81 protein-coding genes, 1 tRNA gene and 7 pseudogenes are annotated in these 95,310 nt (G+C 64.9%); 51 read left to right on the forward strand and 38 right to left on the reverse strand.

The window, feature by feature from the left end; translation table 11 throughout:
- The 3 genes and pseudogenes from G6038_RS10010 to G6038_RS10020 form a co-directional block, all read right to left on the reverse strand.
- Positions 1 to 196: pseudogene (locus G6038_RS10010) on the reverse strand (PLP-dependent transferase); the annotation flags it as partial.
- Positions 197 to 470: 274 nt separating this feature from the next.
- Positions 471 to 626, reverse strand: a pseudogene (locus G6038_RS10015) (OsmC family peroxiredoxin); the annotation flags it as partial.
- A gap of 23 nt (positions 627 to 649) precedes the next feature.
- A complete protein-coding gene (locus tag G6038_RS10020; RefSeq protein ID WP_165037526.1) occupies positions 650 to 1,762 on the reverse strand; it encodes a glutamate--cysteine ligase in 1,113 nt (370 codons plus the stop codon).
- 173 nt (positions 1,763 to 1,935) lie between these two features.
- Between G6038_RS10020 and G6038_RS10025 the strand changes: the two genes are divergently transcribed.
- On the forward strand, positions 1,936 to 2,865 hold the full coding sequence (locus G6038_RS10025; RefSeq protein ID WP_165037527.1) for a DUF5996 family protein: 930 nt from the start codon (positions 1,936 to 1,938) through the stop codon (positions 2,863 to 2,865).
- A gap of 90 nt (positions 2,866 to 2,955) precedes the next feature.
- Here G6038_RS10025 and G6038_RS10030 read toward each other — a convergent pair whose 3' ends face one another.
- Positions 2,956 to 3,897 carry a diiron oxygenase gene (locus G6038_RS10030; protein ID WP_165037528.1) on the reverse strand — a complete coding sequence of 314 codons (942 nt, stop codon included), beginning with the start codon at positions 3,895 to 3,897 and terminating at the stop codon, positions 2,956 to 2,958.
- 577 nt (positions 3,898 to 4,474) lie between these two features.
- Between G6038_RS10030 and G6038_RS10035 the strand changes: the two genes are divergently transcribed.
- The gene (locus tag G6038_RS10035) at positions 4,475 to 4,651 is read left to right on the forward strand and encodes a hypothetical protein (RefSeq protein ID WP_240918400.1); all 177 of its coding nucleotides are present in this window, start codon (positions 4,475 to 4,477) and stop codon (positions 4,649 to 4,651) included.
- Positions 4,652 to 5,120: 469 nt separating this feature from the next.
- On the opposite strand, the pseudogene G6038_RS10040 reads toward G6038_RS10035, so the two are convergent.
- Positions 5,121 to 5,589, reverse strand: a pseudogene (locus G6038_RS10040) (transposase family protein); the annotation flags it as partial.
- A 198-nt stretch (positions 5,590 to 5,787) separates the two neighbouring features.
- Between G6038_RS10040 and G6038_RS10045 the strand changes: the two are divergent.
- Complete coding sequence (locus G6038_RS10045) at positions 5,788 to 6,627, forward strand: SDR family oxidoreductase (RefSeq protein ID WP_165037529.1); 840 nt, start codon at positions 5,788 to 5,790, stop codon at positions 6,625 to 6,627.
- A 148-nt stretch (positions 6,628 to 6,775) separates the two neighbouring features.
- On the opposite strand, the gene G6038_RS10050 is transcribed toward G6038_RS10045, so the two are convergent.
- On the reverse strand, positions 6,776 to 6,940 hold the full coding sequence (locus G6038_RS10050) for a hypothetical protein (protein WP_165037530.1): 165 nt from the start codon (positions 6,938 to 6,940) through the stop codon (positions 6,776 to 6,778).
- 330 nt (positions 6,941 to 7,270) lie between these two features.
- On the opposite strand from G6038_RS10050, the gene G6038_RS10055 reads away from it, so the two are divergent.
- The 4 genes from G6038_RS10055 to G6038_RS10070 all read left to right on the forward strand — a co-directional run bounded on the left by G6038_RS10055 (position 7,271) and on the right by G6038_RS10070 (position 12,035).
- The gene (locus G6038_RS10055) at positions 7,271 to 8,851 is read left to right on the forward strand and encodes a sugar ABC transporter ATP-binding protein (RefSeq protein ID WP_165037531.1); all 1,581 of its coding nucleotides are present in this window, start codon (positions 7,271 to 7,273) and stop codon (positions 8,849 to 8,851) included.
- Between the two features lie 85 nt (positions 8,852 to 8,936).
- On the forward strand, positions 8,937 to 9,968 hold the full coding sequence (locus tag G6038_RS10060; protein WP_165037532.1) for an ABC transporter permease: 1,032 nt from the start codon (positions 8,937 to 8,939) through the stop codon (positions 9,966 to 9,968).
- Between the two features lie 9 nt (positions 9,969 to 9,977).
- On the forward strand, positions 9,978 to 10,760 hold the full coding sequence (locus G6038_RS10065) for an SDR family oxidoreductase (protein WP_165037533.1): 783 nt from the start codon (positions 9,978 to 9,980) through the stop codon (positions 10,758 to 10,760).
- Positions 10,761 to 11,078: 318 nt separating this feature from the next.
- Entirely contained in the window at positions 11,079 to 12,035 is a 957-nt protein-coding gene (locus tag G6038_RS10070; RefSeq protein ID WP_165037534.1) for a substrate-binding domain-containing protein, read from the forward strand.
- 96 nt (positions 12,036 to 12,131) lie between these two features.
- Here the strand turns inward: G6038_RS10070 and G6038_RS10075 are convergent, their stop codons facing one another.
- Complete coding sequence (locus G6038_RS10075; protein WP_165037535.1) at positions 12,132 to 12,893, reverse strand: SDR family NAD(P)-dependent oxidoreductase; 762 nt, start codon at positions 12,891 to 12,893, stop codon at positions 12,132 to 12,134.
- A 140-nt stretch (positions 12,894 to 13,033) separates the two neighbouring features.
- Between G6038_RS10075 and G6038_RS10080 the strand changes: the two genes are divergently transcribed.
- The gene (locus G6038_RS10080) at positions 13,034 to 13,852 is read left to right on the forward strand and encodes an SDR family NAD(P)-dependent oxidoreductase (RefSeq protein ID WP_346772793.1); all 819 of its coding nucleotides are present in this window, start codon (positions 13,034 to 13,036) and stop codon (positions 13,850 to 13,852) included.
- Positions 13,853 to 13,884: 32 nt separating this feature from the next.
- Here G6038_RS10080 and G6038_RS10085 read toward each other — a convergent pair whose 3' ends face one another.
- The 5 genes from G6038_RS10085 to G6038_RS10105 are packed head-to-tail and all read right to left on the reverse strand — an operon-like array spanning position 13,885 to position 19,741.
- A complete protein-coding gene (locus tag G6038_RS10085) occupies positions 13,885 to 15,045 on the reverse strand; it encodes an iron-containing alcohol dehydrogenase family protein (protein ID WP_276613833.1) in 1,161 nt (386 codons plus the stop codon).
- Entirely contained in the window at positions 15,042 to 16,178 is a 1,137-nt protein-coding gene (locus G6038_RS32055) for a Gfo/Idh/MocA family oxidoreductase (protein WP_165037538.1), read from the reverse strand. The genes G6038_RS10085 and G6038_RS32055 overlap by 4 nt, the downstream gene beginning before the upstream one ends.
- 28 nt (positions 16,179 to 16,206) lie before the next feature.
- Positions 16,207 to 17,337: a Gfo/Idh/MocA family oxidoreductase gene (locus G6038_RS10095; protein ID WP_165037539.1), complete on the reverse strand. Its 1,131-nt coding sequence runs from the start codon at positions 17,335 to 17,337 to the stop codon at positions 16,207 to 16,209.
- Positions 17,334 to 18,494 carry an acyl-CoA dehydrogenase family protein gene (locus tag G6038_RS10100; protein ID WP_165037540.1) on the reverse strand — a complete coding sequence of 387 codons (1,161 nt, stop codon included), beginning with the start codon at positions 18,492 to 18,494 and terminating at the stop codon, positions 17,334 to 17,336. The genes G6038_RS10095 and G6038_RS10100 overlap by 4 nt, the downstream gene beginning before the upstream one ends.
- A 5-nt stretch (positions 18,495 to 18,499) precedes the next feature.
- Positions 18,500 to 19,741 (reverse strand): acyl-CoA dehydrogenase family protein, encoded by a 1,242-nt coding sequence (locus G6038_RS10105; RefSeq protein ID WP_165037541.1) that lies wholly within the window; start codon positions 19,739 to 19,741, stop codon positions 18,500 to 18,502.
- A 252-nt stretch (positions 19,742 to 19,993) separates the two neighbouring features.
- On the opposite strand from G6038_RS10105, the gene G6038_RS10110 reads away from it, so the two are divergent.
- Genes G6038_RS10110 through G6038_RS10130 form a run of 5 tightly spaced genes read left to right on the forward strand, consistent with a single transcriptional unit; the run spans position 19,994 to position 25,616 of the window.
- Positions 19,994 to 22,297, forward strand: a complete 2,304-nt coding sequence (locus tag G6038_RS10110; RefSeq protein ID WP_346772790.1) for a CoA transferase — start codon at positions 19,994 to 19,996, stop codon at positions 22,295 to 22,297.
- Positions 22,298 to 22,312: 15 nt separating this feature from the next.
- Positions 22,313 to 23,200, forward strand: a complete 888-nt coding sequence (locus G6038_RS10115) for a MaoC/PaaZ C-terminal domain-containing protein (RefSeq protein ID WP_165037542.1) — start codon at positions 22,313 to 22,315, stop codon at positions 23,198 to 23,200.
- A gap of 54 nt (positions 23,201 to 23,254) precedes the next feature.
- Positions 23,255 to 24,016 (forward strand): 3-oxoacyl-ACP reductase FabG, encoded by a 762-nt coding sequence (gene fabG / locus G6038_RS10120; RefSeq protein ID WP_165037543.1) that lies wholly within the window; start codon positions 23,255 to 23,257, stop codon positions 24,014 to 24,016.
- A gap of 11 nt (positions 24,017 to 24,027) precedes the next feature.
- Positions 24,028 to 25,188: a thiolase domain-containing protein gene (locus tag G6038_RS10125; RefSeq protein ID WP_206003396.1), complete on the forward strand. Its 1,161-nt coding sequence runs from the start codon at positions 24,028 to 24,030 to the stop codon at positions 25,186 to 25,188.
- On the forward strand, positions 25,185 to 25,616 hold the full coding sequence (locus G6038_RS10130; RefSeq protein WP_165037544.1) for a Zn-ribbon domain-containing OB-fold protein: 432 nt from the start codon (positions 25,185 to 25,187) through the stop codon (positions 25,614 to 25,616). The genes G6038_RS10125 and G6038_RS10130 overlap by 4 nt, the downstream gene beginning before the upstream one ends.
- 338 nt (positions 25,617 to 25,954) lie before the next feature.
- Here G6038_RS10130 and G6038_RS10135 read toward each other — a convergent pair whose 3' ends face one another.
- Positions 25,955 to 26,644 (reverse strand): GntR family transcriptional regulator, encoded by a 690-nt coding sequence (locus tag G6038_RS10135; protein ID WP_072636819.1) that lies wholly within the window; start codon positions 26,642 to 26,644, stop codon positions 25,955 to 25,957.
- Between the two features lie 952 nt (positions 26,645 to 27,596).
- On the opposite strand from G6038_RS10135, the gene G6038_RS10145 reads away from it, so the two are divergent.
- The 11 genes from G6038_RS10145 (at position 27,597) to G6038_RS10195 (ending at position 38,312) form a co-directional block, all read left to right on the forward strand.
- Positions 27,597 to 27,920: a 2Fe-2S iron-sulfur cluster-binding protein gene (locus G6038_RS10145; RefSeq protein WP_206024531.1), complete on the forward strand. Its 324-nt coding sequence runs from the start codon at positions 27,597 to 27,599 to the stop codon at positions 27,918 to 27,920.
- Between the two features lie 43 nt (positions 27,921 to 27,963).
- Positions 27,964 to 28,194 (forward strand): hypothetical protein, encoded by a 231-nt coding sequence (locus tag G6038_RS10150; protein WP_072636789.1) that lies wholly within the window; start codon positions 27,964 to 27,966, stop codon positions 28,192 to 28,194.
- 256 nt (positions 28,195 to 28,450) lie between these two features.
- On the forward strand, positions 28,451 to 29,908 hold the full coding sequence (locus tag G6038_RS10155) for an aromatic ring-hydroxylating dioxygenase subunit alpha (RefSeq protein WP_100054889.1): 1,458 nt from the start codon (positions 28,451 to 28,453) through the stop codon (positions 29,906 to 29,908).
- Between the two features lie 109 nt (positions 29,909 to 30,017).
- Positions 30,018 to 30,524, forward strand: coding sequence for a VOC family protein (locus G6038_RS10160; protein WP_165037547.1), 507 nt, complete (start codon positions 30,018 to 30,020; stop codon positions 30,522 to 30,524).
- A gap of 14 nt (positions 30,525 to 30,538) precedes the next feature.
- Positions 30,539 to 31,303, forward strand: coding sequence for an enoyl-CoA hydratase-related protein (locus G6038_RS10165; protein WP_165037548.1), 765 nt, complete (start codon positions 30,539 to 30,541; stop codon positions 31,301 to 31,303).
- 674 nt (positions 31,304 to 31,977) lie between these two features.
- Positions 31,978 to 33,345 carry an acyclic terpene utilization AtuA family protein gene (locus tag G6038_RS10170; protein ID WP_346772791.1) on the forward strand — a complete coding sequence of 456 codons (1,368 nt, stop codon included), beginning with the start codon at positions 31,978 to 31,980 and terminating at the stop codon, positions 33,343 to 33,345.
- A 12-nt stretch (positions 33,346 to 33,357) separates the two neighbouring features.
- Positions 33,358 to 33,705, forward strand: coding sequence for a hypothetical protein (locus tag G6038_RS10175; RefSeq protein WP_072636785.1), 348 nt, complete (start codon positions 33,358 to 33,360; stop codon positions 33,703 to 33,705).
- Between the two features lie 97 nt (positions 33,706 to 33,802).
- Entirely contained in the window at positions 33,803 to 34,999 is a 1,197-nt protein-coding gene (locus tag G6038_RS10180) for an acyl-CoA dehydrogenase family protein (RefSeq protein WP_072636784.1), read from the forward strand.
- 54 nt (positions 35,000 to 35,053) lie between these two features.
- On the forward strand, positions 35,054 to 36,628 hold the full coding sequence (locus G6038_RS10185; RefSeq protein WP_165037549.1) for an AMP-binding protein: 1,575 nt from the start codon (positions 35,054 to 35,056) through the stop codon (positions 36,626 to 36,628).
- Complete coding sequence (locus G6038_RS10190) at positions 36,621 to 37,439, forward strand: ThuA domain-containing protein (RefSeq protein WP_165037550.1); 819 nt, start codon at positions 36,621 to 36,623, stop codon at positions 37,437 to 37,439. Before G6038_RS10185 ends, G6038_RS10190 begins: the two co-directional genes overlap by 8 nt.
- A gap of 69 nt (positions 37,440 to 37,508) precedes the next feature.
- Positions 37,509 to 38,312 carry an enoyl-CoA hydratase/isomerase family protein gene (locus tag G6038_RS10195; RefSeq protein WP_165037551.1) on the forward strand — a complete coding sequence of 268 codons (804 nt, stop codon included), beginning with the start codon at positions 37,509 to 37,511 and terminating at the stop codon, positions 38,310 to 38,312.
- An 84-nt stretch (positions 38,313 to 38,396) separates the two neighbouring features.
- On the opposite strand, the gene G6038_RS10200 is transcribed toward G6038_RS10195, so the two are convergent.
- Positions 38,397 to 39,158: an SDR family oxidoreductase gene (locus G6038_RS10200; protein WP_165037552.1), complete on the reverse strand. Its 762-nt coding sequence runs from the start codon at positions 39,156 to 39,158 to the stop codon at positions 38,397 to 38,399.
- 168 nt (positions 39,159 to 39,326) lie between these two features.
- On the opposite strand from G6038_RS10200, the gene G6038_RS10205 reads away from it, so the two are divergent.
- From G6038_RS10205 to G6038_RS10230, 6 genes are all read left to right on the forward strand, one after another.
- Positions 39,327 to 40,760: an FAD-dependent oxidoreductase gene (locus G6038_RS10205; RefSeq protein ID WP_165037553.1), complete on the forward strand. Its 1,434-nt coding sequence runs from the start codon at positions 39,327 to 39,329 to the stop codon at positions 40,758 to 40,760.
- A 14-nt stretch (positions 40,761 to 40,774) separates the two neighbouring features.
- On the forward strand, positions 40,775 to 41,776 hold the full coding sequence (locus tag G6038_RS10210; RefSeq protein ID WP_165037554.1) for an LLM class flavin-dependent oxidoreductase: 1,002 nt from the start codon (positions 40,775 to 40,777) through the stop codon (positions 41,774 to 41,776).
- Between the two features lie 12 nt (positions 41,777 to 41,788).
- Positions 41,789 to 43,003: an FAD-dependent oxidoreductase gene (locus G6038_RS10215; protein ID WP_165037555.1), complete on the forward strand. Its 1,215-nt coding sequence runs from the start codon at positions 41,789 to 41,791 to the stop codon at positions 43,001 to 43,003.
- Between the two features lie 84 nt (positions 43,004 to 43,087).
- Complete coding sequence (locus G6038_RS10220; RefSeq protein WP_165037556.1) at positions 43,088 to 44,239, forward strand: acyl-CoA dehydrogenase family protein; 1,152 nt, start codon at positions 43,088 to 43,090, stop codon at positions 44,237 to 44,239.
- Positions 44,239 to 45,318, forward strand: coding sequence for an acyl-CoA dehydrogenase family protein (locus tag G6038_RS10225; protein WP_240918403.1), 1,080 nt, complete (start codon positions 44,239 to 44,241; stop codon positions 45,316 to 45,318). The genes G6038_RS10220 and G6038_RS10225 overlap by 1 nt, the downstream gene beginning before the upstream one ends.
- 38 nt (positions 45,319 to 45,356) lie before the next feature.
- Positions 45,357 to 46,073 (forward strand): enoyl-CoA hydratase-related protein, encoded by a 717-nt coding sequence (locus G6038_RS10230; RefSeq protein ID WP_100054911.1) that lies wholly within the window; start codon positions 45,357 to 45,359, stop codon positions 46,071 to 46,073.
- Between the two features lie 106 nt (positions 46,074 to 46,179).
- Here G6038_RS10230 and G6038_RS10235 read toward each other — a convergent pair whose 3' ends face one another.
- The 5 genes from G6038_RS10235 to trxB all read right to left on the reverse strand — a co-directional run bounded on the left by G6038_RS10235 (position 46,180) and on the right by trxB (position 50,283).
- Entirely contained in the window at positions 46,180 to 46,755 is a 576-nt protein-coding gene (locus tag G6038_RS10235; protein WP_165037557.1) for a nuclear transport factor 2 family protein, read from the reverse strand.
- A gap of 3 nt (positions 46,756 to 46,758) precedes the next feature.
- Entirely contained in the window at positions 46,759 to 47,718 is a 960-nt protein-coding gene (locus G6038_RS10240; RefSeq protein WP_165037591.1) for a transketolase C-terminal domain-containing protein, read from the reverse strand.
- A gap of 16 nt (positions 47,719 to 47,734) precedes the next feature.
- A complete protein-coding gene (locus G6038_RS10245; RefSeq protein WP_240918405.1) occupies positions 47,735 to 48,736 on the reverse strand; it encodes a thiamine pyrophosphate-dependent dehydrogenase E1 component subunit alpha in 1,002 nt (333 codons plus the stop codon).
- Between the two features lie 209 nt (positions 48,737 to 48,945).
- Positions 48,946 to 49,275 carry a thioredoxin gene (gene trxA, locus G6038_RS10250; protein ID WP_165037559.1) on the reverse strand — a complete coding sequence of 110 codons (330 nt, stop codon included), beginning with the start codon at positions 49,273 to 49,275 and terminating at the stop codon, positions 48,946 to 48,948.
- A gap of 60 nt (positions 49,276 to 49,335) precedes the next feature.
- Positions 49,336 to 50,283, reverse strand: coding sequence for a thioredoxin-disulfide reductase (gene trxB, locus G6038_RS10255; RefSeq protein WP_165037560.1), 948 nt, complete (start codon positions 50,281 to 50,283; stop codon positions 49,336 to 49,338).
- A gap of 124 nt (positions 50,284 to 50,407) precedes the next feature.
- On the opposite strand from trxB, the gene G6038_RS10260 reads away from it, so the two are divergent.
- The 3 genes from G6038_RS10260 to G6038_RS10270 all read left to right on the forward strand — a co-directional run bounded on the left by G6038_RS10260 (position 50,408) and on the right by G6038_RS10270 (position 55,677).
- Positions 50,408 to 51,232 (forward strand): amidohydrolase family protein, encoded by an 825-nt coding sequence (locus G6038_RS10260; protein ID WP_165037561.1) that lies wholly within the window; start codon positions 50,408 to 50,410, stop codon positions 51,230 to 51,232.
- 66 nt (positions 51,233 to 51,298) lie between these two features.
- Complete coding sequence (locus tag G6038_RS10265; protein WP_165037562.1) at positions 51,299 to 53,410, forward strand: hydantoinase/oxoprolinase family protein; 2,112 nt, start codon at positions 51,299 to 51,301, stop codon at positions 53,408 to 53,410.
- Positions 53,407 to 55,677, forward strand: a complete 2,271-nt coding sequence (locus tag G6038_RS10270) for a hydantoinase B/oxoprolinase family protein (RefSeq protein WP_165037563.1) — start codon at positions 53,407 to 53,409, stop codon at positions 55,675 to 55,677. The genes G6038_RS10265 and G6038_RS10270 overlap by 4 nt, the downstream gene beginning before the upstream one ends.
- Positions 55,678 to 55,900: 223 nt before the next feature.
- On the opposite strand, the gene G6038_RS10275 is transcribed toward G6038_RS10270, so the two are convergent.
- The 5 genes from G6038_RS10275 to G6038_RS10295 form a co-directional block, all read right to left on the reverse strand.
- Positions 55,901 to 57,085: a ferritin-like domain-containing protein gene (locus G6038_RS10275; RefSeq protein WP_165037564.1), complete on the reverse strand. Its 1,185-nt coding sequence runs from the start codon at positions 57,083 to 57,085 to the stop codon at positions 55,901 to 55,903.
- On the reverse strand, positions 57,082 to 57,939 hold the full coding sequence (locus G6038_RS10280; protein ID WP_165037565.1) for a PhnD/SsuA/transferrin family substrate-binding protein: 858 nt from the start codon (positions 57,937 to 57,939) through the stop codon (positions 57,082 to 57,084). Before G6038_RS10280 ends, G6038_RS10275 begins: the two co-directional genes overlap by 4 nt.
- Positions 57,939 to 59,099, reverse strand: coding sequence for an acyl-CoA dehydrogenase family protein (locus G6038_RS10285; protein WP_165037566.1), 1,161 nt, complete (start codon positions 59,097 to 59,099; stop codon positions 57,939 to 57,941). The genes G6038_RS10280 and G6038_RS10285 overlap by 1 nt, the downstream gene beginning before the upstream one ends.
- An 84-nt stretch (positions 59,100 to 59,183) precedes the next feature.
- Positions 59,184 to 59,384 (reverse strand): ferredoxin, encoded by a 201-nt coding sequence (locus tag G6038_RS10290; protein WP_165037567.1) that lies wholly within the window; start codon positions 59,382 to 59,384, stop codon positions 59,184 to 59,186.
- Positions 59,385 to 59,471: 87 nt separating this feature from the next.
- Entirely contained in the window at positions 59,472 to 60,275 is an 804-nt protein-coding gene (locus G6038_RS10295) for a TIM barrel protein (RefSeq protein ID WP_165037568.1), read from the reverse strand.
- A gap of 136 nt (positions 60,276 to 60,411) precedes the next feature.
- Between G6038_RS10295 and G6038_RS10300 the strand changes: the two genes are divergently transcribed.
- The 5 genes from G6038_RS10300 to G6038_RS10320 all read left to right on the forward strand — a co-directional run bounded on the left by G6038_RS10300 (position 60,412) and on the right by G6038_RS10320 (position 64,813).
- On the forward strand, positions 60,412 to 61,203 hold the full coding sequence (locus G6038_RS10300) for an enoyl-CoA hydratase/isomerase family protein (protein WP_072636763.1): 792 nt from the start codon (positions 60,412 to 60,414) through the stop codon (positions 61,201 to 61,203).
- A gap of 91 nt (positions 61,204 to 61,294) precedes the next feature.
- Complete coding sequence (locus G6038_RS10305; RefSeq protein ID WP_165037569.1) at positions 61,295 to 62,500, forward strand: cytochrome P450; 1,206 nt, start codon at positions 61,295 to 61,297, stop codon at positions 62,498 to 62,500.
- Between the two features lie 194 nt (positions 62,501 to 62,694).
- Positions 62,695 to 63,036, forward strand: coding sequence for a hypothetical protein (locus tag G6038_RS10310; protein WP_165037570.1), 342 nt, complete (start codon positions 62,695 to 62,697; stop codon positions 63,034 to 63,036).
- Positions 63,037 to 63,129: 93 nt separating this feature from the next.
- A complete protein-coding gene (locus G6038_RS10315; RefSeq protein WP_165037571.1) occupies positions 63,130 to 64,458 on the forward strand; it encodes a hypothetical protein in 1,329 nt (442 codons plus the stop codon).
- A 106-nt stretch (positions 64,459 to 64,564) separates the two neighbouring features.
- Complete coding sequence (locus tag G6038_RS10320) at positions 64,565 to 64,813, forward strand: hypothetical protein (RefSeq protein WP_165037572.1); 249 nt, start codon at positions 64,565 to 64,567, stop codon at positions 64,811 to 64,813.
- 424 nt (positions 64,814 to 65,237) lie between these two features.
- On the opposite strand, the gene G6038_RS10325 is transcribed toward G6038_RS10320, so the two are convergent.
- Both G6038_RS10325 and G6038_RS10330 read right to left on the reverse strand, forming a co-directional pair.
- Positions 65,238 to 67,211, reverse strand: a complete 1,974-nt coding sequence (locus G6038_RS10325) for an FAD-dependent oxidoreductase (protein ID WP_165037573.1) — start codon at positions 67,209 to 67,211, stop codon at positions 65,238 to 65,240.
- 73 nt (positions 67,212 to 67,284) lie between these two features.
- Positions 67,285 to 67,872 carry a nuclear transport factor 2 family protein gene (locus G6038_RS10330; protein ID WP_072636757.1) on the reverse strand — a complete coding sequence of 196 codons (588 nt, stop codon included), beginning with the start codon at positions 67,870 to 67,872 and terminating at the stop codon, positions 67,285 to 67,287.
- Between the two features lie 235 nt (positions 67,873 to 68,107).
- Here G6038_RS10330 and G6038_RS10335 point away from each other — a divergent pair, with 235 nt between their 5' ends.
- Together G6038_RS10335 and G6038_RS10340 are read left to right on the forward strand one after the other, a co-directional pair.
- Entirely contained in the window at positions 68,108 to 68,995 is an 888-nt protein-coding gene (locus G6038_RS10335; RefSeq protein WP_165037574.1) for an LLM class F420-dependent oxidoreductase, read from the forward strand.
- Positions 68,986 to 70,902, forward strand: a complete 1,917-nt coding sequence (locus G6038_RS10340) for a propionyl-CoA synthetase (protein ID WP_165037592.1) — start codon at positions 68,986 to 68,988, stop codon at positions 70,900 to 70,902. The genes G6038_RS10335 and G6038_RS10340 overlap by 10 nt, the downstream gene beginning before the upstream one ends.
- An 18-nt stretch (positions 70,903 to 70,920) precedes the next feature.
- Here G6038_RS10340 and selB read toward each other — a convergent pair whose 3' ends face one another.
- From selB to G6038_RS10355, 3 genes are all read right to left on the reverse strand, one after another.
- A complete protein-coding gene (gene selB / locus G6038_RS10345; RefSeq protein WP_165037575.1) occupies positions 70,921 to 72,705 on the reverse strand; it encodes a selenocysteine-specific translation elongation factor in 1,785 nt (594 codons plus the stop codon).
- Between the two features lie 2 nt (positions 72,706 to 72,707).
- The gene (selA, locus tag G6038_RS10350) at positions 72,708 to 74,000 is read right to left on the reverse strand and encodes an L-seryl-tRNA(Sec) selenium transferase (RefSeq protein WP_072636753.1); all 1,293 of its coding nucleotides are present in this window, start codon (positions 73,998 to 74,000) and stop codon (positions 72,708 to 72,710) included.
- Between the two features lie 28 nt (positions 74,001 to 74,028).
- Positions 74,029 to 74,124, reverse strand: a tRNA-Sec gene (locus G6038_RS10355).
- An 81-nt stretch (positions 74,125 to 74,205) separates the two neighbouring features.
- Here G6038_RS10355 and selD point away from each other — a divergent pair.
- Together selD and G6038_RS10365 are read left to right on the forward strand one after the other, a co-directional pair.
- Positions 74,206 to 75,195, forward strand: a complete 990-nt coding sequence (selD, locus tag G6038_RS10360) for a selenide, water dikinase SelD (RefSeq protein ID WP_072636812.1) — start codon at positions 74,206 to 74,208, stop codon at positions 75,193 to 75,195.
- Positions 75,196 to 75,215: 20 nt separating this feature from the next.
- Positions 75,216 to 76,391: an epoxide hydrolase gene (locus G6038_RS10365; RefSeq protein WP_165037576.1), complete on the forward strand. Its 1,176-nt coding sequence runs from the start codon at positions 75,216 to 75,218 to the stop codon at positions 76,389 to 76,391.
- Between the two features lie 103 nt (positions 76,392 to 76,494).
- Here G6038_RS10365 and fdxA read toward each other — a convergent pair whose 3' ends face one another.
- The 5 genes from fdxA to G6038_RS10390 form a co-directional block, all read right to left on the reverse strand.
- The gene (fdxA, locus tag G6038_RS10370) at positions 76,495 to 76,848 is read right to left on the reverse strand and encodes a ferredoxin (RefSeq protein WP_165037577.1); all 354 of its coding nucleotides are present in this window, start codon (positions 76,846 to 76,848) and stop codon (positions 76,495 to 76,497) included.
- A gap of 63 nt (positions 76,849 to 76,911) precedes the next feature.
- Complete coding sequence (locus G6038_RS10375) at positions 76,912 to 78,009, reverse strand: 2-oxoacid:ferredoxin oxidoreductase subunit beta (RefSeq protein ID WP_165037578.1); 1,098 nt, start codon at positions 78,007 to 78,009, stop codon at positions 76,912 to 76,914.
- The gene (locus G6038_RS10380) at positions 78,006 to 79,871 is read right to left on the reverse strand and encodes a 2-oxoacid:acceptor oxidoreductase subunit alpha (protein ID WP_346772792.1); all 1,866 of its coding nucleotides are present in this window, start codon (positions 79,869 to 79,871) and stop codon (positions 78,006 to 78,008) included. The genes G6038_RS10375 and G6038_RS10380 overlap by 4 nt, the downstream gene beginning before the upstream one ends.
- Positions 79,872 to 80,045: 174 nt before the next feature.
- A complete protein-coding gene (locus G6038_RS32060) occupies positions 80,046 to 81,467 on the reverse strand; it encodes a cytochrome P450 (protein ID WP_165037580.1) in 1,422 nt (473 codons plus the stop codon).
- Entirely contained in the window at positions 81,415 to 81,612 is a 198-nt protein-coding gene (locus tag G6038_RS10390; RefSeq protein ID WP_100054856.1) for a ferredoxin, read from the reverse strand. The genes G6038_RS32060 and G6038_RS10390 overlap by 53 nt, the downstream gene beginning before the upstream one ends.
- Before the next feature lie 472 nt (positions 81,613 to 82,084).
- On the opposite strand from G6038_RS10390, the gene G6038_RS10395 reads away from it, so the two are divergent.
- Entirely contained in the window at positions 82,085 to 83,194 is a 1,110-nt protein-coding gene (locus tag G6038_RS10395; RefSeq protein WP_100054855.1) for an NDMA-dependent alcohol dehydrogenase, read from the forward strand.
- A gap of 269 nt (positions 83,195 to 83,463) precedes the next feature.
- On the opposite strand, the gene G6038_RS10400 is transcribed toward G6038_RS10395, so the two are convergent.
- On the reverse strand, positions 83,464 to 84,930 hold the full coding sequence (locus G6038_RS10400) for an aldehyde dehydrogenase family protein (RefSeq protein WP_165037581.1): 1,467 nt from the start codon (positions 84,928 to 84,930) through the stop codon (positions 83,464 to 83,466).
- A 179-nt stretch (positions 84,931 to 85,109) separates the two neighbouring features.
- Here G6038_RS10400 and G6038_RS10405 point away from each other — a divergent pair, with 179 nt between their 5' ends.
- Positions 85,110 to 85,802: an alpha/beta hydrolase gene (locus G6038_RS10405; protein WP_165037582.1), complete on the forward strand. Its 693-nt coding sequence runs from the start codon at positions 85,110 to 85,112 to the stop codon at positions 85,800 to 85,802.
- A 301-nt stretch (positions 85,803 to 86,103) separates the two neighbouring features.
- Entirely contained in the window at positions 86,104 to 87,321 is a 1,218-nt protein-coding gene (locus G6038_RS10410) for an acetyl-CoA C-acetyltransferase (protein WP_165037583.1), read from the forward strand.
- A 288-nt stretch (positions 87,322 to 87,609) separates the two neighbouring features.
- Here G6038_RS10410 and G6038_RS10415 read toward each other — a convergent pair.
- Positions 87,610 to 87,855: pseudogene (locus G6038_RS10415) on the reverse strand (transposase); the annotation flags it as partial.
- 458 nt (positions 87,856 to 88,313) lie between these two features.
- Here G6038_RS10415 and G6038_RS10420 point away from each other — a divergent pair.
- The 4 genes and pseudogenes from G6038_RS10420 (at position 88,314) to G6038_RS10435 (ending at position 91,363) form a co-directional block, all read left to right on the forward strand.
- A complete protein-coding gene (locus tag G6038_RS10420; RefSeq protein ID WP_165037584.1) occupies positions 88,314 to 88,937 on the forward strand; it encodes an alpha/beta hydrolase in 624 nt (207 codons plus the stop codon).
- Positions 88,938 to 89,042: 105 nt separating this feature from the next.
- A complete protein-coding gene (locus tag G6038_RS10425; protein WP_165037585.1) occupies positions 89,043 to 90,311 on the forward strand; it encodes a helix-turn-helix domain-containing protein in 1,269 nt (422 codons plus the stop codon).
- 22 nt (positions 90,312 to 90,333) lie between these two features.
- Positions 90,334 to 90,665, forward strand: a pseudogene (locus tag G6038_RS31265) (transposase family protein); the annotation flags it as partial.
- Positions 90,666 to 90,904: 239 nt separating this feature from the next.
- Positions 90,905 to 91,363: a hypothetical protein gene (locus G6038_RS10435; protein ID WP_206024533.1), complete on the forward strand. Its 459-nt coding sequence runs from the start codon at positions 90,905 to 90,907 to the stop codon at positions 91,361 to 91,363.
- On the opposite strand, the pseudogene G6038_RS10440 reads toward G6038_RS10435, so the two are convergent.
- Positions 91,336 to 91,700 (reverse strand): annotated as a pseudogene (locus G6038_RS10440) (IS1380 family transposase); the annotation flags it as partial. The gene G6038_RS10435 and the pseudogene G6038_RS10440 overlap by 28 nt on opposite strands.
- Positions 91,701 to 92,359: 659 nt before the next feature.
- Between G6038_RS10440 and G6038_RS10445 the strand changes: the two are divergent.
- Positions 92,360 to 93,100, forward strand: a complete 741-nt coding sequence (locus G6038_RS10445) for an FCD domain-containing protein (RefSeq protein ID WP_165037593.1) — start codon at positions 92,360 to 92,362, stop codon at positions 93,098 to 93,100.
- Between the two features lie 695 nt (positions 93,101 to 93,795).
- Here G6038_RS10445 and G6038_RS10455 read toward each other — a convergent pair.
- Positions 93,796 to 94,830: an adenylate/guanylate cyclase domain-containing protein gene (locus G6038_RS10455; protein WP_165037587.1), complete on the reverse strand. Its 1,035-nt coding sequence runs from the start codon at positions 94,828 to 94,830 to the stop codon at positions 93,796 to 93,798.
- 145 nt (positions 94,831 to 94,975) lie between these two features.
- Here G6038_RS10455 and G6038_RS10460 point away from each other — a divergent pair.
- Positions 94,976 to 95,310: pseudogene (locus G6038_RS10460) on the forward strand (translation initiation factor); the annotation flags it as partial.

Raw genomic sequence — 95,310 nt, forward strand, 5'->3', positions numbered from 1 at the left:
GGGTGTAGATGTTGCCGGGTTCGCTCAGGCCGAACAGGGCGGCGGCGTGGTCGGTGCTGTCGAAGGTGTAGCTGGTGGTCTGGTAGATCGGCAGGGCGCGGGCGCGGGTGTCGCCGCCGGCGGGCTGGCCCGCGTGGATCTGCTTGGTCTCGAAGCTCCAGCCGGCTGCGGGATCGGTTGCGGGGGTTTCGCTCATGGGGTTGCTGCTCCGTTGTTCGTTCGACAATCGTCTCGAGGTGACGTGACGGTTCCGCGCGGGAGTTGCACGGGGGACGCCACGTCGGATGCACAATCGGGATGCCCGTACGGGCGAGGACCGGGTGCGGCCGGTCAGGCGGCCGGACACCCGCACATACACATGCGCACGGCCCGGCAGCGGGCGGAAGGCCCCGGCATTGCCTGCATTCGTGTCCGGCTCACGCGCCCGACACTATCTGCTGTGCGGGGCGCCGACCAGCGCTCCCCGGAATTCACGCGATCTCCACCCCGGTCCGCACCGGGATGGGATTGCGCGTCGGGTCGAGGACGGGGCAGTGGGCGTCCACCGCTTCCTGCAGTTCGAGGTAGCGTTCGCGGGGCTCCGGTCCCGACGGTGTGACGGCGACCCGCACCTCCCCGAATCCGGGGACAGGCGCGTGTGTTCCGCGGCTCAGTGAGTGCACCCGGCGGGCGTCAGTTCGGCCAGCCGGGCGATCACGTCCCGGGCGGTGCCGCCGGCGGAGAGCACCCGCCGCTGCCGGACGGCCCCGTTGCCGCACGCCAGCACGGTGTGCAGGCCCTCGCGGGCGTGCTGGTAGCTGCCGAGATCCTCGAGGGCCGGCCGGACGTGCTCGATCATCGCCCGGAGCAGGTGGGCGGTCGGGCGACGGGCGGTCGACGGAAGGTCGATGCCGTCACCGGGCAGGCCGTCGTGCGCGGCGCGCCAGTACGCCGCCCGCAGCACTTCCGAGGAGAACCGCTCGGCGATGCGGCCCGCCTCGAGGTCACGCAGCGCGGTGAGCACCAGAGCGCGGACGAGGACGGCCACGAGGACCGTCTCGGCGACGGTGGAGGGGACGTCGCACACCCGCACCTCGACGGTGGGGAAATTGGTCGACGGGCGGACGTCCCAATAGACCATCGCCTTGTCGAGGATGCTGCCGCACTCCAGCATCGCCGCGACGGTGCGGTCGTACTCCTCGAGGGACGAGAAGTACGGGGGCGGACCGGCGCTCGGCCAGCGCGACCACAGGATCGAGCGCCAGCTGGCGTACCCGGTGTCGACCCCGCGGTGGATCGGGGAGTTGGCCGACAGCGCCAGCAGGGTCGGCAGCCAGGGCCGGAGGTGATTGCTCACCTGCACGGCGGTGGCGCGATCCGGCACGGCCACGTGCACATGACAGCCGCAGATGCCCTGTTCCCGGGCCAGCATGCCGAAGACGCGTTCCATGCGCAGGTAGCGCGGCTTCTCCGTGACCGGAAGCTCGCGCGACCCGACGACCGGGACACCGACCGCCACCAGCCGGGAGCCGCAACGGCGGGCGGCCTCGGCGACGAGGGACCGCCGGGTGGACAGGTCGGTGTACAGCTCGAGGGCGTCGTGGCACACGTCCGACGCCGTTTCGACCTGGCACCGGTCCAGCTCGTACTGCAGTTCCACGCCGAGGTCGCGGGCCTGCGCGACGACCTCGGAGTTGTTGACGGCGGGTTCTCCGGTTTCCGCGTCGACGAGGAGGAACTCCTCCTCGACCCCCACCGTGGGGAGGTCGGACGATGTGGCCATGGTGCCCCCGGCGGGAGTCGCGGTTCGTACCTGAATTCTGCGCCGCCGCTGACGGTGCTGCAGCACTTGTCCGGATACGCGTTCCTGGAGCGGGTGCGCCGGCGACGGGATTCCGTCGACGAGGCCCGGCGGGCGGTCCGGCCGAGTAGGGTCGATTCCCGAACCGAGGAGGCGTGGTGAACGAATCGACATCGGTTCCCGGTGAGGCGTGGCCGCGATTGCGCACGTCCGACTGGGCCGCAACTCGGGACACCCTGCACATGTGGTTGCAGATCGTCGGCAAGATCCGGCTGGTCCACGCGCCGATGCTCAACCACTGGTGGCAGGCGACGCTGTATGTCACTCCACGCGGGCTGGGCACCTCATCGATCCCCTACCGGCGCGCCACCTTCGACATCGAGTTCGACTTCTGCGAGCACCGCCTGCACATCCGCTCGAGCGACGGTGGCAGCCGCTGCGTCCCGCTCACCGCACAATCGGTGGCGGACTTCTATTCCCGCACTCTGAGTGCCCTGGACGAGCTGGGCATCGCCACCCGGATCCAGGGCACCCCCAACGAGGTGGATCCGGCGATCCCGTTCGCGCAGGACCACGAGCACAACACGTACGACCCCGATGCGGCCCACCTCTTCTGGCGGCAACTGCTCCAGGCCGATCGCGTTCTGCACGAGTTCCGAGGGGACTTCCTCGGCAAGGTCAGTCCGGTGCACTTCTTCTGGGGCGCGATGGATCTCGCCTGCACGCGCTTCTCCGGGCGCACCGCGCCACCCCACCCCGGAGGCATTCCCAACTGCGCCGACTGGGTGATGACCGAGGCCTATTCGCACGAGCTCAGCAGCTGCGGATTCTGGCCCGGGGGCGCGGACGAAGGCGCCTTCTATTCCTACGCCTATCCGGCACCGGAGGGTTTCGCCGAGCATCCGGTGCGCCCGGACGCCGCGTACTACTCCGCCGAGCTGGGGGAGTTCCTGTTGCCGTACGAGGCGGTGCGGACCGCGGCCGACCCCGACGCGGAACTGCTGCGGTTCCTGCGCAGCACCTACGAGGCGGCCGCCGATCTCGGCCACTGGGAGCGAGCCGATCTCGAGCGGCCGACGCGGTGAGGGTGCGTGCCGGCAGGTGCCGTGCCGGCGACCCCGACCGGCCGGGTCGCGCGAGACCCCACGACCTCGCGCGACCCCGGGGGTAACGGCTCAGAGCAGGTGGACCTTCTTGTAGAGAATCTTCGACGGTCCACCGATCAGGCCGACGCTGTCGAGGAACGTCATGAGCTTGGCGCCGGACTTGCGCACGCGGTCGTGGTAGTGGGTGTTGTTCGCGGCCTCGGCGAGTGCGCGGTCGCGGTCGAGTCCCGCGTTGCTGTACACGTCGGGATGGATCATGCTCTTGACCACGAAGTACACGGTCACCGCGGTGTTGATCCGCTCGAACTGCAGGCGGGCGCGGCTCGCCCCGGCCAGCCGGCGCGCGACCTCCTCGCGGGCGAACCGGATGTGCCGGGCCTCCTCGAGGACGTGGATCTTGCTGACCGTGCGGGTGACCGGCTGGACGCGTTCGTCGCGCATGAAATCGCGCTGCATCATGTCCAGGATCTCCTCCGCGGCCATGACACTCGCGTAGGCGTTGGCACCCCGGAAGAACCCGCCCCACACCCGGCCGAGGCGGTGGATGTAGCGGGCCGGGCCGTAGTCCGGCATGCCGAGGCGTTCCCCGGCACGGCCGAACATGACGGAGTGGCGGCACTCGTCGGCGACCTCGGTGAGGGCGAACTGGACGTGGCGGGAGTGCTTGTCACGGTTGTAGACGTCGCGCAGCAGCATCTGCATGAGCAGGATCTCGAACCACAAGCCCACGCTCGAGACGCTCGCGGCCTCGTGCTTGGTCAGTTCGATGCGCTGTTCCTCGGTCATCTCGTCCCACAGCGCGGTGCCGTACAGCGTGCTCCACTCGGGGGTCATGCCGTACTTGTCGGTGGGGACGGGGGCCTCCCAGTCGACCTCCACCGTCGGGTCGTAGGACTTGCGGGCCGACGAGGCGAGCAGGCGCTGCGCCGTCTCCTCGCGCTCGGACAGCGGGACGCCGGGGACGAAGCCCTTGCTCTCGGCTTCCGACGGGCGGGTGAGCGATGCGGTCATGTCTCCACCTTTTTAGTGTGACGACTGGTAACTGTTAATCCGAGGTTACCTCGACGGCCGCCGTCGCACAACGGGTCATGACCGCCCGGGCACCCGCCATGCGCACAGCCCCGCTCCGACCAGCACCACCGCCCCGAGCGCCCAGCTCGCCTGCTGCATCCCGTGCGGCAGCGCACAGCGAGCGACTGTCTCGAGCTCAGGTCCGCGCGGCCCGGCGGCTTCGGTGACGACCACCGCGGCAGCGAGTGAATCCGAGATCGCACTGCTCGCCGGTTCTGGGATAACCCCCGCGACCGGCGCGATCCGGTCGGAAAGGACCGCTGCAGGCACGCTGCCGGCGAGGGCGACGTCGACCGCGGACGCGACACCCTGCTTGGTGTCGAGACGACGATTGCGTGCGTCGAGGAGGCTGTGCAGAGGCCCAGGCCGAATCCCATGGCGGGCAGTGCGACCGTCACTTCCCAGTAGGAGCCGCGGGCCGAGCACGGCCTGCCGTGACCAAGAGCGCTGGGACGTCGGCCTCCCACGACGTCGTGGTCGCCTCTCCGGCACGCCGTGCTCCATCTCGGCTATCCGGATGGCTCGTGCACGCGGGCATCGAGTTCATCTCCGGCCCGCTGGCAGAGGACCGCGCCGGTCGAGCGAACCGCTGCGCAGCGAGGTCGAGGGCCTGCCCAGCGCCGCTCGCGGCGACTACCGGGTCCTGCCCCGCATCGACGACATCGACCACCGCGTGCACTTCTACCGAACCTGAGCCCCCTCGAAGCCGGTGAGCACGCGCAAGATCGACTCGGGCCCTCGTATCCTTCAGCACGCATCCAGTCGATGAACTGGCAGATCAGCGTGGCGAGGGGGGTGCCTCCCGCTTGCGGGAGGACGGGCTCCCTCGCGCAGAGGACCGAAGCTGCCTTGAGAATCTCGTTGTCTTCCTCGGGATCTCGAACCTGGCGTTCGAGTTCTTGGATCCGCTGCTGCTCGGCCGTCGCCACACCGGGGGCTTTGTCGGCATCGATCAATGCCTGGCGCGTCCACATTCGCAATGACTCGACACCGATCCCGAGCTTCGGGGCGATGGCTTTGCACGCCGCGAACGGCGACGGGTACTCACCCGAGACGGTCCAAGGCCATCCTCACCGCTCGCGCACGCTGCTCGGCAGAGTAACGCTTGGACATGATGTGCATCCTTTTCCAAGAAGAGACGCGGCATCAAACCCGGGACGGTTCACCTTGTCGTGGACGGTGTGCCAGCCGCACCGGTACTCGGCGGCGACGGCGGCGGCCACCGAGCGGTCGTCGTCGAGGATGGCCGCGGCCGTCATCGTCTTCGCTCGGGGGTGACCCGGGCGTGGGGCGGGATGCCGGGCACCGACTCGGTGAAGACCTTCCGATCACAGACGCTATCGGCGCACAACCACTCCCGCATGCTCCATTCGAGCCGGGGACGATCGGGGCCGACCTGCACATCGCGGGGACGGGTGGTGACCCAGTCCTTCGACCGCGTCGACCTCTGCCCGCACTGCGGGCACACCCCGACCCATCGGGGGTCGGTGCCGAGCCGGACGATCCGACTGCCGTCGTCGACGCGCCGCACCGATTCGACGACGACGCCCTCGAGAGCGGGCAGCAATGAACTACCGTGGAGCATGGCCGCGTTCCTTGCCGGTCTGGTCGCCTGAAGAACATCCAGTTCACAAGGGCGCGAGCACTTTTCGATCATGACATGGCGCGGGGTCGGACAACATCACGCCCCGATCAGCTGCGAAGGGTCGCATTCCGACTCCAACTACCGCGCAATTGCATGCGTATCTGAATGCTTATACACATGACATATGACATGCAATTAGCTACTCTCTGAGTTCGATTTTCGTTCGGAGGCGAAGGGTGAGGTAGATGACACATATGCTGGAGGGCAAAGTTGCCGTTGTGACCGGCGGGGCGAGCGGAATCGGCCTCGCTACAGCGGAACGCTTCGTCTCCGAAGGCGCGAAGGTGGTTCTCGGGGACGTACAGGAAGAGCGTGGTCGGGAAGCGGCGGCCCGTCTCGGTGACGCCGCCCTGTATGTGCGTACAGATGTGACCGAGGAGTCGTCGATCGAGGCGCTCGTGGCCGCGGCTGTGGATCGCTTCGGACGGCTCGATATCATGCACAACAATGCGGCGGCGCAGGGCGACGTCGCGGCGATTGTGGACCTGGACGGGGAAGCTTTCGAGTCGGTTCTGAGGCTGGTGACCCGCTCGGTATTGCTCGGCCACAAGTACGCAGCCCGGCAGTTCCTACGTCAGGGCGGCGGCGGATCGATCATCACGACGGCAAGTTCGGCATCGCTGGAGGCAGGCTGGGGTGCCGCCGGTTACACGATCGGCAAACACGCCGTTCTAGGTATCGTGCACCAGGCGGTGGCTGAGTTCGCTGGTCTCGGGATTCGCTCGAACGCAATTGCCCCCGGCATCGTCATCACTCCGATCATGGTGTCGTCGTTCGGTGTTCCTCCGGAGAAGACCGCGGACTTCTCGGAGTTTCTCTCGAGCCGACTCGGCCTTCACAACCCTTCTGGGCGGGTGGCGCAGCCCGACGATGTCGCCAAGGTCGCGCTCTTCCTGGCCAGCGACTTGGCATCGCATGTGAACGGAGCGACGATCAATGTCGATGGGGGTGCGACGGTGGTGGCGCTCGGTGACGCCTCCGCGGCCGGCGTGACGAAAGCCGCCATGGAGTACTCAGCGCGCTGATCCTTCCCCAGTCGCCGCGTGCCGGGCGGGGCGCCCGCAGTGCGCCCGCGGCACCCCGGCAGGGACTCCGGTGCGGCGCGGGATCTGCGGTACTTGGTGCTCGTTGTGCGCTGAACGTGCTCGCTGGCGGACTGTGCGGGGTCGGGGTTCACGACGGCAGCGCGATCATTCCGGCATCGGAGAACGCGGATGGAAGCGGTTCCGCGGCGTAGACCCCGGGGGGTACGCCCTTGTTGAGATCGTCGGCGGCCGACTGCGCCCAGGCTCGGTCCACGAAGCGGAGTCCGGTGACGGAGTTGCCGGTCTCGATCACCCACCACGTGTTGTCGGCGCGATGATGGCGAACATAGTGAGGGGAGGGCGAGCACCGGTCTATTGACCTGGGCTTTCGCGTCGGCGTCGCAGTGAAGGAGGGGCGATGGTGCATGTTCGCTGTCGTCATGCATGCAGAATATAATGCAAAAAGCACTTGCAACAGTCTGTTGTGCGGATTCACTCGCATCGGGCCGAAGTCACGAAGTGGCGGGGAGAACTTCTTCCGGGTGCAGCGTGCCCTGGACTCGACGAGGGGATTGCGGGCGACAATTGTGCATGACAAGATGCACACCAATCTGAACGCCACTAGAGGGACGAGGGTGACACGATGGTTACCGCGACGCACGTATCGGATCGGCCGTCCGCGCTGCGCTTGACCGGACTGGCAAAGTCCTTCGGTGCTACCACGGCGCTCGAGCCGTTCGACCTGGAAATCGCACAGGGCGAGATCCACGCCCTGGTAGGCGAGAACGGCTCCGGAAAATCAACCTTCATCAAGATCCTCGCTGGTTACCACGTCCCCGACGGGGGTGACGTTCAGGTCGCCGGCCATGCACTGGAGTTGGGCTCTCCCGAATCGGCGCATCGGTTGGGAATCCGCTTCGTCCACCAGGACCTCGGTCTGATCAATGATCTGTCCGTCGAAGACAACCTGTACCTGACCAACGGGTTTCCCACTCGCCTGGGCACCGTTTCGGCCAAGAAGGCGCGGGCCGGCGCGCAGCAGGCGCTGCGGCGCCTCGACTTGGCGGTGGACCCGAGCGCAAAAGTCGAGACGCTCTCCCCCGCCCAGCGCACAGGTGTAGCGGTGGCTCGGGCCCTGTACCCCGACCCGACTGCGCCTGTACGGGTCATCGTCATGGACGAGCCGACGGCGACGCTCCCACAGGAGGAAGTCGTTCACTTGCTGTCGCTGGTGAAGAGCGTGGCGTCGACCGGTGTCGGGGTCATCTTCGTGACCCATCGGCTCGATGAGCTCTTCGGCTTCGCCGATCGGATCACCGTCCTGCGCGACGGGGTCAAGCAGGCCACCCGCTCCGTCGCCGAGCTCACCCGACGCGAGATCGTCAATCTCATGGTCGGCACCGAGTTCGACGAAGCGCACGCAGAGGCAACAAACCTCCCGCACTTCGAACGGACACAGGTTCTCTCGGTGAGTCACCTGAAATCCGTTCCGTTGCGAGACGTCAGCTTCACGGTCGCGGCGGGCGAGGTCCTCGGAGTCGCCGGTCTCACCGGATCAGGGCGAGAAATACTGTTGTCCGCAGTGTTCGGGGGATGTCCGCGCGACGGGGGCGACGCTCACGTCGGATCCGATCGACTGCCCGCCGGTCGTGCGGACCTGGCAGTGCAGTTGGGTGTGGGCTACGTACCGCCGGACCGCAAACTGAACGGCGCACTGCTCGATCTGACGGCCCGGGAGAACCTGGTCCTCCCTCGTCTCCGTCCCTTCTGGAAATTCCCCCGATTGCACAAGAGCGCAGAGTCGAACGAAGTTCGGCGGTGGTTCGAAAAGCTCGACATTCGGCCGCGCGAGGGGCTCACGCGGCCACTGGCGACGTTCAGCGGTGGGAACCAGCAGAAGGTCGTACTGGCCAAGTGGCTCCGTCTCGATCCTCGTCTGCTGTTGCTGGACGAACCGACACAGGGAGTAGATGTCGGGGCCAAGGCGACGATCTACCACCATCTGCTCGAAGCTGCCGGGACGGGGACAGCCATCGCCGTCGCCTCTTCGGACTCCGACGAACTGGCCGCCATCTGCAACCGCGTGATCGTCCTCAGAGACGGTCGAATAGTGGCCGAGCTGGTCGGTGATGCCGTCACCGCCAAGAACATCTCGGCTGAAGCGCTCGGCAGAAACCACGCCGACTTCGACGGTGCACCTGACACCTTCGTCGCCCAGGCGTAGTGCATCGACGCTCCCGCACGTTCCCCGAAAGCAAAGAGAGAGATCAATAATGAAGTCGATGGCAGGTCCCCGACTCGATCTCGGGATGGACCGATTCAGCGGGCTCTACTTGTGGGCCCTGTTGATCGTGATCTTCTCCCTGTGGATCCCGCAGTTGTTCCTCAATATGGTCACGTTCAGATCGGTCGCGTCGGCGCAGGCCGTTGTTGCCATCCTGGCGATCGCTGCGACCATTTCGCTGGCGTCCGGTGCCTTCGACGTCTCCATCGGCGCCGTGGCAAACCTGTCGACGGTCGTGGCAGTCGCGATGCAGACCATCTACGGCTGGGGCATGTGGCAATCCATCGTGCTTGCTCTGCTCATCGGGCCGATCGTCGGTTTCGTCAACGGATTCGTGATCGTTGCGTTGAAGGTGAACCCCGTAGTTGCGACGCTGGGCATGGGCTCCGTACTGCTGGCCGTCCAGGAGATCGTCACCCGATCCTCGCAACCGGCACCGCCCAGCTCCGAAACGTGGATGAATCTCACGCTGACCCCGATATTCGGAGTTCAGGTCATCGTCGTCTACATGATCGTCATCGCGTTGGTGGTCTGGTGGGCGACGGCGCACACACCGGCCGGTCGCCACCTCTACGCGGTGGGCAGCAACCCCGAAGCGGCGAAGCTGTCGGGCGTAAGGGTTGGGCGAGTGCAGTGGCTCGCCTTGATCGCCTCGTCGACGATCTGTTCCATTGCGGGCGTCCTGTATGCCTCCGCGTACGGACCCTCACTGACCTACGGCGCCAGCCTGCTCCTGCCTGCGTTCGCCGCGGTATTCCTCGGTTCCACGCAGCTGATACCCGGCAGGTTCAACGTCTGGGGTACCTTGATTGCGGTCTATGTTCTGGCCACAGGCGTCCAGGGGCTGCAGCTCGTAACAGGGGTGTCGTGGCTCAACCAGCTCTTCAGCGGGCTGGCCCTCATCGTCGCTGTCAGCCTCGCGGGATGGCGTCAGCGTAAGGTGGCCGAGGCCCGTCGGATCGACTCGGCGCCCCCGGGCAAGGTCGGCGGAGACGGTCCTGCAGGGAATCAGCCCGACGCCCTGTCGACATCGTCCGCGTCCGTTCCGGCGAACTGACATCGGGTCATGCGAGCTCTCGTCACAGGAGCGAGTCACGGTGGAATCGGTGGCGCCATCTGCCGCCGCATGGTGTCCGATGCACTCACCCGCGATGACGTTGCCACTCTGGTCCTCTCGGCGACGGGTGGCGACCGCGGCCTGAGAACGCTGGCGGAGGAGTTGCGCGGGATGGGCGCAGCTGTGCACGTCGACGTCGGCGATCTGAGCGACCTCGACTATCCACGCGAACTTGCTGCTCGTGCTGTCGACACCTGTGAGGGCTTGGATGTCGTAGTCGCCAATGCCGGCCTCGCGCAGGCTGTGCCCCTCGGTGAGGCCGAGGTCGAGCATTGGGAAACGATGCTCGCCGTCCACGCCCGAGCCTCGTGGTTGATTGCCAAGGAAGCTTTTCCGGCTCTTCGTGATTCGAAAGGAAGCTTCATTGCTACGGGGTCGGTCAGTGGAATCCTCCCACACGGTGGACTCGGGGCCTATTCGGTGGCGAAGGCTGCACTGATCATGATGTGTCAAACCTTGGCAATGGAATGGGGCCCGTCCGGGGTGCGAGTCAACGTCGTCTCCCCGGGCCCGATCCGGACGCCGATCAACGCGAAGCTCGGCAACGACCCTGCCGAACTCGAGGCCAAGGCCGCTCGGCGGGCGTCGATCCTCCCGATCAGGCGTCTGGGGCGCCCCGACGACGTGGCCGCAGCGGTGGCGTTTCTCGCAGGGCCCGACGGCGGGTTCATCACCGGTGAGAACTTGGTTGTCGACGGCGGACTTTCTCGCTCGGTGAATCAACACGTGTGACGGACCCGGCGCTCGCGGTCCGAGATGCGTTTCGTCGATCGCATTCATATGAACTACCGATCTGGTCTGAGGAGGCCGACAATGGCGTTGTTTCGAAGGTTCACAGCATCCGGGAGATGGCCGATCGTCCGTGGGCGATCCAGAAGCGCAACCACCGTACTCGCGCTGACATCTTGCGCGATCATGCTGGCAGCATGTGGTAGCGGGACGGACACCAAGGGATCGGCGGATACGAATTCGGGTACGGCCGGCCCCGGGGTCGCAGCTGCTCAGGAGGCCTACAACCAACTCCGCCAGCCCAGCGAGGGTTTGGGCGGGTTGACGGCGAAGCTCGGGAGCACGCCCGAGCCTGGAAAGACGATCGTTCTCATGCGGTGTAATGCCACCACATGCGACAACTACGACCGGGCGATCAAGGAGGCTGCAGCCGAGGTCGGCTGGACCGCACGCTCGATTGCATACAACCTCGCCGATCCGGCCACGCTCAGCTCGGGTCTCGACACCGCTCTGCAGTTCCATCCGGCCGCGGTGCTGGTGCCCGGAACCGAGCCGGAGGTGTGGGCGGCCTCACGAAAGGCATACGAGCAGGCTGGTGTGCCGATCATCGGGCTGACCCTGCCGACGCTCGAGCCGAGCGCCAACCCGCCGATCTTCAACATCCTGGGGGCTCCGTACCTCGAGGCCCAGGGGAAGGCGGCCGCCGACTGGTTCGTCGCCGATTCCAACGGCAGTGGTAAGGGTCTACTGCTGTCCATTCCCGCATATCCGCTCTACAGGACCATGACGGACAGCGTGAAGGCCGAGGCGGCGGCCAAGTGTCCCGATTGCACGCTCGAGGATCTGGAGATCACCATCCCGATGGTCAGCGCGCAGCAGATTCCCCAGGCAGTTGTCAGCGCACTCCGGCAGGATCCTTCCTACACGCACATCGTCACCATGGACGGGCGCTTCCTCGTCGGACTCTCGGCTCAGTTGAAGGCCGCCGGGCTGGACAATATCCGGGTCGGCGGCACATTCGCCCGGCCCGACAATGCACAAGAGATCAAGAACGGGACGATCGTCGCACTGACGAATCAGTCTGAAGAGCAGCAGATCTGGCTGGCGGTCGATGCCGCCCTGCGGATGTCGCAAGGGATGGACCTTCCGACCGATCTGTACCAGCAGCTCCCGGCGTTCCAGATCGTCGACAAGTCGAACATCGATTCGCTGCCGGACCCGTTCAACACCCCGCAGGGCTACCGCGAGAAGTTCAAGCAGCTCTGGCTGGTCGAGTGATCCGTTCGCGCTCTGAATGCTGAGTCGCAATGCGTACGGTACCCACTCGCAGAGCGGGTACCGTACGCATCCCAGCGCGTCCGGGTGGCAGTATCGTCAGCCGAATACGTTGGCTTTGCGTGGGTCTCGTCGAACGATCGGGAACGTGTACGTCCAGTACGGCATATTCTCGTCGGTAGCCATCCACACGTCTCCGGGCTTTCCGTTCTCCAATGCGTTGATCACCGCCTCGGCTTGGAAGCTTGCCGGTGCGAATTCGCGGCCCTCGTGAAGATCCGGAGGGATGATCGCGGTATTCGTCCCTCCCGGGCAGAGGGCTTGAATACGTATCCCTTCGGCCTCGAGTTGAGCGGTGACCGAGCGGAGGAAACCGATCACCGCGTGCTTGGACGAGCTGTAGACCGGATCGATGGGCAGAGCAGTGACGCCTGCGTTCGACGCGGTGACAACGATGTCCGCCGGCGGTGTGGCGAGCCTCCGAGCGGTCAGCACGCCGTTGACGACTCCTTCGTAGTTTACGGAGAACACTCGGCGAATCACCTCGGGGGTGACCCATTTGAATCCGTCGGTGCCGATCTCGACGCCGACCGGCGATGATTGGACCCCGGCATTGAGGTGCAGGACGTCCAAGCGGCCGTGGTTCTCGATCGCGCGCGCGAAGGCGGAGTGGTATGCGGCGGGATCCGTGACGTCGAGAGTCACGTACTCTGCGCCGATCTCTGCAGCCACCTCATCGCCGTCGCGCCGTACGTCACCGATCAGCACTGTCGCTCCCAACTCGACCATTCGCTGCGCCGTCGCCTTTCCGATACCGGATCCGCCGCCGGTGACGAGGGCTACTTTTCCCGTCAAGTTCATTTCTGTCCCCTGTAGATCGGGCCGTCGCAGGGACGCGACGGCTGGCAATCCACACTAGCGATTCTTCACACATAAATGCATACTTAAATGCACAAAATTCTGGAGGAAGGGAGCGACTAGTGCGCCGTGCAGAACGAGAGGTGTGGTTCATCACCGGTGTCGGTAGGGGGTTGGGCCACGGCATCGCAGAGTCGGTATTGAGGTCCGGCCGGACGGTGTTCGGGACGGTCCGACGTGACGGCGACGCAGCGGACCTCCGCGAGAAGTACGGGGATCGCATTTGTCTGGTCACCGCCGACGTGACCGATCAACGGAGTGTGTCCGCCGCCGTCGCCGCTGCCGTCGATGTCTTCGGAAGGATCGACGTACTCGTCAACAACGCGGGCTACACGCTTGTCTCAGGTATCGAGGACGCGACAGACCAGCAGATCCGCGACCAGTTCGAGACCAATACGTTCGGGACGATGACAGTCACGCGCCAGGTGCTGCCCGTCATGCGCAAGCAATCGTCGGGCCGAATCATCATGGTGTCCTCGGTTGCGGGAGCGTCTGCGGCACCGGGCATGGGCTATTACGCCGCGACGAAGCATGCGATCGAGGGATTTGCGGAGTCGCTGTCGAAGGAAGTGGTCGACCTGGGCATCAAGGTCAGCATTGTCCAGCCGGGATTGTTCCGCACCGACACCCTCGGCTCGTCCATGCAATCCACAACCCCCAGCGACGTCTACGAGAGGTCGGTAGGCAACCTCCTGAGCGCTCTCACCGGTCTGAGTGGCTCACAGCCCGGCGACCCGAGTCGTCTGGGTGACGCGCTCATCACTCTCGTCGAGGAGGAGAACCCGCCGCTGCGGGTGCCCATCGACCCCGGCGCCACCGGATCGGTCCGGGGCCGACTCGAACAGCAACTCGCAGAGCTCGACGAGTGGGGGCCGAAGCTCGCCACCGAGCCCATCGGCTGAGTGCTCGAGGGGTCCCTGCCGAGCGCCGAAACCTACCAGGCGGCGCGGAGGAGTGCGAGCACCTCCGCGCCGCCTGGTAGGCCAGGCGCTGTGCTCACGGCGAAGTCGGACATCGCTGCGTCCGCGAGGTCCGCAAGAGCATCTTTGCCGACTCCGATATCGCGCAGCCGGCCGGGTGTGCCGAGCTGCCGGAAGAGCGAGTCGAGGGCCTGCGGAACCCGTTCGGAGCGAGAGATTCCCATCGAAGTTGCAGCCGCCAGGCGACCGGGGTGGTGCGCGGCGACACGATCCAGGACGTGCGGTAGGAGGATCGCTTCCACGACACCGTTGGCGACGTTGTGGTCATGACCGATCGTGTGCGCGAGCGCCGCACCGAGTCCGCCCCGGGCCGTGTCGGTTCCGTCGCCGGCCATGATGGCGGCGACGGCAAGTTCGGTGCGCGTCGACCCGGCCGAGAGACCCTCTTGTCGCTGCAACAACGCACTCAGCCGTCGAGCGGCGTGAATCAGAGCCGAATCCGACCAGTCGTTGGCGGACACGGAGATCAGTCCCTCGAAGGACATGCACAACGCGTCGAGCGACGCACTCAGCACCAGTTCCTCGGGCGCTGTGGCCACGAACTCCGGGTGGACAGCGATTGTGTGAGCGCGGGTCTTCGGGTCGAAGAGCGCAAAACGCTGTCGGTGGCCCGGCTGGGTCACCGCGCTTCCCGCCTTGCTCGTCGCTGTCGTCGGCGTGGTAGGAACAGCGTACATCGGCAGTTTCGGCGCGTTCAGGCGCGGACTGACGAAACCCTCGGACGTTCGGTGGGTGGCGAGTTCACGAACCGGCCTGTCTTCGGCATGGAGAATGTTGGCCGCCCGCGCCGTGACCATGACCGAACCGCCACCGACGGCGATCAAAGCATCCGTCCTGTTGGCCGAAATCGCTTCGACTGCAGCCAGTACCGCATCGAGGGGACTGTGTCGACGCACCTCGGCGAATATTCCGGTGACGCGTCCGGCGGCGGCTGCATCGAGAAGGCGCCACAAGTCCCGACGGGCTCCGAGCGACGGTCCGGTCACAACCAGCGCACGCCGCCGCCCGGAGCGCTCGAGCGCTTCGCCGATGGATTCCAAACTGTCCGGTCCCCACCGCACACGCAACGGCGCACGCCGGAACTGCCCGGCGGGGCCCGGTGCGGAACCGATCATGCGACGACTACGGCGGCATCCACGGTTTGGGGGAGGTTCGTCTCGACCGAACGGCGGATTGCGGCGTGGACGGCGGTGTTGGCCACACCGTCATCGAAGGTCGGCAAGGGCGGCCACTCGGTGCGCTCGCGCCCGAGAATCCGGTCACGAAAGGCCTCGTGCAGCAGTTGGGTAGGCCTGATGAATCGAGTGGCGCCCGACAGCGCTGCGGAGAGCGTGTTCGAACTTGCAATGCCCTCGGCCTGCCTGGTGGGCATGTCCGAGGGATCGCCCACCAGATCGGCGCGCGGCTCGACGATGCGCTCGGAAGTACCGTCGTGCATCATGACGGTGCCGTCCATGGCTGTCCACACGCTGCCCGCGGTACCTGTGACCCGTTGGAGGTTGACCATCGGCCCGTACGCGCCGATCGAACTCTGGATGGTTCCCATCGCGCCGTCCACGGTTGTGAATTGCACCAGGAAGGTCTCGGGTGCGTCCCAGTCGTGCTTGGTGACCTGTCCTTCCATTGCGGTGACTGTGGCGAATTCTCCGACCGACATCCGAATCTCGTCGACGACGTGCTGGATCTCGGCATTCGGCCAGCCGCCGAAATTCTCCGTCTTCTGGAACCAGCCCGGAGCGCTGGCCTGTGGACCCGCGATGATTCCGTTGATGCGGACGTGTGTAACGAGAGTGGGGTCACCGATGGCTCCGCTGCGAATCGTCTGTGCAGTAGCGGCCATATGCGGCTGCCAGCGGAACTCGTGCCCGACCGCGTGAACGACACCGTTGGACCTGGCGGCATCGCGCATGCGGATCGCATCCGTGAGCGTCGTGGCGAAAGGCTTCTCGCACAGGACGTGTTTGCCGGCGGCCACCGCCGCAAGGACGACGTCGACGTGGGTTTCCGGCGGGGTGGCGACGACAACGGCATCGATGGAGGCGTCGGCGAGTACTCGGTCGAGGTCGGTGCTGGCTTGTGGTACGTCCGATGCGATCGCGCGCTGACTCGTGCGCTCGGGATCCGTCCCGACGAGAGTCCGGACATCGAATCCGGCCGCGCGCAGCGCAGGAACGTGGGTCAGGCATCCCCACCCTGTCCCGACGACGGCGACGCCGAGCGAACGGTTCGGTGTGTTCACATCTTTCACGATGTCCTCCTATGGTGGGTCGTGGTGGTCACGAGTGCAGTCCATTACCTGCCGGTGGTTCGACAGGAGTGAGTGTTCCGGTGGCGGCGGCGTGCTCGATCGCGGACAGCAGCCGATGGTGCCGCACGCCGTCCGCGAAGTCCGGAAGCGTCTTCGTCCCGGCGTGAAGAGCGTGAACCAGTTGTTCGTACGAGTGCGCAACGACGTAGGCCGGGGTCGTTTCGGGTAGCCCGTGAACGCGCTCGTATTCACCAGGCGTCGGAAGCGGGTGGAGTTTCTGGTCGTCCCGGCCGGCTATCGCAATCCGTACCATGCCCATCTGCATATGACCGTGGACGCCGGTGACGACGATGTCCCCGAGCGTTCCGTTGATTTCCCAATGGAAGTTGGTGGCCTTGGACATGCCGCCTCGGTAGTGCACGACCATGGGGATTCCCGACCCCAGTGTCCCCATCACGGCAATCTGGTCCGGGGTGCCTCTTTCATGGACCCGACCGTCGGGGGACTCGACGGCCGTAGGCCGCCGGACGGCGGTGGTCGCCTGCACGCTGGTCACATTTCCCAGGACGGCTTCGACACCTGCCAAGGTGTGCCCCATCGGGATGGTCAACATCGTGGCACCCTCGGCCGGATCGAGAAGATAGATTTGATCGGATGCAATCGTGGGACCCCACGTGGAGCCGGAAGCGAGAATCGACGTCGACAGGATCTCGCCGATTTCGCCGCTGCGGACGACATCCCCGAGGTGCGCGATGAATGGCGCCGAAAGGATCTGAAGACCCACGAAGTGGGGTACGCCGGCGTCTGCCGCTCGACGGGCCAGCCCTTGGGCCTCCGACAGACCGTTGCCGAGCGGCCACTCGCACAGGACGGCCTTGCCTGCAGTCAGTGCGGCCTCGACCAGCTCACGGTGGCGGGAAACCTTGACGGTGATGACTACGAGGTCGACGTCGTCCGAGCCGGCAAGTTCTTCGGCCGTGTCGTAAACCCTGTCCAAGCCGTGGGCCACCGCGGCCTTCGCGCTCGACTCCGGCGAGCTGGCGCATCCCCCGACAAGTTCTATCCCCTCGACCGCGCGAATGGCGGGCACGTGCGCATGGGCGGCCCATCCGCGCTCAGCGCTCAACCCGACGATGCCCAGTCTCAGTGTGTCGGTCACGTCAGGTTCCCGAGCGCGGGCGACGGGCTCGGCAGTGCATCCATGGTGGTCGCCAGAACGTCCAACCGGCGACGTGAGGATCCGAGCAGGCGAGCCGTCGCCGTGGCGCGTTTGAAGTAGAGGTGGCCCGGGTGCTCCCAGGTGTATCCGATGCCGCCCAGTACCTGGAGGAGGTTCGCGACAGCGCGGAACGAGTGCGACGAACTGTACACGCATGTGAGGTGCGCGGACTCGACGAGGTCCGCGGTCGTCGTCTTCTCGTCGGCGGCGAGGGCCGCGGCATGATAGACGACCCAGCGTGTTGTCTCCGTGTCGATGAAGACGTCGGCGCACCGATGCTTGATCGCCTGGAACCCCCCGATGGGACGTCCGAATTGCACGCGTGATCGGGCATATTCCACGACCATGTCGAGTGTTGCGGACAGGCAGCCTAGTTGGAGGGCGGCCAGTGCGATGCTCACCAGTGCATACGCCCGCTCCAAACCGTCGGCACAGCCCGCACCGCTCAATCGCTGCGCCGGGGTGGCATCGAAGGACACATCTGCCAGGAGGAGCGTCGGGTCGAGACTGTCTCCGGCCGTGCGGCTCAGACCCTCGGCGTCGGTGGTATCGACCAGGAACAGGGCGGGCCCATCCGGCGTCGCCGCAGCCGTGAGGACGACATCGGCGATCGCACCGTCCAGCACCCATCGACGCCGTCCATCGATCGTCCAGCCTTCCTCAGAACGGGTCGCACACACGTCCCGTCCGGCCAGGTCTGGCTCGCCGACCGCGTCGAGCAGCGCCCATGTGGCCGTGATGTCACCATTCGCCAGAAGCGGCAGCCAGAGGGACCGTGCGTCGTCGGTGCCGGTGCATGCGATGACCGGTGCCGCGAGGGCGCTTGTGGCGACGAGAGGTGAACTCACGAGGGCCCGGCCGTACTCCTCCAGAAGCAGGCTGAGCTCGACGATGCTTGCCCCCGAACCGCCGTACGCGTCGTCGATCGTCAGGCCCGGGAGTTCGAGTTCGTGGGTCATTGCGCCCCACAACGCCGGGTCGTATTCCTTCCCGCCGTCGACGATCGCGCGAAGTCCTTTGTCGCCGTATCGTTCGCCGAAGAATGCGCGCAGCATCTCCGCGAAGTCGCGCTGGTCCTGACTCAGGTCGAAACTCATCTCTGTCACCCGGCCTTGGTCGGAGGTACTGGACGCGGCTCTCGGGGTAGGCCGAGCACCTGTTCCCCGATGGTGTTGCGCTGGATCTCCGACGAGCCTCCGTACACCGTGCCGGGGCGGGCGTGGAGGTAGTCGGCGATCCATGCGGTCGACGAGGTGGAATTCACACCGAGCGGTTGGGGCCCCAGATTGATTTTGGACTCCGTGCCCGATGGTGTGAGAGCCCTGGGACCCAGGACCTCGACCGCGAGTTCGGTGACGCGTTTGCGGTACTCGGACATCATCAGCTTCGAGATCGACGACTCCGGCCCCGGCGGTCGTCCGGAGGCGGTGACCGTGAGATTGCGCAGCGCCAGGCAGTGCATAGCGTGCACAGACGTCCAACATTCGGCAAGCCTCCGCCGAAGCTCGACATCGACGATGCCGAATTCGCGCATGGCGTCACGGAGCCGCAGAAGTTCGAGCTTGGCGGCGAGGGCAGCTGCGATACCCCCCGAGCCTCGTTCGAAGCCGAGGAGTGTGAGGGCTACCTTGGCACCGTCACCAGGTTTGCCGACGATGTTCTCCGCAGCTGTCCGCGCGTCCGTGAAGAACACTTCCGCAAGCTCGAACCCTCCGTCCATGGTCTTGATACCGCGGACTTCGACTCCCGGTTGATCGTAGGGAATCAGGAGGAAGGACAGGCCCTTTCCCTTGGGAAGCTCGGGCTCGGTGCGTACCAGCGCGAAGATCCAGTTGGCATGCGTTCCAGCGGTCTGCCAGATCTTCGAGCCGTTGATGATCCACTCGTCGCCGTCCAACACGGCGCGGGTTCGCAGCCCGAAAAGATCCGATCCCGCCTCCGGCTCCGAATAACCCTGAGCCCAACGGATGTCAGCGCTGATGGTGCGTGGAACGAAATGCTTTTTCTGCGACTCCGTCCCCCAGTGCATGAGGGTGGGACCCAAAAGGGTCATGCCTACCGGATCGGTGGGGAGGGCGTACTGAGGAACTCCGGCGCGAATGAACTCTTCGGCAACGATCGACTGACTGGTCAGATCGAGACCGCCGCCGCCGTACTCCCTCGGCCATCCAGGGGCGATGAGGGCGTTCTCGACGAGAAACGCCCGCCAGGTCGCATTGAACGACTCGCGCTCGGCGGGATCGAGAGCGCCGACACCTTTCCAGTCGGGGGGCAGCTCCTGGGCGAGAAGCGAACGCACATGCCTTCGGTACTCCTCGGCGGTGGTGGGGAATGTGATGTCCACAAGACTCCAGGTGACATTGTGGGGTAACGGAGATGAAGTTCATAGGCAGGTTTGCATACAATCTGGAATATTGCAAGGTAAGAAGCGCTCTACCTGCGGGGTTCCTGGCGGATTCGGCGATGCTCGACGACGCCGCGGTGGAAATTTGGCATGCAAGATGTAATACTTTCATATCGATTGTCGAGGCATGGAGGTTGACCTGTGGGTATCGAAGAGCATGTGCCGCTGGATGGATCAAGTTTGCTTGTCGGCGTGCGTGTCGTAGAGCTGTCGTCGAGTGTCGCAGGCGCCTACGCGGGCCGGCTGCTGGCGGACATGGGAGCAGCGGTGTCCCGCGTCGATTACCGGCTCGAGACCTCCAGCTCGGAAGCGGCCACACCTCTGCTCGAGCAGTGGCTCCACAAGGGAAAGACGACTTGCGTGCCGGGCAGCGACGAGGTGCTGGCCGCTCTCGACGCTGCGCACCTGGTAATCGCAGAGGCGGATCCGGGTGACCGCGAGTTCTGCGCCTACGCGGTCGGCCTGGAACAGCGAGCGCGAGAACTTCCGCACCATCCCGTCGTCGTCATGCTTCGTCATGGCGTGCAGGACGGAGAGGGGATTCCCGGTACCGCATTGACGATCTCGGCTTGGTCGGGGATGAGCTGGGCGATGGGAAATCCGGATGACGCACCGCTGACGTTGCCGTTCGATCTGGGGGCATACGAGGGTGGCATTCATGCGTGCGCTGCAGGGCTCGCGGCGCTGCTCGCTCAGCCTTCCGCGTTCGGATTTCGGCACGTGGATGTGTCCAGCCGTGACGTCCTGACCTACTTCACCGGCATGATCACGGCGAACTTCCTCCCGTACGAGCGGCCGTGGACTCGGGACGGCGCCCGGCCGCCCGGCTCCGCCGGCGTCTACCCGGCCAGCATCTTCCCTTGTAAGGACGGCCACGTCGTACTGATGTGCCGGTCGCAGAAGGAATGGGACGTCTTCATCGAGGGGATGGGCAACCCGGAGTGGGCCGCCGATCCGAAGTTCCGCGACCCCCGGGTCGTTGCCAGGCTATACGCGGACGAAGCCGATACCCACCTGATGCCATGGATCCTCGACCGTACGCAGCAGGAACTGCTGGATTTCGGCACGCGACTGGGTTTACCGATCGCTCCTGTCCGTTCGATGCGCGAGGCCATAGACGAGCCACAGCTTGCCCACCGCGGCTACCTCGAGAATCTGCCGGACACAGACATTCGTGTCCCCACCACGCCGTGGCAACTCCGGGAGTCCCTTGCCACTGCCACCGAGAGCGGTCGTCCCTGGCCCCTGAACCCGGATACGGCACGCTCGGCAGGGCAACTGTTCGAAGGCCTGCGGATCCTCGACTTGTCGTGGGTCTGGTCGGGGCCACTGGTGACATCGGTGCTGTGCGACCTCGGCGCCGAAGTGATCAAGATCGAGCACACGAACAACATGGACTCGAGCCGAACGAGGGGACGAGCCCGCCGCAACGGAGTCGAGGTCGAGGGTCCCGAGCACGAGGTCACCCCTTATTTCAATCAGATGAACCACGGCAAGCGCAGCGTCACCTTGAATCTCAAGGAGAAGCGAGCTCGCGAGATTCTGCTCGACATGGTCGAGCACTGCGACGTCGTGGTGGAGAACATGCGCCCGGGGGCGCTGCGGCGGCTCGGGCTGGGCTACGAGGTACTCGCCGAGCGCAACCCCGGCGTCGTCCTGCTCAGCATGTCCATGGCTGGTCAGAGCGGGCCGCTGAGCGGCATGAAGGGATATGCAGGTGTCATGGCCGCCATGTCCGGGATGGAATCGCTCATCGGGTACGACGAGGACACCATCGTCGGCAGCCTCGCCCCGGCACTGGGAGATCCCAACGCCGCGGGACACGCATTGAGTGTCCTGTTCGCAGCCCTGTTCCGCAGACGTGAGACGGGCCGTGGAGCGTGGATCGACCTGTCACAGACCGAGGCGCTCATGAACGTCCTGGTAGGACCGATGATCGAGAGTCAGATCAGCGGTCGGGTCGGCCCGCCGGCCAACACTCATCCGCGATTCGTTCCCAACGGCCACTTCCGTTGCGAGGGTGACGATTCGTGGATCGCGTTGTCGATCCGCCGCGACTCGGAGTGGGTTGCTTTCACCGAGCTGGCGACCGCCGGCGCATTCGAGGCTCGCCCCGAGTGGTCGACCGCAGCGGGCCGATCGAAGGACGTGTCGAGTGTGGAGAGGGCGGTCGCCCGGTGGGTGTCGACGCGAAAGCGCGACGAACTGCTGGACGAACTGCTCTCACGGGGCATCGCCGCGGCTCCGGTAGCGTCTTTCGAGGATCTGGTCACCTCCGACTGGAAGGCCGAACGCGGACTCACCGCCATCGTTGCGCATCCGTATCTCGGGAAGACCGAAGTGTTCCTCGTGCCTTGGCGGTTCGCCGGTCAGGGCCCTGCGACTCCCGCGCCGGGCCCGATACTGGGCAGCTCGACCCAGGCTGTGCTCGACGAGCTGCTCTCCCTGCCGGCGGACGAAGTGCACAGGCTGCAACACGAACAGATCCTGTACTAGGGCGAGGATTGACACATGCCGATCGACATCCGTGCAGTCGGTAAGCGAGCCGATCCGTTTCGTCGAACGTGGGACTCCACCGACGCGCTGCTGTATGCGCTCGGTGTCGGTGCCGGTCAGGAGGATGCGTCTCGTGAACTGCAGTTCACCACGGAGAACACCGCTGGAGTGGAGCAGCAGGTTGTACCCAGCTTCGCCATCCCTGTGGTGCAGACAGGACTGGGGAAAATTCTCACTTTCGGTGACTATCCCCGAGGATCGCTCGTTCACGCCGAGCAGTCGCTGACCGTGCATCGCCCGCTGACACCTGCCGGTTCGGTGACTGTGTCGGCGCGCATCGCATCCATCGCCGACAAGGGGTCGGGTGCACTCGTACGCATGGAGACGGAGGCGGTCGACACCACGACGGGGGAACCGGTCGTCTCCACCAGACTGGGATACTTCATCCGCGGTGAGGGCGGCTTCGGTGGTCAGCACGGTGACCCGAGTGGTGGCACGCCGTGGAGTGAGCCACTCGGCGACCCGCACGAATCCATCGTCGTGCCGACGCGTCCGGACCAGGCACTGCTCTACCGGCTCAGCGGTGACCGAAATCCGCTTCACTCCGATCCTGCAGCCGCCGGTGCCGCCGGCTTTCCGCGACCGATCCTTCACGGCTTGGCCACCTACGGAATCGCGACCCGCGTTCTGACGAACCGATTGCTCGACGGTGACCCGGCTCGTTTCGGCTCCATTTCGGCTCGCTTCACGAGACCGGTCTTCCCGGGAGACACACTCGTCGTCCGCGTGTGGCGCACCGAAGAGAGCGTCGTCTTTCGTGTGCTGAACGACGCCGGCGCCATAGTGCTCGATCGCGGCAGGCTGACCGGCCACTTCCTCGATCGTCACCCACCACAGTCTTGATCGACGGAACGATCCACCTACGGACGAATCGGATGAGTAAACAAAGGAGACAGCATGGTTGATCTCAACGGTCGCGTGGCTTTCGTGACCGGCGCCGCACAAGGAATCGGCGCCGCAACGGTGATGCGGCTTGCTCGTGCGGGTGCCGATGTGGCGGTCGTCGACATGAATCTCGACGGCGCAGAGGAAGTTGCGTCCTCGATCCGCGAGTCGGGCGGAAAGGCGATTGCCCTGCGGTGCGACGTCTCCTCGAGCGAGGCCGTCAACGCCGCGGTTGCGCAGACGAAGAGCGAGTTGGGCCCCGTCGGGGTGCTCGTCAACAACGCCGGTGTGCTGCGCGACAATTTCCTGTTCAAGATGTCCGACGACGACTGGGACACGGTGATCGACACCCACCTTCGAGGTACCTTCAACTGCACGCGCGCGGCCCAAGCGCACATGGTTGAGCAGAAATGGGGAAAGATCGTCAACGTCAGCAGCGTCGCGGCGCTGGGAAACACGGCGCAGTCGAACTACGCTGCGGCGAAGGCCGGCATCCAAGGACTGACGAAGACGCATGCTCTCGAACTCGGCAAGTTCAATATCAACGTCAATTCCGTTGCGCCGGGGTTCGTCGAGACTGCGATGATCCGGGCCACGGCCAAGGCACAGGGTGTCGACTTCGAGGTCTACAAGCAGCGTGCCGTAGACCGCAATCCCATGAAGCGCGTCGCTCAGCCGGAAGACATCGCGGGTGCCATCGCACTCCTCTGCAGTGACGATGCGTCCATGATCAACGGCCAAGTGATTTACGTGGCCGGCGGCCCTCGGACCTGACGGAGCGCAAGATGACGATTTCCCTTCGAGGTGCCGCGTATATCGTGGGCGCCTACGAGCACCCGGGGCGCGACCTACCCGACAAGTCCGTCGCCCAGATACACGCCGAAGTCGCCAAGGGTGCGCTCCGCGACGCCGGACTGACTACAGCCGACGTCGATGGGTATTTCTGTGCCGGAGACGCTCCCGGTGGCCCTATAGCGATGGCGGACTATCTGGGTCTTCCTGTCCGTCATTGTGATTCGACCGACTACGGAGGGTCGTCCTACGTCGCGCTCGTCTCGCACGCCGCCCAGGCCATCGCCACCGGCAAGTGCTCGGTCGCGCTGATCACGATGGGGGGACGGCCGCGCAGCGGACGTCGGCGTGCTCCCGCACAGGACAACCCCGCATTTCCGTTCGAGGAGACCTACGGGCACAGCAACCCGGCGTCGTACGCATTGGCGGCGCGACGTCACATGTACGAATTCGGTACGACCTCCGAGCAACTTGCCGAGGTGAAGGTCGCTGCTTCCACCCATGCGCAGCACAACCCGAACGCGCTGCTGCGCAAGGTCGTCACGGTCGAGGAGGTCGTCGACTCCCGATTCATTGCCGAGCCTCTGCACCTGCTCGACTGCTGTGTGATCACCGACGGCGGAGGAGCGGTCGTGGTGGTGAGTCCCGAGGTGGCGCGGCGACTCGATCGCCGCGGGGTGAAGTTGCTCGGAGCGGGCGAGGCGCCCAAGCACACCGGGCGCGCGCCGATCGATCTCACGTACACCGGAGCCGTGTGGTCCGGTCCGCGGGCGTTCGCGGAGGCACGTGTGACCCCGGGTGACATCGACTACGCCTCCGTCTACGACTCGTTCACCATCACCGTCGTGGAAACCCTGGAGGACTTGGGGTTCTGCGAAAAGGGTCAAGGAGGTCGATTTGTTCTCGACGGCCGTCTGCAGGCCCCGCATGGTGGATTGCCTCTGAACACCGACGGCGGGTCGTTGTGCAACAACCATCCCGGCAATCGCGGGGGGATGACGCGCCTCATCGAGGCCGTCCGGCAGCTGCGAGGCGAGACGCATCCGGCCGTTCAGGTTCCCGACGTCCAGCTCGCCCTCGTCCACGGTACCGGCGGCTGGCTCGGGAGCCGTATGGGCAGTGCGACACTCATTCTCGGACAGGAGGACTCATGACGGACAACGCCCGACAGAACGGTTCGGGCCTGCCCAGTTGCGAACCCGTCTTCGATGTCGATACCGAGCCCTACTGGCGCGGTGCTGCCGAGGGTAGGCTGCTGCTCACCCGGTGCGAAGAATGCAGCACCTACGTCTGGATCCCGCGACCGTACTGCCCCGTCGATCAGGCACCCACACGATGGGTGGAGGCATCGGGGAAGGGGACGGTATACAGCCACACGACGGTGCACCGCGGGGAGCGCTCCTATTCGAAGTCGGCGCCGTTCGTCCTTGCCTACGTGGAGTTGGCCGAAGGGCCGCGAATCATGAGCAATATCGTCGGATGTGCACCCGACGAGGTCGAGATCGGGATGCCGGTCACCGTCACCTTCGACCCGGTGGACGATGACGAACAATATGCCATCCCGCGGTTCAAGCCGGCCTGAACCGCATCTGTTCCGGGCGCACGCAGCATCGATCCGGTCTCGGCTCGGCGCGCACCGTGGCCTCGGCTGCGATCGAAACGATCGCAGCCGAGGCCACGGTGCGCGTGTATGGAATCGTAGTCCCGTGCTCACCTCGATGCCGATGGGGCGGGCGCATCAGGGAGTGAAAGCCCTTCACCACGGGATTCGGTCCTGATCTTCGTCGAGTCCTGCAGATGCATGCGACGGAAGCCCGTGCGGGACCTCTCCGCACGGGTAAGGGATCGGGTCAGGACAGGATCGGCGCGCGAGTCGGCATCGGCACGGCGCGGGCGATTCGGATGGTCAGACCGACATGCTCACGCGGCGGGGGGCGAGGACTGGGGAAGGGAGAGCAGGGCTTGGCTGAGCGACGAGCCGAGCATGTCCTGCAGCATCTGGCGGCTGGTCGAGCGGTGGGCATCCATCAGCGAGACGAGTCGCTCGGCGTCTTTCGCCTCAATTGCTTCGATCATCTTCTGGTGGTCCTCGGTGACCCTGCGGCGACGCTCAGTGTTCGACAGGTGCAGGCTTCGATAGGGGTCGGAAACTCTCCAGACCCGCTCGATCTCGGCCTTGAGGATGTTCAAGGGAGACCACGAGAACATGATGAAGTGAAACTCTCGGTTCGCCTTCACCAGGTTGTCGATCGATCCTGACTCTGCGGACTCGTGACAGCGCTTGTTCGCATCGCGCAGTTCCTGCAGCTGCGCCTCGTCGGGCCATGCGATCGACCGCAGCACCTCGCTTTCGAGGAAGGTGCGAAGCGCGTAGTACTGAAGAAGGTCGCCGGCGGAGAGTTTGGCGACGGCGTATCCCTGATTGGGCGTGCGCACCAGGACGCCATCGGATGCCAGGGCGCGCAGTGCCTCGCGAAGTGGTGTCCGGCTGACGTCGAGTCGCTCGGAGACGGCCCGCTGATCCACTCGCTGACCCGGTGAGAGTTCGCCGGTACGAATGAGGTCGTACAGCGAAGTGACCAGAGGATCCGCCGCAGCCGTGTCGTTCATGGTGTTCAATTCCCCATCTCCAAGGTGCCGCGGACGTCGAATAGCACGAATATTATCCGAAAAATTATGCAAACGCATCAGGTCGGTTCGGGTTCCCCGGCGGTTGTGGCGGGGTTCACGTGTATGCACTCGACTGTGCTGCTCGGTTTCGGTGGTTCGGAGGACGGACGTGGTGTTGTGGGTGATGGGTCCGAGAGTCTCATATCCGCCCGCGTGGGACGGTCGATTCCACCTTCTCGGCGTCCCGGTCGAGCAGACATCTCGGCTCGACCGGGACGCCATCCATGTGGGCACGGCAATGTAGGGATCGAACCGTCGGCGTGATGTTCACATTCAACTCCCCTGTTCGCGGCGACCGGATCGGGCGAGATGCGTCAAGCGAGTGTGTAGACCGTGTAGGAGACCCCGCCGTTACGGACGGTCCCGACGGATATGCAAACGAGACGGTTCATCCACGCGAATGCCGACTCCGAGGGGGCGCTGAACCGCGGAGCGGTGTGAACCTGCCCGTCGGCGCTCACGCCGTCGTACGTCATCAAGATCACGGTGCCGTCGGATGTCTGGAGCTGAGCGCGAACGTCGAGGGACATGGAGCCGTCGGGATGTTGCGTCACCCAATCTGATGCGCTGTTCACGACGCCGTCGAAGAACCCGTCGGGTCCCTCGCCACGGAATCGTCCTCCCGTCGCAGTCAGCAGAAACCGATTGCCCTCCGGATGCCCGAGCGATGCCGTCCGTTCGGTGTCGAAGTCGACGGACAGTACGTGGCGAAGGGAAGGGATGGCTTCTGTGCTCGTATGTGACATCGCTCTGTTGTAGCAGACAACGGGACGAACGTCCCTTGCGATCCGCAAATTTTGCATGCAAGATGGTCGTCGAGAGTGAACCCCGCGCGAGAAGATCTCGGCCGGCGTCGGTCGATTACGAAGATCATTCGAGGAGGTTGCTGGCTGTGCCCATCATCACCGTTCTGCCGCTCGGCGTGAAAATCGAAGTGGAGGAGGGAAAGAGCGTCTTCCATGCGGCGGTCGAGGCGGGGTATCGGTGGCCGACTGTGTGTCAGGGCCTGGGATCGTGCCGCACGTGTTACATGCACGTCGTCGAGGGCGCGGACGGCTTCGAAGAGCCCGACGACTGGGAACAGGAAGGCCTGGAGGATCTGGAGAGCACGGTCGGCGGAGTACACGCCGGAGTGCGCCTGGCTTGTCAGGCCCTCGTCTGCGGTGAAGCAACAGTTCGCAAGACCGGCGTCAAGCCGCCCGCGAGCGGGGACTGACAGGCGCCGTGCAGAAGATGCACGAGAGCACAGGAGGAGAGTAATGGCAAAGCAATTCACCCATGCGGGGACCGGAGACGTCTACTCCCTTCGGGAGGACGGGCGTGTCGAGGTCAAGAGCGCTGCAACGGGAGAGACCGGGGTGTTCACCTCCGAGGGTGAGTATGTCGAGGGCGAGCTGTACTACGCCGAAATGGTCATGTGCCAGTTCGTCGGACGATCCTACCCGGCCGAGAATCCGCCTCCCGAAACGCGTGAGCCCCGCAATGCATGAAACGCCGGTCGCGAACCGGTAAGGATGTGTCGGCCGAGCCACGCTCCGGCTTCCGATCGACGCATGGCAGTCCCGAGGGCTGTCGATCTTGTGGATACATCGACGCAATGACGGAAATCGAATGACGGCCGTGCCGGAGCGGATCGCATTCCCACAGAGGTGAACCGGAAGCCAGGACCAGTGGACGGGACGTACCCGACATCCCTGGGCGGTCATATGGCTGCCGGTAGCACATCCTGCAAGAAAGGTTAGGACCATGACGGACAATACCCCACGCGCGGTGACGCCCGAACAGCAGGCGATCGACGACCTTGTCGCCAAGAAGGTCGAAGGCCGGCCCGGTCCGAGCTACCGCGACATCCTCGAGTCCGACGGTCATCCGGTTCCGGAGTATCTGGAGCTCGCCTGGCAGGACCTGGGGGACGAGAACATTCCGATCGAACGCTACATCTCGCCGGAGTTCGCCAAACTGGAAGCGGAACGCGTGTGGCGCAGGGTCTGGCAGATGGTGTGCCGCGAAGAGGACATCCCGAGGCCGGGCGACCACATCGTGTACGAGATCGTCGAAGACTCCTTTATTGTCACCCGTACGAATGACGGTTCCATCAAGGCCCTGCAGAACACCTGCCTGCATCGCGGACGAACCTTGCGGAGCCGAGACGGCCGGGTGCCCGAGTTCCGCTGCCCCTTCCACGGTCTCACTTGGAACCTCGACGGTGACCTGAAGGATCTTCCATGCGAGTGGGACTTCAAACATCTCGACAAGGGCAAGATGTCCCTGCCTCAGGCCAAGGTGGGCACATGGGGCGGCTACGTCTTCATCAACATGGACCCCGACTGTGCGCCGCTCGAAGAATATCTCGAGGTGCTGCCCGAGCATTTCAAGATCACCGAGTATGAAACTCGAGTGAAGACGGCACATGTCGCGCAGATAATTCCATGCAACTGGAAGGTCGCCCAGGAAGCCTTCATGGAGGCCTGGCATTTGACTCAGACTCACCCGCAGTCGGCGCCGAGCGCTGGGGACGTCACAACTCAGGTCGACCTCTATGGGGACAATGTGGCCCGCACGCTTACGCCGGTGGGCGTCGCCAGCCCCAATCTCATCGGACTCGACGAACAGGATATCTACGACAACTACGTCGAAGGGCGCACCTTCTACCAGGAGCGCCTCGGCGTCCAGGGCACGAAGGACATCAAGAGGGAAGACGTCGACACGACGTTGCCCGAGGGTACGACGGCACGTCAGAAGATCACCGAGGAGATCCGGCGTACGGTCGGTGCCGCCATGGGTGCGGACTTGAGCGACACACCCCCGTACTTCCTGGTGGATGCCCTGGAGTACTTCCTCTTCCCCAACTTCTTCCCGTGGTCCCAGAAGCAGACCAACCAGGTCTATCGCTTCCGCCCCAACGGTCTCGACCCGGACTCCTGCATTGCCGAAGTCATGTTCCTGACTCCCGTCCCCGACGGTGCCGAGCGCCCCAAGCCGGCGAAGATCACTTGGTTGGAGCCGGGTATGGACTGGGTGGACGCGAAGGATCTGGGCCGGATCGCATCGACGATCAACCAGGACACCCTCAACGTCCCCGAAGTCCAGAAGGGCTTGAAAGCGCTGTCGCGCACTCAGGACAGCATCCCGCTCGCGTCGTACCAGGAGAGCCGCATCCGGCATTTCCACCACACGCTGACCAAGTGGATCGAAAAGGACTGACCACCGGCCGATTGCGCGCGTTCCTCCGCAGCATTCCGGTCGACGGGCGTGTCTCGACACCCGCCGACCGGGATGCGTGCGCACTACAACACGAACGGAGCTGCCTTTCATGCCGAACACGCAGTTTCCCATGGCAGACCTGTTCCACGTCGGGGTCGTCGTCGAGGACATCCACGAGGCCATTGCTGCATACAGCGCAACCGGGGCGACCTTCACGGAAGTTCGTGACATCACCCTGGAGGTGGTGCTCGACGGCGTCCGCCGGACCGAGCACATGTTCGCTGCGTACACCAAACAAGGGCCGCCCTACCTCGAGCTGATCCAAGAACTGGAGGGGAACATCTGGGGATCGGACGCACTCGATCTCAACCACCTCGGCTATTGGGCGGAAGACGTCGATGCGACGGCAAAGACTCTCGAACAGGCGGGTTTCACGCTCCGGATGATGCCGCCGGCGAGTCCGCCCCGGATCGCATACCTGTCCGGCCCTGGGAGCATCTGGGTGGAACTCTGTGGTCCAGGTGTGCGGACCATGCTCGCCGAATGGCTCACCACTTCATATGCCGGACCGGATTCTCTGCCCGTCCGCCCTCCGGCGTTGCCCACTCGATCATGACAGGAGCCGAGCCGATGGCCGACGTGTTGATCCGCGAGGAGAAGGACGGAATTCTCTTTCTCCAACTCAATCGACCCGAGCAGCGAAATGCCGTCAACAGCGAGCTGCGCCGACTGCTCAGCCAGGCAATGAACGATTTCGCGGCCGATACTTCCTTGCGCGTTGCCGTCATCACTGGTTCTGGTACCAAGTCCTTCTGCGCCGGAGCAGATTTGAAGGAATTGGCGGAGAACAGGGTGGGGCAGCCACCGCGGGACTACTTCGCAGACTTCGGCCCCGATGACTTCATCGAAAAGCCGGTGATCACCGCGGTGAACGGATACGCCTTGGCGGGCGGATTCCGTCTCGCGCAATTCGGTGATCTGTGCATCGCGTCGGAAAACGCTTCCTTCGGCATCTCCGAGGCAAAGTGGAGCCGAGGCGCGCCGTGGGCGGCCCCGTTGGTGAACATGATTCCGAGGCGCATCATGGCCGAACTCCTCCTCACCGCACAGCCTATATCTGCGCAGAGGGCCTACGACGTCGGTCTCGTCAACGAGGTCGTTCCCGAAGAGCGACTCATCCCACGGGCGTGGGAACTCGCCGAGACCATCGCGAACAACGCACCGCTCTCGCTCTCCGCCTCGAAGTGGTTGATGAGGGTGGGCGCGGAGGCTGGGGTGGGTGCTACGGGGAAGATCGCCGCCGAGATCTTCAGGCACGTGTATGCCAGCCAGGACGCCCTCGAAGGGCCTCGTGCCTTCCGGGAGGGCAGGAAGCCGCAGTGGAAGGGGCGGTGAGACTGCACAATTGTCGCGCATACAGAACAGGGACCGAGCCGGGATGCCACCCGCTGCGTTGATTCGGCGCTGCGGGGTCGCCGCCGAGACTCGATTCGGCGGCTGACGTCCATGACTCGAGCGGGCGCGTTGCTCGATGAGTGGTGCCACCGGACCTGTGGCAGCGCACCGACGGGCGGGTCCCAGACTGCGTGCGCAATGCCGTGCATCTTCTTTCGGTACGCGACCCTCCCGCTGTGCTCGACGATTCGGCCGGAATCTTCGCTACGCGAGGTGATCGGGCGGGTCGCGAGCACCCCCACGATGGGGGGACCCCGTCTGATCCCGGCGGTGCGGACCGGGACGTCGACCTCCGGCACCAGGTGGGCGGCACAGACATTGTAGAACCGATACGCGGCAACATGGATCGAGTGCCGCAGCCCGTCGCATCCCAGCCGGCCCGTATGCCTGAGATCATCCGATTCGCAAGGTTTCCGGTCTCTTCCCGATACCGATACGGCAGGGGTCCGGGTGTCGTCATGCCCCTGCTGCCTGCGAAGTGCCGGTTGCACACGGTCGCTCACCACCGCCCCGCCGCTCACAGCCCCAGCATCCGTGACGGCGGTCCAGCGGTTGCATGCAGACATTTATGCATGCAATAATTTCGGCCACAAGTTCGATAACCGGTGAAGGATGTGAAGCTGGTGAAGTCCGTACGAATCGGGGGCGGAATGGGCTACTGGGGCGACGACATCGCTGCGCCGCTTCGTCTCGTCCGAGACGGCAATCTCGACTACTTGGTGATGGACTATCTGGCCGAAGTGACCATGTCCATTCTGCAGAAGCAGCGCCGTCGAGATCCCAACGCAGGTTACGCGACCGACATCGTCGATGTGATCCGTTCGGTGCTCCCCGATGCGGTCGAGAAGGGCGTCAAGATCGTCTGCAACGCAGGCGGTGTCAATCCCCTGGGGTGCGCGGAGGCAGTGGCGCGGGTTGCCGACGAGTTGGGTTTGCGTGATCGAGTGAAGATCGCCGCCATCACCGGAGACGACCTTCTCGGACGGATCGAGGAGCTGCAGGCCGCCGGGGTAACTCTCGACAACACCGAGACCGGCCAGTCGCTGGAGGAGATCGGAGGAGAACTTGCCTCCGCCAACGCCTATATCGGCGCCGAGCCGGTTGTCACGGCACTCGAGTCCGGTGCCACCATCGTCATCGCCGGTCGCGTCGCCGATCCGTCCATGACGTTGGGGGCCCTGCGCTTCGAGCATGGCTGGCACGCCGATGACTGGGACCGGCTGGCGGCCGGCATCGTCGCGGGGCACCTCATCGAGTGCGGCGCTCACAGCACCGGCGGCAATCATCAGGCGGGGTGGGAGAGAGTTCCGGCGATGGAGGACATCGGATTCCCCATCGTCGAGGTCAATGCCTCGGGGCGGATCGTCTTCGGCAAGGTCCCCGGCTCCGGCGGCCTGGTCGATCGCGAGACGACCATCGAACAGCTTCTGTACGAGATCGGTGACCCCACTGCGTATCTCACCCCGGATGTGTCATGTGACTGGACCAGCTTCACGGTGACGGATCTCGGTGACGACCAGGTGGAGATCGTCGGCTGCACAGGTTCCCCGCCACCGGAAACCCTGAAGGTCTCGGCTGCGTATCGAGATGGCTATTCGGCGACGTCGATGTTTCTGTATTCGGCCCCGAATGCTCCCGGGCGGGCGAAGAAGGCCCTGGATGTCATTTCGCATCGAGTCAATCGCCTGTGCCTGGATCTCGAGCCCATTCACAGCGATCTCATCGGCATGGGGGCCGTCCACGGTCCCCGTACACCGAAGACGTACGAAGGCGAGCCGAACGAGGTTGTCCTGCGCGTCGGTTTCCGTTCCCGGAATCGTGCCGATGTCTCTCGGGCCGTAGCGGAATTGAGCACGGTCTTCCACGGCCCCCCCGGCAAGACCAATCTCGTCTCGGGTCGGGCACGGGTGTCCGAAACATTGGGCTATTGGCCCACGGTCGTGCCGCGCAATCTGGTCAAGACCGACGTTGTGACGATCTGAAGGAGGCTGCAGATGAAGGTTGCCGTGGGTGACATCGCCTACGCCCGTTCCGGTGACAAGGGCGGAATGTCCAACATCGGTGTCGCGGCGCGACGGCCCGTCTTCTATCCTGCTCTGGTGCGCGAGCTCACGGCCGCGCGGGTCCAGGAGTACTTCTCCGACCGGGCGAAGTCGACCGACCGTTACGAAGTGCCGAATCTCGAGGCATTGAACTTCCTGCTACACGGCATTCTCGGCAAGGGCGGGACGAGCACGCTGCGACTCGATCCCCAGGGAAAGGCCCTCGCCGATGCCATGTGCTTCCTGCAGATAGATCTGACCGAGGAAGAGGCCGCCGCGTTCGTCGGCGATCGTACCTGAGCAGGCCCCCTTCTTCTCTTTCCCGCTGTGAACCACTGCCTACCCCGAACCCTGTATCCGTGACTGCCTTTGCGGTCCGACACCGAAGGTCGACGACATGACCATCAAGCCCGAGCACCTTCCCATCACGACACTGGGCCACGAGAGCATCCGCGAGGCCATTCGAGCGATCAACGCCAAGTTCCCGCTCGAATACTGGTCGGAGAAGGAGAAGAAGGAAGAGTTCCCGCAGGAGTATTACGACGAGTTCGTCAAGGGTCGCTGGACGACCATGTCCGTGCCCGAGGAATTCGGCGGCGGCGGCGCTACGATCAGCGAAACCGCGGCAATGCTCGAGGAGGTCGGCGCGGGCGGGGGAGCTACGGCGGCGTGCAGCACCGTGCATTCCTCGTCCATCGCTCTGTCGTCGATCATCAAGTACGGCAGCCAGACGGTCAAGGACCGGTATCTGCAGCGAATGATCGACGGAGATCTCGTCGTGAGCTTCGGTGTCACCGAGCCGAACGCCGGGACCGACACCACCCGGATCGCCACGTCTGCGGAGCGAAAGGACGACCATTACATCGTCAACGGCGCCAAGGTCTGGAACTCGCACGCGCAAAGGGCCGAGAAGGTTCTCCTGCTCTGCCGGACGTCTCCCCGCGGCGAGAACGGCGCCAAGCCCGCCGACGGGCTGACCATGCTCATGGCGGATCTCCACGTGCCCGAAGTGACGATTCGCAAGATCGACAAGCTCGGCCGCAACGCGGTCGATTCCAACGAGGTGTGGTTCGACAACCTGCAGGTTCCTCTCGACGACCTCGTCGGCACCGAGGGGCGCGGCTTCTATCAGATCCTGTCGAGCGTCAACACCGAGCGAATCCTGCTCGCCGCGGAGTGTGTCGGAATGGGGCGCTGGTGCCTGGAGCGTGCTGTCACGTACGCCGGCGAACGCGTGGTGTTCGATCGCCCGATCGGTAAGAACCAGTCCGTGTCCCATCCGTTGGCGCAGTCGTACATCGAACTGCAGGCGGCGGCACTCGCCGTTCGCGAAGCTGCCGCCGCCTACGATGCAGGGGCTCCGGCCAAGGAGATCGGTCGCTTGGCGAACACCGCGAAGTTCCTCGCATCGGAAGCTGCTTTCAAGGCCGCAGACAACGCCATGCAGGTCCATGGTGGGTACTCGTTTGCGACGGAATACCACATCGGTCGGCACTGGATCGAGCTGCGCCCGCACAAGATCGCTCCCGTCAACAATCAGATGGTGCTCAACTTCATTGCAGACACCGTCCTGGGCCTGCCGAAGTCGTACTGACGGGTGAACCGGTGCAGCTCTGACAGAACCCAACGACGGAATGGAGGAGGCCAGATGATCGAGGCCGTGGACCCACTGGTGATCGACGGGTATCTCGTTCGAGCAGCGGAGCGGTCCCCGAACCACCCGGCTGTGTCCGACGGGGACCGGCACCTCACGTACGGCGAGTTCGATGAGCGCGTCACCAGGCTGGCTCGCGTGCTCGCCGAACTCGGCGTCGGATACGGTGATCGCGTCGCCATGCTCATGGACAACAGCATCGAGAATGCCATCTGTCTCTTCGCTGCGCCGAGGATCGGTGCCATGGCTGCGCCGATCAACAACCGGTTGACGGCGGCAGAAGTCGCCTACATCGTGGCGGACCTCGAGCCGGTGGTCGTTGTGGTCGACGCAGCCCATCTCGCCAAACTGGATCGGATCGGCTCGAACGCGGGAGTCGAGCACATCATGGTTGTCGGGGGCGGTGTCCGGTCCGATGCTGTATCGGTGGCGCCGGCGATTCGGTCCGTCGTGTCGTACGAGGAGTGCGTCGCCGCGGCGAATTCGGACAGGCTCGTCGTGAACATCGATGCCCGTGACGGGGCATTCATCCTTTACACCTCGGGGACCACGGGTAAGCCGAAGGGCGCTGTTCTCGGTCACGCCGGATATGTCGCCAACACCCTGGGCATCCTTCATGCGATGCGAATGACCAGTCGCGACGAACTGCGTCACATCGGCGTGCCCATGTTCCACTCAGGCGGTCTGAACAGCATTCTCCAGCAAATCGTGCTCGGAGCGCCAGCACTGATCACCGAACCTGGCGGGTACGCGGCCGACGCGCTGGTCGATCTCTGGGCGAAACACAGCGTGTTCACCGCCTTCCTCACACCCACACAGTGGGGTCAGGTCTGCGATGTGCCAGGCGTACGAGAGCGTAACCTCGCACTGGGACGGTTGATCTGGGGTACGTCCAAACCCCCCGCATCGGTTCTCGCCCGCATGCAGGAGACCTTCCCCGGGGTGCCCGTCTACGCCAATTTCGGCATGACGGAGACCAGCGGGACCACATGCTCGCTTGCGCCCGAGTACGCCCTCTCGAAGATCCACACCGTCGGCCGACCGGTCGGCCACATCCAGGTGCGGGTCGTTGGGCCGGACCTGCGCGATGTCCCGACGGGCGAGATCGGTGAGATCGTCTACCAGGGTCCGCCGGTGGTGCGCGAATATTGGCGAAACAAGAAGGCCACTACCGAAGCCTTCACCGGTGGGTGGTTCCATTCGGGCGACTTGGGGCGGTTCGACGAGGACGGCTTCCTGATTGTCGTCGACCGGCTCAAGGACATGATCGTCTCGGGTGGCGAAAACATCTACGCCTCCGAAGTGGAGGCGGCGCTCGTCTCACACCCCAAGGTCGCCGAAGTCGTCGTGGTCGGTGTTCCGCATCCGAAGTGGGTCGAGACGCCGCGCGCGGTCGTGGTACCGACGGACCCGGATGATCCGCCCAGCCTCGAAGAGCTTCAGGACCACGTCAGGCCCGTCTTGGCCTCGTACAAGAAGCCCACCTCACTGACCATCGCGTCGTCATTGCCGAGAAACACCATGGGTAAACTGCTCCGCAACAAGATCAAGGATGATCAGAGTGTCTGACGAGACAGAGTTGGGAAACACGGACCGGAAGACCGCCGACCGCCTCGAGGTCCTGCTCATCACGGGAGGTCATGCGTTCGACCGGGAACCGTTCCTGGCGGCGTGGCAGTCCGACCATGGGTTGCACGTCACGCACCTGGAACATCCGTCTGCGACCGACGCCATCGCCGACGGCAGTGCGGCAGAGTACGACGCCGTCGTCTTCTACGACATGCCAGGAGTAGATCCGCGGGGGCCGGCGAAGCCGACTCGATTGCCGCCGGGCGTCCAGGAGGGATTCGGAGAACTGACCCGTCGCGGCGTCGGGCTTGTCTTCCTTCATCATGCGCTCGCCTCCTGGCCCGCATGGGAGGGGTACGCCGAGTTGGTGGGCGGTCGGTACCACTTCTGGCCCGGCAGTCTCCGAGGCATCGACTGGCCCGACTCGGGTTACCTGCACGACACCCAGCACGACGTCACCGTGGTGGCGTCCGACCACCCTGTCACCAGGGGAGTGCAGTCGACGTTCAGCATCCGCGACGAGTTGTATCTGTTTGCCCTACTTGAAGATTCGATCACACCGCTGGTGACGAGCGACTTCGATTTCCGCTCGGAGAACTTCTACTCCACGGGCCGTGCGATGCTCGGACACAAGTTCGACCGGGAGGGATGGACGCACCCGAAGGGCTCCAACCTGGTCGGGTGGGTACGCGAACAGGATCGTAGCCGGATCGTCTACATCCAGCCGGGAGACGGCGTGGGATCGTACGGTGACCCCAACATCCGGGCTCTGTGGTTCAACGGCGTGCGCTGGGCCGCCCGGCGTACGTGACATTCGTTGTGGGCCGGACTATCCGGTGTCAACCGCATCGTCCGAGGTCGAAGAAGGTGGAGGTAGGAGATGAGCGTCGTCGAAGTCAGGGATGAGGGCACCGTTCGTGTCATCACCCTCAATCGTCCGGATCGCCGCAATGCCACGAGTCCGGAGCTGATGACTGCGTTGAACGATGCACTTCCGATGCCGAACGACGCCGTCCGAGCCGTGATCGTCACCGGTAACGGACCCTCTTTCAGCTCCGGGGGGGACATCAAGGCCAAGCCGCTTCCGATCGAGCCCGGATCGCGCCGCATGCGCGAGGTCTTCAACCCGACGATGCTCAGGCTGGCGACGCTGCCATTGCCGATCATCGCCGCGGTCAACGGTCCGGCACTGGGTGCGGGGCTCTCCCTGGCTCTCGTCGCTGATATGCGAGTGGCCTCACGCCACGCGGTCTTCTCCTCCGGGTTCGTGGACGTGGGCTTGGCGACCGACACCGGCGCGAGCTTCTTTCTGCCGCGTCTGATCGGATACGGCCGCGCATTCGAGCTGTTGACGACGGGCCGAAAGGTCGGGCCGGCGGAGGCGCTCGATATGGGACTGGTCAACCGTGTCGTCGATCCGGATCACCTCATGGCCTCGTCCATGGAGCTCGCGCAGTTGCTGGCGGCCAAACCCGGCGTCGCGGTTCCGGCTGTGAAGGAGCTGTTGGGGGTGGCAGCACGCAATACCGTTGCGGAACAGCTCGAGGCAGAAGCCGCAATGTACGACCGCACGGCGACACATCCACACCGGATTGCGGCCAAGCAAGCGATGGTCGCCAAGATGTCCCGCACCGGCGCCGAGTCGGCGCCGGCGTCCGCTCCGCCCAGCTCATCCTCTTCGTAGCGACCAGCGCGTGTCGCCCCGAGGTCTGGTCCGCATATCGGGTGCGGAGCAGACCGTCTCGCTGCTCCGAAGATCAGGGCTCGATCAGATCGGGATCCGCTTGGTGAGCCCGCCGTCGGCCACGATGTTCGCGCCGGTCACGAGTGCCGCGACCGGACTCGCGACGAAGGCAACGATGCGGGACACCTCCTCGGGCGTGCCCATCCGGCCACGGGGAATCTGTCCCACGATGCTCTCGTAGTAGTCGGGACGTTCCGATCGCACCCGATCCCACGGTCCGCCCTCGAAGAAGATCGGACCAGGGGAGACGGCGTTGACCCGGATCCCCTGGGGAGCAAGATTCTTCGACAGACCTGCGCACTGGTGGATGAGAGCGGCCTTCATGGCCCCGAACGGAGCAGCGGGGTTTGCGAACGATTCGATTGCCGCGGTGCTGCTGATGGCGACGACCGAGGCCGCAGAGGACTCCGCGAGATGCCTCGTAGCGTGCTCTACGAGGCGGGAGAATCCGAGCACGTCGATGTCGATGTTGCGTCGCCAGGCTTCCTCGCCCACACCGGCCGCTCCACTTGCGTTGTGGACGACGATGTCGATTCCACCCAGAGACGATGCTGCTGCGTCTACCCACGGGCCGATGGCCGTTCCATCTGCAATGTCCACGACGTGAGCGACAGCGCGTCCACCATGTGAAGTGAGCTGATCGACGGCGGTATCGAGTGTCGACCTGGTCCGACCGCAGATCGCCACCGAGCAACCTTCCTGGGCGAACTGGTCCGCGATGGCGAGGCCGATTCCGCTGCCTCCGCCGGTGATCACAACGCGCAAGCCCTTCAAGCCCAGATCCATACCCAACCCTTCCGAGGTGCTCGCGGAAGTGACGTGCCTACAGGCTCGATCGACGGGTTGTCGAAGCGTCCCCTTCCGGCTACTTTACTCAATATAGCATGCAAAGTAGTATGCGATTTGTATCGCGTCTCTCGGTAGACGACCGCCCGCACTCGAAGAGGAGCAGTGATGGCAGATTTCGATGTCGACGTATTCGTGATCGGGTCGGGGGGTGCCGGGCTTGCCGCCGCCGTCGCCGCCAGGGAGGCAGGCGCGGAACGTGTCATGATCTGCGAATCCGAAAGTGTTGTCGGCGGTTCGTCACGCCTGTCGGGTGGCTTGTTCATGGCGGCCGGCAGCAGGGCCCAGCAGGCCGACGGCATTGAGGACGACGTCGACACCTTCCTGTACGACTATCTGCACTGGAACAACTACGATGTGGACTTGGGGCCGGTCAAGACTCTGGTCGAGAACGCAGGAGCCACGGTCGACTGGTTGGAAGGGCACGGAGTCGAGTTCGCCGACCGTCTGATCTACACGAGCACCGAGCGCAACAAGCGTGGCCACATCCCCTTGGGCGGTGGCCAGGCGATTGTCGACGCAATGCACACCGTGGCGAAGCGGCTCGGCATCGACATCGCGATCGGCCAGCGGGTCGACCGTCTCCTCGTCGAGGATCGCAAGGTCGTCGGTGCTGCGGTGGGCGACGACGAGATCCGGGCAAAGGCCGTCGTGGTGGCCACCGGTGGCTTCGGAGCGAACAACGAGCGTGTCGCGAAGTACACCCCCTCCGTATGGTACGAAGGCTGGTCCTGGTACATCGGGGCCGACGGTGCTCGCGGAGACGCGCTCGACTTCGCTGAGGCGATCGGTGCGCAATTGACCGGGTTCGACCACTGCCTGCGTACCCTTGCCCCGAATTTCGCTCCGAACAAGCTCAATGAAGCCTTCCAGCCTGGGTGGTGCATGCTGGTCACCGAGGACGGGCACAGGTTCCTCGACGAATCGATGCCATACGCGGTCGTCGACGAGCGGATCAATCACGTGGGCAACCGGGCCTTCATGATCTTCGACAACGCAGCGATGCACCCGCCGGCCGAACTTGCCGATCGTTATCGGAGTCCCTACCGACAGAACTGGCCGGACCGCGACGAGTTCCGTCCGAAGAACTACGTCCCCGACCTCGTCGAGGAGATGGTGCAGAAGGGGCGGATGTTCGCGGGTGACACCGTCGAGGACGCCGCCGCGCATGCCGGTCTCAACCCGGGCGTCGTCGCGGGTGCAGTGGCGCGCTACAACCGCATGTGCGCCGAAGGCGTCGACCACGACTATCTCAAGCCGACGAAGTTCCTGTTGCCGATTTCCACCGGGCCGTACTACATCGCCGAGGTTCGGCCTTGCACCGTCAACTGGACTGCCTACGGGTTCCGCATCGACGACACCGCGCGCGTACTGCACCAGAACGGCACGGAAATACAAGGACTCTACGCAGCCGGTGAGTGCACCGGCGGTGTGCTCGGTGGCGCATACGTCGGTAGCGGCAACTCGATCGCCAACTCCTACACGATCGGTCGAGTCGCGGGGTCCGAGGCGGCAATCTATGCCGCATCCGTCGAAGGCTGATCGGAGCGCGCCGCGTGGAACTCGGACTTCGATACGACATGCGCGCGCCGGACTTCGGCGCACCGATCGCAGATCTGTACTCGGCTGCCCTCGAGCAGTGTGCATGGGCAGATTCGCTGGGCTTCGACGCTGTGCACGTCGCCGAGCATCACGGAACCGAGGATGGCTATCTCCCATCCTCCCTCGTCTTCTGCAGTGCGGTGGCGGCCCGAACCCAGCGGATCGGGCTGCAACCTTCCGCGCTGCTGGTGACGCTGCACGATCCGCTTCGCCTTGCCGAGGATCTTGCCGTGATCGACATCCTCAGTGGCGGTGGGCGGCTCAACGTCGTCGCCGGCATCGGATACCTCGAACGGGAATTCGAGATGTTCGGAGTCGACTTCGCAACGCGAGCACGAACCTTCGAGACGAAGATCGACGTTCTGCGCACGGCATTGCGAGGCGAGCCGTTCGAGTACGAAGGCCGGACCGTTGTCGTCTCGCCGGCACCGCTCGGCGACGGCCCCACGATCAGCATCGGCGGTAGTGCTCCGCCGTCCGCACGTAGGGCCGCCCGGTTGGGACTGCCGTACGTCCCCACATCGAGAGAGCTCTACGAACTCTATGAGGAAGAACTTGCCAAGGCGGGCAAACCTGCACCGGCACCGTTCCGGAACCATACCCCGACATTCGTGCATCTGGCCGAGGATCCGGAGAGGGCCCTTGCAGTCGTCGGTCCTCACGTGATGCACACCTCGAATATGTATGCTCGGTGGGCGATGTCGAGGTCCGATGCGGCGAACGGCAACTACAGACCGATGACTTCGCTGGATCAGGTGAGGCAGGATCCAGACATCTGGATCATCACTCCCGAAGAGTGCCTGAGTCGGCTCGAGGGGTTCGGTGAACACGACGAATTGCGTTTTCACCCGCTGTTCGGGGGGCTGGATCCCGACGAGTCCTGGGAGAGTCTGCGCCTTTTCGAGGACCGTGTTCTGCCGAAACTGATTGCGAACGGCTCCTTCACGAAAACATGAGGAAAAACTGTCATGAAGAACTTCGTCGTGGTCGGTGCATCGCTGGCGGGATTGCGTGCCGTCGAAGCAGCACGAAAGGATGGCTTCGACGGCCGGATCACGCTCATCGGGGGAGAGGAGCACCTTCCGTACGACCGGCCACCGCTGAGTAAGCAATTCCTCTACGAAGACGACGAGCTCGATACCACGTTCCGGTCTCGGAGCTACCTGCGCGACGATTTGGGTGTCGATCTTCGGCTCGGCACATGGGCACGAGGGCTGGACATCCGCGAGAAGCGCGTTGAACTGGACACGGGCGAGATAGGTTATGACGCTTTGGTCGTGGCAACCGGTTCCAGGGCCCGCACTCTGAGCGACAACGATCACCTCGACGGAGTCCACACCCTCCGCACGGTCGACGATGCCCGTGCCGTCCGTGCGGCACTCGCAAGCGCTGTGCACGTCGTGGTGGTAGGCGCGGGTTTCATCGGAGCAGAGATTGCCTCGGCCGCTCGCCGACGCGGCCTCGACGTCACCATCGTCGAGGCAGCACCCGTACCGCTCGTCCGCGCGCTCGGTGACGAGATGGGGGAGGCATGCTCGGCCCTGCACGTTCGCAACGGAGTTCGGCTGATCTGTGGGGCGCACGTCCAGGAGATCGAGGGGACACGTCGGGTCGAGGCGGTCCGACTCGGGGACGGCACAAGACTTCCGGCGGACCTCGTCGTCGTCGGCATCGGTGCGGATCCTGCGACGGCGTGGCTCGAGAGTTCGGGCATCGCCGTCGAACGGGGCCTGACATGTGACGCCACCCTGGCCACCTCGGCAGAGGGTGTGTACGGTGCCGGCGACATCGTAAGCTGGCACAACCGAACTTTCGGCCAGTCGATGCGCCTCGAGAACTGGACCAGCGCCGCCGAGCAGGGCCGTATGGCCGCGCGCAATGCACTTGGACTGGGCGAGCCCACCGCATATGCGACTGTGCCGTACTACTGGACGCACTGGTACGGAATGTCGCTGCAGTTCGTCGGTCTTCCCACCGCCGAGGAGACCCAGGTGGTCTCGGGCTCGGTGGACTCCGACAAGTGGGTGACTCTCTATCGACTGAACGATCGGCTGGTGGGTGCTCTGGCTGTCAATTCACCTTCGGTGATCATGAAGTGCCGCATGATGATCAACAACGGTGTCTCGTGGCAGGAGGGGCTCGACTTCATGGCAGAGCGCCGGCGGGCCTCGTCCGGAGTGTGAATGGACCAGCCGCCGGGTAGCGGGCCACCTCCTCGGGCGGCAGCCGAAGATGTGACAAATTGTATGCAATGAGGAGGTGTTTGGGTGTCTCGAGTGCTGGTGCCACCTGTTGCCGTGGAAAATCGTGAGCTGGCCACCCTCAGGGGCGAGGTACGTCGATTTCTGCGAGAACAGATCGAACAGGGCAGGTTTGTTCCGCATGTGGATACCTGGTTGACCCGATGGGACCGCGAGTTCACCCGTGAACTCGGTCGTCGGGGGTGGCTCGGCATGGTTATCCCGAAAGAGTATGGGGGCCAAGGGCGAACTTTTCTGGAGCGATTCGTCGTTACCGAGGAATTGCTCGTCGTCGGAGCGCCGGTCGGGGCGCACTGGGTGGCCGAACGTCAGATCGGGCCGTCGCTTCTGCGATACGGCACCGAAGAGCAGAAGAACGAGTTCCTGCCTCGGATCAGCCGCGGCGAAATGGTATGGGCCATCGGCATGTCGGAGCCGGATTCAGGATCCGATCTTGCGAGTGTGCGGATGCGGGCCGTTCGCATCGACGGTGGTTGGAGCCTGAGCGGGACCAAGGTGTGGACGTCGGGCGCGCATGAATCCGACGCCTTCTTCGCGCTTGCCAGATCGGAGCCTTTCGACCCGGCGCACCGGCATGCCGGGCTCAGTCAGTTCATCGTCGATCTCCATGCACCCGGTGTCACCATCCGCCCGATTCTGTCCATGGGCGGCGAACACCACTTCAACGAGGTTCATCTCGACGAAGTCTTCGTCCCGGACGACCGGGTCCTGGGCAAGGTCGGTGACGGTTGGCGACAGGTCACGTCCGAACTCGGTTTCGAGCGCAGTGGACCGGAACGGATCCTCTCGACCTATGCGCTGCTCGCCGCGTCCGCCGGTGCAATGGCCGAGGGCGGGTTACCTCGTGACCCGAATCTGGGCAAGCACGTTGCGAGGGTGGCCGCTCTGCGCCAGATGTCCTTCGCTGTCTCGACAGCGCTGCAATCCCATGATCCTGATGCCGACACCGCGGCTGCGGTCGTCAAACTGCTCGGTACAACCGAGGAGGGGGACATCGCCGACTATGTCGACCGCATCACCGCGTCGGGAATACCGGACCATCCCGAAGTGGAGGCCCTGTTGAGGGCATCGATCCTGCAGCGCTCGGGCTTCACGCTACGAGGTGGTACCAACGAAATTCTTCGCGGCCTGATTGCCCGCGGATTGGGGATTCGCTGATGACCGTGCATGATTCGACGATTAAACTCGCCGCGTCTCCGCGTGCGGACACCGACCTCGTCGCTATGCTCGAAAGTCTTTTCGCCGACTACCGGTCGAAGCGCGGGGAACCTACCGCAACCGTCAATTTCGACGCCGTTCTGTGGCAGCGCCTGGACGATCTCGGTCTGACCCGGCTCACAGGGGACGAATCCAGGGGCGGGAGCGGTGCCTCCTGGGTGGAGTCGTCCGTACTGCTCGGGGCGGCGGCCGGCGCGGCCGCACCGGTACCCCTTGCAGAGCACGATCTCTTGGGCGGCTGGCTGCTCGAGGTTGCGGATCTGTCCGAGGGCGGCGGCCTCCGCACCGTGTGTCAGCCCGATGACGGCGGTCTCGCTCGGACGGTGCCCTGGGCACGAAGCGCCACCTCGATCGTGGCATTGTGGAAGTCGGACCGGGGGTGGCGAGTGGCCGATGTGCCGGCGGCAAGCCTCTCCGTCACCCAGGCTCGCAACCTTGCCGGAGAGCCGTGCGACTCGGTGCGGTTCGACATCTGTGATCTCGAGGATGGAGCCGACGTGAGTGACGACACGGCGGCCTTGTACCGCCTGCGCGGTGCACTTGCCCGATGTGCCCAGGCAGCAGGTGGTATCGCCCGAGTGGTGGAGATCGTGCTCGCCTACGTCGACGAGCGCGTGCAGTTCGGTCGGCCGATCGGCAAGTTCCAGGCTGTCCAATCGCTGGTCGCCGATTTGGCCGCGGAGGCGGCACTTGCCCGGGCGGCGACCGATGCGGCCGTCGCCCGAGTGGTCACCACCGGGTGGAACGACCCAGGGACGCCGTTCACGATCGGAGTTGCGAAATCCTGTGTCGGGCATGCCTCCTCGGTTGTCGTCCGCAATTCCCATCAGGTGCTCGGCGCGCTCGGTACCACGCTCGAACACGAGCTTCCGATGTTGACCAAGTCGATATTGGTCCACCGTAGTGATTTCGGCTCTGTTCATGAGTGGGACACGATGCTGACCGATCTGAGCACGGAGGCGGGACGGGACGGATTGTGGCCTCTCATCACGTCCCGATCCGATCACCCGACCGCCTGACCGAGGAGCATCTACCGTTGTCCGAGATCTCGTATGCCATGAGCGACGGTGTCGCCACGATCCGCCTCGGTGCTCCGGAGCGCCGTAATGCCCTGTCCGTGCAGATGGCGCGGGATCTCACCGACGCTGCCCTGACCGCCGAGGCCGATTCGTCCGTCGGTGCACTCGTGGTCACCGGTGGAGCCCACTTCTGCGCTGGAGCAGTTCGCGAAGTTCTCGCCGATGTGGGGCACGATCCGACTGAGGACGCGGCATATCGGGACTTGGAAACCGTCTACCGGGCATTCACTGCCATCGGCACAGTCGGGATCCCCACGGTCGCTGCCGTCCGTGGCGCAGCGGTCGGAGCAGGCCTCAACCTCGCGCTGGCCGCAGACCTGCGCATCGTGTCGGCGACGGCGAGGCTGATCCCCGGCTTCGCTCAGATCGGTATCCATCCCGGTGGGGGACATTTCACCCTTCTGAATCGATCGATAGGTCGTGAAGCCGCTGCCGCCCTAGGCGTTTTCGGTGAGGGTGTCACCGGTGAGCGAGCCGTCGACCTCGGCCTGGCCTGGGCTGCGGTGGACGACCCCGAGACCGAGGACTACGCCGCTTCCCTTGCCCGGCGAGTCGCGGCCGATCCGGATCTCGCTCGCCGACTTGTCATGAGCTTTCGTCGGGAGACGGCTCCAGGCGGAATGCCCTGGGATGTCGCTGTCGAACTGGAGAAGGCACCCCAGATGTGGTCGCTTCGGCGTAAGCACGGAAAATGACGTCACTGCTGCGGCCGTCGCAGTAACGAACGCGGGGGCAGACCATTGTGTGGTTGCCCCCGCGGCCGGCCGTATCGGCATCCCCCCGATCGAGGGGAAGGTCGGATCAGCGTGCGCTGCCGAGGTGCGGTAGTTCACCCGGTGCCACTGCGCGTTGGATCTGATGAGGCTCACCGAGATAGATTTCTTCGCCCGCAATGAGTCCGTCCGGTGTAATCGGCCAGACGACCAGAGCCTGGTAGGCCGTGAGATAGCTGAGATCGGGGTCGAGCGGCCCGCCGTCCGGGAGCCTTCTGTCGAGTAGAAAGGCACCCTTGACGACGTGGCGGAAGACGCCTTCGGTGATCACGGTGGACTCGTCGACGAGGACGCGGGTGATATCGAAGGACAGGCGGTTCTTGCCGACCCGCATGTTGTTCTCGTAGAACGCCTCGACCTCCACCATCGACCTGAGCCGCGTCGGTGATTCCCCACCCCAGAACGAGTACCGAGGGTCGGCTACGAGCGTCGCCTTCAGCGCCTCGAGGTCACCGGCGACTTCCGCCACGACGTGCCGCGCAACCACGTCGAGATTGCGGCGGAGTATCGGATCGGACTCTCTCGCAATGCGATCGGTGAGCAGTGACCAGCTCGACGCGGCGTCCGGATGCACCGTCGGGGCCGGGTGCCTGTCTTCCGTCATGGTTCAGAACAGCTTTCTGGTCTCTGCCACGATGCGCTCGGTGGTCGGCAGGCGATTGAGGCTCTTGGCGAATGGCACCGGCGTGAACAGACCGCCGACACGCAGGACCGGTCCCAGCAACTCGTTGAACAGGTCCTCGGTGATACGGGCGCTGATCTCCGCACCTGGTCCGGCGAACTGGGTTGCTTCATGTGTCACGACGCATCGGCGAGTGCGCTCGACCGAGTCGAGCACGGTTTCGAAATCCAATGGCACCAGCGAGCGGAGGTCGATGATTTCCGCGTCGATGCCGTCCCGGGCCAGCATGTCGGCCGCCTCGATCGCCATGGCCACGGTGGTGCCGTATGCGACGATCGTGACGTCGTTACCGGCCCGCACGGTTTTGGCCTTGCCGAGGGGAACGCGGTAGGGGCCCGTCGGCACCTCCTCCTTGACGGAGTAGAGGAGGCCGGTGTGTTGGATGAGGAGGGTCGGATCGGGTGACTCCAGGCAGGACATGAGCAGTCCCTTGGCATCGCGTGGAGTGGAGGGGAAACAGACATTGATTCCGGGGGTGTGCATGAACCAGGTCTCCACCGACTGAGCGTGCTGTGCGCCGAAGTGGCTGCTTCCGATCACACTCGTGACCATGACCGGCGTCGGTGTGGCGCCGCCGGTCATGTAACGGAACTTGGCGGCATGGTTGAGGATCTGATCCAGAACGTGCGTCGAGAAGTCGAAGAACATGACTTCGACCACGCCGCGGTAGCCGCCGAGTGCCAGACCCACCGCCGCCCCGGCGATAGCGCCCTCCGCGATCGGCGTGGCTCGAACCCGCTCGGTGCCGAACCGCGTGGACAGGTCCTTGGTGGTCTTGAAGACTCCCCCGATCGGATCGGCCACGTCCTCGCCGAGAATGACGATCTTCTCGTCGGCGTCCATGGCGCAGTGGTAGCCGGAGTTGATCGCCTGGGCGATGGTCATCTGTTGGATGCTGGTGTTACTCACCGCTGGCGCTCCTCGCGAAGGTTTCGTCGGCGAAGACACCCTCGTAGATGTCCGCCTGGTCGGGATCGGTGCCGGCCGCCGCGTACCGGAAGGCGTCGTCGACCGTGGTTGCCGCCTCGGCCTCGATGCCGCAAATTTGCTGCTCGGACATGTGCCCGTTCTCCAGGAGCCATCTGCGGAAGGTCGGGGCGGGGTCGCGCTTCATCGCCGCCGCCAGTTCCTCCTTGGGCACGTAGCTGTAGTCCGCGGTTCCCGTGTGCCCGGTGAGCCGGTAGTGCACGAACTCCAGGAATGTCGGACCCCTGTTCGCACGAGCCCGTGTCAGTGCGGCATCGAGTGCGTCTGCACATGCCATGGGATCGAATCCGTCCACACGCTCGGCCGCCATGCCGTAAGCGGCAGCACGCTTGGTGAGGTCGGTGTTGGGCGCGTAGTCGGCAATTGCCGTATGCTCGCCCCACTGATTGTTCTGGCACACGATCACGACGGGCAGCTTCCACAGGGCGACGAAGTTCATGCCCTCGTGGTAGGCGCCGATCGACGTCGCCCCGTCACCGAAGGTGACGACGACGGCGTTGCCGGACCTGTCCATCTGTTCGGCCATGCCCAGGCCTGCCGCGATTTGCATGCCGGAGCCGACGATGCCGGTGGTCGCGGTGAAGTTGACCTCTTGATCCTGCAGATGCATGGGGCCACCTCGCCCCCGGGAGCAGCCCTCCTCCTTGCCGTACAGTTCGGCAACGATCGATTGGAGCGACATTCCCTTGGCCATGGCATCGCCGAGATTGCGGTAAGTGGAAATCATCTTGTCGTCGCGTCGCATCGTGGCTCCGAGAGCGGCGCAGACGGCCTCCATTCCACGGACGGGGTAGAAGGCCGCGCGGAGTCGCCCCGCTTTGGATTCGGCAGAGGCCCGCTGATCGGCCATGGTGGTGCTGAGCATGAGGTTGTACATGCGCTCCAGCGCATCGGCACTCAGCGGCACGCGTTGCATGGGGGCTGGACTGTCATTCATGCTTCGATCCTCACGAGTCTCTCGAGGCGCAGGGGCTGCATATCGGCAGTTCCACCGGCCGTGAACGTCCGTCGCCGCAATATACAGAGAGTGTATACATTTTTGCCTTCGTATGGGAGCTGTCACCCGGTGCCCTACAGGTCGACGCCCGGTACATGCAGAGCAGCGAGGGCCCGCTCAGATTGCCTTCACCTCGAGACGGCGGCCTCGAGTGCGGCCAGGATCTCGGTCTTGGGCTTGGCCCCGATCATCGAGGAGACCAGCTCGCCGCCGCGGTAGATGTGCAGTGTCGGGACGCTGATGATGCCCTTGGCGGCGGCAGTCGCAGACTGTTCCTCGATGTTGAGTTTGACGACTCGAACAGCGTCACCCATTTCGGCGGCAACCTCGTCGAGAACCCGTGCGAGCCCCCTGCAGGGACCGCACCAGGGCGCCCAGAAGTCGACGACGACGAGCTTGTCGGATCCTAGGACGTCGGCGTCGAACGTCGCGTCGGTGGTCTCCACAACTAGTCCCATTGATTGTCCTTCCTCGTTTCCCGGTGGATGAGACCGTGCTCACGTTGAGATGCCGGCCGTTCAGACGTGACCGGCCCGCGCCAGGAATCGTTCGGCGTCGAGTGCGGCCGAGCAGCCGGAGCCGGCGGCAGTGATGGCCTGCCGATAGGTGTGGTCCACGAGATCCCCGCAGGCGAAAACGCCCTCCACGCTGGTGTGCGTAGATCGTCCCTCCACGAGGACGTATCCCTGGTCGTCGAGGTCGACGACACCCTTGACGAGTTCGTTGCGGGGGTCGTGCCCGACAGCAACGAACATCCCGGAGACTGCCAGTTCTCGGGTCGTCCCCGTCGAATTGTCACGCAGTGTGATGCCGGTGAGTCGGTCGTCGCCGTGAAGGGCTTCGACAGTGCTGTTCCAGGCGAAGGAGATCTTGTCATCGGCGAAGGCGCGGTCGGCCATGATCTTGGAGGCGCGCAACTCGTCGCGGCGGTGCACGATCGTCACCGAGCGTGCGAATCTGGTGAGGAATGTCGCCTCCTCGATGGCCGAGTCACCTCCTCCGATGACCGCGATGTCCTGGTCCTTGAAGAAGAAGCCGTCGCACGTCGCACACCAGGACACACCATGCCCGGAGAGCCGCTTCTCGTCGGGCAGGCCGAGTTCCCGGTAGGCAGAACCCATCGCAAGGATGACCGCGCGCGAGGTGTACGTATTGCCCGCACTGTCGGTTACCCGCTTGATGTCGCCGATCAGGTCGACCGATACCACATCGTCGCTGATGATCTCGGCGTCGAACCGGAGGGCTTGAGCCCGCATCTCCGCCATGAGCTCCGGACCCGTGATGCCCTCTTCGAAGCCGGGGAAGTTCTCCACCTCGGTGGTGTTCATGAGCGCGCCCCCCGCGCTGATGGAGCCCTCGAACAGGAGGGGACGAAGGTTCGCACGGGCGGCATAGACGGCTGCCGTGTAGCCGGCCGGACCGGATCCGATGATGATGAGATTGCGGAGCGGGTCGCTCTCGGTCATGGGTTCTCCTTGCCGGGGCGCTGGCTGTGGATGGGATCACGTCCTCGCGTGACAGTCGCCGAAGAAGCGCCGATGAGCCATAATGGCATACAGAAACGCATATTTTCTAGAGCGAGGCGGATTCATGATCATCACCGACGCCCAAGTTCACGTATGGCCCGCCGAAACGCCCGACCGCCCGTGGCCGGACGAACGGCGCCAGTATGCTCATCGACCCCATTACACGATCGATGAACTGCGGGCCGATATGGCCGTCGCGGGGGTGGACCGCGCGATACTCGTACCACCTCTCTCCGAAGGAGACCGGAACGACTACTGTCTTCAGGCGGCAGCCGATCATCCCGGCGTCTTTCGTGTGATGGGCCGGCTCGATGTCGCGGACCGGACGAGCCGACGTCTTGTGCCTCGGTGGCTGGAGCAGCCGGGGATGCTCGGAATCCGTGTCACCTTCAGCAAGAACCCTCCCGCCTCCTGGCTCGAGGACGGGACGGCAGACTGGCTCTGGTCTGCCGCGGAGGTGGCAGGCATACCGATAATGGTGTTCTCTCCCTTCAGTATTCCGCAGATCGGACGCATCGCGGCGCGTTATCCCGACCTGCGCATCGTGGTGGACCATCTTGGGTTCGCCACCGGCCTCACCGACGACCTCGGTCCCTCGATCGAGCGCCTGATTCGCCTGGCCCATCTCCCGAATGTTGCGGTGAAGGCAAGCAGTCTGCCCGCCTATATCACCGAGCCCTATCCGTTTCGGACCCTGCACGACCACATCGAGAGAGTGGTCGACGCCTTCGGCCCGCGGCGGGTCTTCTGGGGTAGCGACGTCACGCGGTTGCCCTGTTCCTACGGCGAGGCGCGGCGCCTTTTCACCGAGGAATTGGACTTCTTGGACGCGGAGAGTCTGGAATGGATCATGGGGCGGGGGCTGTCCGAATGGATCGGCTGGAAGTAGGAAGATCCGCTGCAGGCAGCGCCGATCGCTCTTGTCAGGCCGTTTTGCATGCATTACAGTATGCGAATGGCGTATGCAATTGGGGTTGACATCGGCGGTACCTTTACCGATTGTGTGGCAGTCGACACGCAGGGCAACATCATCCAAAGCAAGGTGCCCTCGACGCACGCAAGCTCCCCCGACGAGGGGGTGATAGCGGGAGTGCAGAAGCTGGCCGAGGCCGCGGGACGGGAAATCGAGGAGTTTCTCGCGGATACCGAGGCCTTCGGCCACGGCACCACAATCGGAACGAACCTGGTAGTGGAGCGGCTCGGTGCCCGAGTCGGGCTCGTGGCCACCGCCGGCCATGGAGATGCCCTTCTGATGATGCGCGGGCGAGGTCGGACCGCGGGCATTTCCAAGGACAAGTTGCTCAGTGTGCGCGACACCGACAAGCCGGATCCTCTGGTTCCACGCGAGCACGTCGTCGAGGTGATCGAGCGCGTCATCAAGGACGGCTCGGTGTTGGTTCCCCTCGACGAGCAACAGGCCCGGAATGCGTTGCGCTTGCTGCTGGATCAAGACATAGAAGCAGTGGCCGTCGCGTTGATGTGGTCCTTCCGAAACCCGACGCACGAGCAGCGGATTCGGGAACTGATCCACGAAATCCGTCCGGACATCTACGTCAGCATTTCCTCTGAGATCGCTCCCCGGATCGGCGAATACGAACGGACCGTGGCAACCGTCATCAATTCCTACGTCGGCCCCCGATCCAGCCGTTACCTGAAGAAGCTCGAGTCGGAGTTGCAGAGCCGCGGCTTGGATGCTCCGGCCTTCATCATGCAATCGAACGGTGGGGTGGCCCCACTGGCGTCAGCCGTCGGGGCGCCGGTCAAGACGATCGGATCGGGGCCCGTCGGCGGTCTTACAGGCACTGCCTCCATAGCTGCGCGCCTGGGGCATCGCAACGTCATCGCCACGGACATGGGGGGGACCTCGTTCGAGGTCGGTCTCATCATAGATGGCAGCCCGCTGCTCGTCGGCGAACAAGTGATCGAGCAGTACACCTATCGGGTGCCACAGCTCGACGTTCGTTCGATCGCCTGTGGCGGCGGCTCCATCGCCCAGGTCGATCACATCAGCCGCGGCATCAGGGTCGGTCCCGAATCTGCGGGATCGTATCCGGGACCGGCCTGCTACGGTGCCGGCACGCTTCCGACGGTGACAGACGCCGATGTCGTTCTCGGACTGATCGATCCGGACCAGTTCCTGGGTGGTCAGATGAAGCTGGATCGCACGGCTGCCGAAGCGGCCGTCCAGCGCCTGGCCGACGAACTGGGAATGAGCCTGGAGGAGACCGCTGCAGGCATCCTCAAGGTCAACAGCTTTGCCGCCGCGACGCTGATTCGTCAGCGGACCTTGGAACAAGGCCTGGACCCGCGCGACTTCATGGTCTACGCCTTCGGCGGTGCAGGACCCGTGCACGCCTTCGCCTTCGCGCACGAGCTCGGCGCCCGAGGAGTGCTCATACCCCTTGGTAACGGGGCCTCGACTCTTTCGGCGTACGGCATCGCGGTCACCGATGCAAAGCAGATCTTCGAGGAGGAGTGCTCGATCAAGGCGCCTTTCGACGTCCGTGCGCTTCAGGATGTCTGTACTCGACTCGAGAACCGTGCCGTCACCACGATGACCGAGGGGGGCTTCGCCCCGGAGGACATCCGTCTCGAGCGGACCGCGCTCGCCCGCTACGCAGAGCAGTACATGCAAGAACTGCCCCTGCCGCTGCCGGAAGGGGGGGTGAGCGAGGAAAGACGGAGTTCATTGGAGAGCGCGTTCGCGGCAGAGTACGCACGGCTCTACGGAGCCACGGCCGTGTCCGGCTTCCAACAGGTCGAGATCTTCTCCGTCCGCGTGATCGCCACCGCTGTACGGCACGCCGGTGCCCTCGAATCCGAGCCCCACGAGGCCGGTGGCGGTGCGGCGGTGTCGGTCGGCACGCGGGAGATCTTCTGGCCGGATGAGGGCAGGTGGGTCACGACGGACGTCTACGACGCCCCGCCCGCGCACGGCCTGGCCGTTCACGGGCCGGCCGTGGTGCAACTGCCCCATACAACGATTTCCGTTCCCCCCGGACAGTTCCTCGAGACGGACCGCGCCGGAAACTGTGTGCTCACCCGGAGAAAGGAACTGTCGGCATGACCGCCAACACCGTCGAGACTCCCCAGGGCACTGTCCCGTGGGACGGGCGTCAGCGAGGCTACATCCCCTCCAACCCACCTGTGATTCATCCGGCAATCACGCTCCACACATCGGCGCAAACGGATGTCGACCCGGTAACAGCCGAGGTCGTCCGCTACGCGCTGATGAACATCAACCTCGAGCACGCGGATCTCATTCAGCGCCTGGCCGTCTCTCCGGTCGTCATGCTGTCCCGTGATTTCCAGTCCTCGATTCTCACGGAGGTCGGTGACCTCGTATATCTCGGCTCGGGAGTCCAGTACTACTCGAACTTCCATTCGCTGATCGTCAAGTACATTCTCGAGCACCATCAGGCCGAGACGCTCGCCGACGGTGACATGCTGCTGTGCAACGACCCGTACATCGGGTGCGCCCACCAGTGCGACACCTCGCTCGTAGCACCGATTTTCGTCGACGGCGAGCTGTTCTGCTGGATCGCCAACTCCATGCACTTCCAGGACCTGGGCGGCACGGTGCCGGGCAGCCTGTGCGTGTCGGCGGAGGACTGCTGGCAGGAGTCGGCGATCTGGACTCCGATCAGTCTCGTCGAGAGGGGCCGCGTCCGGACCGACGTCGAGGATCTGTTCGTACGCCAGAGCCGATTCCCGGACGTGACTCGTATGGATCTGCGCGCGGCCTACGGTTCGCTGGAGACCACGCGAAAGAAGATCGTCGCGCTCGTGGAACGGTACGGTGCGGCTGTCGTCAAGGGCATCATGAATCGAGTGCTGGACGCCGGTGAGGAACTCTTCGTCGAGCGCCTCGCCAAGATCCCCGACGGTCGCTGGTCCTACCGGGCCTCCATGGAGGGATCGGTCCCCGGTGACCACGAGTTCTACCGCTACCAGATCAATGTGACCAAGCAAGGCGACCGGCTCATCGTCGACAACGAAGGCAGCGATCCCCAGGTGGGTGCCATCAATGTGACGTATGCCGGGATGAGCGGGTGCGTCCTCGCCTCCTTCACGTCACAGATGTTGCCGGAGATGGCCGGCGCGTTCGGCGGGGCCTATCGGCGGATCGAGTTCCGGCCCACACCGGGAACCGTCTCCTGCGCAGACCATCCCGCGGCCGTGAGCGCCTCGGCGGTCTTCACCCAGATGCACGTGCTCAACGTGGCGGCGACGCCGGTCTGCATGATGCTTGCCGCGGGAGACGACGAGACTCGGGACCTGATTCTCGGGGCGCCGACACCCAACCTGTCATCCGTCCTGGCAGGAGGAGTGCGGGACGACGGCAAGCCCTTCATGCTCATGGACAGCAACGGACTGATGGGCTCCCTGGCTGGACGTGCGTCCCGTGACGGGGTCGACGTCGGTGGCCAGTGGTGGATTCCGGATTCGATCGCCTACAACTCCGAGGAGATGGAGGCGCAGACTCCCTTCCTGGTGCTGAGCCGGGTGCTGCTTCCCGTAGCGGGCGATGGTGCCGGCCGCTGTCGTGCGGGCGTGGGTATGCGAGAGACGTTGATGGCCCACGGGATCGCCGGGGGAGCATTGGTCGTCCACCAGAACGAGAACGTCCCTCGCGCGGCCGGGTTGTTCGGAGGAAATCCCGGCTCGCTGGCCACGTGTCGCTTCAAGCGCAACAACGATGCGCTGGAACAACTGGCGTCGGGTGCGCTTCCGGTGTCCATCGAAGACATCCACGGGGACGAGGTCGAGCTCGAATTCAAGGGCGGTCCGGAGACACTCGCGAACGGTGACGTCATCGAGTGGGTCTCGCCGGGTGCGGCGGGCTACGGCGACCCCCTCCTGAGGGATCCGCAGGATGTGCAGAAGGACCTCGACGCGAGACTGATCACAGAGGAAGCCGCGGCCGCAGTTTACGGCGTGGTCTTCGCCGACGGCGTGGTGGATTCGGAGGCCACTGCGAGGGCACGTGCCGCTGTCCGACGCGAACGCCTCGGTGGGATCGAAGCCGGTGAGTGCGTCGAGCCGCCTGCAGGGGCGCGCCGTATCGGTGAACTCCTCTACATCGTCAATGGTCGCTGGTGGTGCAATGGTGCCGATCTCGGAGACCAGTACGAAAATTACAAGGATCGCGCCGTGACCCGGGTGGTGCCTGTCCGCAAGATCGCGGCCGAATTCGAGGTCGCCAACCACGAGATCGCGGATCGCTGGGAGTTCCGTGAGGCCATCTGTCCGGTCACGGGTTTCCGCATCGATGCCGAACTGGCAATGGTCGGCGAGCCGTCACTGCACGACGTGATCCCCGCAGGGGCCTGACCAACCCGGTCATCCGGTAGCCACACCGGATCCGAATGGACTCATTCCCGCGCCGGAACGGCGGCGTCCGAGGACGGACGTCGTCGTTCCGGCCACCGCGTCGAACCGATACGTCCTGCCCCCTTGGTGACAGATCTCGTTGTAGCCCAATCACACCGATATCACCTCAGGCCGGACGCACCCGAGAAGGGTTCGAATGGTGTCGGATGCAGCCCGCTGGTCGTCACATGAAGTTGCGGGTGTGAAGTGCTGAAAGTTCGACCGCCTCGGCCCCGGAGAACCCCAGGCGGAGAAGGCGTCTCTGGCGGCCTTCATCCATCCTCTTGTTGAGGTTCGCGACGGCACGGTGGCCGCGAGCGATTGCGGCCGGAGTCCATTCTCCGGCCGCGAGCAGCACCAGGGAGTCGAACACGTCGGAGTTGAGCGCCACCGTGGTGGCAAGGACATCGTGACGACGTTCGACTGCCCCCCGGAGGCGTCCGCGCAGCGACGGGTCGTGACTCGCTTGATGCTCGAGGTGCGCGACACCGAACGCGACGTGCCGTGCCTCGTCGACGCGGGCCAAGCGTGTGACTGCTCTGGTGATCGGGTCCGGAGCATACTTGTCGAGGAACGACAACAGCGAGAGGAAAGTACCTTCCCCCAGAACCGACAGCAGGAAAGTAGCCAAGGAGAAATCCGGCTCGTCGAGAAGGCTGGCCAACGATTCTCGACCCCCGACCGACGATGTGCCGAGCTCCCCACCGCTCAGCACCGCGCGGCGTCGGAACACTTCCATGTGCCGGGCCTCGTCGGCAGCCTGCACCGCAAGCAGCTGCTGGACCTCGTAGAAGTAGGGATGGACCCGTGCAAGGAGCCGCGCCGGAATGACGAGTGCCGCCTGCTCGTTTTCGATCAGGTAGGTCATGATCTGCACGACCGCCCGCTCGATGTCGCCGGGAACGTCGATCTCCGACGCCCAATCTACTGCAGATGCGGGATCCCACTGGGCTGCCGCCGCATGAGCATAGAGCCGTGGTGCGAGGTCCGCCCACACCACGTCTCGATCGTCGAGATCGAACGGTACGGCCGGCCCTCCAGGTTCGACCAGCGCCCCTCTGGCAGCCAGACCCCAAGTGGGATCCGGTCGTCGAACGAGTGCGGATGCACTGGAGGAGCCGGCCCGTTCGGCATTCAGCCACCGTGCGAGCTGAGCTCCCCCTCGCACCACCTCGTATGCGCCCGACTGCTCGGTTGGTTCGAATCTGTGTCCCTCCGCGCGGCACCAGGAGCGAAGGTCGACGCCCAGTGCGGGAGCCGTGCCGACGACCGTCGCTCTGCCGCCCACAGGAACCTTTTCGAGAAAATGGCGGACCAGGAGATGAGCGCCCTGATCGAAACTCAGACCCTCGAGGTCCAAGCGAATCATGGTCGGTAGTCCTGGTCCGTCAGATTGCCGTCCGCATCGAGAAATCCGGCCTCGTCCACAGCGCGCTCGAGGGATGCGTACGCCTGGGTCCTCCCGACCCTCCACTCCTTCAGGCCCTCCAGTTCCAGGAGAGAGCGCACTTCCGGATCGGCATACGACATCGACAGGAGCAGTTCGGTGAAACGGTCCGCGGTCTTCTTCGGAATCGAATCGGCGACCGTCATGTTGCAGTGGTCGTACGAGCCGGTCTGCGCCACGATTCGGACTGCCCCCACAGGGAACGTACCTTCTCGACCGAAGAGCATGTGGTTCGAGTCGATCATGCAGCAGGCGTCGACTTCGCCACGAAGGAGTGCCCGGGCGGCGTCCCGCTCTCCACCGATGTGGTCGCCGTGCAGACCGACCCCGACGTCGAATCGGCGTACTTCCAAGTTCTGTCCCGGCACGAGCCCTGCCGACCGCAGGTGCGCCAAAGGGATGAGTGTTGCCTGGGGCGAATCCACGGCTCCCACCCCTACGGCCCTTCCCGACAATTCCGTCACGTCTCGGATCTGCGAATCCGCCCGCACGACAATTACGGATGTCAGATCCTGGTCCGAGTCCCGCATCACAGCGGGCCGGACGACACGACCCGCGCGAGCGGCCATCCGCACCGTTCGGACCCAGGCGAGGGGCGAGTTCCACGCTGCGTCGATCCGGCCTTCGACGAGATCGACGACCTGCCGCTCGTAATTCGAGTAGAGGACGTAGTCGAAATCGAGTCCGTGATCTCGGAACCACGCGCGAAAGCCGTCCCATATTGTCACCACTTTGGGGTCGTACGCGACCGCCCCCATCAACAGCGGGCGCGACATCAGGCGGGCTCCTCGTCGAACAAGGGAAGCCCCAGCGACAGGCGGCCGACGAAGTCGCGGAGCGCCTCCGATGTCGGTGCCATCACTCGAGCAGCAAGCGAGTCCCGGAATTGGCGTTCGATGCCGAGTTCCTTCCGGAAGGCCGTCCCGCCGCACAGTTTCATCACGCCGTCGCTGACTGCGGACGCGGCCTCCGCTGCGACGAGTTTCACCTGGAGGACACGCAGAATCGCGTCGTCGCGGTCGCCCTCGAGTGCGCTCAGGGTGTCGTTGACGAACGCGCGGGTCGAATCGACCTGAATCCTCAGATCTGCAAATGCGCTGCGGGGGAGCACCTGAGAGGCGAGGTTGGTGTCGAGATGCTCGAGCCGCGAGTGTGTCAGGTGGGCGGCCGCCTGGTCCAGCAGAGCCTCCATCAAGCCGAGTGAGAAGGCGGCATTGAGGAGCAGGAATCGGGGAAGGATGACGCCCAGGGCGATGTTCAGCCCGTCGCCGTCCTCCCCCAGAATGGCAGTCCGTGGGACCAGCACTGCCTCGGCCCGCATCGGCCGCGACGCGTTGCCGCACAGCCCGAGCCCGTTGAAGCTGCCGTCGACGCGCAGGCCTGCAATGCCGTCGGGTACCGACCACAGGGTCATCCCCCCGGTCGCGGCATTTCCGACGGGTCGGCTCGACCAGACATAGATGTCGGCCTCTCCAGCCGAGGTGACCCAGCTCTTTCGAGCATCGAGGCGAATTCGGTCACCGTCGGATATTGCCGTCGACATGGGCGCCCAGAAGTGACTGCGGGACCCGGTCTCGGAGAAGGCCAAGGTGCACAAGCCCCGGCCCGTCGCGACCTGCGCCTGCTGTTCGGGGGATCCGTGAGTGTCGATCACGGCCGAAGCCGCGTAGTGCATCATGAGAGTCATCGCGGTCGAGCCGCACGCCGATGCGACCCGTTCGATCACCTCGACTCCCGCGGACAGGGGAGCGCCACCGCCCCCTGCTTCGGAGGGGCTCATGAGACCGAGCAGTCCGTTCTTCGCGAGAGCAGCGAGCGCCTCGCGCGGATACTCACCCGTCTCGTCGATGCGCTGGGCCGAAGGGCGAACGATATTCTCGATGATCGCGCTCAATCTCGCGTCGAGATCGTGGTCCACGGCAGTGCCGTCGGTCATGGATGGATTCCCTTCGAATATCGGGCTGAAGCAGTAGCGGTCGGTCCCTCCCGTCGGTCGAAAATTGCGGTGGGAGGAGTACCGTCATTTCTCGGAGATGCTCAATGCCTCATTCGGGCAGCCCTCTACGGCGGAGATGATCAATTCCCGATCGCTCTCGGCGAACGTGCCCTCGGTGGGCAGGCTCAGTACCCCGTCCTCGGTCACCTCGAAGACCTGGGGGGCAATCGACTCGCACAGGCCCAAGCCCTGGCACTTCCTTCGATCGACGTACACCTTGGCCATGATGGTTCCCTTCTCGCCTGAACTTGTGATCCGGCATACCAGAGTATGCCTTATTGCATGCATATTGGAAGAGCGGCACGTCCCCTGTCACACCGCGGCAAGAACGGTCGTGGCCGCTGCCATCAGTGCGGCGGCGTGCTCGTCCGGCGTCCGCCCGTCGGGGCGCGGCACCTCGATACTCAGGGGGAGATCGGCGGGCAGTGCCCGAATCGTCTCTACCAGCGGGAGTACGCCCGCGCCCGGGTCGAGTCGCGCCGATATGGCCTCAGCGCGCGCCTTGACCGGGTCGCTCTCGGCGCCGGCACGACTCACGTCACAGATCTGGGCCACGGTGAGGTATCGCGGAGGGAGTGCGGACAGGTCGCTGACGGTTGCGCCGGTCCTGGCCAAGTGCAGGGTGTCGACGAGGATGTAAGCATTTTCGGCTTCCGACCGATCGACGACGGTTCGTGCATCGTCGAGGGTCTTGACGCCACTGAAACCCATGAACTCCAGCACGCAGGACAGCCCGTACTCGGCGGCGGCTCCTGCCAGTTCGGCCAGAAGGTCGGCATTGCGGTCGAGGTCGGGTTCGTAGCTGGTGACCCCGACAGAACGAGCTCCGAGCTCGGCTGCAGTCTCGAGCATGGCTTGTCGGGGAGTGAGTACTCCGTCCGCGGGGCTGAAGCGGAACACCTCCGCGTCCAAGAGCTGCACTCCTGCGTCGTCCAGGGCGCGGCGCACCTGGCGAATGCCCGTCGCATTGCCCAGCAGATCGTTGTCCACGCCGCTTCCCGGAATTGCGGCCAGGCGAAGCCCCACGGACCGGAAGCCTGCCTTGCCTGCGGCTCGAATGGCGTCCACGGGATGCGATCCGATCAGGCTCAGGGCGGCGAGGGAAAGCTCTTGCATAATTTTCGACCTCATTGCGTTGATGAAGAATTGTATGCAGAATAGCCTAAACGATCGCCGTAACGGCGGTCTCGTATCTGAGGCCCGAGGCCGGATGCGAAGACGCACCAGCCGCTTTCGAAAGGCAAGCCGACGTATGACGAAGTACAAGACGATCGAGGTCGCCGAGGATGCGGGGGTTGCCGAGATCATCCTGTCGCGTCCGGAGCGACTGAACGCCATCGACGAGGATGTACGTCCCGAGTTGATCGATGCGCTCACCGACCTCGGTTTCACCAAGGGGATCCGCGCCGTCGTACTCGGCGCACGGGGCAAGGTGTTCTCCGCGGGTGGCGACTTCGAGATGATGAAGCGACGCAACGGAGATCCGGTCGGGGCCGAGAGGGGCTCCCTCGACGGCAGGCAACTGTTGCGCACCATCTTCGAGGTGCCGGTTCCTGTGATCGCGGCCCTGCAGGGTCATGCGGTCGGGCTGGGATCCACCATCGCGCTCTCGTGCGACGTCGTCGTGGCGAGCAAGGGGGTCCGCATCATGGACTCGCACGTCAAGATCGGGCTGGTCGCGGGGGACGGCGGAGCGGTGGTGTGGCCACCGAGTGTCGGGCTCATCCGCACCAAGCGGCACCTGCTCTTCGGGGATCCGGTGTTGGCCGAGGACGGCTATGCCATGGGCATGGTCTCGGACCTGGTGGAGACTCCCGACGAGGTGCTGCCTCTGGCCAGGGATCTGGCTCGCCGGCTGGCGGAACTCCCACCCCTGGCCGTTCAGGGGACCAAGCGCACGTTGAATGCTGCACTGGCTCAGCAATCGACCGGCGTGCTGGATCTCGGCCTGATGCTCGAGCTCGGCACCATGCAGAGCGAGGATCTGCTCGAAGCCATCGATGCCTTCGAGAACAAGCGGAAAGGTCACTACACCGGTGCGTGAGCTCACCGGTCTGTTCAACTTACGCTCGGCTCGATATCATGCAAAATAATATGCACACACCCGTCCTCCTCCCTACAGATTGGGTAGAGTCATGACTGCTGCAACCATCCCTGCGTTCCCCGCTCGTCGAAAGTGCCCGTTCTCTGCTCCGGACGAGTACGCGCAGTGGCGCGAGCACGACAAGCCCGTCAAGGTGCAGTACCCCAACGGGACCGAGGTGTGGGCCGTCACGAGGTACCAGGATGTCAAGGCGGTGCTCCACGACGGTGAGAGAACCACGGCGAACAAGCTGGCGCCGGGCTTCCCGCAACAGCGCAAGGGCGTCATCGCCCTGACTCAGGACGGCAACCTGGAGTACCTCGACGAGCCCGAGCACGGTCGGCTGCGCAGGATGATGTCGCCCGACTTCACGGCGCGCAGGATCTTCTCCAATCGGGGTGAGCTTCAGCGGATTGTCGACCTCGCCATCGACAATATGCTGGAACTGGGTGGTAAGGCCGATCTGCAGCAGGCATTCAGCCTTCCGGTCCCCAGCCTTGTCACGTGCAACCTTCTCGGGGTTCCCTACGAGGATCACCACTTCTTCGAAGAGGTGACCGGGGTCATGCTCTCGACTCAAACCACCGCGGAGAAGTTCAAGGCCACCTTGGACAGCCTCGTCGACTACCTTCATGGAATTGTGAGGAGGAAGGTGGACGCGCCGTCCGAGGACGACTTGATCGGCCGTCTCATCATCGAGCATGTCCGCAACGGCGAACTCACCTATGACACCATCGTCAATCTCACCCTCCAGCTCCTGGTGGCCGGCCACGAGACGACCGCAAATCAGATCTCGATGGGCGTCCTTTCTTTGCTTACCGACGACGAACTCCGGGCGACGATGCTGGCCAACCCGGACATGTGGCCGCGCGCGGTGGACGAGCTCCTCCGAATCCACTCGGTCACGGACGCCGTCATGATCCGCATGGCCACCGCAGACATCGAAGTCGGAGGCCAGCTCATCAAGACCGGCGAAGGAATCCTTCCCCTGGGCGCCGGCGCCAACCACGATCCGGACGTCTTCCCCGAGCCCATGAAGGTCAAGCTCGACCGGCCGAAGGGCGTTCACCACATGGGATTCGGCATCGGTATGCACTCGTGCATCGGTCAGAACCTGGCTCGCACCGAACTGGAGCTTGCGTACAAGACCCTGCTGGAGCGAATCCCCACGCTGAGACTCGCCGTCCCCGAGGAAAAGCTGGATTACAAGCACGACGGTTTCGTCTGGGGTGTGCACTCCCTTCCCGTCGAGTGGTGACAGGCGGTCTCCGACCGACAGCGAACCGGCGTCCCGGCCCGGATCCCCCTCCCGTCGCGGCGAAGATGTGAAACCTTCGACACCGCTGGTGGCGACGGGTGAGGACGGCCTCCGGTATCCGCTGCGCGTGAAGCGCCGGTCGGACGGATCTCCGGGGTACTTCACACAACAATGTCTATGGATAGGGTAGCTTCATGAATTCACGGTCTGATCAAAGTCACTCGTCGCCGCAGTTCTCCGTTCTCGCGCCGCTCGGGGAACGGAGGCAACAGGAAGGCAGCCTGGCTCCGCGCTTGTCGACATTGTCGGGCAAGCGGATCGCATTCGTGTTCGACTATGCGTTTCGGGGCGACGAGATGTTCGCCCGGTTCATGGAACAGGCGCACGAGCGGTTCGCGGATGTGACATTCCTCGATCCCGACAAGTTCGGCAACTTCCACGGTCCCGCGGAGGAAGGTGAAGAGGCTCTGGAGCGCCTCGCCGAGAGCCTCGAGAGCCAGGAGTTCGACGCCGCCATCGTCGGCGTCGGTGCTTGAGGCAGTTGCACGCCTGCCGTGTTGCGGGCTTGCGTTTCGATCGAGCGTGCAGGATTGCCCTCGGTCGGTTTGATCGGAAGTGAGTTCGTGCCGATGGCCGAACTGACTGCCAAGGCGTTCGGAATCGCCGGGGTACCACTGGCCGTGTACCCGGGTGTGATCATGGCCGACTCCGACATCGACTTCCATGCCAAGGTCGCCAACGCCATGGTGCCTGCGATGTTCGATGCACTGCTCAGCGATCGAGCGGCAGCGGTCGACGGATCGGTCGAGCACATAGCCGCCGGCGAAGTGGTTTTCACCGGCGACTACGACGAGGTCCTGGAGGAATTCACGAGGCGGGGCTGGACCGAGGGTCTGCCCATCGTTCCGCCTACGCGCGAGCGCGTCGATGCGTTCCTGGCATGCACAGATCTCGCTGCCACCACCTCGCTGGGCAACCTGCGCTCGTCGAATACCGAGGCAACGGTCCTGTCGGTCGCGGTAAATGGTGTGATGGCGGGATGCCGTCCCGAATACATGCCGATTCTCGTTGCGGTTGTGGAGGCTTTGGCCGATCGGGCATTCGGTGTCGAGGACGCTGGGAGTACGCCCGGCTGGGAGCCCCTCATCACGATAAGTGGGCCGCTGGTAAGGCAGCTGGGCTTCAACTCCGGTGCGGGTGCCTTGCGCGTCGGCAACCGCGCCAACACTTCTGTCGGCCGGTTCCTGCGCCTGTACATGCGCAATGTGGCAGGCTTCCGGCCCTACCCCGACGAGTCCGACAAGGGAGCGATCTCCTACACGTTCAACGTCGCACTCGCGGAGGACGAAGAGGTGACGAATGAGCTGGGCTGGGCCCCGCAACGGGTCGATCGGGGCTTCGGGCTCGAGGACACCACGGTCACCCTGCGCAGCGTGTCCGCGATCAGCGCTCCGATCTACAGCAGCGGTGAACGGGCGGACGACAATCTCAGGGTGATCGCGCGCACCGCCGCCGAGGCGCTCGGCGGATGGGCTGGGTACACCTACCTCAACGGTGGGCAGTTCCCGTTGGTGATCCTCGGACCGGCTATCGCCCGGAATATTGCGGCCGACGGATGGACCAAGGACCGGGTGAAGCAGTACCTCTACGAGAATCTCGTGATCGATGCCGCATGGGTGCAGGAATATGCGCGCGGAGTGAGCGGGCGCAACTTCGACTGGGGTCTGCTCGCCGACGACGGCCGCGCCCCCGAGGAATACCGGTACGCCATCGAGGAGAAACTGATGGTGCGGGGCACCCTGGGGCCGGATGCATTCGACATCGTGGTCGCGGGCAATCCTGGTCGCAACCAGTCACGGGCCTACATTTCCAACCAGATTCAAGGTAGGCCGCTGACCAAGGCGGTAAAGCTGCCGGCGTCGTGGGACGAGATTCGGGAGCGCTTGTCCCAGCCATGAGGAGTCGCGGGTGCCCTGTCCTGGCAGGGCACCCGCAGGGCTTCCATTCCTCAAATTGTGTGCAATAATGTATTCACACTTGATGCGAGGAGAGATCATGAGCAACATGGCTGTCGAGAAGGCTCTCGAGACGATCCGGCCGAGCCTGGGCGCGGACGGCTACATTCTGAAGGTAGGTGAAAGCATGCCGGACAGCGTCGAGGTCGTTCTCGAGGCGCTTCCCGATGCATGCAGTGATTGTCTGGTCCCTGACGCGGTGCTCCTGCAGATCCTTCAGGTGGCGATCAAGGACAACGGAGACAACCGGTCGGTTCGACTGAGCAAGGTCGGCTTCGACGGGGCCGAGTCCCACTGACACGCCGCTGCCGACGAGAGTTGTCCCGACGGCCGCCGCAATATTCCCGATGTAGGAATACTGCGGCGGCCGTTGCCGTCTCGGACCGCTCGGCTACAGCGCGCCCGGCAACTCCGAGTCCATGCCGGAACAGGAGACTCCTGACGGGCCCGAACAGGCGATGACAAGACCGCACCGGCGATCCGGATCACGGCTGCTTCGGTCGGAAAGATCCCTGCGGGTGCGGAGCGGTCCGGCGGACGTCGACCACAATGCCTTTGAGTCGCCCCGCCGCAGGGAGGCCGGGAATTGCGGTCGACTCGGCACCACATCCGGGAATTCGGCGCGAAAGTGGAGTCCTGCAGTTCGCAAGAGCTTCGATTACGTCACCCGGCAGCTCTGGTGACCGATTCGGTGACTCGGAGCTGCCGGGTGTGTCGTCGGCTCATTCAGCCGGGCTGAGAAGCTCGGCCAGTTCCAGCGCCTGCAGGGTGGCGAATGCCGCGCGCCGGGGAGCATAGGCATCACCCAGGAGGTGCACCTCTGGATGAACACCGCTCAGTTCGTGGAACAGGCCGTCCTCTGGGACAGAGCCGCACGCGAGCACGACGGTGTCCACGTCGGTCAGATCCCACGTTCGACCACTATAGATGTGGGACAACGTGATCGACCTGCCGTTCACAGCCGTCAGCCTCGCACTGGGTATCGTCTTGACGCCCTGGGCATCCAGACGCGCCAGAATGGCGCCGATCGTGTATTTGCTCACGAGCGATGAGGGGCCGGGCGAGGCATGAACGACGGTCACGTCCAACCCCAGCGACGCGATGTGGTCGGCTACCGTCAGGGGCAGGCTGCGGTCGTCCTCCGAGAGAAGTACGACCCGGCCGGACGGCACCGCGACCCCACGCGCGACGTCGTACGCTGTCACAACGTTGGGCTGGTCGAGGCCGGTGGCCAACGGGCGACGCGGTGTGGCTCCTGTCGCGACCGCGACGATGTCTGCTTCGGCGGCCAGGACGTCGGCGGCAGTCGCGAACTTGTTCAAGACGACGTCGACGTCCAGCGACTTGAGTCGTGCACCCTGCCACTGGATCCAGTCCGGATAGTGATCCCCATGGATACGCAGGCGTCCGGCTGCGGCGAATTGACCACCGAGCGCGGATTCGCCCTCCCACAGGCGGACGTGATGACCACGCTCGGCCATCTGAGCGGCGAACTCGGTGCCTGCGGGGCCGCCACCGATGACCAGGACGTTCTTGACTTCCTTGGCCGGGGCCGAATCGGGATATTCCGCCCGACCCGCCCGCGGGTTGATGCCGCAGCCGAACGACATGCCCTCGGCCATCCCGCGGTCGATGCACTCGTTCATGCCGATGCAGTGTCGCGTCTCTCGACTGCGACCCTCGCGGGCATTGCGAAGGAACATGGGATCAGCGATAGCCGCGCGGGCCATCCCCACCAGGTCGGCCTGGCCGGCGGCCAGAATTTCCTCGGCGCGTTCGACGGATGCGACACGACCGACGTAGATGACCGGAAGGTTGGTCGCTTCCTTGATGCGTCCGCACGTGGGGGCCCACTCGCCTTCCTTGAAGAAGCCCGGCTGGATATAGGGTAAGCGCCCCCAGTTGTCCCCTGCGACGAAGCTGAAGTAGTCGACAGTCCCGTCTGCCGTGAACGCGCTGACCAGTTCTTGGACGTATTCGACATCCTGGCCGCCTTCCACCGTCTCCTCGAGGTTCAGGCGCAGACCGAGGGTGATCGGTCGTCCGACACTGTCCCGCATCCGTTCGACGATCTCGCGAACCAGGCGTCGGTTGTTCTCCAGGCTCCCGCCATAGGCATCCGTACGCTTGTTGGTGAAGGGCGACAGGAACCATTGCAGAAGGTCGTCGTGACATGCGTGTAGTTCGAGGGCATCGACCCCCGCGTCTGCGACGATCTTCGCGCTGGCGGCGTACTCGCCGACGAGCCAGTTGATCTCCTCGAGCGACGTAGCGTGGGGAATCCTGTGTTCGAAGAATCCCGACAGGGCATTGGACGGGCCTAGCGGTGTGCCTCCCTGAATCAGGAACTGTTGCGTCACATAGGCGCCCGACGAGTGGACCATATCGGTGAAAGTGGCGAGCCGGGAGGCGAAGTTGACTGTGCGAATCGTGCCCGCCTGGTTGGCGCCGACTCCGGTCGCCTCGAAACCGGGATTGGCGGGGCTGGCCACGAAGGCAGGGCTGCCGCCGATCCATTCGGCGCCGCCGTCGATGCGTGTCTTCCAGTACGCCAGAAAGCGCTCGAAGAGTGGGCTCGGACCGGTCAACGAGCCACCCCCACCTGCATGTGTCGGGACGACGACGCGCTGAGTGAGGTCGAGAGTTCCGACCTTCACGGGACTGAAGACGTGTGGTAGGACGCGCGAGACGGCCATCGGTGAGCGAGCTCCTTCGGTGAGAGTCCGGGCGTGTCCTTGCCCGGATGGGGTTCAGCTGTCGCGCGGCCGGCTATATCCTGAGCGAGTAGACGGGGTCCGTCTTGTCGCGCTTTCCAGGGAGGGTCAGGGCCGCGCGAGACCCCTCGGTTTGCTCGGTCGACGGGCCGGTCTGGTTCCACTCGTTCGTGATGCGCCGATGCACAATCCGCCACACGCCGTCGCGTCGCTCGAAGTTGTCGAGATACCTTCCACCGCAGAGGTATTCGTGTGGCTTGTCCAGAGTTCCCTCCTCCTTGGCCCGCTCGGCGTATTTCTCGCCGAAGAATGTGGACAGGGACTCCCAGCCGGCGGGGACCTTGTGGTAGCCCCAGTACGACGACTCGCAGATGGCCTTGTCTCCCTCGACCTCGATCAGCGGGTTCGTCACCTGATGCTGCCCGTATGACACGTTTACTGCCATGCGCTCGAGTACGTGCTCGGCGAACTCGTGGGCATTGCCGACGAAGTAGCCGTGCTCATCGATGGCGTCGGAGTGATACACGGATTTGAGAACCTCGAGGTCCTGCCGGTCGACCCCCCGGCAATACGTGTACAGGACCCGTTCGATCTCCTGGCGGTCCCACATGAGTTGGAGGCGTGCGTTCCAATCGATCGTCACTTGTTCTCTCCTCAGCTGCGAGCGTGATATTCGGCAATTTTGCATGCTATCGGCGGCAAGGGCAATAGGGGAGGAGGTACGGTCGGCGCGTACCGAGCGGGCGGATGACCTCACAGCCGTCGAAGTTGGGACTGCGATAGCATAGCTGCATGCATAATGGTCGACTATGTGGACGTTTCTGGGGTGGAGCTGATCCTTCGCATGCTGCAGCCGCGGGAGAGGAAGGAGTGTGCCCATGAGGTTCGGTGCGGTTCTGCCGACGCAGGAGGTCGGAAGCGATCCGATCGCTGTCCGCGATTACGTCCAGGCGGTCGAGGGGCTCGGCTTCGATCACCTCGTCGCGTACGATCACGTGCTGGGCGCAGTCCAGGAGTCACGGGAACCCCCGCTGACCGGGCCCTATGACGAGAAGGATCCGTTTCACGAGCCGTTGGTCCTTTTCGGTTTCCTGGCTGCATTGACAAGCACCCTGGAATTCTGCACGGGAGTCCTGGTCCTGCCGCAGCGGCAGACCGCGCTTGTGGCGAAGCAGGTCGCAGAGGTGAGCCTGCTCTCCGGGGGTAGGATTCGGCTGGCTGTCGGCACGGGGTGGAACCACACCGAGTACGAGTCGCTCGGTCAGGACTTCGACACCCGCGGTCCGAGATTGACCGAGCAGATGAAGCTTCTGCGCAGGCTGTGGACCGAGCCTGTGATCGATTTCGAGGGCCGATTCCACCGGGTCGATCGGGCCGGAATCCTACCGCTACCCGAGGTGCCGATTCCGCTGTGGTGCGGGGGTAAGGCCCGGCCGGCCCTCGAGCGGGCAGCGCGGCACGGGGACGGCTTCATGTGGGGATCGACCCGTCCCGAGGTTTTCGAGCAGGCTCCCGTCGTCCTCGATCTCGTCGCCGGATACGGCCGTGATCCCGCCACCTTCGGACTGGAGGCGGTCGTGGACGTCACCGCCGGCGAGAAGGAGTGGGAGCGTCGCCTGACCGCGTTCGAGATCGTCGGTGGCACGCACTTTTCGTTCCGAACCATCAGCACCGCTGCGGAGCGGATGCACATTCGAGATCCGGCCTGCACTTTCGTGAGTCAACACATCGATGCACTCGAAAGGTTTGCGAAAACATGCATGTGACTTCCCAGCCACCCCAGGGTGACTACGCTCGTGCCTTCGAGCGGAGCCTCGCCGACCCGTCTGCCTTCTGGGCGGAAGCTGCCCGATCCATCGATTGGATCTCCTTTCCCACACGAATCCTCGACGACACCGACGCCCCGTTCTATCGCTGGTACTCGGATGGTGAACTCAATGTGTGCTACAACGCGGTCGACCGCTACGTGGAGGCGGGCCGAGGCGAGCAGGCGGCCATCTACTACGACTCACCGGTGACGGGCCGGAAGTCGACAATCACCTACTCGCAGTTGCTGGCGCGCGTGCGTGCCGTCGCGGGTGGACTGCGTGGACTCGGCGTCGAGAAGGGCGACCGCGTACTGATTTACATGCCGATGGTTCCAGAGGCTGCCATCGCGATGCTCGCGTGTGCGCGGCTCGGGGCTGTCCACTCGGTCGTCTTCGGTGGATTCGCACCTCAGGAACTCGCCGTGCGCATCGAGGACGCTGCACCGAAGGTGATCCTCTCCGCCTCGTGTGGAATCGAACCGTCCCGTGTAGTGCACTACAAGCCGTTTCTGGACGAGGCGATCGAACGGTCGACTCGGAAACCGGAACGCTGCGTCATCCTTCAGAGGGAGCAGGGGCGCGTCGAACTGGGAGAACGCGATCTCGACTGGGCGGAGTGGGAATCGAGCGAGGCGGCCGCAGCAGGTGCCGACCCCGTGCCGGTTGCGTCCACCGACCCTCTCTATATCCTTTACACGTCGGGTACGACGGGAAAGCCGAAGGGCATCTATCGCGACAGTGGCGGGTACGCGGTCGCGTTGCGGTGGTCGATGGAGAATCTCTACGACGTCGCACCGGGCGAGACGATGTTCACCGCAAGCGATGTCGGTTGGGTGGTCGGCCACTCGTACATTGTGTACGGGCCGTTGTTGGCCGGGGCTACGACCGTCCTCTACGAGGGGAAGCCGGTCGGCACTCCCGATGCCGGTGCATTCTGGCGCGTTGCGTCCGAGTACCGAGCCGTGGCCCTCTTCACCGCACCTACTGCGCTGCGCGCCATCAAGAAGGACGATCCGCAGGCGGATCTTCTCGCCGGGCACGACCTGTCCGAGTTCCGCACACTCTTCCTCGCCGGTGAGCGTCTCGACCCGGACACGTACCACTGGGCCACATCGAGGCTCGGTGTACCGGTGATCGACAACTGGTGGCAGACCGAAACCGGGTGGCCGGTCGCATGCAACCCGAGGGGGATCGAACTCATGCCGGTCAAGCCAGGCTCGCCGACGAAGCCTGTTCCGGGATACGACGTGCACGTTCTCGATCAGGACGGCCGACAGGTCGAACCGGGTACCGAGGGCGCGATCTGCATCAAGCTGCCCATGCCGCCGGGCACCCTTCCTACCTTGTGGCACGACGACGAGCGGTACGTGAGTTCGTACTTGTCGACGTACCCGGGCTACTACCTCACCGGCGACGGCGGTTACATCGACAAGGACGGCTATCTGTTCGTGATGGGTCGGACCGACGACGTGCTCAACGTTGCCGGGCACCGGCTTTCCACCGGTTCCCTCGAAGCCGCGCTCGCGGGACACGACGCGGTGGCGGAATGCGCGGTCATCGGGGTTCGCGACGACCTCAAGGGCCAAGTGCCGCGTGCTCTGGTGGTGCTCAAGTCGGGAATCGACGGCGAGGCCGACGGCCCTCGCATTCGTGCCGAGCTCGTCGATCGGGTCCGGACGGAAGTGGGTGCGGTGGCTGCGCTCCGCCGGGTCGACATCGTTTCGGCACTGCCGAAGACGCGCTCCGGCAAGATTCTGCGCAGAACGATGCGCGAAATGGCTGACGGAGGCAGTCCGGTGGTTCCGGCGACCATCGAGGATTCCGCCGTCCTCGACACCCTCGAACCCGTTCTTCGGGGTTCGTGATCGGGATCGCTCTCGATTTCAGCGGACCACGACGCGGTGCCCTGCATCGATTCGCCGCGTCCATCCTCGCGCGTCGAGATGTTCGAGGAGAGGCAGCGCTACCCGCCGGGTCGTGCCGAGCGCCTGGCGGGCCTCGCTCGTGGTGAACGGCTGGGGTAGGGCAGCGAGGACGCGCATGGCCTGCGCGGGAGCCAGAGGCAACAGGACGACGTCGTCGCGCCCGGCTTGGCCGACTCGGATCAGGCGACCGAGCCGGATCGCCGCGGCGATCTCGCGAGAACCCAGGCCTGCATTCGTGAGGTCGCCGCGTTCCGGTGCAGCGAACGGAGAGGCGGCGAGTCGTTGCTCGAGAGCGCGAAGCGCATGCTCGGCCGGACCCAGCGACGCCACCACACCTGGTGCCTGTAGCCGCCCGTCGATGACCTCGACGTCGACGCCCGCCAACACGAGCGGCATGAGGGCCGGGTCGGGGAGGTGGATGGCAGCCCGGCCCGCGCCGACACTGAGCGTCGGGTCGAGCGGCTCTGTCTCGGCTCGCTCCGCCAGCGCCTGCACCAGGTCCTGACGCCACTGTGCGAGTGCCTCGGGGGAGACGAGCCAATCGCCGTAGGCGATGACGCCGTCGGGTAAGGACTCTTCGTGGCCGGACCGCAGAACTCCCAATTCCCGGGCGTCGGCCATATGCAGGGCTCCGCGTCGTGAAACCTCACGCTGCAAGTCCGGCCGATGCGGCGCCTGCGCGAGCGTCTGTGCCCACTTCGCTGCCGCTCCTCGTCGAGTCAGCGCGGGTGGATCGATGTCGAGCACCACAAAGCCCTGGACCGAGTCGTGTGCCCCGGGATTGCGGAGGATACCCCGATCGCCCGTCGTCAGAGGCAAGGGAATACGTAGAGTCAGTCGTGCGGTGTCGGCGCCCAAAGGACGGATCCGAGCCGAGACGCCGGCGGTCCCCACATGCACCATGACTTCCTGGGCGGATTCGCGCGGGTCCGCGCTCATGCGTACATCCAGGACGGAGATGCTGCGCCATCCCCCGGGCGTGACCAGGGCGTCCCCGCGGCCGACGGCACCGGCTGGCAAATTCCGTAGATTGAGTCCTACGCGGGCGACTGCTTTCACCCGGGTCCGTGGCCTACCGAGCGACTGCACACCTCGAACCCGCACCCGACGCCCGTTGAGCAGGAGTTCGTCGCCCACCGCGACGGTTCCCTGACTCAGGGTGCCGGTCACCACTGTGCCACTGCCGTGGATTGTGAAGGAGCGGTCGACCCATAACCGGGCCGGGCCCTCGACGTCCGAAGGTGGAAGGGAACCGACAAGATCGTCGAGGCGGCTCCGCAACTCGCTCAGTCCCTCTCCGGTGAGAGCCGACACCGCGACGGCCGGCGTGTCACGCAGGCTCGTCCGAGCCAGCGCGTCGCGCGCTTCACGCAGCGCCGGACGGGGATCCGCCAGGTCTGTTCGGGTGACGACGAGCAGGCCGTGTTCGATTCCCAGTGCATCCGCGGCGGCGAGATGTTCGGCGGACTGCTGTCGCCAGCCCTCGTCCGCGGCGACGACGAACAGAGCGGCGCGTAGAGGCCCAAGTCCCGCAAGCATATTCGAGACGAAACGCTCATGTCCTGGGACGTCGACGATGGCAAGGTCCGCACCGGAGGGCAGCCTGGTCCAGGCGTAGCCCAGGTCGATCGTCATGCCGCGCTGGTGCTCCTCGGTCCAACGGTCCGGTTCGATTCCGGTGAGAGCACGGACGAGAGCCGATTTGCCATGATCGACGTGCCCGGCGGTCGCGATCACGTACATGGTCAACTCACAGCAGCCAGCGCAACGCGCACGGCGGTCGTCAGAGCGGCGTCTGCCGCCTCCGGTACACATCTCGGGTCGACCAGGCAGCGACCCCGCTCGACGCGCGCCACGACACCCGGATCACCGTGACGAAGAGCCTCGGCGCAGGTGGCCGGCAACGACACGGCATATCCGGGAAGCACGACACCCGGCGCCCCTCCGCCGCCGACGGCGCCGTCGACGGAAACCACGTCGCACCCCACGGACGCCGCGATCCGCTCGGCCCGCTCACGCAGACGCGTCGGATCTGCGTGGAGATACCGCATCACCGGATGTGCGGGTCCGCGAAGAGTGGCTTCGAGGGCGGCCAGGGTCAGTTTGTCGACGCGCAGGGCCCGCGCGAGAGGATGGCGCCGCATTCGCTGCACGATGTCGGCCTGGCCGAACACGATTCCCGCTTGTGGACCCCCCAGAAGCTTGTCCCCGCTCGCCGTGACGAGGGAAGCCCCCTCCGCCAGGCACGTGGACGCGTCCGGTTCGTCGGGCAAGAGCGGGTCGGGGCGCAGCAGACCGCTACCGATGTCCATGATCACCGGCACACCGAGGCCGGACAGCTCGGCCAAACCCACCGAGGCGGTGAATCCATCGATCTTGAAGTTGCTCGGGTGCACCTTCAGGATGCAACCCGTGTCCGGGCCGAGGGCATCGGCATAGTCCCGCAAATGAGTCCGATTGGTCGTGCCGACTTCGCGCAGGCGCGCTCCGGTGGAAGCGAGGAGGTCCGGGAGGCGGAAGCCATCGCCGATCTCGACCATCTCGCCGCGGCTGACGAGCACCTCGGACCCGGCGGCCAGGGTCGTCGTCGCGAGCACGAGGGCGGCAGCACCGTTGTTGACCACGAGGGCGTCGCCCGCGGACGGGACCGCCGCGCGCAACGCGGCAAGCGTCCCGCGGCCCCGCTGTGCGCGGGCGCCGCTTGCCACGTCGTACTCGACGTCCACGTATGCCGCTGCGGCGACGATCGCCTCGACGGCCGCGTCCGACAGCGGCGCCCTACCGATGTTCGTGTGCACGACGACGCCCGTCGCGTTGAGCAGTGGCCGGAGAGTCGTGGCCCGGGAGGGGAGCAGGCGCAAGGCAGTCTCAGGCACGGCGGACGGTGACACCTCGCCGGTCCGGGCGAGGCGTTGCGCGGTCCGCACCGCTTCGAGGACGGTGGGGCGTCCTAGTCGCTCCACGGCCTCGCCGAGGTCCGGACGAGCGAGGAGCGCGTCGGTGCGAGGAATCCCCCTGCGTGGATCGGGGTCGAGCACCCATGCCTCCGTCGGTCGTGCGAGAGTGTGGCGGAGATGGACGGGAATCGAACCCGCCAGACCGAGATACTCGATCTCACCGGTTTTGAAGACCGGGGGGACCACCAGGAACCCAGACATCTCCGCGGCCAACTATAGCGGCATGACGGATTGTGTGCACCAACAGGGTGCCATTCTGTCCACCAGATGGCATACAGTTGTGGTCATGACTGTTGCAGAGTCCTATCGCCTCACTCAGTTCGCCCACGGCGGCGGATGTGCCTGCAAGATCCCGCCGGGCGAATTGGAGGAGATCGTCCAGGGCCTCGTCGGTGTGGTGTCGTCGGACCTCCTCGTAGGCCTCGACGACGGGGACGACGCGGCCGCCGTCCGGCTCAGCGGCGATACGGCGGTTATTGCGACTGCCGACTTCTTCACCCCAGTGGTGGACGACCCCTACGACTGGGGCAGGATCGCCGCCGCGAACGCGTTGTCCGACATATACGCAATGGGGGGCCGACCGCTGGTGGCGCTCAACCTCTTAGGCTGGCCGAGGGAGGTTCTCCCGGTCGAACTCGTTCGGGAGGTCCTACGGGGCGGCCTGGACATCGCCCGAGAGGCAGAATGTCCCGTTGCCGGAGGTCACAGCGTGGACGACCCGGAACCCAAGTACGGTATGGCCGTCACGGGAGTCGCCGACGCTCGACGCCTACTGCGCAACGATGCCGCTCGTCCCGGACAGGCGCTGTCGCTGACCAAACCGCTCGGTGTCGGCATTCTCAACAACCGGCACAAGGCGACAGGCGAACAGTTCCCCGAAGCCGTGGAGTCCATGGTGACACTCAACCGCGAGGCTGCTGGTCAGGCGCTGGATGCGGGGATCGAGGCCGCGACGGACGTCACCGGGTTCGGCCTGCTGGGGCACCTCTACAAGATGGCGCGGGCGTCCGGCGTCAGTGTGGTCGTCGATGCGGCCGCGGTCCCATACCTGGCCGGTGCTCGTGAGTCCTTGGCCGACGGGTACGTTCCCGGCGGGAGCAAACGAAACCTTGATTGGGTACGTCCGCACCTGGAGGCCGGCGTGGGCGACGATGTCCTCATCTTGCTTGCCGACGCACAGACCAGCGGTGGTTTGTTGCTGGCGGGAGAGATTCCCGCGGGCACGGTCATCGGCGAATTCGTTCCCCGTGGGGAATCCGTGGTCGTGGTGCGCTGAGCCGGAGGTCGATCGCCGCAATGGGTACAGAGCCGTTCGAGATTGCCGTTCCGGACGTGAAACTGGAGGAGTTGAGGCGTCGATTGGAGGCCACCAACTGGCCGCACGACATGGCGAACGACGAGTGGAACTACGGCGCGAACGGTGAGTATCTGCGCGGTCTGGTCGACTACTGGCTGCACGGCTACGATTGGCGCGCCCAAGAGCGTCTGATCAACAGCTTCACCCACTACAAGACCGAGATCGACGGCGTCCCATTGCACTTCATGCGGGAGCCGGGCAAGGGGCCGAATCCGATCCCACTGGTCATGATCCACGGCTGGCCCTGGACCTTCTGGGACTATCACGAATTGATCCGGCCGCTGGCAGATCCCGCGTCCTTCGGTGGCGATCCGAACGACAGTTTCGAGGTCATTGTCGTGTCCATGCCGGGTTTCGGATTCTCTTCGCCGCTCGTGCAGCCCGGCATGAATGCGTGGCGTGCCGCCGACCCCATCCACAGACTCATGACGGAGCACCTGGGGTTCAGCCGATTCGGTGCCCACGGTGGGGACTGGGGTGCCACGACCACGGCTCAACTCGGTCACAAGTACCCTGACAGCGTCATCGGAATTCACTTGACGAGCACACCCCGACTCGATCACTGGAACAGTCAGCGACCATGGGATGTGACCGCCGGGCGAATGGTGTCCGACGACCTGCCGGAGTCGACACGGATCGCTCACCTCGACATCCAGCGCCGCGTCGCCAGTCATGTCGCCGTGCACATGCTGGATCCGCAGACCCTCGCCTATGCCCTACACGATTCGCCGGTGGGACTGCTGGCTTGGTTGGTGGAGCGGCGCCGGGCCTGGAGTGCCAACGACGGCGACGTCGAGCAGGCATTCAACCGCGACTTCCTGCTGACCACCACGTCGATCTACTGGTTCACCGACACCTTCGTGACCTCGGCCCGGCTGTACGCCGAAGCCGGACGGAACCCGTGGCAGCCGTCCCATTCGCACACGCCTCTGGTCAACGTGCCGACGGGAGTGTCGTACATGAGATTCGACGTGAGCAGCCGTTCGAGTGAGGCGGAACGGCAGTTCGACGTGCGCTATACCAAAGAGCATCCGTTCGGCGGTCACTTCGCTCCCGCCGAGGAGCCGCGGGCCGTCGTGGACGACATCAGGGCCGTCTTCCGGCTCTTGCGCTGAGTGCTCCGATTGCCCGGATTCTCCCCGGTGGGTGACCCGGCGCGCAGCCGGGCCACCCGAGTTTCCGCTGGGCTCTGCAATCCGAGGCGGGACGTACCGGAGTTCAGTGTGTGTTGTTCTCGCGCAACGGGAATCGTGCGACCATGGTGGTGTCGGTGGCTGTGGCACCGAGCTTGGCCGCACCTCCCGGCGAGCCGAGCGGCTCGGCGTGGCCGGACAGCGGTTCGGCGAAGAAGGCAGCGTTGTCGGCGATGTGCGGGGTCCACTCCTGTGGGACGTCGTCTTCGTAGAAGATGGCTTCGACGGGGCATACGGGCTCGCATGCTCCGCAGTCGACGCACTCGTCGGGGTGGATGTAGAGCGCTCGTGCGCCTTCGTAGATGCAGTCGACCGGACATTCTTCCATGCAGGATCGGTCCATGACGTCGATGCAGGGCTCGGTGATCACATATGCCATGATCTGTCACCTTCGGTGTGGGTCGGGTCGGGTTGTGGTGGGCGGAGGGCGATCTGTCGCATCTCAGGTGACGGTCCAGGTGTCGCGGCCGCGGAGAAGTTCGTCGACGTCGGCGTCGGTGGCCGGGCCGCCGGCGTTGTCGACGCAGTCGCTGACCTGGGCGCGCACGAGGTCGTCGTAGGTCGGGCGCGCCACGTTGCGGAAGATGCCCATGGGCACGTGGGTCATCTCGGGGCTGTCGAGCCGGGACAAGGCGAAGGCCTGTGTCGGCTCGGCGGCCGCGCTGTCGTGGACAACGACGTCGAGGCCGTGCGACTGGGCGTGGGGGACGAACTCCATCGCTCCGCCGGTGCGGCGGACGAGTACCCGGCGATCGTCGGCGGGGCCGAGTTGGACGACCTCCCCGTGCCGCAGGTGCACCAGGCGGGCCTGCTGTTCGGTGCGGTCCTTGATCAGGTCGAAGGCCCCGTCGTTGAAGATCGGGCAGTTCTGGTAGATCTCGACCAGGGCGGTGCCGCGATGTTCGGCGGCGGCCCGAAGGACCTCGGTGAGGTGTTTGCGGTCGGAGTCCATGGTCCGGGCCACGAAGCTGGCCTCGGCCCCCAGGGCCAGCGAGACCGGGTTGAACGGCTGGTCGACCGAGCCGAGGGGGGTGGATTTGGTGATCTTGCCGACCTCGGAGGTGGGTGAATACTGTCCCTTGGTCAGTCCGTAGATGTGGTTGTTGAACAGCAGGATCGTGAGGTTGACGTTGCGGCGCAGCGCGTGGATGAGGTGATTGCCGCCGATGGACAGGGCGTCGCCGTCGCCGGTGACCACCCACACCGACAGGTCCGGTCGGCTCGTCGCCAGGCCGGTGGCGATGGCCGGTGCGCGTCCGTGGATCGAGTGCATGCCGTAGGTGTCGAGGTAGTACGGGAACCGCGAGGAGCACCCGATGCCGGAGATGAACACGATGTTCTCCCGGGCGAGTCCGAGTTCGGGCAGAAAGCTCTGCACCGCGCCGAGGATGGCGTAGTCGCCGCAGCCCGGGCACCAGCGCACCTCCTGGTCGGAGGCGAAGTCCTTCTTCGTCTGCTTCGGAGCGTCGGGGCGATGATGCGGCACACCGGCGGTTCCGCCGAAGAGGTGGTTCGTCGGGAAACCGAGATCGGTGGTCATGCGGGCACCTCCGGGGAAGCGGCATCGAGGTCGGACACCGCGATCGATGTGATCGCCTCGGTCAGTTCGGCGGTCGTGAGCGGCAGCCCGCGTACCGAGGTGAACGAACGGACGTCGACGAGATACCGGGCACGCAGCAGCAGGGCGAGCTGGCCGAGATTCATCTCCGGGACCAGTACGCGTTCGTAGCGTGCGAGCACCTCGCCGGTGTTGGCGGGGAACGGGTTCAGGTGACGCAGGTGGGCGCGGGCAACCTTGACGCCGGTGCGGCGCACCGCGCGCACCGCCGAGGCGATCGGCCCGTATGTAGACCCCCATCCCAGCACCAGCACCGACGCGTCCCCGCTCGGGTCGTCGACCTCGAGGTCACCGACGGCGTCGGCGATCCGGGCGACCTTGCCGGCCCGCAGCCGCGTCATCAGGTCGTGATTGTCCGGGTCGTAGGAGATGTTGCCGGTGATGTGCGCCTTCTCGATCCCGCCCACCCGATGTTCGAGTCCGGGCGTGCCGGGGACCACCCACGGTCGGGCCAGGGTGTGCTCGTCGCGCAGGAACGGGTGGAAGACCGGTTCGCCGTCGTCGTCGACATCGTTCGGTGCGGTGGTGAACCGCACGGTCGACTCGGGCAGCTCGGCGATGCTCGGCACCGCCCACGGCTCCGAGCCGTTGGCGAGGGAGCCGTCGGACAGCACGAACACCGGGGTGCGGTAGGTGACGGCGATCCGCACCGCCTCGACGGCGGCGTCGAAGCAGTCGGCCGGGGACCGCGGAGCAACGACCGGCACCGGCGATTCCCCGTTGCGGCCGAACATCGCCTGCAGCAGATCCGATTGCTCGGTCTTGGTGGGCAGGCCGGTGGAGGGACCGCCCCGCTGGACGTCGACGATCACCAGCGGCAGTTCCAGCGAGACCGCAAGACCGATCGCCTCGGACTTGAGCGCCACTCCCGGCCCGGACGTCGACGTCACCCCGACGGCGCCGCCGAACGAGGCCCCGATCGCGGCCCCGATGCCGGCGATCTCGTCCTCGGCCTGCATGGTGATCACGCCGTAGCGTTTGAGCCCGGCGAGCGTGTGCAAGATGTCCGAGGCCGGCGTGATCGGATACGAGCCGAGCACCAGCGGCAGGCCCGCCTTGTGTGCGGCCGCGACCAGCCCGTACGCCAGGGCCGTGTTGCCGGTGACGTTGCGGTAGATCCCCGGTGGCATCGTCGCCGGGGCGACCTCGTAGGACACCGAGAAGTCCTCGGTGGTCTCCCCGTAGTTGAACCCGGCGCGCAGCGCGGTGAGGTTGGCGGCGAGCAGATCGGGCTCGGCCGCGAACTTCCTGCCCAGGAAGGCTTCCGTCCCGGCGGTCGGCCGGTTGTACATCCACGACAGCAGACCGAGGGCGAACATGTTCTTCGCCCGCTCCTTGTCCTTGCGGGACAACGAGTCGAATTCGCCGAGTGCTTCGACGGTGATCGACGTCAGCGCGACCGGGTGCACGTGCCACGACTCGAGCGAGCCGTCCTCGAGCGGGTTGGCGGCGTAGCCGACCTTGGCCAGATTCCGCCTGGTGAACTCGTCGGTGTTGACGATCAGCGTGCCGCCGCGAGGCAGATCACGCAGATTCGCCACGAGCGCAGCGGGATTCATCGCGACAAGCACATCGGGCGCATCGCCCGGGGTGAGCACGTCGTGATCGGCGAAATGCACCTGGAAGCTCGACACACCCGGAAGAGTGCCCTGCGGAGCGCGGATCTCGGCCGGGAAGTTCGGCAGGGTCGACAGATCGTTGCCCAGTGCCGCGGTCTGCGAGGTGAACCGATCCCCCGTCAATTGCATGCCGTCGCCGGAATCCCCGGCGAATCTGATCACCACGCGATCGAGTTGGCGGACAGGTTTACCGCTGTCCGATCCACGGCCCGGCGTGCCGGGGCTAACGGATGTCGACGATGTCACTGGACGTTTCTCCGAGTCTTGGTGCATTTTCGGTCTTGTCGGTCGGTGCGCCACCGGCGCAGTCGATCCCTCGTGCCTCCACGGGCATCGTCCCTAGTCCAGGCACACACCGGAAGGGATCCGCGATCCGGGTGTGAACGTGGCCGGCATGGCGATGAACGAGTTCACCACTCCGAGATCGGGGATCTTGTGGGATTCGGCCCGATCGATCTTCAGGTCGGGCATGCGGGTGAGGACCTGACGCAGCACCACCTGGAAGATGGTACGGGCCAGGTGCGAACCCAGGCAGCGGTGGATGCCGGTGCCGAAACCGAGGTGTCGGTTCGGGAACCGTTCGAGGTCGACCTCCGCGGGATTGTCGAAGACCTTTTCGTCGTAGTTGGCCGAGCGGAACATCATCAACATTCGTTCACCCGCGGTGACGGTTTGACCTTCGACCTGGAAGTCCTTGGCGGCGGTGCGGGCCAGTCCTGCGACCGGGCTGATCCAGCGAACGAACTCCTCCGTGGCGGTCTGGAGCAGTTTGTCGTCGGTGAGCAGGCGTTGCTTGTTCTCGGGGTGTTCGTCGAGCCAGAACAGGGAGCCGGTGATCAGGGTTGCGGTCGTGTCGAAGCCGCCGAGCAGCATGAGCCAGAAGAGGGCTTGCAGGTCCTCGTCGGGCATGTGTTCGCCGTCGATCTTCACGGCGATCATGTCGTCGATGAGGCCCTGTCGGGGGTTGTCGCGGCGTTCTTTGACGATGTCGAGCAACTGGACGAAGATCTGGCCGATCTGAGCCTGAACCTCGGCGTTATATGGTTCGTAGGTGATTCGGTGGATCGGTTCGGCGTAGAACTTCCACGTGTTCAGAGGCAAGCCGAGAAGGTCTAGGGTGGCGAGGGCGGTGACGGGGTTGGCGAGGTCCATGACGAGGTCGAGTTCGCCCTTTTCGATGACCTTGTTGATGACCTCGGTGGTGAGCGCTTCGATACGGTCACGGCGCCGGCGGATGGCGGTTGGCGAGAAGTGGGGGTTGAGCGCTCCCCGGTAGCCGTCCCACTCCGGCGGATCCGTCTCCTCCGGGATGTTGCAGGGTTGCGGCGGCGCCGGGATCGACACGCCGCCTACCGGTGTGCCATCCGCGGTAAACGTCTTCTTGGTCGAGCACCGGTCGCGGTCGCGTAGTGACTCGGTCACACCTTGGTGGCTGGCGACGACCCAGAAGCCGTCGTACGACTCGGTCCACGAGACCGGGCAGCGTGAGCGAAGCTCTGCTGAGATGCGATCGCCGTCGGCGGCGAATTCGGGAGAGTGATGGTCGAACTCGACCGTTGGTCGGGTGCTCGTCATCGGGTGGCTCCGTTCTCGAGGTAGGACTGGGTTCGATACGCGCGAGACTTCGGTCGATGTCCGCTTCCGGTTTCGGGATCGAAACCGAGTTGATGGAGGGAAAAGTGCATGTCGAACGGGCGAGCCCTCCCGCTCAGCTTTCGGTGATTTCCACGGCTCTCTCGGGGCATGTTGCCTGTGCGTCACGGATGGCGTCGTATCGGTCGGGTGTCACGGCGGTCTCGTCGACGAATGCGTGACCGTCGTCGTCGCGAAGGAGGAAGACGTCAGGAGATGCCATAGCGCACAGAGTGTGGCCCTGGCATCGACCCTCATCGACTCGAACCTTCATTGGTGCTCCTCTTGGGGATGGGGCCACTGTGTCGGCCCTCACGTTCTAATGATCTACAGTTTTGCATGCAAATGTTGATCGAACAAGGGGGAGTTTCATCGACCTTTCCAAGCTTGTCGACTCGCGGGGGACTCGATCCACCGGCGCGTTCGCCCGAGCTACCTGCGCTTGCAGGGGACTTCGGAGTGCCACGACGAACCCGTCCACTCGCGGCGGGGCCGAAATGCTACGCCGAAAGAACGGTAGCCATTGGCACATAATCTATTGCATACATGAGTCGGCAAGGATACTGTTGTCGCTGCTTCCTGGCGCCGGCGAGGGGGCACGATCCCACCGAGTAGACGGTGGGGGACCGGTTGTCGCGAAGTGTTCGAGCGTGACGGCAACTCCCTGGTTGTGGCCGGAGTGCCGGCCGCACCTCAGAGCAGCGCAAAGTCCGTCCACAAACTGACCTATGACTCTGGAGGTAGTGATGAAGGCTCGTGCAGCGGTTCTCTGGGAGCAGCCGGGAAAATGGACGATCGAGGATGTCGAGCTCGACAGCCCGCGAGCGGGTGAAGTGCTCGTCGAGATGGTGGCGACCGGACTGTGCCACTCCGACGACCATATGGCGGTGGGCGATGTTCCGTGTCCGACGCTGCCGTTCTGTGCAGGACACGAGGGCGCCGGCATCGTTCGGGAAGTCGGGCCGGGCGTGCGGGACCTGAAGGTCGGCGATCACATCATCACGTCCTTTGTCCCGTCCTGCGGAAAATGTCGCTGGTGCGCTTCCGGAATGCAGCACCTCTGCGACTACGGTGCACTCATCATGACGGGCGCTCAGCTCGACGGTACGTGCCGTATGCATATCGGTGACGCAGACGTACCGACGGCAGCCATGCTCGGCACATTCGCCACCCACCAGGTATTCAACGAGGAGTCGTGCATCAAGATTCGACAGGATGTGCCTCTCAATGTTGCGTGCATCGCCGCCTGTGGCGTTCCGACAGGTTGGGGATCGGCAACCAACGCCGCCGACGTGCGTCCCGGAGATGTGGTCATCGTCATGGGGACGGGCGGTCTCGGGATGAGCGCCGTCCAAGGTGCTCGGTTCGCCGGGGCAGCCCACGTCATCGCCGTGGAACCGGTGGCGTTCAAGCGGGAGAAGGCTCTCGAACTCGGTGCTACCGAGGCATACGACGATATCGATGAGGCAACCGAATTCGCGCGCTCCATTACCAACGGGCAAGGAGCCGACTCCGCCATCATCACGACGAGTCTGATAACGGGTGAACACGTCAACAACGCCTTCAAGGCGATTCGCAAGGCCGGCACGGTTGCGGTGACGGCCCAGGGGTCCCCGTTCGAGACGGGTATGCCGATCAATCTGTTCGAATTGTCGATGTACCAGAAGCGGATTCAGGGTGTTCTGTTCGGTATGAGCTCGCCGCGCGAGGCTGTCCCCATGCTTCTCGACCTCTACGCCGAGGGGCAGCTCAAGCTCGACGAGATGATCACCACGCGGTATACCCTCGATCAGATCAACGATGGATACGCAGATATGCACGCGGGCAGGAACATCCGTGGTGTTATCGATTTCTGATGGCTCGGCCCACGGCTCTGTCGAGCCGTGCGGCGTGTAGGGACCACTGCAGAGCGAAGATCAGGTATCCGTCGTGCGGCCCGGCTGTCACCAGCCGGGTCGCACCGGTCTGTATACCCCAGCCGCGCGGATCGACTCCGTTTCGTGACAGGCCGAGCGGCTGTCGACGACTCGGTACAGCAAGCCGTAGAGCCCCTGCCCGTAAGGGGCAGGGGCTCTACGAGTGGTCGGCTCGAGGCTTGTTACGTGTCTTGCGAATACACCGGCTGTCAGGCCCCGCATCCCCAGGTCACGGTAGTGGACTGCAGGTATTCTCCGATCGCTTCCGGGCCGCGTTCGCGGCCGATCCCACTGGCCCCGAAGCCGCCGAAGGGAGCGTCGAGGTTGAAACCGCCCTGGCCGTTGATCGTGACGAATCCGGAACGGATCTGCTTGGCCATGTCGTATGCGCGACCGGCGTCCTTGGACCAGATCCCGCCACCGAGTCCGTAGAGGCTCTCGTTGGCGAGAGCCACGGCCTCCTCGTCGGTGTCGAATGCGTTGATGATCTGAACGGGCCCGAAGAATTCGGTTGTCGCAATGGTCGACGTGTTGTCCACGTTGGTGAACAGCGTCGGCTCGACGTAGAAGCCTTTGTCGAGACCCGCAGGGCGGCCGCCGCCCGTCACGAGTTCGCCGCCCTCCTCGATGCCCTTGGCGATGAGCGCCTCGACCTTGGCGCGTTGCGCTTCACGGATGAGGGGTCCCATCTCGACCGTGGCATCGGCGGGATCGCCGATCTTCATTGCCTGCATGGCCTTGCTGGTGGCGGACACCACCTCGTCGAAGATCGACCGGTGCACGAAGGTTCGCGTGGTGAGCGAACAGCCTTGGCCTGCTTGAATCGTGGAGTTGAGGAGGACGTCGGCGATCGCCTTCTCGAGGTCTGCATCGGCGCGGATGATGCTTGCAGACTTGCCGCCCAGCTCCAACACGACACGTTTGAACGAGGGTGCTGCCTGAGTGGCGATCTTCGAGCCGACGATATCCGAGCCGGTGAAGCTCACCATGTCGACGAGGGGGCTGGTCGTCAGAAGTTCACCGACCTCCACGTCACCGGTGAGGACGTTGAGTACTCCAGCGGGAAGACCGGCCTCCTCGGCGATTTCGCCGAGGACGAGGGCCTCGAGGGGGGTGTAGGGCGACGGCTTGAGGACGGTCGTGCACCCTGCTGCGAGTGCAGGGCCGAGCTTGAAGAGGTTGAGGAAGAAGGGAAAGTTGTAGCCTGTGATCAGCGCCGCTACACCCGCGGGACGGTGCCGCACCACTCCCTGGGTCAGGCCACCCATGCCCGCCATGGGTGTGAGAGGCCGCTCGAACGAGTAGGCCGGCAACGTCCGATCCACCATGTCCATCCATGCATCGATCGGGAAGTTGGTGTGGACCACCTGCGATTGCCACCCCACCGACCCGGCTTCCGCTACGTTGAGCGCGGCGATCTCCTCGGAGCGACGCTGCATGATCTCGCCCATGCGCCGCAAAACGTCCGCCCTTTCGCGGGTTGAGGTGCGGCCCCAGGGTCCCTCGTCGAACGCCTTCCGCGCTGCCCGAAGCGCGCGCATGGCATCTTCGCGAGAGGCGCGGCCGACCTGAGCGATTGTCTGCTCGGTCGCGGGGTTGATCACGATGTCTACTTCATCGGTTCCGGCATCGGTCCAGGAACCGTCGACGAAGATCTGTCGGACATTGTCGGTCATGTGGAGTCCTTATCCAAAGCGGGTACTGCTACCTGGTCGGCCATCCCTCAGGACGAGTGGATTCATGATTGCATGCGACTTTGAATGCGTCTAGACATGTCTTATGGTGTGCAGAGGGTAAGGGGCGCCCCGGGCGCCGTGCGAGAGTGTGATCGTCATTCGGCCCTTAGGAGAACAGCATGAGCCAACCGGTGTTGTTGGTGCACGGCGCATTTACCGGTGCGTGGGCATGGAGGCCGGTTCTGGGCGAGCTGGAACGGCGCGGTATCGATGCATCTGCGATCGATCTACCCAGTCGACGTGCGGGGGGCACCTTCGCCGCCGACGTCGCTTCCGTACGCGGGGCCTTGAAGGACCTCCGTGGACCTGCTGTGCTTGTCGGCCACTCGTACGCGGGCGCTGTGATAACCGCAGCCTCTGCAAACAACGACGATGTCGCTCGACTGGTCTATGTATGTGCGGCTCTCCCACAGGAAGGCGAATCGGTTTCCGCGTTGATGCAACGGGATCCCGATCCGGGACAGTTGGGATCGGCCATCAGACCCACCGACGACGGCATGGCGGCATTGGATCCGGTCGGAGCGAAAGCCCACCTCTGCAACGACGCAACAGACGCGCAGGCGGCCCCCTTCATCGAGTCGCTCGGATCGCATGCTCTGGCAACCTTCGGAGAAGCGGTACACGACCTCGGGTGGAAGAACCATCCGGTCACATACATACTGTGCACTCGGGACAAGACCTTTTCCCCGGCACTGCAACGCGAATTCGCCCGCCATGCCGAAACGGTCGTCGAAGTGGACTCGGGACACTGCCCGATGCTCACCCGCCCGGCGGCGGTGGCCGATGCGATCACCGCCACGGAGCGTCGGTAGACGCACCACCGAATTCGGATGTGCTCATGTGATCCTTGCCATTTTCTTGTGAACCGGTTTCGAGCGCAGTCGGATTCGATGACCAGTTCGCTGCAGTTCTCTCTGGGACGGCCTGCCCGCCCCGCCCGGGCAGGCACAAGTGCGGCTTTGGTAAGTGAGTCGATTCGGGTCGAGGTGAACGCTCATGCGGATCGTTCACCGAGGATGCGGTTCGCTCGGTCGCCGAGGTCGCGTCGTGTCCACGGCGTCCTGTCCGAGTCCGGGCCGGCACCAAGCGTCAACACAAGACAAGGAGCACGTGATGCCCGAAGCTGTGATTGTGTCCGCCGCCCGTTCGCCCATCGGGCGGGCGATGAAGGGGTCGCTCAAGACGGTGCGCCCGGACGACCTGGCCACCCAGATGGTCGCGGCCGCCCTGGCGAAGGTGCCGGAGCTGGACCCCGCCCGGATCGACGACCTGATGCTCGGCTGCGGCCAGCCCGCCGGCCAGTCCGGGTTCAACATCGCCCGCGTCGTCGCGGTGCAGCTGGGCTACGACTTCCTGCCCGGCGTGACCGTCAACCGCTACTGCTCGTCGTCGCTGCAGACCACCCGCATGGCGCTGCACGCGATCAAGGCCGGCGAGGGGGAGGTGTTCGTCTCCGCCGGCGTCGAGTCCGTCTCGAGCTTCGTCACCGGCAACGCCGACGGCCTGCCGAACACCAAGAACCCGCTCTTCGCCGACGCCGAGGCCCGCACCGCCACGCTCGCCGAGGGCGGCACCGCGTGGACCGACCCGCGCAGCGAGGGTCTGCTGCCCGACGTGTACATCGCGATGGGTCAGACCGCGGAGAACGTCGCCGCGCTGACCGGCATCTCCCGCGAGGACCAGGACCGGTGGGGCGTGCGGTCGCAGAACCGGGCCGAGGAAGCCATCAAGTCCGGCTTCTTCGAGCGCGAGATCAGCCCCGTGACCCTGGCCGACGGCACCGTCGTGACCACCGACGACGGCCCGCGGCCCGGCACCACCTACGAGGCCGTGAGCCAGCTGGGGCCGGTGTTCCGCCCCGACGGCACCATCACCGCGGGCAACGCCTGCCCGCTCAACGACGGCGCCGCGGCCCTGGTGATCATGTCCGACACCAAGGCCAAGGAGCTCGGTCTGACCCCGCTGGCGCGGATCGTCTCGACCGGCGTGTCCGGCCTGTCGCCGGAGATCATGGGTCTGGGCCCGATCGAGGCGGTCAGGAAGGCTCTCGCCCATGCCGGCAAGACCATCTCCGACATCGACCTGTTCGAGATCAACGAGGCGTTCGCCGTGCAGGTGCTCGGCTCCGCCCGGGAGCTCGGCATCGACGAGGACAGGCTCAACGTCTCCGGTGGTGCGATCGCCCTCGGCCACCCGTTCGGCATGACCGGCGCGCGGATCACCGCCACCCTGCTCAACAACCTGCAGACCCACGACAAGCAGTTCGGCGTGGAGACCATGTGCGTCGGTGGCGGCCAGGGCATGGCGATGGTCCTCGAGCGCCTGAGCTGATCCGAAGTCAACGTGAACCGCCTTGGATCCGGTAGAGACGTTATTCAGGACACCTCAAGGAAAGGATGTCTCATTGGGGAGTTTTCCAGTACGTCGGAGCGGCGGCGAGTTGCAGAAAGCCGGCGAAGTGCTTGTTATGGCGTTCATGGCGGATGGTCCGCCGCCGGTCTCCGGTTAGCCATGCCGACGATCGTGGTCGGCGTAGGTATCGATGACGTCCTGGTAGACCCGCTACGTGATCGCGAACGGCGGGTGCTGTTCCTCGCCGAATACCGCTTCGAGACTTCGGCGTTGCGGATCGCTGAGCAGTTCCTGCCGGGTGCGGGCGGTGCGGCGAAGGCCGTAGAGCGGATCCCCCGAACGGCCGCGGTGCCCACAGGTGTGCTGCTGCACGCGCTGGCGACACAGATCCAGCTTCGTCCCGGTCAGAGCCACCACGTGGAACGGATCCATCACCGTCGCCGCATCGGGAACCCTGCTGGTCGCGGCGTGCTTGTAGCCGCCGAACCCGTCCATCGCCACCACTTCGATACGTCCCGAAAGCGGCGCTCTGCCGGTCGAGCCAGGTGGTGAGGACCGCCCAAGATCTCAGGTTCGGACGCAGGGCTCCCGAGTGCTCGGATGACGATCGGTGTAGGAACATTCATCATCTACCACCCGGAGCCCGTCTCACGTCGACGACGCCGACCGCACCGAACGCATTGTTACAGCCTGAACCGGGGGTTCCATACCACGGATTGTCGCAGATTCGACTTCTTGCTACCGCGACATGAGCACTCTCCTGGGTCCCGACGTCGCCGTCACCCGTCGGCCATGTGCCCAGAGCCCTACAGCGACTCTGATCTCAGTATCGCGCGCCCAGTGATTCATGCCACACCACCTCTTAGTCTCGACGGTGCCCTGATGCATGCGCATCGATCGCGCTCACCCGCGTTGATCGACGCCTACGGATCATCGACCGATTCAGAAGTTTCACATGGTGAGGAGTTGTCGTGACCACAGCTGACCGAGTAGAGGTGCAGGACGAGAGCAGCATGCCGGCTGATGCCGCACAGCCGGCGGCTCGTCAGGTCGGGGACGGAGCGTCCGGCCGCTCGGACCATTCGTGGATGGGCACCGAGGTCCCTCACGTCGTGATCTCGCTGGAAAAGTGCATGGGTGTGTGGGCAGCGGCCACAGATCCCCGTTCCGATCGAGTGTTGCTGTATCTGCACGCCGGGGGGCGCCGCTGCTGCAAACTGCCGAGCCATCGTCGTCTGGTGTCGCGGCTGTGCGATGCGCTGGACGCCTCGGTGCTCGTGGTCGACTATCGGACGGCGCCCGAGTACACCGTCGGGGACGGTATCGACGACGCGGTGGGCGCCTATCGGCTGCTCATGGCAGCAGGTTACGACTCCGAACACATCGTTCTGGCAGTCGATTGCGCAGACGGTGACCTCGCGGTGATGGTACCGATGGTGTTCAGGGACCTCGGACTCCCGGACCCCGCATCCGTCGTGATGATGTCCGCATTGGAGGACGGCGGCGAACTCGATGACACATCGCATCAAGCTGCCACACCGGGTTGCGCGCTCTTGCCGTCAACTCCACGTGCCTTGACGCCGCCACTGCACTGATCGCCTCGAGTCGTCACGGACCCATCCCGGGACGGTAGGCTCGGGGAGTGGGACGTATCCAGCACTCGGACGACGAGGACTGCGGAGGTCACCAAGGTCGAGTCGATGCACGATCCTGACCCCTCGGTGCGGGCGCTTGTGATGCGCGTTGCTGCGGTCGCCGGTAAGCACGCCGATGAGATTGCCTCCCTATTGGTCGACGAAGCCGTCAACGAAGTCGAAGAGATCAAGGTCGATCAACGCCTCCTCGAGTTGGCGACTGCGGGAGCCCAGGCCGCGGTCGTCACCAACCTGCAGATGCTCGAGCATGACCTCGACGTCTCCTCGATGGAGGTGCCGGGGGCCGTTGTGGAGTATGCACGTGTGGTCGCGCAGCGTGGTTTTCCCTTCGACCTCCTGGAGCGGGGGACCCGCGTGACGCGCAACGTGATGCTGCGCTGGTGCCTGGAACGGCTCGGAGAGTTGGGTGACGACCCGGTCGTCGTGGCAAGGTCCGCCGTCGACCTCATGACGCGACTGACCACATGGACCGATGATCTCTATCGTCAGGTCTTGCACCATTACGAGATCGCACGCGAGACATGGTTGCGGGAGCGTACTGCTGCTCGAACGGCCCTCATCGAAGCTATCCTCGCTGGGCGCTCTGTCGATGTCGGAGACGTCGAGAGAGCGTTCTCCTACCGTCTGAACCAATGGCACGTGGGGGTCATCGCGTGGATCGATCGGTCGACCTCCGAGGATCGGCTGGCCCGACTGGAGAGTGCGGTTTCCGTACTCGCCAAACGATGTGGTGCACAGTCGCGTCCATTGTTCGAACCTCGCGATGAGCGCACCGCGTGGGCGTGGCTACCGCTGGGGGCCGACGCGGGGGTCGACCTCTTCGAGATCGCGTCGACCTTCGACGGGGGTGACGATTCGGTGACCATGGCCATAGGCGCGATGCACGAGGGAGTCGAAGGCTTCGTTCGCACGCATCGGCAGGCCACTCGGGCGGCGATGGTGGCACGGGCCTCGCAAGTTCCCAAACTTCGTGTGGTGTTCAGTGAGAGCGCAGGCTCGGTGGCGCTGATGTGCTCAGACCTCGGCCTTGCGAGCGAATGGGTGCGGGATGTGCTGGGACCGTTGGCCGTTGACGACCCGCCGATGGCACAGTACCGAGAAACGCTGCGTACATTCTTGGCGAGTGGTGGCAGTTACGCCACCACCGCCGTCATCCTCACCATGCACAAGAACTCGGTCATGTACCGACTCCGAAAGATCGAGCAACTACTCGGGCGTAGCGTCCGAGAGAGACGACTCGACGTGGAGAATGCTCTCGCATTGTGCGAGTGGCTCGGTTCCGCTGTCATGGAGCCGAGCGTTCGCAGCGACTGAGCTTGGTTTTAGTGAGGTTAGGTGGGTCTCCGACGCACTGCCGGGCAGCACCCACGATCTGACCGCCGCCCGAACGCACCGGATCACCGGGGCTCTGTACGCCGCCACGACCCTGCCGCCCTCGCGGACAAGGGCTACCAGGACACCGGCATCGGCATCCATACCCCCACGAAGGTCCCTGCCGACGGCAACTCCCTCGATGTGGACCCCGTTTGCCGCCACACGCTGCTGTCCGGACCTCGGTGCCTCGGCGAATGCGCCGCCGCGCTGCTCACCACCCGGTGAAAGGTCCTCGACAGGATCACGCTGTGTCCCAACCGAATCGGTTCCATCGCCAAGGCATCGCTCGTACTGACACAATTTGAGCACGCAGGTCGTTATGCCTCGAAAATGTATCGGATGCCCCGAGATCTACGCGTGGGGGACGCCCCCAGAGTCGATGCTCAGTCCGGACCTGTAGTCGCAGCGACCGCGCCACCCGGGCGGACCTGACCGGAGCCCCGACCGCCGTCACCACGATCGCGGACACCGCCACCACACTCCTCGACAGCGGGACCTCGACCGTCCCGGCGCACTCGCCGCAGAACCAGACCTTGGCGTCGCTCACCATCCCCCTCGGCGGGCAGCTCGCACCCCTCGCGTCCACCCCGGCCGAGGCGCTGTCCGCCGCTCCGCGGGTGCTTTCGGTGCTCAAACTCTCGGTGCTCGAACCCACTGTCGTGCGCGATCAGGTCCTCACCGTCGCCACCGGCCTCACCGCTCTCGACGTGCCCGCCATCGTGCACAACCTGACCCTCCTCCCGCAGAAGGTGGCCGCGCTCGATGCGTGCGGCGCCCACCAGATTGCGGGGGAGCTCAACAACCGGTTCTCGCCCTTGGTCAAGATGGCCGCCGCCGTGGACCTGACCGATGGTGGGGGTACCGCCCTGCACGAAGTGCTCGGGGGAGCGTCGACATCGACGAACGCGATCTCCTCCGCCCCGTCGAGCAAGCCTGGCAGCCGCGTGGTCAGGCCGGCCGACAGACGCGCCGCCACGGCGTCGAGCTGCTGAACATGCCCTGGAGGTACGCCCGCTTGCGGGGGAGGGTGAACGACCGCAGGTAGATGCCGAGCGTCGACGGCGCCCGCACCCCGCCGAACAGTCGGTTCATCGCTCCGGGGCGGAGAACATCGAGGTCGTCGATGCGGTCGGCGCCGGCGAGCATCCCCGCGACGATGCTCGCGGACTTGACCGCCGGGTCGGTGAACCGACGCTCGGATGCCGGCCGAACAGCTCGTGCAGACCGGGTCTCGGCCAGTCGCATCACGGGTACCAGCCCTGCGGCCGACACGAGGTTCGGGTCATCGAAAACCGGCGTGACGGTGTGAGATGCTCTCACCTGCGAGATGCCTCTGTTCCGGTGCCGGAATCTTTGTGTGGTAACTCAAATTCTCCTGCCCGGCAGGGCTCTCGCGTTCTACGACACGCTCACACCGTCACACCCGCGGTGGATCCAGGCTGAACCGACACCCTTGCACGCACAACCCCGCCACCGGCCGAACCTCTGCAAAGGGCCGCGCCGCGTACCCACAACAGCCGGAGAGGCAGGGGGTCGACTGTGCTCGTACAGTTCTTTCTCGGCGCGGCAATGCTTCTCGGCGCAGCCGGTCCGGTTGTCGGATAGACGCTGTCGGACGACCCACGGCCTTGATTGCCGCCCACCGCCTCGTCGATCCCTCTGCGAGTAAGAGAAGTCGCTCCAGCGAAATGACTGAAGTTTCCCCCGTGCAGCATAGGGCAACGCTCACCATTGGTCGATCGACGCCTGGCGTGCCGTAGAGGCGATTACAGGTCCGATCACATAGAGGTCGCGGTCCGCGGCGCGGAGTGGGCATCTTCCCGGCAATAGTGCATATGAATGGCATACCGAGTACAGTGCGTACTTCGGATCGAGTGGGGAAGTTGCCCGGCCGATCCGCCGTCACGGTGCAGCACCCGCTGCGCCGTGACAGCCTCCGTTTCCCGGAAGTCAGGAGGCCAGGAGGCTGAGGAGGTTCCGTGGCTGCAATGTCGAGAGGCCCGAAGACGTCGCTGGTGGTCGCCCAGCAGATCGTCCGGGATACGGCGCGAAAAGGTCTGCAGCCCGGGGACCTGCTGCCCCCGGAGAAGGCGATGCTCGAGGAGTACCAGATCGGCCGCGGCACCCTGCGCGAGGGACTGCGGCTGCTCGAGTTCCAGGGCATGATCGCCCTCAAGCCGGGACCCAAGGGCGGTCCCGTCCTCCTCGATCCGGACGCGTCCCATCTGGCGAGCACCATCATCCTGCTGATGCAGCTCCAGAACGCCTCGCTCAGCACGATCGTGGAGGCCCGCACCGCCCTCGAGCCCGTCATCTGCCGCCTGGCCGCCGAGCGGATCAGCGACGAGAACCTGCAAGAGTTGAAGCAGTCCGTCGACCGCATGCAGCAGTCGTTCGACACCGCGGACATCGACACGTTCCTCGAGACGAACAAGCAGTTCCACGACGTCATCGCCTGGTCCACCGGCAACGCGCTCTTCGGCTACCTGACGGACGCGCTGCTGCGGATCACCGGCGGCACGGTGATGGGCGTCGATCATCCCGCTCCGCTGCGGGAGACGACCCTGAAGGCGCACCTCCAGATCTTCGAGGCGCTGAATTCGCACGACGCGGACCTGTCCGAGGACCGGATGCGCGACCACATCAACGAATACGTCCGGTACGCCGAGCGCAAGTTCCCCGAACTCCTGAGCCAGGTCCTGCCCTGGAACCAGGCGCTCGGCGGCTGAACGACACTCCTTCTCGCCGGACGGCGACATCGCCCGCGGGCCCGCACCGAAGAACCTCTCCGATCGTCGCCCTATATGCACACAGTCAGTAACCCCCGCCCGCCGCCATAGCCGGAACAACCCGTACACCGTGTGCCACGGTCCGTACCGGGAGCCCTTTGCCGTTCGCGTGGCCTTCTGATCCGACCGCTCCGGACAGGTGAACCGGATCCCACGCCCACGCAGCTGAGCGCGGGTACTCGGACGCGAATACGCCTTGTCCGCCACCACCGCTTCCGGACGCGATCGAGGGCGCCTACCACCAGGGCGGGCAACCTCGATCTGCTCGAGCAGTGGCATCAGCTGGGGATCGTCACCGGCCTGGCCGGCGGAGAGGGGCACACTCATCGGCATTCCGCGCCCGCCGACAGCAAGGTGAATCTTGCTGCTCGGTCCTCCACGGGATCGTCCGAGGCATTCTCCGTCGACAGCGAGAGCCTCGACCGCTGATGTGCAGCCCCCTGATGAGAGCCGACGGGTCCGTCCATACGGCAAACTCGTCACCGGTAGCGGCGGACAGGTGAGCACTCGAGCCCCCCGGACATCGAGTCTTGAAAAAGGGCCGTGCCCCTGCCCGTCCGGAAGGCCACTCCCTGGCGCCGCCGGAGCGCGCGACAGGACCGTCGACGTTTTCCGACTGCCCCGGTGCCGGCGTCTCAGTCCTGGGCCGGCCGCAGCACCGAGGGGCGCAGCCGATGGAAGTCCTTGACCCGCAGCGCCCGCAGGGGACGCAGCCGGAAACGGTCGTCGCCGTCGAGCACGTCGGCGAGAGTCGAATCGACCAGCACCGTGCCCGGCCGCGCGGCACCGGTCAGCCGCGCTGCGATGTTGACCGCCGAACCGAACACGTCCCCGAACCGGGCCAGGACCGGCCCCTGCGCCATCCCCACCCGTAGTTCCGGGGCGTCGGGACGGGAGTCGGACGACTCCTGCAGCGCCAGCGCGATCCGCGCGGCGTCCGCGGGCTCCTCGGCGGCGAACATCACCTCGTCGCCCACGGTCTTGATCACCCACCCGCCGCCCTGCGTCACGATCCCCGTCGCGGTCGACTCGAAGTCCTCGAGCAGGTCGTTGAGCTCGTCGGCGTCGATCCGACGGGTCAGACGCGTGTACCCCACCATGTCGGCGAAGCCGACGACCAGGACCCGGCCGGCCGACTCGCCCCCGGCCCGCACCACGTTGCGTCCCGTCGTTGCCACCAGATGCCGTCGCCACACGTACAGCTGCAGAGTCTCGGTGAGGGGCAGGACCCGTTGCAGCAGTTCGTCGACGAACGACCGGATCTCCCGCTCGGACGGGGTGGTCCCGGTGTACTCGGTCTCGAGCCGATCGAGGATGTGGGTGTTCATCAGGGCCACCTCCCACTCGGCCAGCCGCGACATGGACTGTCCCAGCGACCGCGCGGCCGCCAGTTCCAGGTCGGGGTGCAGGGCGCCGCTCGCCACGATCGCGTCGATGTTCCGCAGCGCCGCGACGTCGCCGTCCGTGAAGGTCCGCGCGTCCGGGTCCGGGTCCACGGTGAATCCCAGCGCCTGCCAGAGCCGTTGGGTGCGTTCGAAGTCCACCCCGGCCCGTTCGGCGCTCTCCCGCTGGGTGTAGCGACGCTCGCCGCCGAGCAGGGTCCGCTCGAGTTCGGCCTGCACGGCCTGCAGGAGCTCGGGCTCGAGCTCCGGTTGCTCCGACGTGCTCACGTCGCTCCTTCCCGGCCGCCGCAGGTGACCGGCCGCCCCAGCATGGCCCACCTCGGTTCGGGCGCGCAACGAATCCGCGAGAGTGTCGCACCTGTGTGCGACAGTGATCGCGCCTTCTGCACCACCCAGCCCGAAAGGACGTGGCATGCCGCCCCGCAGACGAGCCGGCACAACCGGCCCGGATCACCTCACCGACGAGCAGCTCGCCGAGCTGACCACTGCCGTCGCGGACGGTCGCCGCGCCACCGTCTATCTCATCGAGGGCATTCCGAGCCTGGGCATCGCCCCGGGCACGTCGGCCCGGGCGGTGTCGGTGGCGGGCCGCACGGTCACCGTCCGCCCCAAGGGCGTCGACGACGAGCTGCCCTTCGAGGCCGAGGAGCTGCGTCTGACGAAGGAGCCGTCGAAGCCGGTCCGCAAGGCTGCGGATCGACCGGCTCCGCGCTCCACCACCCCGCGCCCCACCACCCCGCGCACGTC

The sequence above is a fragment of the Rhodococcus sp. 14C212 genome (assembly GCF_011058195.1).
In the GTDB taxonomy this organism is placed as follows: domain Bacteria; phylum Actinomycetota; class Actinomycetes; order Mycobacteriales; family Mycobacteriaceae; genus Rhodococcus; species Rhodococcus aetherivorans.

Bases quoted from the DNA above. Each gene is read 5' to 3' on its own strand.
- G6038_RS10020 (WP_165037526.1), bottom strand. From the start codon at position 1,762: ATGGCCACATCGTCCGACCTCCCCACGGTGGGGGTCGAGGAGGAGTTC.
- G6038_RS10030 (WP_165037528.1), bottom strand. From the start codon at position 3,897: ATGACCGCATCGCTCACCCGCCCGTCGGAAGCCGAGAGCAAGGGCTTC.
- G6038_RS10035 (WP_240918400.1), top strand. From the start codon at position 4,475: ATGGCTCGTGCACGCGGGCATCGAGTTCATCTCCGGCCCGCTGGCAGA.
- G6038_RS10045 (WP_165037529.1), top strand. From the start codon at position 5,788: ATGACACATATGCTGGAGGGCAAAGTTGCCGTTGTGACCGGCGGGGCG.
- G6038_RS10055 (WP_165037531.1), top strand. From the start codon at position 7,271: ATGGTTACCGCGACGCACGTATCGGATCGGCCGTCCGCGCTGCGCTTG.
- G6038_RS10060 (WP_165037532.1), top strand. From the start codon at position 8,937: ATGGACCGATTCAGCGGGCTCTACTTGTGGGCCCTGTTGATCGTGATC.
- G6038_RS10065 (WP_165037533.1), top strand. From the start codon at position 9,978: ATGCGAGCTCTCGTCACAGGAGCGAGTCACGGTGGAATCGGTGGCGCC.
- G6038_RS10075 (WP_165037535.1), bottom strand. From the start codon at position 12,893: ATGAACTTGACGGGAAAAGTAGCCCTCGTCACCGGCGGCGGATCCGGT.
- G6038_RS10085 (WP_276613833.1), bottom strand. From the start codon at position 15,045: ATGATCGGTTCCGCACCGGGCCCCGCCGGGCAGTTCCGGCGTGCGCCG.
- G6038_RS10100 (WP_165037540.1), bottom strand. From the start codon at position 18,494: ATGAGTTTCGACCTGAGTCAGGACCAGCGCGACTTCGCGGAGATGCTG.
- G6038_RS10115 (WP_165037542.1), top strand. From the start codon at position 22,313: ATGCCGATCGACATCCGTGCAGTCGGTAAGCGAGCCGATCCGTTTCGT.
- fabG (WP_165037543.1), top strand. From the start codon at position 23,255: ATGGTTGATCTCAACGGTCGCGTGGCTTTCGTGACCGGCGCCGCACAA.
- G6038_RS10125 (WP_206003396.1), top strand. From the start codon at position 24,028: ATGACGATTTCCCTTCGAGGTGCCGCGTATATCGTGGGCGCCTACGAG.
- G6038_RS10130 (WP_165037544.1), top strand. From the start codon at position 25,185: ATGACGGACAACGCCCGACAGAACGGTTCGGGCCTGCCCAGTTGCGAA.
- G6038_RS10135 (WP_072636819.1), bottom strand. From the start codon at position 26,644: ATGAACGACACGGCTGCGGCGGATCCTCTGGTCACTTCGCTGTACGAC.
- G6038_RS10150 (WP_072636789.1), top strand. From the start codon at position 27,964: ATGGCAAAGCAATTCACCCATGCGGGGACCGGAGACGTCTACTCCCTT.
- G6038_RS10155 (WP_100054889.1), top strand. From the start codon at position 28,451: ATGACGGACAATACCCCACGCGCGGTGACGCCCGAACAGCAGGCGATC.
- G6038_RS10160 (WP_165037547.1), top strand. From the start codon at position 30,018: ATGCCGAACACGCAGTTTCCCATGGCAGACCTGTTCCACGTCGGGGTC.
- G6038_RS10165 (WP_165037548.1), top strand. From the start codon at position 30,539: ATGGCCGACGTGTTGATCCGCGAGGAGAAGGACGGAATTCTCTTTCTC.
- G6038_RS10175 (WP_072636785.1), top strand. From the start codon at position 33,358: ATGAAGGTTGCCGTGGGTGACATCGCCTACGCCCGTTCCGGTGACAAG.
- G6038_RS10180 (WP_072636784.1), top strand. From the start codon at position 33,803: ATGACCATCAAGCCCGAGCACCTTCCCATCACGACACTGGGCCACGAG.
- G6038_RS10185 (WP_165037549.1), top strand. From the start codon at position 35,054: ATGATCGAGGCCGTGGACCCACTGGTGATCGACGGGTATCTCGTTCGA.
- G6038_RS10195 (WP_165037551.1), top strand. From the start codon at position 37,509: ATGAGCGTCGTCGAAGTCAGGGATGAGGGCACCGTTCGTGTCATCACC.
- G6038_RS10200 (WP_165037552.1), bottom strand. From the start codon at position 39,158: ATGGATCTGGGCTTGAAGGGCTTGCGCGTTGTGATCACCGGCGGAGGC.
- G6038_RS10205 (WP_165037553.1), top strand. From the start codon at position 39,327: ATGGCAGATTTCGATGTCGACGTATTCGTGATCGGGTCGGGGGGTGCC.
- G6038_RS10215 (WP_165037555.1), top strand. From the start codon at position 41,789: ATGAAGAACTTCGTCGTGGTCGGTGCATCGCTGGCGGGATTGCGTGCC.
- G6038_RS10225 (WP_240918403.1), top strand. From the start codon at position 44,239: ATGACCGTGCATGATTCGACGATTAAACTCGCCGCGTCTCCGCGTGCG.
- G6038_RS10230 (WP_100054911.1), top strand. From the start codon at position 45,357: ATGAGCGACGGTGTCGCCACGATCCGCCTCGGTGCTCCGGAGCGCCGT.
- G6038_RS10235 (WP_165037557.1), bottom strand. From the start codon at position 46,755: ATGACGGAAGACAGGCACCCGGCCCCGACGGTGCATCCGGACGCCGCG.
- G6038_RS10240 (WP_165037591.1), bottom strand. From the start codon at position 47,718: ATGACCATCGCCCAGGCGATCAACTCCGGCTACCACTGCGCCATGGAC.
- G6038_RS10245 (WP_240918405.1), bottom strand. From the start codon at position 48,736: ATGCAACGCGTGCCGCTGAGTGCCGATGCGCTGGAGCGCATGTACAAC.
- trxA (WP_165037559.1), bottom strand. From the start codon at position 49,275: ATGGGACTAGTTGTGGAGACCACCGACGCGACGTTCGACGCCGACGTC.
- trxB (WP_165037560.1), bottom strand. From the start codon at position 50,283: ATGACCGAGAGCGACCCGCTCCGCAATCTCATCATCATCGGATCCGGT.
- G6038_RS10260 (WP_165037561.1), top strand. From the start codon at position 50,408: ATGATCATCACCGACGCCCAAGTTCACGTATGGCCCGCCGAAACGCCC.
- G6038_RS10265 (WP_165037562.1), top strand. From the start codon at position 51,299: ATGGCGTATGCAATTGGGGTTGACATCGGCGGTACCTTTACCGATTGT.
- G6038_RS10270 (WP_165037563.1), top strand. From the start codon at position 53,407: ATGACCGCCAACACCGTCGAGACTCCCCAGGGCACTGTCCCGTGGGAC.
- G6038_RS10275 (WP_165037564.1), bottom strand. From the start codon at position 57,085: ATGATTCGCTTGGACCTCGAGGGTCTGAGTTTCGATCAGGGCGCTCAT.
- G6038_RS10280 (WP_165037565.1), bottom strand. From the start codon at position 57,939: ATGTCGCGCCCGCTGTTGATGGGGGCGGTCGCGTACGACCCCAAAGTG.
- G6038_RS10285 (WP_165037566.1), bottom strand. From the start codon at position 59,099: ATGACCGACGGCACTGCCGTGGACCACGATCTCGACGCGAGATTGAGC.
- G6038_RS10290 (WP_165037567.1), bottom strand. From the start codon at position 59,384: ATGGCCAAGGTGTACGTCGATCGAAGGAAGTGCCAGGGCTTGGGCCTG.
- G6038_RS10295 (WP_165037568.1), bottom strand. From the start codon at position 60,275: ATGCAAGAGCTTTCCCTCGCCGCCCTGAGCCTGATCGGATCGCATCCC.
- G6038_RS10300 (WP_072636763.1), top strand. From the start codon at position 60,412: ATGACGAAGTACAAGACGATCGAGGTCGCCGAGGATGCGGGGGTTGCC.
- G6038_RS10305 (WP_165037569.1), top strand. From the start codon at position 61,295: ATGACTGCTGCAACCATCCCTGCGTTCCCCGCTCGTCGAAAGTGCCCG.
- G6038_RS10310 (WP_165037570.1), top strand. From the start codon at position 62,695: ATGAATTCACGGTCTGATCAAAGTCACTCGTCGCCGCAGTTCTCCGTT.
- G6038_RS10315 (WP_165037571.1), top strand. From the start codon at position 63,130: ATGGCCGAACTGACTGCCAAGGCGTTCGGAATCGCCGGGGTACCACTG.
- G6038_RS10320 (WP_165037572.1), top strand. From the start codon at position 64,565: ATGGCTGTCGAGAAGGCTCTCGAGACGATCCGGCCGAGCCTGGGCGCG.
- G6038_RS10325 (WP_165037573.1), bottom strand. From the start codon at position 67,211: ATGGCCGTCTCGCGCGTCCTACCACACGTCTTCAGTCCCGTGAAGGTC.
- G6038_RS10335 (WP_165037574.1), top strand. From the start codon at position 68,108: ATGAGGTTCGGTGCGGTTCTGCCGACGCAGGAGGTCGGAAGCGATCCG.
- G6038_RS10340 (WP_165037592.1), top strand. From the start codon at position 68,986: ATGCATGTGACTTCCCAGCCACCCCAGGGTGACTACGCTCGTGCCTTC.
- selB (WP_165037575.1), bottom strand. From the start codon at position 72,705: ATGTACGTGATCGCGACCGCCGGGCACGTCGATCATGGCAAATCGGCT.
- selD (WP_072636812.1), top strand. From the start codon at position 74,206: ATGACTGTTGCAGAGTCCTATCGCCTCACTCAGTTCGCCCACGGCGGC.
- G6038_RS10365 (WP_165037576.1), top strand. From the start codon at position 75,216: ATGGGTACAGAGCCGTTCGAGATTGCCGTTCCGGACGTGAAACTGGAG.
- fdxA (WP_165037577.1), bottom strand. From the start codon at position 76,848: ATGGCATATGTGATCACCGAGCCCTGCATCGACGTCATGGACCGATCC.
- G6038_RS10375 (WP_165037578.1), bottom strand. From the start codon at position 78,009: ATGACCACCGATCTCGGTTTCCCGACGAACCACCTCTTCGGCGGAACC.
- G6038_RS10390 (WP_100054856.1), bottom strand. From the start codon at position 81,612: ATGAAGGTTCGAGTCGATGAGGGTCGATGCCAGGGCCACACTCTGTGC.
- G6038_RS10395 (WP_100054855.1), top strand. From the start codon at position 82,085: ATGAAGGCTCGTGCAGCGGTTCTCTGGGAGCAGCCGGGAAAATGGACG.
- G6038_RS10400 (WP_165037581.1), bottom strand. From the start codon at position 84,930: ATGACCGACAATGTCCGACAGATCTTCGTCGACGGTTCCTGGACCGAT.
- G6038_RS10405 (WP_165037582.1), top strand. From the start codon at position 85,110: ATGAGCCAACCGGTGTTGTTGGTGCACGGCGCATTTACCGGTGCGTGG.
- G6038_RS10410 (WP_165037583.1), top strand. From the start codon at position 86,104: ATGCCCGAAGCTGTGATTGTGTCCGCCGCCCGTTCGCCCATCGGGCGG.
- G6038_RS10425 (WP_165037585.1), top strand. From the start codon at position 89,043: ATGCACGATCCTGACCCCTCGGTGCGGGCGCTTGTGATGCGCGTTGCT.
- G6038_RS10445 (WP_165037593.1), top strand. From the start codon at position 92,360: ATGTCGAGAGGCCCGAAGACGTCGCTGGTGGTCGCCCAGCAGATCGTC.